This is a genomic window from Pseudomonas sp. PD9R, from assembly GCF_019200975.1.
Taxonomy (GTDB): Bacteria; Pseudomonadota; Gammaproteobacteria; order Pseudomonadales; family Pseudomonadaceae; genus Aquipseudomonas.
The window spans coordinates 173,014-283,025 of sequence record NZ_JAHTMR010000007.1 but is presented as its reverse complement, the minus strand read 5'-3'; the positions used below and the strand labels follow the sequence as shown (position 1 = coordinate 283,025).

At 56.5% G+C, this 110,012-nt stretch carries 97 protein-coding genes, 1 tRNA gene and 5 pseudogenes (1 of these 103 running past the window's edge); 49 read left to right on the top strand and 54 right to left on the bottom strand.

Annotated features, from left to right (window positions below; translation table 11 throughout):
* Positions 1–7: 7 nt before the first annotated feature.
* A complete protein-coding gene (locus KUF73_RS31785) occupies positions 8–181 on the bottom strand; it encodes a transposase (protein ID WP_218439128.1) in 174 nt (57 codons plus the stop codon).
* 119 nt (positions 182–300) lie between these two features.
* Between KUF73_RS31785 and KUF73_RS16550 the strand changes: the two are divergent.
* Positions 301–645: pseudogene (locus tag KUF73_RS16550) on the top strand (hypothetical protein); the annotation flags it as partial.
* Between the two features lie 259 nt (positions 646–904).
* Here KUF73_RS16550 and KUF73_RS16545 read toward each other — a convergent pair.
* From KUF73_RS16545 to KUF73_RS16505, 9 genes and pseudogenes are all read right to left on the bottom strand, one after another.
* On the bottom strand, positions 905–1,945 hold the full coding sequence (locus KUF73_RS16545) for a hypothetical protein (RefSeq protein ID WP_218439127.1): 1,041 nt from the start codon (positions 1,943–1,945) through the stop codon (positions 905–907).
* Between the two features lie 5 nt (positions 1,946–1,950).
* Positions 1,951–2,946, bottom strand: coding sequence for a hypothetical protein (locus KUF73_RS16540; RefSeq protein WP_218439126.1), 996 nt, complete (start codon positions 2,944–2,946; stop codon positions 1,951–1,953).
* Between the two features lie 202 nt (positions 2,947–3,148).
* Positions 3,149–3,514 (bottom strand): histone-like nucleoid-structuring protein, MvaT/MvaU family, encoded by a 366-nt coding sequence (locus tag KUF73_RS16535; protein ID WP_218439125.1) that lies wholly within the window; start codon positions 3,512–3,514, stop codon positions 3,149–3,151.
* Positions 3,515–3,872: 358 nt separating this feature from the next.
* Entirely contained in the window at positions 3,873–5,699 is a 1,827-nt protein-coding gene (locus tag KUF73_RS16530) for a DUF262 domain-containing protein (protein WP_218439124.1), read from the bottom strand.
* A 163-nt stretch (positions 5,700–5,862) separates the two neighbouring features.
* Complete coding sequence (locus tag KUF73_RS16525; RefSeq protein WP_218439123.1) at positions 5,863–6,375, bottom strand: DUF4468 domain-containing protein; 513 nt, start codon at positions 6,373–6,375, stop codon at positions 5,863–5,865.
* A gap of 298 nt (positions 6,376–6,673) precedes the next feature.
* A complete protein-coding gene (gene umuC / locus KUF73_RS16520; RefSeq protein ID WP_305516107.1) occupies positions 6,674–7,954 on the bottom strand; it encodes a translesion error-prone DNA polymerase V subunit UmuC in 1,281 nt (426 codons plus the stop codon).
* Complete coding sequence (locus KUF73_RS16515) at positions 7,941–8,375, bottom strand: LexA family transcriptional regulator (protein ID WP_218439121.1); 435 nt, start codon at positions 8,373–8,375, stop codon at positions 7,941–7,943. Before KUF73_RS16515 ends, umuC begins: the two co-directional genes overlap by 14 nt.
* Before the next feature lie 144 nt (positions 8,376–8,519).
* A complete protein-coding gene (locus KUF73_RS16510; RefSeq protein ID WP_218439120.1) occupies positions 8,520–9,092 on the bottom strand; it encodes a hypothetical protein in 573 nt (190 codons plus the stop codon).
* 83 nt (positions 9,093–9,175) lie between these two features.
* Positions 9,176–9,444, bottom strand: a pseudogene (locus KUF73_RS16505) (DNA polymerase V subunit UmuC); the annotation flags it as partial.
* Between the two features lie 245 nt (positions 9,445–9,689).
* Here KUF73_RS16505 and KUF73_RS31780 point away from each other — a divergent pair.
* Positions 9,690–9,770: pseudogene (locus KUF73_RS31780) on the top strand (hypothetical protein); the annotation flags it as partial.
* A 44-nt stretch (positions 9,771–9,814) separates the two neighbouring features.
* Here the strand turns inward: KUF73_RS31780 and KUF73_RS16495 are convergent.
* The 5 genes from KUF73_RS16495 to KUF73_RS16475 form a co-directional block, all read right to left on the bottom strand.
* Positions 9,815–10,114: a hypothetical protein gene (locus KUF73_RS16495; protein WP_140668318.1), complete on the bottom strand. Its 300-nt coding sequence runs from the start codon at positions 10,112–10,114 to the stop codon at positions 9,815–9,817.
* Positions 10,115–10,302: 188 nt separating this feature from the next.
* Complete coding sequence (locus KUF73_RS16490) at positions 10,303–10,659, bottom strand: hypothetical protein (RefSeq protein ID WP_218439119.1); 357 nt, start codon at positions 10,657–10,659, stop codon at positions 10,303–10,305.
* Between the two features lie 49 nt (positions 10,660–10,708).
* On the bottom strand, positions 10,709–11,113 hold the full coding sequence (locus KUF73_RS16485) for a hypothetical protein (RefSeq protein WP_218439118.1): 405 nt from the start codon (positions 11,111–11,113) through the stop codon (positions 10,709–10,711).
* A 16-nt stretch (positions 11,114–11,129) separates the two neighbouring features.
* The gene (locus KUF73_RS16480) at positions 11,130–11,858 is read right to left on the bottom strand and encodes a metallophosphoesterase family protein (RefSeq protein WP_218439117.1); all 729 of its coding nucleotides are present in this window, start codon (positions 11,856–11,858) and stop codon (positions 11,130–11,132) included.
* A gap of 17 nt (positions 11,859–11,875) precedes the next feature.
* The gene (locus KUF73_RS16475; protein WP_218439116.1) at positions 11,876–12,367 is read right to left on the bottom strand and encodes a hypothetical protein; all 492 of its coding nucleotides are present in this window, start codon (positions 12,365–12,367) and stop codon (positions 11,876–11,878) included.
* A 320-nt stretch (positions 12,368–12,687) separates the two neighbouring features.
* Here KUF73_RS16475 and KUF73_RS16470 point away from each other — a divergent pair, with 320 nt between their 5' ends.
* The 3 genes from KUF73_RS16470 (at position 12,688) to KUF73_RS16460 (ending at position 14,842) form a co-directional block, all read left to right on the top strand.
* Positions 12,688–13,155, top strand: a complete 468-nt coding sequence (locus tag KUF73_RS16470; RefSeq protein ID WP_218439115.1) for a helix-turn-helix domain-containing protein — start codon at positions 12,688–12,690, stop codon at positions 13,153–13,155.
* A gap of 146 nt (positions 13,156–13,301) precedes the next feature.
* Positions 13,302–13,838 (top strand): tyrosine-type recombinase/integrase, encoded by a 537-nt coding sequence (locus KUF73_RS31775; protein ID WP_371135499.1) that lies wholly within the window; start codon positions 13,302–13,304, stop codon positions 13,836–13,838.
* 233 nt (positions 13,839–14,071) lie between these two features.
* Positions 14,072–14,842 (top strand): class I SAM-dependent methyltransferase, encoded by a 771-nt coding sequence (locus KUF73_RS16460; protein ID WP_218439113.1) that lies wholly within the window; start codon positions 14,072–14,074, stop codon positions 14,840–14,842.
* A 105-nt stretch (positions 14,843–14,947) separates the two neighbouring features.
* Here KUF73_RS16460 and KUF73_RS16455 read toward each other — a convergent pair whose 3' ends face one another.
* The 7 genes from KUF73_RS16455 to KUF73_RS16425 all read right to left on the bottom strand — a co-directional run bounded on the left by KUF73_RS16455 (position 14,948) and on the right by KUF73_RS16425 (position 22,716).
* Complete coding sequence (locus KUF73_RS16455; protein WP_218439112.1) at positions 14,948–16,474, bottom strand: IS66 family transposase; 1,527 nt, start codon at positions 16,472–16,474, stop codon at positions 14,948–14,950.
* A gap of 81 nt (positions 16,475–16,555) precedes the next feature.
* Entirely contained in the window at positions 16,556–16,891 is a 336-nt protein-coding gene (tnpB, locus tag KUF73_RS31410) for an IS66 family insertion sequence element accessory protein TnpB (RefSeq protein WP_003177794.1), read from the bottom strand.
* Positions 16,888–17,238 carry a transposase gene (locus KUF73_RS16445; RefSeq protein WP_256345654.1) on the bottom strand — a complete coding sequence of 117 codons (351 nt, stop codon included), beginning with the start codon at positions 17,236–17,238 and terminating at the stop codon, positions 16,888–16,890. The genes tnpB (KUF73_RS31410) and KUF73_RS16445 overlap by 4 nt, the downstream gene beginning before the upstream one ends.
* A gap of 600 nt (positions 17,239–17,838) precedes the next feature.
* Positions 17,839–18,102 (bottom strand): hypothetical protein, encoded by a 264-nt coding sequence (locus tag KUF73_RS16440; RefSeq protein WP_256345653.1) that lies wholly within the window; start codon positions 18,100–18,102, stop codon positions 17,839–17,841.
* Positions 18,095–18,556, bottom strand: coding sequence for a hypothetical protein (locus KUF73_RS16435; protein ID WP_218439110.1), 462 nt, complete (start codon positions 18,554–18,556; stop codon positions 18,095–18,097). The genes KUF73_RS16440 and KUF73_RS16435 overlap by 8 nt, the downstream gene beginning before the upstream one ends.
* A gap of 873 nt (positions 18,557–19,429) precedes the next feature.
* A complete protein-coding gene (locus KUF73_RS16430) occupies positions 19,430–21,583 on the bottom strand; it encodes a TniQ family protein (protein ID WP_218439109.1) in 2,154 nt (717 codons plus the stop codon).
* A 167-nt stretch (positions 21,584–21,750) separates the two neighbouring features.
* The gene (locus tag KUF73_RS16425; RefSeq protein ID WP_218439108.1) at positions 21,751–22,716 is read right to left on the bottom strand and encodes a TniB family NTP-binding protein; all 966 of its coding nucleotides are present in this window, start codon (positions 22,714–22,716) and stop codon (positions 21,751–21,753) included.
* Positions 22,717–23,121: 405 nt separating this feature from the next.
* On the opposite strand from KUF73_RS16425, the gene KUF73_RS16420 reads away from it, so the two are divergent.
* Positions 23,122–24,341 (top strand): IS3 family transposase gene (locus KUF73_RS16420; protein WP_371135490.1). Its coding sequence is split into 2 segments (ribosomal slippage): positions 23,122–23,461 and positions 23,461–24,341, totalling 1,221 coding nucleotides; the frame shifts between segments, so codons are not numbered across the junction.
* On the opposite strand, the gene KUF73_RS31770 is transcribed toward KUF73_RS16420, so the two are convergent.
* Positions 24,313–24,525 carry an NAD(P)-binding domain-containing protein gene (locus tag KUF73_RS31770; protein WP_218439106.1) on the bottom strand — a complete coding sequence of 71 codons (213 nt, stop codon included), beginning with the start codon at positions 24,523–24,525 and terminating at the stop codon, positions 24,313–24,315. The genes KUF73_RS16420 and KUF73_RS31770 overlap by 29 nt on opposite strands.
* 195 nt (positions 24,526–24,720) lie before the next feature.
* Between KUF73_RS31770 and KUF73_RS16410 the strand changes: the two genes are divergently transcribed.
* Positions 24,721–25,608, top strand: a complete 888-nt coding sequence (locus KUF73_RS16410; protein ID WP_218439105.1) for a LysR family transcriptional regulator — start codon at positions 24,721–24,723, stop codon at positions 25,606–25,608.
* On the opposite strand, the gene KUF73_RS16405 is transcribed toward KUF73_RS16410, so the two are convergent.
* Positions 25,609–26,532: a LysR family transcriptional regulator gene (locus tag KUF73_RS16405; protein WP_218439104.1), complete on the bottom strand. Its 924-nt coding sequence runs from the start codon at positions 26,530–26,532 to the stop codon at positions 25,609–25,611. It lies immediately after the preceding gene.
* A 79-nt stretch (positions 26,533–26,611) separates the two neighbouring features.
* Between KUF73_RS16405 and KUF73_RS16400 the strand changes: the two genes are divergently transcribed.
* Complete coding sequence (locus KUF73_RS16400; RefSeq protein ID WP_218439103.1) at positions 26,612–27,265, top strand: SDR family NAD(P)-dependent oxidoreductase; 654 nt, start codon at positions 26,612–26,614, stop codon at positions 27,263–27,265.
* A 470-nt stretch (positions 27,266–27,735) separates the two neighbouring features.
* On the opposite strand, the gene KUF73_RS16395 is transcribed toward KUF73_RS16400, so the two are convergent.
* The gene (locus KUF73_RS16395) at positions 27,736–29,286 is read right to left on the bottom strand and encodes an IclR family transcriptional regulator C-terminal domain-containing protein (RefSeq protein WP_256345656.1); all 1,551 of its coding nucleotides are present in this window, start codon (positions 29,284–29,286) and stop codon (positions 27,736–27,738) included.
* A gap of 171 nt (positions 29,287–29,457) precedes the next feature.
* Between KUF73_RS16395 and KUF73_RS16390 the strand changes: the two genes are divergently transcribed.
* The 4 genes and pseudogenes from KUF73_RS16390 to KUF73_RS16375 form a co-directional block, all read left to right on the top strand.
* Positions 29,458–30,798 carry an MFS transporter gene (locus KUF73_RS16390; RefSeq protein WP_218439101.1) on the top strand — a complete coding sequence of 447 codons (1,341 nt, stop codon included), beginning with the start codon at positions 29,458–29,460 and terminating at the stop codon, positions 30,796–30,798.
* A gap of 9 nt (positions 30,799–30,807) precedes the next feature.
* The gene (locus tag KUF73_RS16385; RefSeq protein WP_218439100.1) at positions 30,808–31,782 is read left to right on the top strand and encodes a hydroxyacid dehydrogenase; all 975 of its coding nucleotides are present in this window, start codon (positions 30,808–30,810) and stop codon (positions 31,780–31,782) included.
* 34 nt (positions 31,783–31,816) lie between these two features.
* Positions 31,817–32,455, top strand: a complete 639-nt coding sequence (locus KUF73_RS16380) for an RraA family protein (RefSeq protein WP_218439099.1) — start codon at positions 31,817–31,819, stop codon at positions 32,453–32,455.
* 246 nt (positions 32,456–32,701) lie between these two features.
* Positions 32,702–35,401, top strand: a pseudogene (locus tag KUF73_RS16375) (FAD-binding and (Fe-S)-binding domain-containing protein); the annotation flags it as partial.
* A gap of 31 nt (positions 35,402–35,432) precedes the next feature.
* Here KUF73_RS16375 and KUF73_RS16370 read toward each other — a convergent pair.
* From KUF73_RS16370 to KUF73_RS16300, 15 genes are all read right to left on the bottom strand, one after another.
* Entirely contained in the window at positions 35,433–37,043 is a 1,611-nt protein-coding gene (locus KUF73_RS16370) for an IS66 family transposase (protein WP_218439098.1), read from the bottom strand.
* Between the two features lie 61 nt (positions 37,044–37,104).
* Positions 37,105–37,440: an IS66 family insertion sequence element accessory protein TnpB gene (gene tnpB / locus KUF73_RS31405; RefSeq protein ID WP_256345652.1), complete on the bottom strand. Its 336-nt coding sequence runs from the start codon at positions 37,438–37,440 to the stop codon at positions 37,105–37,107.
* A complete protein-coding gene (locus KUF73_RS16360) occupies positions 37,437–37,769 on the bottom strand; it encodes a transposase (RefSeq protein WP_218439097.1) in 333 nt (110 codons plus the stop codon). Before KUF73_RS16360 ends, tnpB (KUF73_RS31405) begins: the two co-directional genes overlap by 4 nt.
* A 352-nt stretch (positions 37,770–38,121) precedes the next feature.
* On the bottom strand, positions 38,122–38,778 hold the full coding sequence (locus tag KUF73_RS16355; RefSeq protein ID WP_218439096.1) for a hypothetical protein: 657 nt from the start codon (positions 38,776–38,778) through the stop codon (positions 38,122–38,124).
* Positions 38,779–38,825: 47 nt separating this feature from the next.
* Positions 38,826–40,436 carry an RNA-directed DNA polymerase gene (locus KUF73_RS16350; RefSeq protein WP_218439095.1) on the bottom strand — a complete coding sequence of 537 codons (1,611 nt, stop codon included), beginning with the start codon at positions 40,434–40,436 and terminating at the stop codon, positions 38,826–38,828.
* Between the two features lie 983 nt (positions 40,437–41,419).
* Complete coding sequence (locus KUF73_RS16345; RefSeq protein WP_218439094.1) at positions 41,420–44,041, bottom strand: phage/plasmid primase, P4 family; 2,622 nt, start codon at positions 44,039–44,041, stop codon at positions 41,420–41,422.
* Positions 44,034–44,372: a hypothetical protein gene (locus KUF73_RS16340; RefSeq protein ID WP_218439093.1), complete on the bottom strand. Its 339-nt coding sequence runs from the start codon at positions 44,370–44,372 to the stop codon at positions 44,034–44,036. Before KUF73_RS16340 ends, KUF73_RS16345 begins: the two co-directional genes overlap by 8 nt.
* 88 nt (positions 44,373–44,460) lie before the next feature.
* Positions 44,461–44,685 carry an AlpA family transcriptional regulator gene (locus KUF73_RS16335; RefSeq protein WP_256345655.1) on the bottom strand — a complete coding sequence of 75 codons (225 nt, stop codon included), beginning with the start codon at positions 44,683–44,685 and terminating at the stop codon, positions 44,461–44,463.
* Between the two features lie 241 nt (positions 44,686–44,926).
* Positions 44,927–45,559 (bottom strand): DUF3631 domain-containing protein, encoded by a 633-nt coding sequence (locus tag KUF73_RS16330; protein ID WP_218439091.1) that lies wholly within the window; start codon positions 45,557–45,559, stop codon positions 44,927–44,929.
* Positions 45,560–45,619: 60 nt separating this feature from the next.
* Entirely contained in the window at positions 45,620–46,828 is a 1,209-nt protein-coding gene (locus KUF73_RS16325; protein WP_218439135.1) for an integrase arm-type DNA-binding domain-containing protein, read from the bottom strand.
* A gap of 188 nt (positions 46,829–47,016) precedes the next feature.
* Positions 47,017–47,092: transfer RNA gene (locus tag KUF73_RS16320), tRNA-Phe, on the bottom strand.
* Positions 47,093–47,195: 103 nt separating this feature from the next.
* A complete protein-coding gene (locus tag KUF73_RS16315) occupies positions 47,196–47,468 on the bottom strand; it encodes an oxidative damage protection protein (protein ID WP_007897448.1) in 273 nt (90 codons plus the stop codon).
* Positions 47,465–48,532: an A/G-specific adenine glycosylase gene (mutY, locus tag KUF73_RS16310; RefSeq protein WP_218439090.1), complete on the bottom strand. Its 1,068-nt coding sequence runs from the start codon at positions 48,530–48,532 to the stop codon at positions 47,465–47,467. The genes KUF73_RS16315 and mutY overlap by 4 nt, the downstream gene beginning before the upstream one ends.
* Entirely contained in the window at positions 48,529–50,763 is a 2,235-nt protein-coding gene (locus KUF73_RS16305) for an AsmA family protein (RefSeq protein ID WP_218439089.1), read from the bottom strand. The genes mutY and KUF73_RS16305 overlap by 4 nt, the downstream gene beginning before the upstream one ends.
* Positions 50,764–50,841: 78 nt before the next feature.
* Positions 50,842–51,246 carry an acetyl-CoA sensor PanZ family protein gene (locus KUF73_RS16300; protein ID WP_218439088.1) on the bottom strand — a complete coding sequence of 135 codons (405 nt, stop codon included), beginning with the start codon at positions 51,244–51,246 and terminating at the stop codon, positions 50,842–50,844.
* Positions 51,247–51,563: 317 nt separating this feature from the next.
* Between KUF73_RS16300 and KUF73_RS16295 the strand changes: the two genes are divergently transcribed.
* The 7 genes from KUF73_RS16295 to KUF73_RS16265 all read left to right on the top strand — a co-directional run bounded on the left by KUF73_RS16295 (position 51,564) and on the right by KUF73_RS16265 (position 57,360).
* On the top strand, positions 51,564–53,225 hold the full coding sequence (locus KUF73_RS16295; RefSeq protein WP_218439087.1) for an OFA family MFS transporter: 1,662 nt from the start codon (positions 51,564–51,566) through the stop codon (positions 53,223–53,225).
* Positions 53,226–53,473: 248 nt separating this feature from the next.
* On the top strand, positions 53,474–54,067 hold the full coding sequence (hisB, locus tag KUF73_RS16290; protein ID WP_007897437.1) for an imidazoleglycerol-phosphate dehydratase HisB: 594 nt from the start codon (positions 53,474–53,476) through the stop codon (positions 54,065–54,067).
* On the top strand, positions 54,067–54,705 hold the full coding sequence (gene hisH / locus KUF73_RS16285) for an imidazole glycerol phosphate synthase subunit HisH (protein WP_218439086.1): 639 nt from the start codon (positions 54,067–54,069) through the stop codon (positions 54,703–54,705). The genes hisB and hisH overlap by 1 nt, the downstream gene beginning before the upstream one ends.
* Complete coding sequence (locus tag KUF73_RS16280; protein WP_218439085.1) at positions 54,706–54,966, top strand: DUF2164 domain-containing protein; 261 nt, start codon at positions 54,706–54,708, stop codon at positions 54,964–54,966.
* A 42-nt stretch (positions 54,967–55,008) separates the two neighbouring features.
* A complete protein-coding gene (gene hisA / locus KUF73_RS16275) occupies positions 55,009–55,746 on the top strand; it encodes a 1-(5-phosphoribosyl)-5-[(5-phosphoribosylamino)methylideneamino]imidazole-4-carboxamide isomerase (protein ID WP_007972753.1) in 738 nt (245 codons plus the stop codon).
* A gap of 9 nt (positions 55,747–55,755) precedes the next feature.
* Positions 55,756–56,526, top strand: a complete 771-nt coding sequence (gene hisF / locus KUF73_RS16270) for an imidazole glycerol phosphate synthase subunit HisF (RefSeq protein ID WP_007897430.1) — start codon at positions 55,756–55,758, stop codon at positions 56,524–56,526.
* A gap of 78 nt (positions 56,527–56,604) precedes the next feature.
* A complete protein-coding gene (locus tag KUF73_RS16265; protein WP_218439084.1) occupies positions 56,605–57,360 on the top strand; it encodes an ABC transporter substrate-binding protein in 756 nt (251 codons plus the stop codon).
* Between the two features lie 81 nt (positions 57,361–57,441).
* Here the strand turns inward: KUF73_RS16265 and KUF73_RS16260 are convergent, their stop codons facing one another.
* The 4 genes from KUF73_RS16260 to gpmI form a co-directional block, all read right to left on the bottom strand.
* A complete protein-coding gene (locus tag KUF73_RS16260) occupies positions 57,442–58,218 on the bottom strand; it encodes a divergent polysaccharide deacetylase family protein (RefSeq protein WP_218439083.1) in 777 nt (258 codons plus the stop codon).
* Position 58,219: 1 nt separating this feature from the next.
* Positions 58,220–59,539 (bottom strand): S41 family peptidase, encoded by a 1,320-nt coding sequence (locus KUF73_RS16255; protein ID WP_218439082.1) that lies wholly within the window; start codon positions 59,537–59,539, stop codon positions 58,220–58,222.
* Positions 59,540–59,570: 31 nt separating this feature from the next.
* Positions 59,571–60,866 (bottom strand): murein hydrolase activator EnvC, encoded by a 1,296-nt coding sequence (locus tag KUF73_RS16250; protein ID WP_218439081.1) that lies wholly within the window; start codon positions 60,864–60,866, stop codon positions 59,571–59,573.
* 252 nt (positions 60,867–61,118) lie between these two features.
* Positions 61,119–62,648, bottom strand: coding sequence for a 2,3-bisphosphoglycerate-independent phosphoglycerate mutase (gpmI, locus tag KUF73_RS16245; RefSeq protein ID WP_218439080.1), 1,530 nt, complete (start codon positions 62,646–62,648; stop codon positions 61,119–61,121).
* 152 nt (positions 62,649–62,800) lie between these two features.
* On the opposite strand from gpmI, the gene KUF73_RS16240 reads away from it, so the two are divergent.
* Genes KUF73_RS16240 through secB form a run of 3 tightly spaced genes read left to right on the top strand, consistent with a single transcriptional unit; the run spans position 62,801 to position 64,018 of the window.
* Positions 62,801–63,214, top strand: a complete 414-nt coding sequence (locus KUF73_RS16240; RefSeq protein ID WP_218439079.1) for a rhodanese-like domain-containing protein — start codon at positions 62,801–62,803, stop codon at positions 63,212–63,214.
* A gap of 1 nt (position 63,215) precedes the next feature.
* Positions 63,216–63,470 carry a glutaredoxin 3 gene (gene grxC / locus KUF73_RS16235; protein WP_008149430.1) on the top strand — a complete coding sequence of 85 codons (255 nt, stop codon included), beginning with the start codon at positions 63,216–63,218 and terminating at the stop codon, positions 63,468–63,470.
* A gap of 56 nt (positions 63,471–63,526) precedes the next feature.
* Positions 63,527–64,018, top strand: coding sequence for a protein-export chaperone SecB (gene secB / locus KUF73_RS16230; RefSeq protein WP_218439078.1), 492 nt, complete (start codon positions 63,527–63,529; stop codon positions 64,016–64,018).
* Positions 64,019–64,203: 185 nt separating this feature from the next.
* On the opposite strand, the gene trmL is transcribed toward secB, so the two are convergent.
* Positions 64,204–64,659, bottom strand: coding sequence for a tRNA (uridine(34)/cytosine(34)/5-carboxymethylaminomethyluridine(34)-2'-O)-methyltransferase TrmL (trmL, locus tag KUF73_RS16225; RefSeq protein WP_218439077.1), 456 nt, complete (start codon positions 64,657–64,659; stop codon positions 64,204–64,206).
* On the opposite strand from trmL, the gene KUF73_RS16220 reads away from it, so the two are divergent.
* A complete protein-coding gene (locus KUF73_RS16220; protein WP_218439076.1) occupies positions 64,658–65,098 on the top strand; it encodes a hypothetical protein in 441 nt (146 codons plus the stop codon). The genes trmL and KUF73_RS16220 overlap by 2 nt on opposite strands.
* Before the next feature lie 516 nt (positions 65,099–65,614).
* Here the strand turns inward: KUF73_RS16220 and ntrC are convergent.
* The 5 genes from ntrC to glnA form a co-directional block, all read right to left on the bottom strand.
* Positions 65,615–67,051: a nitrogen regulation protein NR(I) gene (ntrC, locus tag KUF73_RS16215; protein WP_218439075.1), complete on the bottom strand. Its 1,437-nt coding sequence runs from the start codon at positions 67,049–67,051 to the stop codon at positions 65,615–65,617.
* Positions 67,048–68,133: a nitrogen regulation protein NR(II) gene (gene glnL, locus KUF73_RS16210; RefSeq protein WP_218439074.1), complete on the bottom strand. Its 1,086-nt coding sequence runs from the start codon at positions 68,131–68,133 to the stop codon at positions 67,048–67,050. The genes ntrC and glnL overlap by 4 nt, the downstream gene beginning before the upstream one ends.
* A gap of 230 nt (positions 68,134–68,363) precedes the next feature.
* Positions 68,364–68,978, bottom strand: coding sequence for a DUF4124 domain-containing protein (locus tag KUF73_RS16205; RefSeq protein ID WP_218439073.1), 615 nt, complete (start codon positions 68,976–68,978; stop codon positions 68,364–68,366).
* Positions 68,975–69,484, bottom strand: a complete 510-nt coding sequence (locus KUF73_RS16200; protein ID WP_218439072.1) for a DUF4124 domain-containing protein — start codon at positions 69,482–69,484, stop codon at positions 68,975–68,977. The genes KUF73_RS16205 and KUF73_RS16200 overlap by 4 nt, the downstream gene beginning before the upstream one ends.
* A gap of 236 nt (positions 69,485–69,720) precedes the next feature.
* Positions 69,721–71,127, bottom strand: coding sequence for a glutamate--ammonia ligase (gene glnA, locus KUF73_RS16195; protein WP_218439071.1), 1,407 nt, complete (start codon positions 71,125–71,127; stop codon positions 69,721–69,723).
* Between the two features lie 330 nt (positions 71,128–71,457).
* On the opposite strand from glnA, the gene thiI reads away from it, so the two are divergent.
* Together thiI and typA are read left to right on the top strand one after the other, a co-directional pair.
* Entirely contained in the window at positions 71,458–72,912 is a 1,455-nt protein-coding gene (thiI, locus tag KUF73_RS16190) for a tRNA uracil 4-sulfurtransferase ThiI (protein ID WP_218439070.1), read from the top strand.
* 139 nt (positions 72,913–73,051) lie between these two features.
* Positions 73,052–74,872: a translational GTPase TypA gene (gene typA / locus KUF73_RS16185; protein WP_218439069.1), complete on the top strand. Its 1,821-nt coding sequence runs from the start codon at positions 73,052–73,054 to the stop codon at positions 74,870–74,872.
* Positions 74,873–75,028: 156 nt separating this feature from the next.
* Here typA and KUF73_RS16180 read toward each other — a convergent pair whose 3' ends face one another.
* Positions 75,029–75,469, bottom strand: coding sequence for a YkgJ family cysteine cluster protein (locus KUF73_RS16180; RefSeq protein WP_218439068.1), 441 nt, complete (start codon positions 75,467–75,469; stop codon positions 75,029–75,031).
* A gap of 256 nt (positions 75,470–75,725) precedes the next feature.
* Between KUF73_RS16180 and KUF73_RS16175 the strand changes: the two genes are divergently transcribed.
* The 5 genes from KUF73_RS16175 (at position 75,726) to KUF73_RS16155 (ending at position 84,756) form a co-directional block, all read left to right on the top strand.
* Positions 75,726–78,176, top strand: coding sequence for a glycogen/starch/alpha-glucan phosphorylase (locus KUF73_RS16175; RefSeq protein WP_218439067.1), 2,451 nt, complete (start codon positions 75,726–75,728; stop codon positions 78,174–78,176).
* A 150-nt stretch (positions 78,177–78,326) separates the two neighbouring features.
* Complete coding sequence (locus KUF73_RS16170) at positions 78,327–81,557, top strand: DUF2339 domain-containing protein (protein ID WP_218439066.1); 3,231 nt, start codon at positions 78,327–78,329, stop codon at positions 81,555–81,557.
* Positions 81,554–82,924, top strand: a complete 1,371-nt coding sequence (locus tag KUF73_RS16165) for a DUF3999 domain-containing protein (RefSeq protein WP_218439065.1) — start codon at positions 81,554–81,556, stop codon at positions 82,922–82,924. Before KUF73_RS16170 ends, KUF73_RS16165 begins: the two co-directional genes overlap by 4 nt.
* A gap of 215 nt (positions 82,925–83,139) precedes the next feature.
* A complete protein-coding gene (locus KUF73_RS16160; protein ID WP_218439064.1) occupies positions 83,140–84,150 on the top strand; it encodes a class 1 fructose-bisphosphatase in 1,011 nt (336 codons plus the stop codon).
* Between the two features lie 3 nt (positions 84,151–84,153).
* Positions 84,154–84,756: a DUF924 family protein gene (locus KUF73_RS16155; protein WP_218439063.1), complete on the top strand. Its 603-nt coding sequence runs from the start codon at positions 84,154–84,156 to the stop codon at positions 84,754–84,756.
* 83 nt (positions 84,757–84,839) lie between these two features.
* Here the strand turns inward: KUF73_RS16155 and KUF73_RS31765 are convergent, their stop codons facing one another.
* Together KUF73_RS31765 and KUF73_RS31760 are read right to left on the bottom strand one after the other, a co-directional pair.
* A complete protein-coding gene (locus KUF73_RS31765; protein ID WP_371135498.1) occupies positions 84,840–85,604 on the bottom strand; it encodes a methyl-accepting chemotaxis protein in 765 nt (254 codons plus the stop codon).
* A 93-nt stretch (positions 85,605–85,697) separates the two neighbouring features.
* A pseudogene (locus KUF73_RS31760) lies at positions 85,698–86,720 on the bottom strand (cache domain-containing protein); the annotation flags it as partial.
* 310 nt (positions 86,721–87,030) lie between these two features.
* On the opposite strand from KUF73_RS31760, the gene KUF73_RS16145 reads away from it, so the two are divergent.
* Positions 87,031–87,285, top strand: a complete 255-nt coding sequence (locus tag KUF73_RS16145) for a hypothetical protein (protein ID WP_090328096.1) — start codon at positions 87,031–87,033, stop codon at positions 87,283–87,285.
* 31 nt (positions 87,286–87,316) lie between these two features.
* On the top strand, positions 87,317–87,886 hold the full coding sequence (locus KUF73_RS16140) for a lipocalin family protein (protein WP_218439061.1): 570 nt from the start codon (positions 87,317–87,319) through the stop codon (positions 87,884–87,886).
* 97 nt (positions 87,887–87,983) lie between these two features.
* On the opposite strand, the gene KUF73_RS16135 is transcribed toward KUF73_RS16140, so the two are convergent.
* Positions 87,984–89,348 (bottom strand): formimidoylglutamate deiminase, encoded by a 1,365-nt coding sequence (locus tag KUF73_RS16135; protein WP_218439060.1) that lies wholly within the window; start codon positions 89,346–89,348, stop codon positions 87,984–87,986.
* 145 nt (positions 89,349–89,493) lie between these two features.
* Here KUF73_RS16135 and hutC point away from each other — a divergent pair, with 145 nt between their 5' ends.
* The 17 genes from hutC to mdoH form a co-directional block, all read left to right on the top strand.
* Complete coding sequence (gene hutC, locus KUF73_RS16130) at positions 89,494–90,204, top strand: histidine utilization repressor (protein ID WP_218439134.1); 711 nt, start codon at positions 89,494–89,496, stop codon at positions 90,202–90,204.
* A 10-nt stretch (positions 90,205–90,214) separates the two neighbouring features.
* The gene (locus KUF73_RS16125; RefSeq protein WP_218439059.1) at positions 90,215–90,784 is read left to right on the top strand and encodes a HutD family protein; all 570 of its coding nucleotides are present in this window, start codon (positions 90,215–90,217) and stop codon (positions 90,782–90,784) included.
* A 445-nt stretch (positions 90,785–91,229) separates the two neighbouring features.
* A complete protein-coding gene (gene hutU / locus KUF73_RS16120) occupies positions 91,230–92,912 on the top strand; it encodes a urocanate hydratase (protein ID WP_218439058.1) in 1,683 nt (560 codons plus the stop codon).
* A gap of 152 nt (positions 92,913–93,064) precedes the next feature.
* Complete coding sequence (locus KUF73_RS16115) at positions 93,065–94,537, top strand: cytosine permease (RefSeq protein ID WP_218439057.1); 1,473 nt, start codon at positions 93,065–93,067, stop codon at positions 94,535–94,537.
* Positions 94,538–94,606: 69 nt separating this feature from the next.
* On the top strand, positions 94,607–95,575 hold the full coding sequence (locus tag KUF73_RS16110; RefSeq protein ID WP_218439056.1) for an ABC transporter substrate-binding protein: 969 nt from the start codon (positions 94,607–94,609) through the stop codon (positions 95,573–95,575).
* A 70-nt stretch (positions 95,576–95,645) separates the two neighbouring features.
* Positions 95,646–96,497 carry a proline/glycine betaine ABC transporter permease gene (locus tag KUF73_RS16105; protein ID WP_218439055.1) on the top strand — a complete coding sequence of 284 codons (852 nt, stop codon included), beginning with the start codon at positions 95,646–95,648 and terminating at the stop codon, positions 96,495–96,497.
* Entirely contained in the window at positions 96,494–97,324 is an 831-nt protein-coding gene (locus KUF73_RS16100) for a glycine betaine/L-proline ABC transporter ATP-binding protein (RefSeq protein ID WP_218439054.1), read from the top strand. The genes KUF73_RS16105 and KUF73_RS16100 overlap by 4 nt, the downstream gene beginning before the upstream one ends.
* A gap of 108 nt (positions 97,325–97,432) precedes the next feature.
* The gene (gene hutH, locus KUF73_RS16095; protein WP_218439053.1) at positions 97,433–98,956 is read left to right on the top strand and encodes a histidine ammonia-lyase; all 1,524 of its coding nucleotides are present in this window, start codon (positions 97,433–97,435) and stop codon (positions 98,954–98,956) included.
* A gap of 118 nt (positions 98,957–99,074) precedes the next feature.
* Positions 99,075–100,607, top strand: coding sequence for a histidine ammonia-lyase (gene hutH, locus KUF73_RS16090; protein WP_218439052.1), 1,533 nt, complete (start codon positions 99,075–99,077; stop codon positions 100,605–100,607).
* 158 nt (positions 100,608–100,765) lie between these two features.
* Complete coding sequence (gene hutI, locus KUF73_RS16085; protein WP_218439051.1) at positions 100,766–101,971, top strand: imidazolonepropionase; 1,206 nt, start codon at positions 100,766–100,768, stop codon at positions 101,969–101,971.
* 10 nt (positions 101,972–101,981) lie between these two features.
* A complete protein-coding gene (gene hutG, locus KUF73_RS16080; RefSeq protein WP_218439050.1) occupies positions 101,982–102,785 on the top strand; it encodes an N-formylglutamate deformylase in 804 nt (267 codons plus the stop codon).
* Positions 102,786–103,043: 258 nt separating this feature from the next.
* On the top strand, positions 103,044–104,000 hold the full coding sequence (gene choX / locus KUF73_RS16075) for a choline ABC transporter substrate-binding protein (protein ID WP_218439049.1): 957 nt from the start codon (positions 103,044–103,046) through the stop codon (positions 103,998–104,000).
* Between the two features lie 151 nt (positions 104,001–104,151).
* Positions 104,152–105,069, top strand: coding sequence for an alpha/beta hydrolase (locus tag KUF73_RS16070; RefSeq protein WP_218439048.1), 918 nt, complete (start codon positions 104,152–104,154; stop codon positions 105,067–105,069).
* 104 nt (positions 105,070–105,173) lie between these two features.
* Complete coding sequence (gene pip / locus KUF73_RS16065; RefSeq protein WP_218439047.1) at positions 105,174–106,145, top strand: prolyl aminopeptidase; 972 nt, start codon at positions 105,174–105,176, stop codon at positions 106,143–106,145.
* On the top strand, positions 106,142–106,579 hold the full coding sequence (gene dtd / locus KUF73_RS16060) for a D-aminoacyl-tRNA deacylase (RefSeq protein ID WP_218439046.1): 438 nt from the start codon (positions 106,142–106,144) through the stop codon (positions 106,577–106,579). Before pip ends, dtd begins: the two co-directional genes overlap by 4 nt.
* A gap of 320 nt (positions 106,580–106,899) precedes the next feature.
* Positions 106,900–108,717: a glucan biosynthesis protein G gene (locus tag KUF73_RS16055; RefSeq protein ID WP_218439045.1), complete on the top strand. Its 1,818-nt coding sequence runs from the start codon at positions 106,900–106,902 to the stop codon at positions 108,715–108,717.
* Positions 108,710–110,012: the 5' portion of a glucans biosynthesis glucosyltransferase MdoH gene (gene mdoH / locus KUF73_RS16050; RefSeq protein WP_218439044.1), read on the top strand. It continues 1,268 nt past the right edge of the window; only the first 1,303 of its 2,571 coding nucleotides appear in the window; it begins with the start codon at positions 108,710–108,712; its stop codon lies beyond the right edge, outside the window. Before KUF73_RS16055 ends, mdoH begins: the two co-directional genes overlap by 8 nt.

Below are 110,012 nucleotides of genomic sequence, written 5' to 3'. Positions count from 1 at the left end.
GGCCTGTTCACTTTGACGATGCCACGCGGGTGCTGTATTTCAACGCAGATGTTCGATGATGATGAGTGAGATTTTGCCCCAGCCAGCGTGCGATGCTGGCAATCGAAGCGCCGGGCTGGGCACACTCTTGAATGACTTGGGCTTTGAAGGACTTGGAGTAGGAACGGCGTGTTGGCTGCATGAAATACCCGCTTAAAAGGCTAGAACTGGTGCCCACTTAAATTTAAGTGCACACCATGTCTTGGCTTTGCGGGGCTAGGTAGATGACTTGGCCGGACGCATACGGACGAGGCGAAGGAAGGTGAAACCTATTACTTTCTTCCGCATTGCACGGAGAAAACCAACGAGCCAGGCAGCGTCGCCCTTTGGCAGCAAATATATGAAAGGATGGGGCTCAAGTTACAGGTTCAAGCGAGTGGCTGCTGTGGTATGTCTGGCACTTACGGGCACGAGGCACAGAACGCAAAGACTTCTGATGTTATCTATGGTCAATCTTGGGGCCCACTCGTGGAGAAATTCAATCGTTCAGGCCGCCTTCTGGCTGATGGGTATTCTTGCCGTAGCCAGGTTAAACGCAAGGAAGGTGTCACGATTTTACATCCGCTTCAGGCTCTTCTCGCTGTCGTGCGGGAAGCCACTCACTGAGTTAACGCCGCCTCATGTCATCCGTATGAGGCAGTTCAACCGCATCTCTCGAATGAAATACCAAAAGGCCCTTGAAGGGCCTTTTGTACTCAAACCAATATCACTTGTTTAGCCAGGACTGAACGGTCGCCGAACCATCTAGCCCGGCAGCAGCTCAGAGATAGCTTACTGCCGAATATTCTAGGCAAAATGAACACCGTGTCACCTTATCGCGCCCGACAAAAATGACCCTCAAACAGCCCTTTGCGCGCATTCCGACTTATTCGATTTCTCGAAGAAAATCACCTCCGATAGTGAAGTCGGCAACCTTTGTGTTTTTTACCATGCCGCCGAAGCCGTTCCTGCCTCTGAATGTAAGGAAGACCCGGATGAAGGTTCCCTTGTCGATGTACTTGGTCTCGACGTGGTCGTAGCTGTCCGGGTCATTCATGGCATCCTTGATCATCCGCTCAAAGCTGTAATGCACACCTGAGTAGCCGCTGAATTGCGCTTCAATTTTCTTTTGGCGCTCTGCCTTAGCCACTGAAGCAGCCAGCGCTGCAGCGTCCTTAGCGGCTTTCTCATCACGAGCCTTAACGAATCGATCAAGCTTTTGCTTATACAACTTGTTCGTCGGCTCCAATGAGACCAGTTGGGCGTAGATCGTGAACGCCTGGTCGTAATCTGTGGCGCCAACAGTGGACAGTTGCTTGGTTAGCTCGGCAATTTTAGCGAGACGTGTTTTTTCGGCCTCAGCGCGTTCAACATCCTCCCTGAGGCTAACGTAACGATTGAGGATCAGATCAAACTCAGGATCTTGCACCGCGAGGATGAAACGATCTCGGATCGCCTTCGCTGTCGCCAGGTTCTTACCATCTACAGCAGCCGCAAACTCCGACAGCACTGACGTCCGGTTCGCCGCAAAGTACGCTTGGGTGGCGCTCAACTGAGCCGCCGCGTCAGCGGTCTGCTTGGCTTCTGCTGCGCGAGCATTGGCGATGGCCTGAATGTGGCTTTCCTCTGCAGCTTCAGCGGCTACCCTCGCGGTGTGCTCAGAGAGCACGTAAGTCGAGCTCGCTAGCGCGACAAGGACGATTATCACTCGACAGTGCAGCGGATCACCCGCATTGAGCCAGGACAAGATGCGAGAGAAGCCAAAGGGACTCACAACGGCGCCGAACGCGATCAGCATCAGGCCGGCGATCCAACTCTCCTGCGTGACCATTGCGCCTAAGAGCACCAAGGCCACGGTTACTATCCACCACAGGTTGTTCAGCTCATTGAATGGCTGTGGTGAGGTCACAGTAGTAGAATTAGCCATGTCGTTTACTCCTTGTGATCCAGGGTGGCGATACCGCAGTTCAGCTCGTAACCCTTGCCAGTCGACCAGACGCTTTTACTGAGAAATACGCGATAACCATTGAACGCATCTTCGAAGGGCTTGCCCTGACCTACTCGCTTGGCCATGTCAGCGGGCGCCTCCCCCACCAGGTTGGTGACCATCTGAGTGCAGACATCCGCCAGGACTTTGGTGTCCTTCGCTGCGTGGCCGGTTTGATTGACGTTGAGCATGACTTTTACGCGAGTCACTTGGGTGCTGGTGCCACGACCATACAGCGCCAAATTATTAGGGAGGCCGGCAGTGCCCAGTTCCTTGTAAGGGGTCGCGCAGGAGTAGACGCCGTCGCTGAGCTCGGTGTAGCCGCTGGCGTTAACCTGGAAGCCAGGCACCTCGGTCAACGCGTTACAGGCATCCAGAGGGGTGAACGGCGCCCCTGCAGCGGCGTAAGTAGGTTGACCAGGGGTTACCAAGCCTATGGCGAGTACCAAGGCAGCCAAACGACTGACCAAGGCTTTGCCTGGTAGGTACTTTGCCTCGCCACTGAAGAATGCGACGGCGTCGGTCTCACTTTCTATGGAGCGAATAAGCGCTTCCAGGTCGTAGCTTTCAGGAAAGGCCTCCTGAGCGGCGAGGTCTTTTACGAAGTGGTCAACGAAGGTCGTGAAGGATGTACTTAGCGCTTGGGATGCTTTGATGCGCTCTCGGGTGGCAGCCCTGAGCGATTTAAGCACTATGTTGGTAACGAACGTACCAACGGTTTCCGTCCATGCGGAGTCATCGATCATCTTGAAGCCTTTGTCGACGATACCGCTCGCACGCTTCGCCTTCAGCTCGGCGAAGTGCTCCCGAACTCTTTCAAAAGTAACAATTGCGAATTCCGCATAGTCACGTTGACGCACCCAGCGCATGTAGTAACCGCGATAGAAAAAGAAGGCGAACACCGCCCAGATCAAACAAGCCCCGACCATGGTTGTTTTCATACAGACACCTTGCTTCCGCTCCCCAAATTAGGCCAAGTGGCCAAAAGGTGGCAACGATGAGGGCCGAGTTCGGCAAAATCAAGCGAGATGTTTGAAGCGACTTTCTATCCTGCAGATGTTCCCTAGTAGTCTGAATTCGCACAGCCTACAACGCATCCAACAAAAAAGGCCCTTTCGGGCCTTTTTTGTACGCAAACCAAACTCACTTGGTCAGCCAGGACTCAACGGTCGCGGAGCCGTGCTCAGCTTTCCATTCCTTCAGGGTTTTGTGATTGCCGCCTTTGGTTTCGACGACTTCGCCAGTGTGCGGGTTTTTGTAAATCTTCACTTGGCGAGGCTTGCGGCTGCCGGCCTTGGACTCAGCGGTTGGAGCTCGACGGCGAGCCTGAGGATCCAACAGGTTAATCACATTCGGAAGGCTGTAACCGTACTCGGCGAGTAGAGCACGCAGCTTGGTTTCAAATTCGATTTCTTTCTTAAGGCCTGCATCGCCTTTCAGCGCCTCAAGAGCTTCGAGTTGTTCGGCAAGGTGTTTTTCAAGCTGGCGGAATTCTGCGAGTTTAGACATGGAAGACCTCTATGTAGTTAGTATCCTAACGATACACTAAAAACAGCAATTTAAATTTTGACTCAGCGTTCTACTTCAATTTTTCGAACAAATTCACTTCCGCGAACAATGTCCCAGCAGAACTAAAACTCGACGAAATCGATCCAACGGAGGCCAGTAACGATTCCCCAATTACCTTGGTCATTAGGGCGACGCCAACGCGCTGACGGTTGTGCTTTCAGAAAAGCTAAAGCCTCATCGAAATCAGAGATTTTTCGCTCGTCTCCTTTGGCTCCAACTGTGAACCCTCCCCTAACCTCGAGCGCAGGGGAGAACACAGATCCATCTTTCGCCTGTGGAACCTTCAAAGACGAGCGAATTACTTTCCCGAAATTTCTGCCTCAAGCGAATCTGAAAATTCCACAGCATCGTTAGACGCTTCACTGGCGGCCGAATAACTGGAAAAACCTAGTATATCCGCATAGCGTTTTCTCAGTAACATATCGCGCGCGTTGAGAAAATCGAGCAAACGGTCTACCTGATACAGCTCTTTATCATCCGGAATTGAATGCTCATGCGTAAACGTCAGACTGCGACCACTTAGCCAAGCTTCAAATTGCTGATCTGATTTCTCGATATTATCGAGGTATGGCAAAAGCTGGAGATTGCTCAGACGGTCTTTGCCTTTGAGGTAAGCCTCTACGCCCCACTCCGATACACCGTGGCTCAGCAGTTTTGCCTTAGTGAGACTGGCTTGAGGAAATATATGATCCACGTGGTACTGAGCACTTCCCCAACGTTTGTCCGGGTATAGCAGGGACAGAGCGAAGAAGGTAGTCCTATCTTGATAGGTCAATGACAGTAGGTCGTCCAGGCTGCGCGGATCCGTGAAATCGATATGACTCTGCCGACGAAGGCCAAGTAGAAGAGCCCTCTCTGGAAACTCGCTAGATGTCGCGAGGCTTTCTTGAATGATTTTTCGAGACTGACTGATGGTGCCATCAGATGAACCGCCAAAGGTACTCGCGAGCAAAGCTTTGACCAGCCAGCGATGCATCGCTTGTATGGCTTCCAAGTGATTGGCTTCGGTTGAATTAAACCTTACAGACGTTTTGAAAAAATAGTATGCGATTGGCAATAACGCGTTCGAACTGGTCAGCGTCTCACGATCTATCCCGAAATCGTTCGCGAGGCGAACCGTCATCTCTAGCGCGGACTTGATACCTTCCCAATTGTGACGGATGAGATCGAGATTTTTCTTTGTAAAATTGGAGACTTTGTAGGCATTTGGCAAATCTGAAAGAACCAGACAAGCTTTCATCACCCAGTCCTTGTCGAAACTGTTGTTTCGCGCCAAACCACTGTTCAGATAGTCGACGTAGCTGTAGATCTCCTCCCTGGCATTCAGGTCACCCCATGTGGTGGTAATGGTGGAAAGCAAAAGATCAGACTTGCTCAGTTTCGTACCACCCTCGTTAGCACGTACAAAAATGTCTAATACTCGTTCGAGTGAACGGCTGGTCTCGGTAAAATAGGCAACTGACTCGTCTACCCAAACCGCGTGATACAGTTTTTTAAGATTGCGTTCGACAATACGACAGTCAGTTCGGGAAACGTCCTTTGACTCAAGCAAGTCCAGCAGCTTCTCGACGTAGCCGTCAAACCCATCCTTGTCGTCAAATTGCATGATATTTCTGACAGGGAACCAGTGAGTTCCCGCCTGCTCTACAGGTGCTTCATCAAAGAAAGACAGTCCATAGCTGATATCAGATTCAGATTCCTCATCGCTCGCATCCACCATCAGATCGAGATAAAGGCTCTGGCGTACCCAAGAGTCGGGGTTTTGCCAACGCTTCCCCTTGAGTTTGACCTTGTAGCTGCCACGTAAGCCGATCAGCAAAGAAGTCAGCCGTTGCTGGCCATCGAGTACGAGGGTTAAATGCTGGTCATTGACGTCCGCTGTTTCGTTGTGGAAATCACCAAACTTAAAATCTTCAACGAATTTGTATATGTCGAGGCTCCCAGCCTGAGCAGGCTCGACTTCCCAGAAAAGGAAAGAACTGATCGGGTAACCTTTGAGCAAACTGTCGAACAGACGGACGATCTGTTCCGGAGTCCAAACATATGGTCGCTGTATCGCTGGGAGATAGTAGTCTCGATTGAGATGGCGAATAACACCGGCGATGGAACTCGATTTGTAAGCCATTTTTCTCATCCTTGGAGCAGCGCGACGGGTCAATTTCAGCAATGGGTTACAGGCCGAGGCCAACGGTATCCTAGCTACTCGAAGGTCTCAATCCATGGATATATATACGCGACAGTAGCCCTCTGCAACAGCATAAAATTAAATTCTATAAAAATGGCTATTTTTAAAAATCATTGAGCGTATCAATTTTTCCTTTCCCGCTCAAAGCGGTACCCAACTCCCTACCAATCGCGTCGAACTGCCTAACGATTTGCGGGTAGTCTCGTTTAGGCGGAAGAACCCAACCGCACCTTGATGGGTTAGGTGCACCTGGAACCAAAACCAGCTGAAGCCTTGCACGCCCTTCTTTAACGATTATGTAAATATCGTAATTTGAATAACAAGGAATGGAGGTAATCATTAAACCATCTACCGTCATGCTCCAATTTGATACTGCCTTCGCAATAATGGCTCCACGATCTTTATCGTCAACGCGAGAAATGACTTTACTATTGTTAAAGGACACAGCCAAATAATCATTTGCCCGGATATAGAGCTCATCTTTACTTGCCCCTGGAAGGGTGTAATCGAAAAGAAATTCTCGCTTTTCACTCGTAATGGGAAGTTGATCGTTAGGGACTGTCCCGCAAGCTGACAATGAAAGAATGCAGGTAAGCAAGACTAAATTTTTGAACATGAAGCTATTCATCCTTGAGCAGAAACCTGCCAGTTGAATGACCCCTTAGCCACCTACGGGTCTGGAATCGGCGACGATAGCAGATTGCCATAGAGTGCGGGTGAGGATAATTGGTGCGCTAGATTTTTCAAGCGGTCGCGCGTCCGAAGTTGATCCATGATCGAATTTAAGGACATGGGCAAACGCGGGGTCGTCTCGAACATGCAATGACCTACCGGTATGGTTTACTCACTTGAGTCTCATAATTACCAGCACTACGAAATACGCACCTCATGCGGTGTTGCTCTGGCTCTCGTTGTCACTTGCAGTACACCGTCCAAAGCTGATCAACACGCGTCGTAAAACTCTGACTCATCATCTCCCTGCGCATCCCCCAATCCGGATTAGTCGGCACGCTCGCTAGGCGCATCGTCCCTCTACCCCACCTGCCATTGATCGCATCCAAAACACCCATCACTTTTTCTGTGGCTTCCGGTTGAGAGACCGAAAAGAGATCTTCGGTGTACTCGCCTTTTTGGCAGAGGTTGACCAGTAGCACCTCGGCCTTGCTGTATTTGAACCCAGGTCTGAACACACGATCAACAGCATCTACCGCAGCCTTGGTCATCAATCGAACATCGTCAGTTGGATACGGCAATTCCACCAATACACCGTTGGCGTATTTCGCTTCCTCCGGGCTAAACATCCCGGTACGTATGCTCACTCGAATTTTCTTACACAGCGACTGCTGGGCTCGAAGTTTCTCTGTTGCTCGCATCATGTAAGTTGCCACGGCCTCTTTGATCGGCGCTATCTCAGTGAGACGCTTGCCGAACATCCGACTGCAGCAGATCTCTTGCTTGGGTGGATCAGGCTCATCGAGCTCAAGGCACGGTGTACCAGCTAACTCACGAGCTGTCTTCTCGATGACCACACTGAATTTTTTGCGAAGTGTCCAAGGGTCGGTTTTAGAGAGATCCCAAGCTGTCTTGATGCCCATGCCTTCGAGGTGAAGCGTCATCTTGCGTCCAACGCCCCAGACGTCAGAGACCGAACATTTTTTGAGTACCCAATCGCGCTTGGTTTGGTCACGAAGGTCGACGACCCCACCGCTCTGCGCCTGCCATTTTTTGGCCGCGTGATTGGCGAGCTTGCTCAGGGTTTTCGTACCAGCGATACCTACACCGACCGGGATGCCGGTACTCCGATAAACCTGGGCCCTGATCTTTCGACCTAGAGCCTCAAGATCTCCTGGCACACCAGCCAAATCTGCGAAGGCTTCATCGATGCTGTAGACCTCAACGGCAGGTACCAGGGACTCGATCACACTCATCACGCGTTCACTCATGTCGCCATACAACGCATAGTTCGAGGAGAAGGCCACGATCCCGTGCTGCTTGAGTTTGTGTTTGATCTGGAAGTAAGGCTCGCCCATTTTTATGAACGGCTTGCTGTCCGCGCTGCGGGCGATCACACAACCGTCATTGTTCGAGAGCACCACGATGGGTGTCTTCGCCAGATCGGGACGGAAGACTCGTTCACAGCTCGCATAGAAGCTATTGCAATCGATGAGAGCAAAGACGGGCTCAGGCTTTTGGATCATGAGCGCGCACACTGAACGTCACCACGCCCCAGATGATCAGTTCATCACCTTCGAGGATGTATCGCGGAGGGTAACCTGCATTCTCGGACATTAGGATGATGTCGGAGCCTCGCTTACACAGGCGCTTGCACACCGGCTCGCAGTTCACTGCCGCAATCACGATGTGGCCGTGTTCAGCAATGATCGAGCGATCAACCACAGCCATATCACCATCGAATATTCCAGCACCTTCCATGCTGTGTCCTTCAATGCGCACGAGGTAGATATGCGGCGCACGGATGCCCAACAACTCGTCGATGGAGATGTGCTGTTCGAGGTGATCCGCCGCAGGCGATGGAAAGCCCGCAGGGACTTTGAACGAGTAAAAAGGGAGCCGGACTCCCCCTTCTGCCAACGGGCCGAGGATGGTGACGCTCATGGTGGGTGCCTTAACAAAACTGTACATACATACAGTAAACGTTGAAGGCGGGTGACGGTCAATGTCGAGCGAAAAAAATAGACCAAAGGGAATGACGCCACATCAGCGGATGGCACGGCTCTGGTCGTGATGGATACCTTAATTTTATTTGCTGATTCCGGGGCCCGGCTTTGTTGCCAAAAAAACCGCAGTCCACAGCTGTTCCGCCAACCACTGAGCCTCAATTCGACTGAGACTCCAGCCAACCCAACCAAAACACATCAAAATGTATTCGCCATCCAGTCTGATCTGAAAGTCGTAGATAGGCTCTTCACCGTCCTTAAATTCAACCACCGGCTCGGGATCGAGCAGGGCTCCTTCCATTAGGAAGTTTCTACCAGTATTCACAACTTGGAGCAGATCAGATGTTTCCTGTGACCCAAACGAATGGCGCTGTATGAGAGCGTTCCAATAATCATGAGCTGTTTGGATATTAGACTTATCCAATTTTGGGTGATTGTGATCAAACGCGTTGAGTACTGCTTTGATTAGACCTGACGCAATCTCATAAGCTTGCTGTGTGGTGAAGCATGCTTTGAAGTCGTATAGCGTTACACGTATGAGTCTCGACGGGGTGAGTTTGACCCTCGCACGATAATGCTCGCCTGTTGCCGGAAAAGTGAAAAATTCAGAAGACTTGAAGGTGAGGCTGGATTTCAAACGGTCGTTGACGCTCATAGCACACTCGAAGAATTGGCTTACTAAATGCCAATCGGCTCAACTTCTACGAACCTTTAACAGGCTCAAAAAATATTATTTTGCACCTCGGCTTTGCTGTATTTGAATTCTGGTCGGAAGGCTCGCTCCACCGCAGCCCTTGTGATCAATCGCACGTCGCCCGTTGAATAGAGCAATTCCACCAGGGCTCCATTGGCGTATTTGGCTTCCTCCGGATTGGACATGCCGTTACGGATAGAAACGCGGATTTCCTGCACGAAGACTGCAGCGCCCGGAGCTTCTCGGCAGCCCGCATCATGTAGGTCGCAACATCCTCCTTAATTGGTGCAATTTCGGTGAGACGATTGCTGAATATCCACCCAAGCAATAGATCTCTTGCTGGGTGAATCGGGCTCATCAAACTCCAATAGGACGTAGCCTTGCTGGGTAGCATGCTCCAATCTGGAACAATCTTATTGGCCATCAAAAAATGGACTGCTTGCTCAACGGTAAGCTTGGCTATCACTGCTAGGGGAAAATAACGTGCAGACTCAAGAGGAAATTCAACTGGAGCTGGCTCTGGCCGAGGCACTTAGGAGGAAGCAGTGAGAGCAATGGCTTGCAGAGAACAGCGAGGCCGTTACTACCTACAACGAATACGTGGAAGCCCAGGGCGTTTATAGAGCTTCTGATGCATGAGCGAGTTTTGAGAATCCCCAGAAACGACTTTGGAAATGGAACTGTCAGTCGTCTCCCCAAGGATCGAACTTGTCCCCATATTTGGCCTGCAAGCCGCGATTTCGGTTGATCTGCCAGATCCACGGATCGTAGTCATCGGGCAACGTGGCGAGCTTGTCGCTGATGACCATTTGCACTGTTTCGTCGCGCAACAAGCGGCGAGTCAAATCGCGGCATTCCCCGAGCGTAGTAGCGCCATGTGTAACATGATTTTCCTTCACATAGAGGTCAGTCATACCCACACGCATGTGACCGTACTCCCTCACTTCATCAGGGTAAATGTCCTCCAAGCTGAGATGTCCCATATCGTGCTCCAGGGTGAAAAAAACCGCTCGTAAATGAGTACTCAAGTGTTGTCCGAGGACACTATGGATAGGCGTGCACCATCGATGAAGTCGCCCCTGCGCGCCAGCGCCTTCAAAAGCCAGGTAGTCACAGGTGATTTAGTGTGCGCATGACAATCGCCACGTTGGTGCGTTGCTGAATTTCCATCTCAGCACCGCTCACCTGTTTGAAGCAACTCACGAAAACTTTTCCGTCCTACACCACGCATGAAACTTCCGAGGACGTAGTTGCCACTTTGAGTTTCAAGAAGCCAGAAACGCCCCTCTTTCCATGCCTTCTGAACTTTCCCTGTCCGAAGAAGACCGCCATCTACTGGGCGAAAAACGCCACCTTGCTCAACGTGATCGAAGGACACGCCATGGCATGTGTCATTTGCGATGAAGGCATCACTTATGAACGCAGTGACCGGTACCGAATACTTTCGGATGCTCGCTCGCCCGAGGCGGCACAGCTGAAAGTCGGTCAACTCTTTGCTATGAAATTCGACTTCGATGATTTCAGGCATCCAACCAATGCTCCAAACGACTTCAAAATGAATTGTCGGCAAACGTCGCTTACCCAGCCGACATCGAAAAAGCAGCACCTACAGTCGCCTCTTTTCTCTGGCCTGAACCCCACAAAAGGTAGACGGTATTTTTGGTTTCAAACATGCAGCCGTAAATGAAAGACACTCCGAAATTGCTCCGCACCCACATCTTGGGTTGAAAGCGGCCCCTGCTGTCCAGGACAACTTCATGGGCGTACAGCGTCGCGGGAATCAGACCGAGTAACGTCAGCTCTTCCTTTTCCACCGATGTCAAAGTGAGGTCGATCAAGATCCACTGCCGCACGACGCAGTACGCTTTGTCGGGGAAAAGCTTTCCCGCGAAGGAAATCAAGTCCTCTTGAGAGCCATTCCAGCCCGAAGTCTCCCCATCAGTACCGTAGAGGAGCCGAGCGATTTCATCCAACGTGACCATTGCAATACCGATGCTCTCAAATCTCGATCAATAAATTCGGATCAAAACCTGTTTTTTGATTTGGATAGCCTCGTGGATTGGAAACCACGCGGCACCCATTTTTTATGAAGTTCGCTGCGACGTGCGTATGCCCGTAAACCCAAAGATCGGCCTTTCCCAACAGTTCTGGCCAATCATTGGCATAGGCGGCAATCAGGTCTTCAGGAAGCTCGTCACCCACATGATCCAAGGTTGGTGCGTGGTGCGTGACTACGACTGTTTTGCCGTTGAAAGGCTTTTCTAACTCTTGAATCAGCCAGGAATGCGCGGCCCTTGATTTAGCTATCAGGTCATCCGGGTTCAACCGTCGAAAACTTTCATTCGCTCTGATCACGGCGAAGTCATTCATGCATTCCCACGCAGCGCGTTTTGCCGCAACGGCATTCCCAGTTGATGAGTAATCTGTCCACGCGGTTGTGACCAAAAACCGGGTTTGATCCAGGATCAAGGCTTCGTTTTCGAGTACGTGGACGTGAGGCGCTGCCGCCTCCTTCATCTTGCGCAGCGTGTGATCGATGTGGCCACCGTAGTACTCGTGATTGCCACACACGTAGATCACCGGACACTGGAAAACCTCGTTCGCCCATTTCACGCCGCGCGATTTGATATCAATGTCGCCAGCGAGAATGACTACATCCGCATCGGTTGGGGTGGGATCGAACGGAGCGAACTCGTTGTGCAGATCTGAAAAAATTCTGAGTTTCATACCGTATCAGTCTCGAGTTATTCCAGATTTTTTGGCATCAATGCTGTGGAACATTCCTGAACTGTCGATACGTTACGGTTTGGGTCTTCGTAGATGGTTTTCGCTTTCGTGAGCGAACTCGTGCCGCTCGTGCTACCAAAAGACGTGCTGTAAACCACCCCACACTCGACTTTGTGGAGCAGCACATATTCGCCGCCATGGCCGTATCCAGCGGTCAACTCGATCAAAGTCTCCATACGATCTAAAGAAGTGGCGTTCATCCAGGGCGGTGTAATGACCTGTACCACCTCGACCGAATTGGACTCATTGCTATCCGCGAGTATGTCGACCAACACAGAGGCGCTAGTTGCTATCAATTTCTCAATACGGTGCCCTGACCCTTCGCAGATCCGACGTACGACCTGATACCAAGGATCCATCGATTGCCGCTCAAGCATTTTCCAAGCCGATTGCCCGTTTCCGAAAAATCCAGGCAAACGAACTGAGTAAGACTCATCTGAGATAAACATTTTTTAGATACTCGTCTGTGGTACGCACGTGCGGCACCACACTGAAATTTTTGCTTCCATGCCCATTTAACAATCAGCTCGCTGCTTCCATGATCGAAAGAAATTCCAGCGTTTGCTGGTTTGAATCGCGTCAATACATCTAATACGTTTACGATCCTTCGAACTCGATTAGGTCAATGCGAGGCGCCACCGGACGCCTAGAGGCAGCTACAACGGCAGCTCACAAGGCTTTCAACCGGCGTCGTCCCGAATAATAACACTGATCGACGTTTATTTAAACACTTCGAGTGTGGCCCTATCCTCGCTTTTTAGGGGCAATCATGTCGCTCAAGAAAGAGATCGCCGCAACGATTCGGGTAGTCCGGTCGGTGCGCGGGCTGGCATACGAAGACTTGGCGTCCGTCACTGCGCGCACGAACGTCAGTGCGCTTGAGCGTGGGAAGATCAACATCACCGTTGATAAACTGATTGAGCTCGCCGCGCCTCTGAAACTCGACCCTGTGACCCTCTTAGCCATCAGCATATCCCTGAGCAATGGTGAGTCCCCCGAAGCGGCTTTAGAACGAGCACGCGGCGAGCTGGAGAGTTTTCGATCAGAAGGGGGCTTGGATCTACTTGCAACGCAGATTGTTGACGACACTCTAGTGCAGCGCTCCCGAGGGAAACCGGAAGGTTCCAAAAATGCGCAAGCTATTCAGGAGCTCAAGGCGGCAGGATTTAGCCGAAAGGATGTGATGGAAAAGCTCGGGCTGTCCAGGTCAACGGTGTATGGGCATTGGAAGATATAGAGCAAACGGAATCGACCGGCCTTCTAGTGCATCCGACCAAGCAGAAGCAAGCTGCTCCTTTGCAGCTTCGCCATCTAGAAAAGGCGGTGAACCGACTGGATCGACAAGCGGAAGAAGTAGTAGAGTCGGGTGACTATCGCGCACTGATGAGATGCCGGCGCGATGCAACGCTCCTTCTCATTGGATTCTGGCGTGGTTTTCGTGGCGTTGAGTTGGCTCGCCTCAAGTGGAAGATACCCAGGCGGAAGCCGGCATCGGCATCACCTTTTACCTGCCCTATACCAAAGGGGATCGCAACCATTAAGGCAGCACCTATCACACCCCTACCCTCAAGAAGTTGTGCCCAGTCGGGGCGTATATCAACTGGTTCACCGTGGCTGGCATCACCAAGGCCAGATTTTTCGAAAGCTCGATCGGGGGGCAACCTTTCAGAATCGACCAGTCTCATTCCACTGCTAAGACGCATCCTAGAAGATGCTGATATTCCTGCTCGGGTTTATAGCAGCCACTCGATGCGCAGAGGCTTCGCCACATGGGCCTCCGCAAATGGTTGGGACATCAAGGGCCTGATGAGCTATGTCGGCTGGAAGGACATGAAATCTGCACTGAGGTACGTCGATGCTAGGAACTCCTTCGGAGGTCTCGCTGCGCACAACACAGGCGAGATCGAGCTAGATCGTTAGACTTAGGCTGGGATTTCATTTTGATCAGCACCGCCTCAGCTGCTCGCAATTCAGCTGTGACGCTAGACCACATCACCACTAGGGTCGATATCTTTTCAGTAAGCGTCCGGTAATCACGTCTTGCCTGACAAAGATATGCAGTGTGATTGCTGACATTGACGACGTATGTGGGTGATGATCTAAACACGCCGCATAATGTGTGTATCGCTCATTCACATAGAGGGTCGCTGGAAATGACAATTGTTCATAAGGCTGCTCAGGTAGGTTTCTCAACAGAAGCCAGTACCTATACGCAGGGGCGCCCCGACTATCCAAGCGAAATACGTACATGGTTTAGAGATGCGTTGTACATCAACCCTGGATCGACGGTTATTGATTTAGGAGCCGGTACCGGCAAGCTCACTCGAATCCTGGATTCAATGGAAATTGATGTCATTGCCGTCGAGCCGGTCAAGGCTATGCGCATCGAGTTTGCCAAGCATCTACCGGACGCTAAGATTCTGGAGGGAACGGCCGAATCTATTCCCCTCGAGGCTGGAGCGGCGCAGGCGCTCATATGCGCCCAGGCCTTCCACTGGTTCGCGAATGAAACAGCGCTCGGTGAGATTCACCGAGTGCTCAAACCGGAAGGCCGGCTCGGACTAATCTGGAATGTGCGTGATGAGTCAGTGGACTGGGTGGCAGCCATCACTAAAATCATCACTCCCTACGAAGGCGATACCCCACGCTTTCATACTGGAGACTGGCGACTACCGTTCAAGAGAGGCTACTTCTCGGAGCCCGAATTGACCTGCTTTAATTACATCCATTCAGGCAGCGCCAAGTCTGTCATCTTGGATCGCTTCCTGTCAGTGAGCTTCATCGCGGCTCTACCATCCGAAGAGAAAGAGGTGGTGGCTGATCAGCTGATGACTTTGATTCAGACCCATCCGGCTCTGCGCGGGCGTAAGACCATTGAGTTCCCTTATCAGACCCACGCTTATTTATGTCGCCGTCTGGATTGAATCAGACCGTTTCAACTTAACAGCCCCCATTTAAGCGGCAGCATTTCGCTAATCTCACTGGCACGCTGAGTCACAGTAAGCGTCCGCCCAACACACCTTGCGTGATTAAACGGGCACCCACCTGTGCGGCAACAGCTCGGTAATCTCACTCGCCCGCTGCGTCGGCAGGCGTGTAAGAACATCCTTCAAGTAAGCGTACGGATCATGTCCGTTGAGCCGCGCCGACTGGATCAAACTCATGATCGCCGCCGCACGTTTACCGCTGCGTAGCGAGCCAGCGAACAGCCAGTTCGAGCGCCCAAGAGCCCACGGCCGGATTTGATTCTCGCACCAGTTATTATCGATGGGCACAGCACCGTCATCGAGATAGCGCGTCAGCGCTATCCAGCGTTTGAGGCTGTAATCCAACGCTTTCGCGATGGCCGATCCCTCAGGCACAAGCTGTCTTTGGGCGATCATCCAGGTATGAAGTGCGTCGATGATCGGCGCTGCTTTTTCCTGCCGTATTCGCTGTCGATCACCCGGTTCCAGCTCGCGGACTTCTCGTTCAACTTCGTACAAGGCCGCGATGTAGTGCAGCGCTTTTTCGGCGATCTGGCTCTTGTTGGTCGCATGCAAGTCGAAGAACTTTCGGCGGGTATGGGCCATACAGCCGATCTCCGTAACGCCCAGTTCAAAGCCTGCCTTGTAGCCTGCAAAGTCATCGCAGACCAGCTTGCCGTTCCAACGACCCAGGAAGGCTCGGGCATGTTCGCCAGCGCGGCTTGGGCTGAAGTCGTAAACGACCGCCGCCAAGTCGGAGAACTGACTGGTGGCATAGGCCCAGACGTAAGCACGATGAGTTTTCTTCGCACCGGGCGTCAGCATTTGTACCGGCGTCTCGTCGGCGTGGACGACGCCGTGCGTCAGCACGGCTTCGCGTAGCGCATCGACTAGCGGCTGGAGTTGCACGCCGCAGTTGCCTACCCATTGCGCCAAGGTCGAACGGGCGATAGGCAATCCGGCGCGGCCGAAGATTTTCTCTTGGCGATACAGCGGCAGATGGTCGGCGAACTTGGCCACCATGACGTGGGCGAGCAGGCTCGCGGTCGGGATACCCTTGTCGATGACGTGCGCTGGTACAGGCGCCTGGATTAGCGTTTCGCACTGCTCGCAGGCCCATTTCCCACGGATATGACGCTCGACGGTGAACACGCCGGGCGTGTAGTCGAGTTTTTCACTGGCATCTTCGCCGATGCGCTTGAGAGCACAGCCGCACTGGCAATGGCTGTTGTCCGGTTCGTGATGGATCAGCGTGCGAGGAAATTGCGACGGCAGCGCTGCGCGCTTAGGTTGCTGGCGCATTTTGGCTTCGACTGGTGTCGGTTGCAGCGCCTCAAGCTCGGCTTCGATAACGGCAATATCAGTATCGATCAAGTCATCGAGCAAGCTGGCCTGATCTGGACTTAGTTGCTCGCTGCGTTTGGAAAACTTGAAGCGCTTGAGCAGCGCGATCTCGTGGGCCAGCTTCTCGTTGACCGACTTGTGATGGGTGATTTGCTTGTCCATTGTCTCGACGCGCTGGATCAACTGCGCCGCCAGGGCACGCAGTTGTTCAGGGTTTAATTGATCGAGATTTGGATGCAAAGTCATGCCGCCGATTTTGCCAGAGAGGGCTGGTGGCGACGATAGACTGATGGGCCAATTGCGCTGGCAAGCACGCCATGGCAGGTGTTAAAGCATCGAGATGATTCCGCCTGCACCGACGCGCTGCCAAGGTAAACCGAGCACCAGAGCCTGAAGTTGCTCGGCATCCAACTCAACTTCGGAGCCGTGTCGCACACCCGGCCAGAAGAAGCGTCCTTGATTCAAACGCCGGGCGGCAAGCCAAATCCCCACGCCGTCATGCACCAGCACTTTCATTCGATTGGCGCGGCGGTTGGCGAACAGATAGGCACAGTGCGGCTTCGCCGCACCGAACACCGCCACGACCCGTGCGAGCGCGGTTTCAGTGCCGGCGCGCATGTCCATGGGCTCGGTGGCGAGCCAGATGGAGTCGACGCGGATCATCGCAGCAGGTCTCGCAGGAAAGCAGAACACGCCGCTGCATTTTCTGCTGGCCAACTCACCACGACTACACCTTTTGGATGCGGCACTTCGATTCGGATCGTGGCAGGAAGAGCCTGATGCATCGGCATCGGCATCGGCATCGGCACCGGCGGCGAAGTCTTGACCGGGATGAAGGCAGTTTGCAGTGCCAGGTTTTTCTGTGCATGCACCCGAATCCATTTATGGACGAGGTTTGCATTGAGGTTGTGGGTCAAGGCGACATTGGCAATTGAAGTGTCAGGTTGGGCGCACTCAGCAATGACCTGGGCCTTGAAGGACTTGGAATAGGAACGGCGTTCTTGTGGCATGGGCGTCCGCTTAAAAAGGCTAAAAATGGTGTCCACTTATATTTAGGTGGACACCATCGCCTCAAGCGACGGTGTCAGGAAGGTGTGTTGCCCGGACGGTTACTCTTTTCACGACTTGCATACAGTTCATCTACCAGCTCTGCGAGCTCGCTTTGCTGACCAGCGAAATCCCTTCTCGGCCGTCCAATACCCCCATCCGACAGCGCCGCCGCGACTGCGGAGCTAAAAATGCACGGATAAAGAAGCTCATTGATCAGGGCCATGCCAATTCGAGGTGGCGCGACGACTCGGTGTAAGAAGGTAGACGTTTAGCAAGTATTTAAGAGGTTTTCTTGAGGTACTAGCCCACCTGCATGTAGTGCCAAGGCGTACTGGGCGAGGATGAAAAAAAGCCGCTTAAGCCTACTAGAGCCGTTGCTGACCCCAACTGCCGAAGATTCACCCGGCATAATAAATTTGAACTCTATGGCGGTAGACACGTGGCGCAAGGATGGCGTCGTTGTCGTTGGAAGCTGATTTAAAGAGCCGGTCGAAGGTAGAGTCTAGAGTCAGGGTCTGCTGCCAAGTATTATGAGAAAGTATCCATCAAGATGAACGACCTCACTGACGCACAGTACGCTTATTTTGCTTCTTATTTTTGACAGTCTTCTCCTTTCTATTTTTTTCAGACTGTAATGCACGACCGGGATCAATCAACTTCATGATGTCCATAGCGCTGAAGTCATATTGATGAGCCAGGTTGTCCAACTCACCTAGAAATCGTGCAGCCTTAATAACTTCGGGATCGCGCAGGAGAGGCGCGATGGCCTCATACTCCATGGCAATACGGTTACTGAGTGCAATGAACTCTTCAACGCTAGTCATTGAGCTTCTCCCCGTTGCCATATTGATGCCCTTCAACCTCGGCCGAAGCCACTAACGTATGATCAATATTATCGCTTAGCCTAGAACTAGCTTCGTAAGCTATACTATTGCCTCTAATGGAACTCACGTGCGCGGTATCTATACTTGACGGCACGGAAGGTGGCGAAGCTTCTAGACGCTGAATCATTTCCAGTAATCCTGTATTGGTTCGAGCGTTCAGTCCATCTGCATCACCCCCTGAGCCGCTACCCCCACCCTCATACCTGGCCAGAAGCAGGTCAAAAACCTGGCTGAGGGTGTACCCGTAATCCTTGGTCAGCGCTTCCAGCTTGAGGTAGAACTCCACATCAAGCTTGTAATCCAAACCTTCTTGCTGCCTTTTCAGACTACGCAGGGTCTGCTCAAGCTCAAACTCCTTGAGCCGATACTCGACAAGCGTGTGGGTTCTGACCATTAACTACTCCGGCTTCTCATAGAAATTCGGGAGGAGGCACACCCAGTATAATAGGCTTCATGGTCGATAAAAACCCTAGTCTACGGAATGAAATATTCAACAACATCAGTTACTTGGGTGTTTTAAAGTGTCCATACGACCTTTTGTCGGATTAATAATGCCAACTTGATTGTCAGCCCTTACGCATCATGAACAGCGTTCATGATCGAAAACCGCAAAGAAATCACTGTTTCCTATTTTGATAGTAATTGGAGCGAATGGCCGCAGCGTATGTGGATCAGAGGTTTTCGGTGCTTTCAGTCAATTCATAGATAATATGTCGTTAAGGAACAAAGATGTCGACGGAGCGCAACGGGGAGCGGAGATTCAGCGCCATTCCCGCCTAACCTTGGCAAAAAAAAGCTCCAATATACGGGCAATTTATGGCATATGAAATCGACGCACTTCTTCACTTATTGCATTAAATTCAATGACTTGTAACTTTATTGAAAGCTCGATAATCGAGCTTTTTTTCGAATTCCCGTTTCCAGCTTACCGGAAAATTTCTCCCGGGCACCACTGGCAATATTTTTGATAAATCACGTAGCTGGCTTTCTATCATGTATTGACGCAGGCATTCGTGCCGCAGCAGCCGAATGAGGTCGCTTTAGTCGTTCCGCCTTTCTGCTCGCTCGTTGGCGTAGTCTCATCGCTTCAGGGAGCATTAGGGGAATCGCCTAGGATGGGATGGGAGAGGCAATGTTGCGAGTAAACCGCTACTAGCAATAATTAGCTTCAAGCTGGCGTGCTGACCCGAGGAAGAACTTGGACGAGTTTTTTTCAAAGTTTCATCGGATTTTCCAGCACCTTGGCCTGCGATCTATTTCGACCTTTCTAAGAGCGCCCTTTGCACTCCAGAAACCACGCAACAATTATGTAGTCCAGATCATTTAGCGTAGATCTCGCAAACTCCAAGTAGGCATGTCTCTGGCCTCGATTATAAGCCAGCCCTCCAACTGTTGAAACTTCACTTCGACTTGTCGGAAATGGAATCGAATAGGGTCTGGTTGTATCTCGTATGAACTCCGCCTCGGAAGTATCAATGACACCAAATCCAACACCTAACATCCAATATGCCACGGCCACATCACGCGGGCGTGCCGACTCAGGCTTAAGTTGAAGCGATGTCTCTACGGAGCGCTTCTTCGTTACCACCTGTGACTTGCTAAGCCGATAGAAGAAATAAGATCGAGCAAACCCTTGCGCCCCGCTTTCACTTGGATCTTGGAGCCAGTAGGACATCAAGAACTCAGCGGCCTTCGCCGAAGGCGAAGTTTTAGCAGTAAGCCCGAGAAACCAGGTTTGCATCTTGGCTGCCAAAGCCACCAGGCGATCATTGTCCGCTTTGGCCTGGGTCGATGAAGAATGTTGCAACGGAAGCTGAGTGGTAAGCCTGGAGACAGGGCTTCCCGCGTACTCAGCGAAAGCTTTCCACGCCTTGTTCAGAATGGTGAAGGTCGAGGTGGCCAGTCGCTCGAGGAGGACGGGAGTATTGTGCCGCAGGCAAACAATCAGCCGAGGTTGCCGCCAATTCAAACGCAAGGCCGGAGCAAGATCGGCTGCCACATCAACCTTGAAGCACTCCGGGCAGTAGTTCAGCGCATTGGGGTAAGGAGTCATGCCGGCCCTGAGTTTGCCTGGGCCGCTGTTGATGTTGGATCTTTCAGTGCTACTGGCGTCTGTGCTGTCGGAGCGGCAGAAGTTAGTGGAGCTACAACCGGGCCAGGGAAGTGTAAATTGTGCGGAGATGTAGAGTCGATCAGCCAAGCTCAATGACTGCAGCAGTTCAAGGTTATTCCACTGCATGTCAGGGTCGGAGCCACCCTTACTGCAAAGCATAACCAGATTGTCACCCAAGCTGTGCCCGACGCTGTGACTGAGCTCCATGCTTTGCCTGGCGATCCAAGAAGAGAAGGACTCGTTTTCAATAGCCGGGTGGGAATGTCGGAGATCGGTTTCAGGGAGTTCTGAATGCTGAAGAGCCAACTTTGGCGTGTCGTCGCGGAGCCTCTGCCCCTCTCCCGTCCTATTGCTGCCTAAGCTACCGCGCCCTATCAGTCCTTCAACTACGCCTGTTACTTTACCAGTTGCGTGACTTACTGATTTGTCAAGCGAGTGGGTTTTCGCTGATGCAGACTGACCGTGCTGAAGGGTTGAAAACTCCTCCACATCACAGGCCCACATCGCCGGATGCTGACCGTAGTCCGATGCCTCCACTAACGCACCGTCCATAATCTGATGGATCAACACTCTTACCGCGAGTCCGACCTTTCCACCTGACTTCTCATGCACGGCATCTACGTCGAGAGCTTCGATACGATCTGGTGGGCACGGCGGCAGCACGCGCAGGGCGACGCTCGTGATGAAGTGACCAAACTTCGAGTTCGCTGACATGGAATCGAGTCGCACCGTTCTCCACCCCACGGCCGCAGCCTTCAGCTCAAGCTTCAGCCATTCCATCAACTCGGCAACACCGAAGATCACGAATCGCGTGGACTGGCAGGCTCGCACCAATTGGATGATTGCGGCGGCGTTGGCAGCCTGTGCCGTATCGTCAGAAGCGTAAATGTCCACGTCATGGACAATGAAGCATTCGTAGTTCCGTGCCTCCAACACTGCGAGCTGAAGGGCATTTAGGCCTACTGAGGATGACCCCGACATGTTAATGACGTCCGGCGGAATCTGAAGCGCTGCATCCAAATTTGCCTTGAAGCTGCCAGGTTCCAACGTAGAGATCCTGTCCATGGCCAACACTTTACGGCCTGTTCCTCGCAACTCCAGGGCAAGCTGGATGGCCAGGGCAGTAGCACCACATCCTGGATCACCTGTTACAAGCATTATTTCTCGCCGCGCTACGCCTGTCCCACCCTCGCCTGCCCCCTCCGTTGAGGGATTACCTTGGGGCGCCATGAACTTATAACACTCGGTCAGGGCGTCTTCGTTACCAGAGGCTCTAGACCAAAACTCTTGAGGTTCATGGCTGATCAACACCGGGCTCCTGTCGCGCTTTCGCTAGGTCTGGAAATAGCAATTTTCGTAGGCCGTGGTACAGAGGCTTTGGGATGTCACCAAGAGCTAGTCCGAAATGCCAAGTTCGAATGCTGCAAATCCATATCGGTAGCAAACCGAACTGCCTGCTAATGCGATTGACGTACCTAGCCTTCGGACGCTGTTTCCGGAATCACCATTGGCCGAGTTTCCAGCCTTTTGAGTGCCTCGTTGACACCGTGCATACTCGACCATGCCTTTAAGATGCTATCCGCGTTGATGTATTCCTGCCCGCTCTCGATCTCCATCCGACATGCCTCCCTTAAAATCTCCACGACTGCTCGGCGCGACCGGTACTCCACCTGGACACCATTTTCAGTGGTTGTCGTACGCGCGCAGTCATATAGGTTTTTAAGGAGCTTTGCGTTCACGATCGACTTCTGACGCAGAGGCATGTAACACAGATAGCCGTTCACGAATGACTCCCCTTCGAAATCGTTTTCCCATGCGGTTAACGTTGCAGTCCGAAGGCTGAACCGAGTCATTAGTGTTGCATCACCTTTGAATACGTCGACAAAACCATCCGGGGTTCCGCTCAAGATCACGCTCATCTGCCAATCAGGCCCAGCAAGTCCCTTGATCGTGCCATGCTCGCGATTGACCCGCTTCAGCGTTAGGGTCTGGTTAAGCAGCGGGATTTCATCAATGAACACAGCACGAACATTATTTTCCTTGATCAACTGCTGAGCCAGGGCAACATCACGGTATGACAGCGTAAGCGGCCGCTTGTAAAATCTCTTACCCACTTCCGCTAGAAACAGCTTCATGATGTTCGGGTTTGCAATGTTCTGTACAAGATCGATATAGATCACCTTGCCGGGCCATTTTGTGTCTGGCTTGAAGCTTTGCGTTTGCCAGCGCTGACCTAGTAACGATTTGCCTAGGCCTGGATGCGCGATCAAGGACATCCCGGGGTTAGAGGTGCACCTAGGTAACGCTACTAGACGCTGTGCACTCTCCTCAGCTGACATTGCCCTGGGGTGCATGAGGAAGAGCTCCCGCATGCAAGCGAGGGCCCGCTCTTCGCGTGGCAGTTCTAATATCTCTTGGGTCTTCTCACTGAGATGGCTCATAGGTCATCGTCTCCCATCATCGGTGGCGCTGGGCCACATTGTTGCGATGTAGAACATCCATTCGATGTTCCGGCGGATTTTCCAGCCTTTGCATTCATCGCGGTAGCCGGCGATGTAGACTCGATAGATCCTGTCATCAACCCTGGTGATAATGAATTCAACACCCGCTCTTGAAGTGCACGAGACTCTTCAAGCCTTCTTTTCTGCCCATCTGTAATAAGGGTGCTCATCAGCTTCCGCTGCTCATTGACATACACTAACCCTAAGATTGTTAGGTGGCCTTTCCTTTGGCCACTCTTCCTCCTAATATCCCACTCCCACATTGTTCTGGGAATTGAACGAGCCCCATGAAAGACAGGACACCGTTTCCCCCTTACGATAAGGGATAGGCAAACGGTTATGTTTATGACTAACAGCAACGATAAGAGTGGGGAGCTTTTGGGTCAGGAGCGGCGGCGCCGCTGGAGCCCAGAGCAAAAACTGGCCATGGTTCGCGAGAGTCTTGAGCCAGGACAAAGTGTGTCGGTCGTCGCTCGGCGCAACGGCATCAATGCCAATCAGCTGTTTCTGTGGCGCAAGCTTTATCAGGACGGCAGCCTATCGGCGGTCAGTGCTGGCGAAGCCGTGGTGCCTGCCTCCGAGCTGAGCGATGCGCTCAAGCAGATCCGTGAACTGCAACGGATGCTGGGCAAGAAAACGATGGAAGCGGAGATCCTCAAAGAGGCCGTGGAGATCGCTCGGTCGCGAAAATGGATTGCGCACTCACCCTTGTTGCCGGGGGACGACCAGTGAAGCTGGTCAGCGAATGTCTCGGTGTGGCGCGCTCGCAATTAACGGTTCGAATCAAGCAATCGGTGTCGCCCAAAGTACGGCGACGTCGACTCGTGAACGACACGGAATTGGTCGCCGAGATCAAGGAGCAAGTCAGCGAACTGCCCAGCTATGGCTACCGTCGTGTCTGGGGATTACTGCGTCGCGCCCGTGAAACCCAATTGCTGCCCGCGATCAATGTGAAACGGGTCTACCGGGTGATGCGTGATCACAACTTGCTGCTTGAACGCCGGATCAAACAGCCCGGCATGCCGCGTCGGCACGAAGGCCGTATTGCGGTGGAAACCAGCGATACGCGTTGGTGCTCGGACGGCTTTGAGTTTCGTTGCGAGGACGGCGCCAAACTGAGCGTGACCTTCGCCCTGGACTGCTGTGATCGCGAAGCCATCGGCTGGGTCGCCAGTCCGACCGGCTACAGCGGCGATGACATCCGTGACCTGATGCTGGAAAGCGTGGAGAAGCGTTTTGGTGATCAACTGCCCACCACGCCGGTGCAATGGCTAAGCGACAACGGCTCGGCGTACACTGCCGAACAGACGCGCCTGTTTGCTCGACAGATCGGCTTGCAGCCGGTGACCACACCGGTGCGCAGCCCACAGAGCAACGGCATGGCCGAGAGCTTCGTGAAGACGATCAAGCGCGATTACGTGGCGCACATGCCCAAGCCGGATCGAGAAACGGCGCTGCGTAACCTGGCAATTGCCTTCGAGCACTACAACGAGCAGCATCCACACAGCGCTTTGAACTACCGTTCGCCGAGGGAGTTCAGGCGCTTGGCCGTTGGATCAATTTAACGGGGAGTTGGTGTCCGGTTTTGTAGGGGCAAGTCCAGAAAACTACTTGACCACCCTCAGCGGAGACCGCATTCATCGCTGTAGTATTTACGTCAAAAGCTTTGACCTCATGGCCAGTCTTGATGAGATTAAGCGCCATGGGAAGTCCCATGTTTCCTAACCCGACAAATCCAATAGACGACATAACACTCTCCCGACTTTTTGTTATTGGCGTCCCTGCTGAGCAGAGGCGTTTAATTCGCGGGAATAGGTATATCAGTCACGAGTAGCGTCTTGAAGACAGGCCTGACGCACAACCTCTGTGCATGAATGCACAGTGAGGGAAATCCTGATCCGAGGTACAGTGGCACATAAAGTCACAATCTGCCGAGGAGTCATCTTGAACTGGGACGACCTTCGCTTCTTCCTTGACCTCGCCAGAACTGGCAAGTTAACAGCTTCTGCTAGGCGTCTAGGCGTCGAGCACACAACGGTAGCCAGAAAGGTTAGAGCGCTCGAGACAACGCTGGGAGGGCAACTTCTGGTAAGGACACAGGACGGCTACACCCTGACCGAACGAGGCAGGCGAATACTAGAAAGCGCAGAGGATATGGAGCTCGCATACAACCATATCACCGCGAGCGTAGACGAGAATGCGGACGTATCTGGACTCGTCCGCATTGGCTGCAACGAAGCATATGGGACACAGATTCTGCCCGGGTACATTGCGCAGATCATGGCGAGCTATCCAGCACTCCGTGTAGAAACACTAGCCCTCCCCCGAGTAATCCCGCTCCAACGCAACGAAGCAGACATCATCATCACCATTGATAGACCCGAGCGCGGGCCTTACATCGCATCCAAACTCCAGGATTACGAGTTGGGCCTATACGCCTCCCCCCAATATCTGTCCTCGCGCCCGACCGTGTACTCTCAATCAGACCTCTCGGAGCATGATTTCATCGACTACGTGTCGGAGATGGTGCTCGCCAAAAACGTACCTAAACCTGCGGAATATACCGCCCCGGGTCATATCAAATATCGGAGCACCAGCATCTTAGGGCAAATGAAAGCAGCAGAATCTCATCTGGGTATTGCCATTCTGCCGACCTTCATCGCGGAGCAGTCCTCTCTCCTGCGCGTCCTGCCAGAAGAGATCGTACTGAAGAAAAGCTACTGGATCACGATGCATTCGTCCCTGAGAAAGGTCTCTCGTTTCATCACTGTATTCAACCAGCTGCGAGAGCTGGCCCGACAAGAGACCCACACCGCTCAAGTCGAATCCTGATCAAAGCCAATCACAGGACAATGCCGCCACTAGCTCGTCCACGAAGACTCGTGATTTCGCCGGTACCAGCCGACCTGGCGGCAAGATCGCATAGATCCCCCCGTCACCTGCACTTCTCCACTCAGGCAACACGCGCACAAGTTCACCTGACTGCATTTCCTTGGAGAACAGCCAGGTCGGGCCGAGGATGATTCCGGTACCTACGACGGCCGCCATGGACAACACTTCACTGCTATCCGATACCAGCGGCCCTTGAGGGCGAATCGTCCTGCGCTCCACATCATTGGTGAGAATCCAATCCGGCCAGCTCGCGTGATTAGAGAAGCCCAAGCATGCATGCTCACAGAGATCCTCTGGACAGCTGGGTTCGCCGTGCTCAACCAGGTAACCAGGCGAGGCGACGAGGAAGCTGCGATAGGAAGCAATCTTCCGGGCGACCAGCGAACTATCGTCAAGGCTACCAATTCGCAGAGAGACATCAATGCTCTCGCCCACTAGGTCGACATAGCGATCAGTGAAAAACGAGTCGATTTTCAGCTTGGGATATTTCTTCAGGATGGCCGGTAACAAGGGAGCAACAGACTGCTTACCGAAAGTCACAGGCAACGATACGCGTAGATTACCTTGAGGAGTTGAGGTGAAGTTTCGTGCTTCGTTGGTGGCGTCATCGAGGCTTCGAAGCAGCTCGGACACACGAGCGAAGTAGGTTTGACCAACCTCTGTCAGAGCAACGTTTCGTGTGTTCCTGGCAAGCAGACGAACTCCCAGGTGTGTTTCTAACTGGCCCACCCGTCGAGAGATTACCGTCGAATCTTTCCCAAGCGCTTTGCCCGCCCCCTTGAAGCTCGAAAACTGAACCACTGCCACGAAAGCTGCGAGCTCATCGATGGAAACGTTGCCAGGCAACTCATGCTGATTTTGCATTTAACACCTGCTAATACTGGCAATTATCTAATCATAGCGCATGAATTAGCCTGCGAACATCAACACTCGGAGGTTCGTTATGAAAACGTTTTTGAGCATCGGCGCAGGCCCTGGGATGGGTCTTGCAACTGCAGAAAGATTTGGACGCGAGGGCTACCATGTGATCCTTGCTGCCCGCACCAAAGAGAAGACCGAGGCACTCGCCGCCCAGTTGATCGCCAAAGGCATCACTGCCGTAGCGCAGATGGTTGACGCTAATGACCCGACCTCGATTCAGAACTTGTTCAAGCAGGTAGCGGTCTCTCATGGCCGCCTGGATGTCGTGCATTACAACGCCGCAAATCTGCGCGCCTCGAACGTGCTGGATCAACCAGCAGAGACCTTCAACACTGACTTAAGCGTTAACATCGGCGGCGCTCTTACTACGGCCCAGAACACCCTTGCTGCGATGCCTGGACAAGGTGGCGGCACTCTATTGCTGACTGGCGGCGGTTTCGGTCTTGCACCAAGCCCAGACTACCTGTCGTTAAGCATCGGCAAGGCAGGCATCAGAGCGCTTGCTCTTGGTCTTTTCGACAGCGCCCGAGCGCTTGGCGTACACGTTGCCACTGTCACGGTGGCTGCTTTTATCGACCCAGGAAGCAAAGAGGCACAAGACGTAGCTGATCGCTTCTGGGAATTGCATAGCCAGCCATTGGATAGCTGGACTGTAGAAATCGTCTATCCAAGCTAAGTAAACAAAGGGGAGGCAGTTTCACTAACTGCCTTCCTCATCAGTCGTAGTTACAGAACAGCGCCACCTTGTTGCCTGCTGGGTCACGCAGGTACTTGATTAGCGCCGGCGAGAAAAGAATGATCTGAACGCGCGGTACGCCCTCGTAGGGGAGGCATGTGACAGTTGCCACATGAGGAGATTTCAAGCATTGCAGCGGGGAGAATTATGTAGCGTTCCAGCTTTTTTGGAATTCGCAGTGCGTGAAGGGATAGATCACCAAAAGCGAACCGAAAAAACGCGTAGCAGCGAATCACACCACTGACTCGGGAGCAGGCGAATACCTCAACGAAGGTTGTCGAGGTCAGCTGGGCTTACCATCCGACTCTCCATATCCTCCATCATCCCAACCAACAAAAAAGGCCCAAAGGGCCTTTTTTACTCAAACCAAAATCACTTGGTCATCCAGGACTCAACAGTCGCCTGCTGGATCAGTGTTCAAGTTTTACCCCCAAAGATAGAAGTCTCTCAATCTTTTTAGTGGCCTCGCGCATCAACTGAGTCAGCAATGGAAGATCACGCTCATCTTTGCGGTACTGAGGAATCGTGGCTGAAATTGACCCGCGAATTTTACCGTCTGAAAAAAATGGCACAGCCAAGCCGAATGCGCCGAGCACACGCTCACCGTCACCTGTGGCCCAGCCTCTTTCGTGAATGACCTTCAACTCCGCCTTGAGCACTTCACGAGAAGTAATGGTTGCCTCGGTAATTTTTTCAAGCTCGATGGAGTCGACTAATTTTTGATCACAGAAAGCTAATACAGCTTTACCCGCTGCACCGGCATAAAGCGGTACTTCCACGTTGACCTGCAGCTTGTACTGAATCGGTCGCCATCCTTGAATCACGTCAAGAAACTCAGCTTTCTCAGTGGCTTCGTCATAAGCGAGAAACGCGATTGTCTCGCCGGTCTCTTGAACTAATCCTGACAAAATTGACCGGGTAAGATCTGCGAGATTGCGATGATCAGAAGCAATCTTAGCCGCCCACTGATAGAGCTTTGAGCCAGGATACAAGATAGAGCCAGATAGAATTAATATTCCCGCTTGAACTCCAGACTGAATCAGTCGCTTGGCAGTGGCTTCATTGCATAACAGTTGGTCACTTAATCCCACGGAGTTTTTTAGGCCATCCGGAAAAGCACAAGCCAACATCAAAAGCCTTTCGAGACGAGCAACGGTCGACTTAGTGTCCTCGGTCACTATCTCTGGTGCTCGCTGAGCACTGCCCAGAATTCGCGACTTTATAGTCGCTTCTATCTCCTCAGCAACGCGCTGTACATCTGCATCCACTTGAGAAGCGATTTTTGACCCAGGGTTGCCAACAGAATGAACAGAAACCGAGATAATTAGCCCATTAGCGAGGGCCTTTGTGGCAATCGACAGAGCACTAGGAAATTCTGTCTCCGATAGCAATCCGAGGGCATCATGAGCTCTCGAACTACAGTCTGCGTCACCTGCGTTACCCTGCACGCTTGAGTGTGAAAAATCTGCCTCGATAAATACAGAAAATTGCCTACCGATATCCCCGAAAGTAAGCGGATAGATCACTCCCAGCTCAGGCCTGAATGTCAGCGTAGCCTTGGCCTCGCTGCAGGCAGCTATGAAATAACCGCTACTGAGCGGGCAGTACACAGAAACGAGAGCGGTACTTTGTGAGGCCTCAGCCAGCTCACTCAACGATTCCCCGATTAGTCCAAGAAGTACGCTTGAATCGCTGAGCGTTTTAGTAAGAACGTTTATCCTTGGCCCTAAGCTGTACTTGCCTGTTCCCACCTCAATAGCAAAACCCTTCTCAACCAATGAGACTAAAATCCGATTAACGGTACTCCGGCTCTCGGATAGCTCTGCCGCAAGCTCTCGAACACCCCAAGGCTCACCACTCGCTCGCCTAACAAGTGCATCCACTACCTCGATCAGCCTGGCATGGCTGGACGCTGGGGTAGTAGGCGGAGATGCGGTGCTAGAGCTGTTTGATTGCGCCATCATGAGTTAAATCGAGGTTTTGGGCCCCCATTCTGGGGTGTAAAGCGGCCCCACCGCAAATCGCACCTGGCTGTTGACAATCGTCTTGCCGTTCTAGAAGCTAGACAAAACAAAAGCAGGACACTGTCCCATTTTTTGAATGAGGTCGACGTCCGATAACCCGAGGTGCCCATGAACAACAATAATGTTATGGCGGAGCCCGCTGTGCTGACCGTCGTCGATTCGGAGCAAACCAGGAAAGCGAAGAAGGCCACAAGGGCAGCTGTATTCGGCACGTTTGTTGAGTATTACGACTTCAGCGTCTACGGATACGTTGCTGCTACCCTCGCGATGGTTTTCTTTCCTTCGGACGATGCGACCACGGGTCTGCTAAACACCTTCCTCGTATTCGGATCTGCATTCTTGGTGCGCCCTCTCGGCGCTATCGCATTTGGCTGGCTCGGTGACAAAGTCGGTAGACGTGCAAGCTTGATCGCAAGCATCACCTTGATGGGGGCTGCGGCCACCCTGATTGGTCTCCTTCCGGGCTACGCAAAAATTGGTGTCTGGGCCCCTATCCTCCTGGTTGCGTTACGTATGCTTCAGGGGTTTTCTGCCGGTGGTGAAATCGGTGGAGCAGCGAGCTACATCCGTGAATGGGCACCACCTACACGGCGAGCGCTGTACATCTCATTTCTGCCCTCCATTGCTCAATTCGGCAAAGGCCTCGCCGCTGCTATTGCCGGTCTTGCCGCAGCGACCCTTACCGACCCTGAGATGCTCGACTGGGGCTGGCGCATTCCATTCCTGCTGGCTCTGCCGCTCGGCATCATCGGCTTGTACATGCGGTTGAGCATTGAAGACAGCCCTGAGTTCGAGTCCAAGAAAGGCGATGCTGAAGTCAAAAAAAGCCAGCCTTTCAGCGAATTGATTCGCGACTATCGGATGCCTCTGATCAAGGTGATCTTGATTGCTTTGGTACAGAACGTGGGCACCTACATCGGTACTGTTTTCATTGCCGCGTACTTCAGCTCCATTCTCGGGTTCTCCAAGGGACAGGCATCCACCATCGTATTGATCGCGGTGATTTTGGCAGCGTTCCTCATCCCCCTCGCTGGTCAGCTCGGATCTTATAAAGGTGGGAGGAAAGTTCTGCGTTATTCCTATATCGCCTACGCAGTGGTGTCGATCCCTTCCTTCATGTTGATGCAGCAAGGTTCGGTCAATCTGGCAATCGCAGGCCTTGCTTTGGGAATGATTCCCTATGCCCTTTGCCAAGCGGGCACTTATTCCGTCATGCCTGAATTCTTCCCAATGCATATCCGCCACACAGGTGTCGCTTTTGGACACAGCGTGGGCGCGGTCATTGGTGGCGGCGCCGGCCCTTTCTTGGCGACATGGCTCATCGGCGCGACCGGCAATCAATTTACTCCAGCGTTCATCTTGTGCGCGGCAGGTGTCATGGGGTTGATCGTCATATCGACCGTTCGCAAAAACGCTCCTGCGAACACCACCAGTCATCAATATTCTTGAGATGAAATCATGCCTTTAATTTATGTCACCAGCCCAATCCATGAAGATGTACTGCACGAGCTTTCCGCACTTGGTGAGGTTCGTCTTGGCTACGGTAGCAATGCCGTCTCTTACCAAGAGATTCAGAATCAAGTAGACGCCGTATTTCTAAGAGGCGGCCATTTGACTGCTGAAATGATTGCAGCCTCTCCTAAGCTACGCATCATCGCGCGCCATGGTGCTGGTTACGATAACGTCGACTATAAAGCTGCCGCTGAGCTTGGGGTATGGGTTACCAACACACCCGGCGAAAATAGAAGAAGTGTTGTTGAGCACGTATTTGCCCTCCTTCTGGGAATTAGTCGCAAGATCCAGTTGGCATCGGATCAAACTCGAAACAGTGTGTGGGCTGCTGATCGCCTTTCCCTAACCGGCATTGAGCTTGAAGGACGCACCCTCGGCCTGATCGGATTCGGAGACATTGGCCAGCATGTGGCCCCGGTGGCAGAAGCGTTCGGTATGAAGGTGCTGGCGACCGACCCAGCTTATGACTCGAGCTTCGATAAACGCTTGGTCAGTCTCGATACCTTGTTAGCAAATGCGGACGTGGTGAGTCTCCACGTACCCCTGCTACCCGGCACCCAAAACCTTATTGGGAGCACAGAAATCGAGAAAATGAAAAACGGCGCCATCCTTATCAACACCAGCCGTGGCGGCGTGATCGATGAGTCTGCGGTTGCTGATGCACTGATAAGTGGAAAACTGGGTGGTGCAGGTGTTGATGTATTGAATGCCGAAAACACCGACATGATCACGCCTTTCAAATGCAACACCTTTCCGGTTGCCGACCTCCCTAACCTGATAGTGACACCCCATGTTGCAGGACAGACCAATGAGTCGCTTATTCGCGTGGGCATGAGCGCCTTTGATGCCATTGCAGCTGTTCTAAAGGGTGATGCACCAAAGCATCCAGTGAACTCCCCAACGCCAAAGTCGTTTGCCTAATCGACGATTCATACATATCCAGGCCGAGGTCAAAATGTTTATTAACGTCTCTGATGAAAATATTAGTGTGAGCGAGAATTGGGAGCGGGCTGAACTTGGCTTGATTGCAGAGATTTCCCATTACCCGGTTGCTCTTATAGGGGATGTCTTGCAGCGATTGGGCATGATGGCTTCCGCTATCCACCATGTGGCAGGAAAGGCCTCGTTCTTCGGAACTGTACTTCCTGTACTCACGTGGGAAGGTGACAACCTCGCCATCCATAGAGCCTTGGATGATGCCCAGCCAGGTGATGTCCTGGTCATCAATGGCAACGGCGAAACCAACCGTGCGGTTTTTGGCGATCTGCTGGGAGAGGTCTGCCTCGCACGCAAAGTCGCAGCGGTAGTCATCGATGGCGCAGTTCGAGACGTAGAGGAGCTGAACGTCATGGGGCTGCCTACATACGCACGCGCTGTGAATCCAGCAGGCCCTTCCAAATACGGCCCGGGTCAGGTCGGTGCACCGGTCGCGTGCGGCAATGTCGTTTGCAATCCTGGCGATGCCATCTTGGGAGATCGCGATGGAGTCATAGTCATCAGCCGCCATTTGATACCGTCGCTCGCCGACAAGCTGAAAATCCAGGATGGGATTGAAAACAGTTTCAGAGAGAGGGTTCGAGCGACAATTCGCTGAGTTATCTTTCTACAGTAAAGGGGAACACGAGTGCGCTTCCCCTGTTGGAAGTCTCGCAAATTTAAACGTCCCTCACACTCCGTGCCATCTACGTTAATCCACATAAGCAACAGCCCATATGCAACTCAAGGATTCAATCTTCTTCCCGGAGAGGATCGCTTGAGCGCTATGGCACACCCTTGTGTATGGCTGGGCTTACAGAATTAGATTTTTTTGATAAGCCCAATTACCGGTAGGAAATTCACCATGATCTCTCGGTTGTCTCCCCCCAATCTCCAGACCGCAAACTACGACGAATATCTAAGTCAGCTTGCGAAGGAAGGCTTCCGGGGCGAAATCGCTCGCAGTTACGGTGATAGGACGGTATTGGCGACGGACAACTCGATTTACCAACGCCTACCCCAAGCTGCCGTTTTCCCACTGGATGACCTAGACGTCGAAACATTGGCACGGCTCGTGATGCAACCTGAATTCAGGCCTATTGTGCTCACGCCTCGTGGAGGTGGAACAGGTACTAACGGTCAATCGCTCACAGATGGTGTGGTCATCGATTTATCTCGCCACATGAACGCCATCCTTGAAATCAATGTTGAGCAGCGTTGGGTGCGTGTCCAGAGCGGTGTGGTTAAAGACCAGCTCAATGCGGCGCTCATGCCTTATGGCCTTTTCTTTGCGCCCGAACTCTCTACCTCGAACCGCGCCACTATCGGAGGAATGATCAACACCGATGCGAGTGGCCAGGGTAGCTGTACCTATGGCAAAACCCGCGACCATGTTTTGGAGCTTTCGACCGTATTGCTCGGTGGTGATCGCCTTAATAGTACGGTGTTGGATCGCGGACAGTTATCGCAAGTAACCGCTCGTAAAGATCGGGTGGGAGAGGTCTACAGATGCGCTGTGGACATCGCGCACAATCATGCAGATCTGATCGAGCGTACATTTCCAAAACTCAACCGCTGCCTGACGGGCTATGACCTGGCACACCTTCGCGAGGAGAATGATCGCTTCAACCTCAACAGCGTCCTGTGTGGTTCCGAAGGCTCGTTGGGATTCGTCGTTGAGGCCAAACTGAATGTCCTGCCAATCCCAAAATATTCAATTTTGGTCAACGTGCGTTATGCCGGTTTCATGGATGCCCTCAGGGACGCAAATGCCCTGATGTTGTTGAAGCCACTGTCGATTGAGACGGTCGACTCCAAGGTGCTGATGTTGGCCATGAAAGATATTGTCTGGCACGGCGTCGCGGAGTATTTCCCCGAAGACCCAGACGCACCCACACTCGGGATCAACCTCGTTGAATTCAGCGGAGATGATGAAGAGGCAGTCCAGCAAAGTGTTCATGCGTTTGTGCTTCACCTTCAGCGCGATACTTCAGTGCGACGGTTGGGGCACACGCTAGCAATAGGTGCTGATGCGCTCAAACGTGTTTACGCGATGCGAAAGCGAGCCGTAGGGTTGCTGGGCAATGTCAAAGGTGAAGCCAGGCCGCAGCCCTTTGTAGAAGACACCGCCGTACCTCCTGAGAACCTTGCTGATTTCATCCAGGAGTTCCGTGCGCTGTTGGATAGCTATGATCTGCAGTATGGAATGTTCGGGCATGTCGATGCAGGCGTTCTGCATGTGCGTCCAATCCTCGACCTGAAAGATCCCGTTCAGGCCTCCCTGATTCAACCGATATCGGACGCCGTCGCGACCTTAACGCAAAAGCATGGTGGCTTGTTGTGGGGTGAGCATGGCAAGGGATTGCGATCCCAATATGTACCGGATTACTTCGGTGACCTTTACCCTGCCCTGCAGGATTTGAAGGCCGCTTTCGACCCACACAATCAACTTAACCCTGGCAAGATCGCAACGCCCAAGACGGCACCTCATGCTCGTTTAACTCGCGTAGATGAAGTTGAGTTGCGAGGCGAACTCGACCGGACAATTGATGAGCGCGTCTGGCAAAGCTATGACACAGCCGTCCACTGCAATGGTAATGGCGCTTGCTACAACTTTGACCCTGACGACGCCATGTGCCCCTCCTGGAAAGGGACACGTAATCGCATCCACTCACCTAAAGGTCGAGCATCCCTTATTCGCGAGTGGTTGAGATTGCAGGGCCAACAGGACGTAGATGTCATCGCTGCCAGTGATCAACTTCGTTCAAATAGCAATGTAGTCAGCATTGCGCAACGAGCAGTAAATACAGTCGCATACAAACTGGGGCAGCAAGACTTCTCTCATGAGGTCTACGAGGCGATGGCAGGCTGTTTGGCATGCAAATCCTGCGCGGGGCAATGCCCAGTGAAGGTCAACGTCCCAGAATTTCGGTCTCGGTTTCTGGAGCTTTACCACAGCCGGTATTTGCGTCCATTGAAGGACTATTTAATAGGCTCGTTGGAGTACACGATCCCCTACATTTCTCGTATGCCCCGCCTCTACAACTTTGTCATGAGTGCTCGACCAGTTCGCATTGTCCTTGAGCGTGTCGCAGGCATGGTCGACAGCCCGCTACTGAGCTTGATGGACTTTGATGCCGTATGTCAGCGCTGGGGAGTCGAGATTGCCACCTCTGAGCGATTGTCGGCTTTAGGGAAGGAACAGCGAGATCGCAGCGTGATTCTCGTCCAGGATGCTTTCACCCGCTACTTCGAAACCCCAGTGCTTTCTGATTGGATCGAGCTGATATCGAGGCTTGGATTCCAGATTTATATTGCGCCTTTTGCGCCTAATGGTAAGCCGCTGCAGGTTCAAGGTTTCATCAAGGCATTTGAAAAGGCGGCGCATTTCAATGCTGAATCCTTGCGCCAGATCCAAGGGTACGAGGTGCCATTGGTGGGGCTCGATCCTGCAATGACACTGGTGTATCGACAGGAGTACGCCAAGACACTTGGAACCGACCAGGCGCCTGCAGTGTTGTTGCCTCAAGAGTGGCTAGTAGAGGTACTCCCACAGTCGGACGAGGGTAAGCGTCCGGGCATCGCGCCTTGCGTGATTAAATCGGTCGCCACTTATGCGGCAGCAACTGATCGATTTCACTCGCCCGCTGAGTCGGCAGCCGCGTGAGAACATCCTTCAAATAGGCGTACGGGTCGTGACCATTTAGCCGCGCAGACTGGATCAAACTCATGATCGCTGCCGCCCGTTTGCCGCTGCGCAACGACCCTGCAAACAGCCAGTTCTTGCGCCCAAGAGCCCATGGTCGTATCTGGTTTTCCGCCCAATTATTATCAATGGGTACAGCCCCGTCATCGAGGTAGTGCGACAGCGCTGCCCAGCGTTTCAGGCTGTAATCGAGTGCTCTGCTGATGGCTGAGCCTTCGGGCACAAGGTCGCGCTGGGCGATCATCCAGGCATGTAGCATGTTCATTATCGGGACGGCCTTTTCTTGCCGTATTCGGCGCCGTAAATCCGGTTCCAGATCGCGGACTTCGCTTTCGATTTCGTACAGCAACTGGATATAACGCAGGGCTTGCTCCGCAAGCGTGCTTTTATTCGTAGCGTGCAGTTCAAAGAACTTACGCCGCGCATGAGCCATGCAGCCAATCTCGGTCACGCCGAGTTCGAAGCTGGCTTTGTAACCGCCAAAATCATCGCAGACCAGCTTGCCCTTCCAGTCATTCAGGAAGTTGCGAGCGTGCTCTCCGGCGCGGCTGGGGCTGAAGTCGTAAACCACCGCTGCCACGTCCGAGAACTGGCTGGTGGCATAGGCCCAAACATAAGAACGGTGGGTTTTCTTAGTTCCCGGCATGAGCATTTGCACAGGTGTCTCATCGGCGTGAATAACCTGCTGCCCGAGTACCACGTCGCGCAGCGCATCGACCAGCGGCTGCAACTGAACCCCAGTCACGCCCACCCATTGAGCCAAGGTTGAGCGTGGAATCGCCAGGCCAGCTCGACCGAAGATCGACTCCTGACGGTAAAGCGGCAGATGGTCGGCAAACTTGGCGATCATGACGTGGGCGAGCAGGCCCGAAGTCGGGATGCCCTTATCAATGACTTGCGCCGGAACGGGTGCCTGGATCAGCGTTTCGCAGTCGTCACAAACCCATTTGCCACGTACATGGCGTTCAACGGTAAATACGCCGGGCGTGTAGTCCAGCTTCTCGCTGACGTCCTCGCCGATGCGCTTGAGGGCGCAACCGCATGGGCAGTGAGTGTTGTCCGGTTCGTGATGGATCTGCGTGCGCGGAAACTCAGCCGGTAATGCGGTGCGCTTGGGCTTCTGCTTTTTCTCTGCCGGAGTTATCACTGCCTGCAAGCTTTGAAGCTCTGCTTCAATTGCCGCGATATCGGTGTCGATCAGATCATCGAGCAGGCTGGCCTGCTCGGGATTCATCTGCTCGCTACGCTTGGCAAATTTCAAACGTTTGAGCTGGGCGATTTCGTGGGTCAGTTTCTCGATCAGCGTTTGGTCGCGGCTGATCTTCTTGCCCATGGTCTCAACGGTCTTACCCATCGTCTCAACTTGTTGGTCGAGCGTTTCTACCGTCTTGCCCAGTGTGTCGACCTGGTGGTCGAGCGTCTCGACACGCTGCATCAACTGCGCCGCCAAGGCGCGCAGTTGTTCAGGGGTCAGGTGAGCGAGATCGGGAAGCGAAGTCATGACGCCGATTTTGCCAGAGCAGGCAATTCGCGGCGATAGACCGATAGACTAATGGTAGCGGTTAAAGCAGTGTGATCGACCCTCCAGAACCTGCGCGTTGCCATGGCAGACCCAGCACCAATGCCTGAAGCTGCTCGGTATCGAGTTCCATTTCAGAGCCGTGGCGATTGCCAGGCCAGTGAAACTTGCCTTGGTTTAACCGGCGCGCTGCCAGCCATATCCCGAAGCCGTCATGCACCAGCACTTTCATGCGATTGGCGCGGCGGTTGGCGAACAGATAAGCACAGTGCGGCTGCGCCGCACCGAACACCGCTATCACCCTGGCCAATGCCGTCTCGGTACCGGCGCGCATGTCCATCGGCTCGGTGGCGAGCCAGATGGAGTCGATGCGAATCATCGCAAAAGGTCTCGAAGAAAGGTCGCGCAGGCAGCAGCATTTTCAGTGGGCCAGTTCACTTTGACGATGCCACGCGGGTGCTGTATTTCAACGCAGATGTTCGATGATGATGAGTGAGATTTTGCCCCAGCCAGCGACACGGGTAATGGAATAAATGCAGGTTGCAGTGCTGTGCTTTTCTGCGTCTGCAGCCGAATCCATTTGTGGACGAGGTTTGCGTTGAGGTTATGGCTGAGTGCGATGCTGGCAATCGAAGCGCCGGGCTGGGCACACTCTTGAATGACTTGGGCTTTGAAGGACTTGGAGTAGGAACGGCGTGTTGGCTGCATGAAATACCCGCTTAAAAGGCTAGAACTGGTGCCCACTTAAATTTAAGTGCACACCATGTCTTGGCTTTGCGGGGCTAGGTAGATGACTTGGCCGGACGCATACACCGGGGACTGCTAGCAATGCGATCCAGCTCCCGCAGGATAACAATCACCACCGCTGTCGGTGATCTTCCTGCTTCGGACGGAGTGATGGCAAATGAGCAGGTATACCTGCCCTACTGCCGGAGTTGGTCGAGCACAATTGGCTTCTTTTCCATGTCATATACCCCCTTCATTGGCCCATCCCCGACTGCCAAATGCCTAGCTTGTATGCTACGAATGCAGGCTTTTTCTGTGAAAAAGCCTGCTTTTTTCATCGTGATATTGCGAGCTGGGTCATGCTGGTTGTAATGCTAGAAAGCACGTCGCTTTCACGAGTTCCACTGAGTTCAACACACAACCTATCCAGCGTACGCTCCCAGTGATATCCACTTCTCGGATTAAATAAACCAACTTTTGAGAAGCTCATCTCACCCTGCGAAAAAGCCAAGCTGGAATAAATCAATAGCTGTTTCACATCGCTTACTCGGAAGCCCCTATCTCCGGCCTTGATTTCATATAAGCAGTTTTTATAAATAAGATCCCCTTCGCAAGCTGATACTAGTCCGCAGCCTGAAAATTTCGGTCTGAATACACAATCATTGTTGGAAGGAAAAAAATGCATCAAATTTCGTGTGAGACTAAAAACCTCTGCCGTGCAAGCGTCGTCAAGTAGGCGCGCAACTGATTTTTCATCATTGGTTATTCTTAAAATATAATTCGCAACATCTTCAATAGACTCGTGAATAAGCGGTATTATTACCTCCTTTCTTGGTTGTTTTCCAGAAATTTTAGCCTTCTTAAAAGTTTCAAATGCTAGTTCATTTAAGAAGCCCCTTAAGGAAACTGGTGCAATATTTTCGATTGGTGAAAGCTCGCGAGCTACTCTTAGGTTTTCTCGACGCCAGTATGTGTCGGCAAGAGGAATCATTTCGTGCCACACGGATGTAAAGCTCGAAGAGAAATGTTGCTCCGATATCATACTGGGACCCTCCAGTTTGGATGGCTCTTTTGCTTGGATTCTGCGGCCCAATTGAGTATGAGACGGTCAAAGTCGTTTAGGTCGTGCTTTACTGAATCCCGCCAATGCTTTCCTTCGTCTTCAAGTATGTATGAGCTTATAAGCATCGCTCTACGCTCCCAAACAGTTAATGTTGAGTAGCTTTTGCGACAGTTTGATATCCAATGGTCCGCGCCTCGATGAGCCATCATTAAAATGATGTCTCTTTTTATCATCATGTTCAGCGGTTGTTTGTATAGATCCGACAAAAGTATTTCAGTTTCTTCTGAAAGATCGGCGGCCAGAACTCTTAGCGTATACGCCAAATTTGTAGGTACTTGCGTTATATATGATTTTGACGAGATAAGGGCTCTTAATTTTGAAAAAAGCTCCTGCTTTACTTCGGGCTCAAGACTCTCTGTCAGTCCCCGGCATAGCAGCATTACGGCTGGATATATGGGGTATAAAAGATCCAGGCTGTTTATAAGCGATTTTATAGCGTCGTTTTGGACCGCAGGTTTAAGGTGTTTCAGGGCCGAAATTAGTCGTCTTGAAAGTCCCTCGTCAATACGGCTTTTAGAGAGCTCTCGACCAAGCATCCCTACAATGTCAAACCTTGATAGCTCTGCTTTGAGTTGCTCGTAGTCACTTTCCGCAGTTTGAGAATAAGGATCATAGTAAACGCGAAGTCTTCTAAAGGCGCGTTCCTCTGTATCTCCCTCGCCTTCATGCTCTTCAGGTGAAGAAAACTCAGATGTCGACAGGAACTCTTTAGATGTCATTATTCTGGTTTTTGTTTTCTGAAGAGACAGGCCTTCATTGGTCAGTAGTAAGTCACTCAATGAAATTAGTGCGGTGTAAGCTTCTTCTTTGTTTTTGGCAAATATTACGAAGTCGTCTACGAATCTGCAAAAAGTGATTGATTCGCTTATTAGCAGTCGATCGATTCTGTTGAGCAAAAGCTCACTAAGAATTCTTGCAGCTGGGCCCCCTACTGGCAACCCATAGGACACGTTATCGGAAATCGACTGAAGTATGGTCATAATTCGTTTTATTATGACGCCGTTGTTTGTGGCTTTTTTTAACGCGTTTTCAAGGCGATGATGATATATGCGTGGATAAAAATCTGAAATGTCGCATCTGAGCGCGAATGCATTACTTTGCGCATGGCTAACTGCGGTGCGTTGAAATTTTTGCCAGCCGACTTCCTTGTCGAAAAGCGATCCCGTTAACTCATCCGGTTTAAATCGGTATGAAAAAACAATATCGGAAGCTACCCTTTTTGATTCGACTTCGTCAGCGATTGTCATCACTAGCGCAAGTAAGTATGCATTCCATATTGGGTCTATCTGTGTTCCCCACCTGAAGCCACTGTATCCTACGACGGACAAATTTTTTGCCGTCAAGATTGGCATGCTTTTTACAGCTGCATCAAAATCTTTATCGATTTCTTCCAGAACCGAAACAACACCGTCTTCCATGTCGTTGAACATGTGGTTTTCAATTGGGTATGGAAAAATATCTGTGTCGCCAAATTTTGCAATATTTTTTACGGCTAACTTTAACGTCTTTTTTGTTATGATCGGCATGCTCTGCTCCATGAGTTTATCTAGAAAAATTCAAATTTTTATTTGGCCTTAATGGTAATGAGACTAACGCCCCTTCAAAGAAAGCCATACAAGGTCGATCACCGATGCTAGAAACGACCCGCTTTAGGTTTTTTCCAGTCAATAAGGTAGCAAGCCCTTAAAAAAATCGCGATTCAAAGTTCTTCGTGAGTCAGATGTTCGCGTAATTTATGCTTCGGTTGGCGTGCATGCTGCGCGCAGCTCGTCTCCACTGACGTTTCCGGCCGATGCATGCATAGCACCTCAGGCGGTTCACGAGATGATTTAGGTCACGGGGGGGCACCATCAAGACTAGGCGTTGGCATTTGTGCGGTGCGGATTGAGTACGCGGCAAACGCCGAATACTGTTTGTTGTACTGATTCTCTAGGTCGTTATGATCGACAAGGCGTGGGTCGACAATTGAGCTGGCTAGCATCTCGGTAGGTCGGCAACGTCGGTAAGCCATGGTCGCCCTGATGTTGCGAGCCCCCGATGAGCTCCAGTTGACGTGGTTTGTTTTCGTTTCCTCACTAAAGAGGTGGCCGGTGCAATTCACACAGGCTCTGGGGCCAGTGTTAGGACTCGGCGGCAGCCTGGATTTACCGCACTTCGCTTTTTCAAAGTGTGAATTTTATAGGCATTTATAGAGTTATATAGGGACATTAAAAATCAGGCTTACCACATTTTTACATTTTTCCGGGTATTGTTGTCTATATACATATTCTATATGTGCCTGTCTAAAATATTTATACTTGACCCACGCACACATTAAGTTACTTTATATGAATAAGTGTGGCAGGTGTGGCGAAAATCCTGTAAGCCAGTAAGTACGTGACTTTCAACTAATTACAGTTTTTAAAAGAAACGTGGCGAAAGTGTGATAACGCGCAAAAAGCGTGGTTCTCGCGGGGCGGCTCAAAAACAGCCCGACACGAAGGTCGGGCCTGGCGCCTACACGTGTATGTCAGTCGTCCTTGGTTGTATAGTCCCATCCATTATCCGGCTGTTCGCGTCGGTCGGATGGGGTGTCGCGGCTTTTGAGGTGTATCCCTTTAAGGCCTCTAACACTATCGACCCAAGCGTTCTCGCAACCCATTCGGATGAGCGCTTGCGTGAAGGCTGTTTGCTTTTTGGGTTGCTCGCCAACCTCCGCGCAATGCCTCACATAACTGGTGTACAGCTTCCTTTTGGTGTCCATAAAAGGGCGCGCCCCTGATGTTGGACCAAGCTCGGAATACTCGCCTGCCCATTCAGCAATAACGTCCTGCTCGTCAAAGTATTCCGCTGTCGCGTCGGCGACCACCTGCGGGATCACGAATCCGTTGGCCTTTAGGTCAAACCATCCATCAAGCATCCAGCGCAAAATTTCAGGTCCTTCATCGCGTAGTTTCTTTTCCAGGTGTTCATCGGGCGTGATGGGCGTGTACAGAAAAGGGATGATGTAGATCCGACGCCGTATTGCCGCGTCGACATTAGTGAGGTTCGGTTTGTTGTTGCTGATGAATGCCAGCTTGAATTGCGGGAAGTAGGTGAAGTTTTGGCCATATAGAAATCGGGCAGTCAACAGTTCGCCCCCGGTTGCCCGTTTAACTCTATCTTCGTCCCATTTTTGGCCTTCACCCGTCTCGCTGGTGGTCGCCAGACGAGAGCCCATCAACATAGCCAGGTCTGTGGTGTGCTTCTGATAATGGGTCGCTATGAACGTTCCCGGCGCCGCAACCGTCGCGTAGTCCCCGAGAACCCATTGCAGGATATTAAGGAATACTGACTTGCCGTTGCCTCCTGGGCCGTAAATGAAAAAGAATTTGTGCTTATCAGTTATCCCGGTCAGGCAGTAGCCGCAGAACTGTTGCAGGTAACGAATCAGTTCTGGGTCGTTGTTGGTAACCTCCCGCAGGAATTTCAAAAACAGCTTGGGGACTGAACCTACAGGGGCGGGACTAATGGCGGTAATTTTGGTGATGTAGTCCTCGCGCTGTGGATCGTAGATCTCGCCAGTGTCCATATTCACAGTGGATTCAGGCGTACCCAGTAGCAGCGGGTCGCTGTCCCATATCTCGGCGGTGACGGAAAAGTTTTCCAGCGTTCGAGCGATCTGTTCCACGTCGCAGTAGGTTTTGCGGTTCATGAACGATGGTCTGTTGAGGGCGTAGGTGTCGCAGATCAATTTCGACTGAAGCAGGACGTGCCCTTTTTGATCCTTGCGCCAATGGCCATCACTGAATTCGAACCATGCTTTGTTGGTATTGCAGTAGCGCAGAACTTCAAGCAAGTGCCACTCAAACCACTCAGCCAAATACTTCTGGTTCATGTCGTCCGCCGAAATAAACGCCGGTTCGCGTGGCGCTGTCCTCTTGGTATTAAACGGCGGATGTTCAGTCGGTGGCGGGTTTTTTTTGCGCGACTTGCGCTGCCATGGCGGCGCGATATCGCCCAGTTCTAGCGGCATGTAGTCGTCAGTGACCTCTACCAGTCGGGGGTGGTTTTGCCCCTGATCTTCGGGCGGCAGGTCATCGCTCCATGACGGTGACTCGTCCTTTTGCTGTGGGGCTGCCTGCACATTAACAGCGGGGGCATGTGGGGCGGCGCTGTTTTCATCCATGAATTCGTGTACGTCCCGTTCGGTCCAGCCTTCCTCCAGGGCATCTGCCAAGTCGAAGCCGTTACACCAGTCACTACCAGGGTCTGGCACCTTCACCAGATGCACGGTGCAGCCCAGCCCCAGCAGTATGTCGGCGATTTTGGCCATGGCCTTGGCGCCCGGTTGCTCGTTGTACGGCAGATACTCGCCTGCACGCGGGTCGGTGTCCTTGTAGGATTGTGAATCGCAGTCAGGCCATAACCATACCTCTTTGCCGGCAAGCGGGGACCAATCAGCTTGCTTGACGGCGGGACAGCCGCCTGGCCAAGTCATGCAAACCATGTCCGGCACAAGCCTGGACGCCGCATTGCAGGCTTTCTCACCTTCGACCACCAGCACACGGGCGGCGTCCCCCAGTAGATTCAAGCGGTACAGCAGACGCGGCGGGGGAAAGGAAAGTTGCCGCCATTTGTTGTCCTCCTTGCTCCAGCAATGCGGGATCGTCTCCTTTTTGCCGTCGACATAGATCCGACAGACGTAACCGGCCAGCGCGCCGTCAGCCTGCCGATAGTCGTAGGCTTCCGACACTGGCACGTGGCCAATAGACGGGCCCTTCCAGACCATTAGGGGCGGCGGTGCGTCCGGCGGCGGCATGACCACAGTCCATTTTGGCTTTTTGTCCTGGGCTTTGGCCTGCCCGCTCGACGGTGTCGACGGCTGGGCATTAGCTCGGCTCTGCAATACCTTCACCGTTTCTTGCAGGTTCTCGCCGTGAAACTCGCGCCGCCAGTCGAAGTGATCGCCACCCTTCTGGCAGGGGGCGCAATGCCAGCGTTCAGCACTATCGGTCTTGCTGATGTACACGCGCAGGCTGGGGTGGTGGTCGTTGTGCAGGGGGCATAGGCCCGTGTGTTCTCTGCCTGCACTGACCAGCGCCACGTCCTCCCTGATCAGTTCCACCAGGGAGACACTTTTTTTGAGTTTGACCATGTCAGCGCTATTCATGGCTTTCCACCGCATACACAAGGACGATACGCCCACACTTGATTCGCGCTGCCAGTCGCCCCCCTAGACTTTTAACAAAACACCAAAGAGGGAGAGTGTCGAGGGTGGCTATCGTCATCAACTCGTAAGCGTCAACGAAGTCAACGCACGCGATATAGTCCAACGAGCTTTGAAATTTTATCTCCTTCGCTCCTTTCAATTCGTCGTAAAGAATATCGGCTGACGCACGATCTAGACTGACGCAGAAGGGCGAAATTATTCTTTCAAGTTTCGCGTTGTATACAGGCTTTTTAAGCTGTTTTTTTTGCGTCCAAACTAGTGGCAACTCCATTTTTAAGTCCTCCGGGGGCTTACTTCAGGCAAGCCGAAGGCGCCCCATTAACTTATGGTTAAAACGACTGCTCAGAAAATTGGCAGTGCTAGACGACTTCTTCTCGGCTTTCGCTGACGCACACCTCACGCCAAGCCAGCACTTCGGATTCAATCCATACAACGGACTTCGGCCCTAGCGCCACTTGTTTGGGAAACGTACCGGCAGCGATGCGGCGGTAGATCTCAGAGGCGGAAAGGGTTGTCAGCGCCTTCACCTTGGGTAGCTTGATAAAAATGTATGGCTCGACGGGGGCTTTGGCGCATTTGCGAATTTCTTCGACTGCGCTCTGATGATGCAAGGCTTCGCATTGCGTTTCTTCTAGCGCGGCTTTCACGTCTATGCGAGGTTTGGATTGGGTAGGGCTTGCCATGTTTTGCGACCTCTTGGGTTTGCGCGGTAAACATGGTTATTAGTTAAGGACCTCGCGGTGGATCTGGCGACGACAACAATTCGCCAGTGGCTTTTATCCGTCACAACCCTTGCCAGCACTGGCTTCCAGCATTCTTCATCCGTCACTCCAATGGAATTGTTCCATTTGTGACATGGGTGCTGCTTGGGAGGTATCGCTTGAATGCGTATTGGAACTGCTTGAGGTGGTAGCCATTCATTGTTTTGGAGCCCTGGCGAATCTTTCGTGGCCGGATTCCAAATTTCGAAAGCTTGATTGCCAGTTGGCGTTCAGAGACGGGCTTGCCGCGATTACAAGTCACCCAAGTTGATACCCCGCTTGTAACCAAGGCGGCCACTAGATTGTTGCTTGATATCTTGGTTACCTTGCTAGCGTCGAATACTGCATTTACTGCGGGCAATATCTGTCTGTCGAGGCTGAATTTCTTTGGGGGCTGGCGAAACGGGTTGTCCCCCTCTAAGACGTGCCCAAGTGACCGCCAAAGCGCCATCGGCTGGTTCACCATGATATCCAAGTCAGCAGCTAGCGTTTTGCCTCGTGAAAGGGTGCGCGTGCCAACACCATGTTTTTTTGATACTTCAGCGCGGGCTTTTTCGTAGGTTTTTCCATGTGCCACTAAGCCCTCAACTTCCCGAAGGGCTTCCAATTCATGGCGGTATAACTTGGCACCAATGTCCTTCCGTGGGCGCCTTGTTTTCTTTCTTCCAAATTGCTGGGCTTGCTGGGATGTAGCCATCAGATGTTCTCCCGAAGATGAACGTGTGATGGCTTGAGACTAGCTGATACTGCTTGGGAATCACGCTTTGCGCTTGATGCTCACCACGTTGGCGCTCACGCAAAGAGCATCGATGGAGTCAGCCCAGGCCTGCATCATTTCCCGGCGTTGTTCCAAGTAGGTGGCGTGGTTATAGGTGTCGCGTATTTCGTCAGAATCGCCGTGAGCAAGCTGGCGCTCGATCCAGTCGCGGTTATAGCCGCGTCCGTTCAGTTCTGTGCTCAACAGGTGGCGAAAGCCATGCCCCGTCTGACGGTCTTCGTAACCCATTAGGCGTAACGCCTTATTGATGGTGTTCTCGCTCATCGGGCGATCTGGGTTCTGCTGTCCGGGAAACAACAAGGCATAGCCTCCAGAGATCGCCTTTAGCTGGCGCAGGATTGCTACAGCTTGGCGGGGCAGGGGAACCGCATGTGGGCGGCGTGCTTTCATCCGTTCTTTAGGTATTGTCCAAGTGGCGGTGTCCAGATTGAACTCCGACCAAGGCGCGGCTCGAAGTTCGCCCGGCCGCACGGCGGTCAGCATCAGCAAGTGGATGGCGCAGCGAGTGAACAAGTGGATTTTCACTGCTTCAAGTTTGCCCAATAGTTCTGGTAGATCGGCAAACCCAACGTGTGGGTGGTGGCGGACGGCTTTTGCCTGTGCGGCTACCACGTTCAGGTCGGTGGCCGGATTGATCTCTATGACACCCTTGGCTAGCCCATAGCGAAATATCTGGTGCAGCCATTGGCGAATTTTGCCCGCGGCGTTGAGGGTGCCGCGCGCTTCCACCTTTCGCACCAGCTCCACCAAGTCGGGGCGGGCAATGTTGGTAATGGCGCGCGCGCCAATAGCGGGGATAAGGTCGTTTTCCAGATACAGCTTGGCTTTGTAGGCGGTGCTTTCAGCCCAGCGTGGCGCATTGTAGGAGTACCACTCCCGCGCCAGTACCTCAAAAGTCAGCTTAATGGCCTTCTGCGCCTGCTTAGCAGCTTGGCGTTCGGAACTTGGGTCAATGCCATCTGCCAGCAACTGGCGTGCTTCCTCGCGGCGCTGGCGGGCTTTCTGTAGAGGAACAGTTGGATATGCCCCCAAGGCTAAGCGCTTTTCTTTTTCGGAGTGACGGTATTTCAGGCGCCATAGCTTGGAGCCGTTCGGCATGATCTCCAAATACAGACCATATCCATCGCTCAGCTTGTACGGTTTCTCTTTGGGTTTAGCCGCTTTGATTGAGGAATCAGTCAGCGGAATAGTTTTGCGTGGCATCGGGGCATCTCCGTAGGGGCATGTAAAAGACCGAACCGGATGTGCCCCCCGATATGCCCCCAAAAAATGGGGCACGCTTGGGAGGTATAGGAAAGCATAGACAACAAAAAACCCGCACTAGGCGGGTTTTTTGGGGCTTTCGGGTGGTTTAGACACCACCTGAAATTAATTAGTGGTGCCCAGAGACGGAATCGAACCGCCGACACGGGGATTTTCAATCCCCTGCTCTACCGACTGAGCTATCTGGGCAACGGGGCGCATTAAACGGGTTTTTCAGGGGGTCGTCAAGCAAGTTTTCAAAAAATATTTAATTATTACCGTCGCTTACGATCCAACCCCCGATTTCACGGGCTTACTCGGCAGGCGGCACGTAGCCTTCGGCCTTGGCGTATTCCTCGCCGGAGAAGAACTTGTCCATCTCGCCCTGAAGATATTTGCGATCTTCGGCGTTCATCATGTTCAGGCGCTTTTCGTTGATCAGCAGGGTCTGGTGCTTTTGCCAGTCGGCCCAGGCCTTGGCCGAGACGTGGTCAAAAATGTCCTGACCTTTGGCGCCCGGGAATGGAGCGCGCTCCAGGGCTGGCAATTCTTCTTTGTACTTGCGGCACATGATAGTGCGGGTCATGACGACTCTCCTGCGTTCAATACGGCGGCCGCGCGTTCGAGCAAGGTTTTGACCGGGGCGGCAAGGCCCAGGCGCGGCGGGGTGGCGAGGTTATACCAGAGCCAGTCGGCCTCGGCCACGTGATGGCCGACCTTCTGGACCTGAACCAGCCAGGGTTCGATGGATAACTGAAAATGGCTGAAGGTGTGCACCAGGCTCGGCAGCGCTTGTTGGCTGCCCAGTTCCAGCGAGTGCTGCTCTGCCAGATGTTGCAGGTCGTCGAGGTCGTCGAGCTCCGGCAAGCTCCATAAACCGCCCCACAGCCCCGTGGAAGGGCGACGGTAAAGCAGGATCGCGCCGTCATTGTTGGCGAGCAACGGCATCAGTGTGCGTTTCTGAGGGATCGCTTTGCGCGGTTTGGGGATCGGATAGCGCGTCTCCAGGCCGAGCATGTGCGCTTCGCAGCCCTTTTCCAGCGGGCAGAGCAGGCAGCTCGGTTTGCTGCGGGTACAAAGCGTTGCACCCAGATCCATCATCGCCTGGGTGTAGGCGTTGACCCGATCCTGCGGCGTAAAGCGCTCAGCGCTCGCCCAGAGCTGTTTGGCGACCTTCGGCTCGCCCGGATATCCCTCTTGCGCAGTAAAACGCGCCAGGACGCGTTTGACGTTGCCATCGAGGATCGGCGCGCGCAGACCCATGCTGATGCTGGCGATCGCGCCAGCGGTCGACAGGCCGATGCCTGGCAAATCAACCAGCTTTTCGACATCTCGCGGAAATTCGCCACCGTACTCGGCGACGACAATCTTCGCGGTCTTCTGCAGATTGCGTGCGCGAGTGTAGTAACCCAAGCCTGTCCACAGATGCAGCACTTCATCTTCCGGTGCGGCCGCCAGGGCTTCGACCGTTGGCAGCGAGGCCATGAAGCGGTCAAAGTAATTCAGCACGGTGCTGACCTGGGTTTGCTGCAACATGATTTCCGAGACCCACACTCGATACGGGTTGATGTTCTGCTGCCAGGGCAAATCGTGTCGGCCATGGCGGTCGAACCAGTCCAGTACCGCCGTTGAAAACTGCTCGGCTTTCATCGCTTGAACAGCCCCTTCAGCGCGTCTTTGAGTTGCGGGCTGACCTTGTCGCCCAGCTTCTCGTCGATTTTCTCGCTGATCCGGTCACCCGCCAGTTTGCTCGCGACCTGGCCCATGCGTTCGTTGTCCAAGCGGCAGGCCTTGGCCCCCAGTTCCAGCGGACCACGGCAACGCAGCGGCCACTCGATGCCGACAAATTTCTCGCCGACCTGACAGGCCGGGTCTGGCATGTCGCTCTTGTCGCCTTCGACGATGATGCCCACGCGGTAATCCATGCCCAGCACCCGCAAGTCGACATCGCCGTCGCCGTTGACGGTCATGCCCGGGATGCGCACTTTCAGGTCCGGGTTGCTGGCTACGCCGTTGCGGAACGTCAGGTTGCCCTTGAGCTCCTGGAACGGAGTGTCTTTGCCCCGTGGCTCGCCGCTGAGGGATTTGCGGTTGAGCGTGGCGATGCCTTTGCACAGTTGTTGTTCAAGGTTGGCGTTCAGCAGCACGCCATTGTTGATGACGAAACTGGCATTGCCGTTGAGGGTTTCGATCAGCGCTTTCTGGCTGTTGCCGTTACCGGTCAGGGTGCTGTTGAGCGTAACCAGGCCTTTGACCGGTGGATTTTTGCCCTGGCTTTCGAGGATTTTTTCCACCGGCACCCGGCTGATGCGGGTTTGCATGTTCAGCGCGGGCGTCTGCTGACGCACGTCGAGGGTGCCCTTGGCTTCGAAGTTGCCGTCGTAAAGGTCGCCACGCAGGTTTTCCAGGGTCAGCAGCCCACCCTGGCCGGTGGCTTTGAGCGCGGCGTTATGGATCGGCAGTTTTTCCAGGGTTAACTGGCCGAAGGTCAGGTCTGCGTCCACATCCAGTTTGCCGAGGCGTTCCACCGGCAACAGGCGCTCGCTGCTCCATGCGTCTTTGGTCGGTGCCTGTGGCAGTGGCGTGCTGCCGGCGCCTGCCATGGCATCGGCTTCGGTGCTGGCGACTTCGGCCTGACGCACCTGTGTTGCGCTGTTGGCCTCGGCAGATTTAGGTGGCAGATAGCGGTCGACATTGAAGGTGTCGGCCTTGAGGCTGGCTCGCAGCGACTGCTTGGCGAAGTCTTCCACGGCAATGCGTCCGCTAAAAGTGCTGTCGTCGACCTTGAGGTTGATGTCATCGAGCACCAGGCTGGTGGGTGTACCCGCCAGGCGGCTGACCAGTTCGACTTTGCTCAGGCTGCCTTCGGCCATCGGGGGAAGTTTCTGGCCGATGCTGTCGACGAATTTCGCCAGGTCGAACTGGGCGATCGACAGGCCGCCGCTGACCTGTGGCGTTTTGTCGAGGTCGTTGACCTTCAATTCACCCAGCGCACGCAGCAGGTTGGCGGAGATTTTGATCCCGGTCCATTCGGCGACGTTGGCGGCCTTGTCCAGCAGCAGTTGACCCTGGGCGGCGAAGGTCATGGTTTTGCCTTGCAGCGGATCGCCTGCGACTTCACCGGACAGTTTCATGTCCTCGAGTTTGTAACGCTGCAATGCACGCTCGAAACGCAACTCGCCGTTCAGTTCGGTGCGTACCCGCAGAACCGGCTGGTTGGTGCCCAGGAACGCGGTGAGTTTGATGGGAATGTTGGTGGAGTCATGTACCGGACCAGTGCTCAGCTGGATGCTTTCGGCGCTGAACTGCTTGCCGGTCTTTTCGTCGTTGTATTCAACGCGGGCGTTGTTGACGGTCAGGCTGTCGATGTCGAGACGGATCGGCTGGGGCGGTTTTTCCGCTTGGGCGGTGGTTTGCGCGGCAGGCTCATCCGTGGGGGCGGCAGGTGTGGTCGGCGTGGCGGAAGAGGCCGGTGCCGGCTTCTTGCCGATGTCTTCCCAGTTGCCGTGACCGTCCTTGTCACGGTTCAGCCGCAGGTTCAGGCCTTCAACGCGCACGTCGCTCATCTGAACTTCGCGGCGCAGCAGCGGCAATACACGCACCGACAGGCCGAGCATCTGCAGATCTGCGAATGGCTCGGTGGGCTTGATCAGGGTCGCCACACCGGCGTCGTGCAGTTCCAGGCCCAGCCACGGGAACAGGGTCCAGCCGATATCGCCATTGAGCGTCAGCTCGATGTGGGCCTTGTCGCGGGCAATCTGGCGAATCTCGTCTTTGTAGTCGTTGGGATCGAAGAGGTGGGTCAGGGCAAAGCCCAGCGCCACAATGATCAGCAACAGCCCGAGAAGCACCAGACCCAGGATTTTGCCGAACGCTTTCATGGGCGAGTCCTTGTAATTAGTCGAATTCGAAATATAGCCGAGGAGTATAGCGCTCCAAAACGGACGACCGGTCAGTGATCACGCCGACATGACGTCCAGCGGCACGTTCAGCTTGGCCGCCAATGCCTGGGCTTCCAGGTGCCCGGCGGGTGCGAGCAGACGCAGTGCGGCGCCTGATTGTTCAGCCATTTTCTGAGCTTCGCGTACCAGGCGCTCGGCTACCCCACGACGACGGGTGATTTTTCGTACGCATATTTGAGACAAATGCCAGACGTCCGGGTGCCGTTGCAGGCGTGCCGCACCCAGCAGGCGGTCATTGAAGCGGCCGGCAATCATCGAACCTTCGCGCAGGCAACTTTCAATCAGTTGCGCATCTGCGGCAAACGGCGTGAATAGCCAATCCGGAGCGTCGCGGTAAATCTTCAGCAGGTCTTGCTGGTCCTGGCTGGTGGCTTCGTTCAACGATTCGACAATGATCGGCATGGAAATTCCTGTGAGGTCATGTCGGAGCTGCCGAAGGCTGCGATCTTTCGATTTTTTTAACTTGAAGAATGATCAAAAGATTGCAGCCTTCGGCAGCTCCTACAGGGTGAGAGATCGGATAACGTACAAAACGTGATGTCAGTTTGGTATTTCTGTCACGTGCAAATGGTAACCTTCGTCCGTTCGTCGGTCCTTCTGCGACTTGATGCCGCACCAAAATAGAGCTTCATCCTGAAAAAAACGGTCATGCCTGCGTGCATTCAAGGCTGAGGGTGAGGAGCGGCTGGCGAACCATACTAATAATTGGGGGATACACAATGACCACGAGTATCACGGCGGGCGGTTATGCCGACCAGCCCGCGTTCCTCTCCAAGGAGCGCATCATCGCCAAGCCCGGTTTCAACCGTTGGCTGGTGCCACCGGCCGCGCTGGCCATTCACCTTTGCATCGGCATGGCCTACGGCTTTTCGGTGTTCTGGTTGCCGCTGTCCAAAGCCTTGGGCATCACCAAACCGGTAGCTTGCGCGCCGGACATGAGCTTCATCTCGCAAGTTTTCTCTTCGCAATGCGACTGGCCGATCTCGATGCTCGGCTGGATCTACACCCTGTTCTTCATCTTCCTGGGTTGCTCGGCAGCCATTTGGGGCGGATGGCTGGAACATGCCGGGCCTCGCAAGGCTGGCGTTGTATCGGCTTTGTGCTGGTGTGGCGGGTTGCTGATTTCGGCGCTGGGCGTTTATACGCACCAGATTTGGCTGATGTGGATCGGCTCCGGGGTCATTGGCGGTATCGGCCTGGGCCTGGGTTACATCTCGCCGGTGTCGACCCTGATCAAGTGGTTCCCGGACAAACGCGGCATGGCGACCGGCATGGCGATCATGGGCTTCGGCGGTGGCGCAATGGTAGGTGCGCCGTTGGCCGCAGCGCTGATGGGCCATTTCGCTTCGCCCACCAGCGTCGGCGTATGGCAGAGTTTCCTGGTGATGGCGGCGATCTACTTCGTGTTCATGATCGGTGGCGCACTGTCCTACCGCGTACCGCCAACCGGCTGGAAGCCTGAAGGCTGGACCGCTCCGGCGAAGAAAGCTTCGAATGCAATGATCACCCACCGTCACGTCCACGTGAATGTGGCGTGGAAGACCCCGCAATTCCGTCTGGTATGGCTGGTGTTGTGTCTGAACGTTTCTGCCGGTATCGGCATCCTCGGCATGGCTTCGCCACTGCTGCAGGAAGTATTCGGCGGCAAGCTGCTGGGCAATGACCTGACGTTTGGTCAGCTCGATGCTTCGCAGTTGGCCTCGATTGCAGCGATCGCTGCCGGTTTCACCGGTTTGCTGAGTCTGTTCAACATCGGTGGCCGGTTTTTCTGGGCGTCCTTCTCGGACTACCTGGGTCGCAAAAACACGTACTTCGTGTTCTTTGCCCTGGGCTTTGCCTTGTACGCGATGATCCCGAACCTCGGTCACTTGGGCAACGTTTCGCTGTTCGTGGCGGCGTTCTGCATCATTCTGTCGATGTACGGCGGTGGTTTTGCCACGGTGCCGGCTTACCTGGCAGACCTGTTCGGTACGCAAATGGTTGGCGCGATCCACGGTCGCCTGCTGACTGCTTGGGCTGCGGCAGGTGTATTGGGCCCGGTGCTGGTGAACTACTTGCGTGAATATCAGTTGAGCATCGGCGTTGAACGTGCCGCTGCTTATGACATCACCCTGTACATCCTCGCCGGCCTGCTGGTGCTGGGATTCTTGTGCAACCTGCTGGTTCGTCCGGTGGCTGACAAGTACTTCATGACTGATGCCGAACTGGCCGCCGAACAGGCGCTGGGCCACGACAAAGGGACTGATGGCAGCACCGTGCTGGAATGGAAAGCCGCTGCCGGCAGCAAGCCGTTGGCCATTGCCGCCTGGCTGGTGGTGGGCATTCCGTTGGCGTGGGGTGTGTGGGTGACCCTGCAGAAGACGGCAGTGTTATTTCATTGATACCCCGCGCCCGACGTGTCGGGCGCGTTGCTACCCCTGTAGGAGCGAAGCTTGCTCGCGAAGAAGATAACGCGGTGTGCCTGGCATACCGACTTCGCGGGCAAGCCTCGCTCCTACATGTCATTACAGGTATATCGCTGACATCGCTGGACTCTGTCCGTCAGCGATATCACCTCTCATGTTTCTGTTTGGCGCCCGCACGCCTATAATGGCTGCCTTTTTCGCCCAATGATTTTGCGGAGCTGGTGATGGCCGAACGTATGGCGTCTGTCGAGCGCGACACTCTGGAAACCCAGATCAAAGCCTCGATCAACCTGGATGGCACCGGAAAGGCCCGATTTGATATCGGTGTTCCTTTTCTTGAGCACATGCTTGACCAGATCGCCCGTCACGGGCTGATCGACCTGGATATCGTCAGCAAAGGCGACCTGCACATCGATGACCACCACACCGTGGAAGACGTCGGTATCACGTTGGGTCAGGCCTTCGCCAAAGCCATCGGCGACAAAAAAGGCATCCGTCGCTACGGCCACGCCTACGTGCCGCTCGATGAAGCGCTGTCGCGCGTGGTGATCGACTTCTCCGGCCGTCCTGGCCTGCAGATGCATGTTCCGTACACCCGCGCCACCGTCGGCGGCTTCGATGTCGACTTGTTCCAGGAGTTCTTCCAGGGCTTCGTCAACCACGCCCTCGTCAGCCTGCACATCGACAACCTGCGTGGCACCAATACCCACCACCAGATCGAAACCGTGTTCAAGGCATTCGGCCGCGCACTGCGCATGGCCGTCGAGCTCGATGACCGCATGGCCGGGCAAATGCCTTCGACCAAGGGCGTTCTGTAATGCAGACCGTCGCGGTTATCGATTACGGCATGGGCAACCTGCACTCGGTGGCCAAGGCCCTCGAACACGTCGGCGCCGGCAAGGTGCTGATCACCAGCGATGCCAACGTGATTCGCGAAGCCGACCGGGTGGTTTTCCCCGGTGTCGGCGCGATTCGCGATTGCATGGCGGAGATCCGTCGCCTGGGCTTCGATTCGCTGGTGCGTGAAGTCAGCCAGGATCGTCCGTTCCTCGGCATCTGCGTCGGCATGCAAGCCTTGCTCGACAGCAGTGAAGAGAACGACGGCGTCGACTGCATCGGCCTGTTCCCGGGTGCGGTGAAGTTCTTCGGTAAAGACCTGCATGAAGACGGCGAACACCTGAAAGTCCCGCACATGGGCTGGAACGAAGTGAAGCAGACGGTGAGTCACCCGCTGTGGCACAACATTCCTGACTTGGCGCGTTTCTACTTCGTGCACAGCTACTACATCGCTGCCGCCAATGCGCGGCAAGTGGTCGGTGGCGGTCACTACGGTGTCGATTTCGCCGCAGCGCTGGCCGAAGGCTCGCGTTTCGCCGTGCAGTTCCACCCGGAGAAAAGCCATACCCATGGCCTGCAACTGTTGCAGAACTTCGCTGCGTGGGATGGTCGCTGGTAAATGGCCGTCAAGAAATCCAAGCCGCCGATTCTCACGCTCACCCCTGAGCAGGAGAACGAGGCCAACAGCAAAATCAAGCGCTTCATGGAAGACCGCTTTGAGCTCGACCTCGGTTCGTTCGAGGCGGCTGAGATTCTTGAGCTGTTTACCCGTGAAATTGCTCCCCACTATTACAACAGGGCGATTTTCGATGTGCAGACGCACCTCAAAGAGAGGTTCGAAAGCATCGAAAGCGACCTGTGGGCGCTCGAGAAAAACTGATTTCCGAGCCAAGCTGAACATTCAATTCTGAAGGTTTGCCAGATGCTGATTATTCCCGCTATCGATCTTAAAGACGGTGCCTGTGTTCGTCTGCGCCAGGGCCGCATGGAAGATTCCACAGTGTTCTCCGATGATCCGGTGAGCATGGCTGCCAAGTGGGTGGAGGGCGGTTGCCGTCGTCTGCATCTGGTCGACCTCAATGGCGCCTTCGAAGGCCAGCCAGTCAACGGCGAAGTGGTCACCGCGATTGCCAAGCGCTACCCGAACCTGCCGATCCAGATCGGTGGCGGTATCCGCTCCCTGGAAACCATCGAGCACTACGTCAAGGCTGGCGTGAGCTACGTGATCATCGGCACCAAAGCCGTGAAAGATCCGGCTTTCGTCGCCGAAGCCTGCCGTGCGTTCCCGGGTAAAGTGATCGTTGGTCTCGACGCCAAAGACGGCTTCGTCGCCACCGACGGCTGGGCTGAAATCAGCACCATCCAGGTGATCGACCTGGCCAAGCAGTTCGAAGCCGACGGCGTATCCGCAATCGTTTATACCGACATCGCCAAAGACGGCATGATGCAGGGCTGCAACGTACCGTTCACCGCTGCGCTGGCCGCTGCTACCAAGATCCCGGTGATCGCTTCCGGCGGCATTCACAACCTCGGTGACATCAAGACGCTGCTCGATGCCAAGGCGCCAGGCATCATCGGCGCGATCACGGGTCGGGCGATCTACGAAGGCACCCTCGACGTCGCTGAAGCGCAAGCTTTCTGCGATTCGTACAAAGGCTGAGGACTGACCATGGCGCTGGCCAAACGCATCATCCCTTGCCTGGACGTGGATAACGGCCGGGTAGTTAAAGGTGTGAAGTTCGAAAACATCCGCGATGCCGGTGACCCGGTGGAAATCGCCCGTCGTTACGACGAGCAGGGTGCTGACGAGATTACCTTTCTCGACATCACCGCCAGTGTCGATGGTCGCGATACCACGCTGCATACCGTCGAACGCATGGCCAGCCAGGTGTTCATCCCGCTGACCGTGGGCGGTGGCGTGCGCACCGTGCAGGACATCCGTAACCTGCTCAATGCTGGCGCGGACAAGGTCTCGATCAACACTGCCGCTGTATTCAACCCTGAATTCGTCGGTGAAGCGGCGCAGCATTTCGGTTCGCAATGCATTGTGGTTGCCATTGACGCGAAGAAAGTCTCCGGTCCGGGTGAAACCCCGCGTTGGGAAATTTTCACCCACGGTGGCCGCAAGCCAACCGGTCTCGACGCCGTTGAATGGGCGAAAAAGATGGAAGGCCTGGGGGCCGGCGAAATCCTGCTGACCAGCATGGATCAAGACGGCATGAAAAACGGCTTCGACCTCGGTGTGACTCGCGCCATCAGCGATGCGCTGGGGATTCCGGTGATCGCTTCGGGCGGTGTCGGCAACCTGCAACATCTGGCTGACGGCATCCTTGAAGGCCACGCCAGTGCGGTATTGGCGGCGAGTATTTTCCACTTCGGCGAATACACCGTGCAGGAAGCCAAGGCCTATATGGCTCATCGCGGAATTGTGATGCGCTAAACAAACCGATGCAGGCCAGTGGACATCATGGCGGGCTCAAGGCACTCTTGGGTACGCCATGGATTTCGGTAGCCAGATATGCTTAAACGTCTTCTTCTTGTCCTCGCCAGCGCTTCCCTGTTGCTCATCAACGGAGCACGCGCTGCAGAAAGTCCCGATACCGACCTGGTATTGCTGACGGAAAACTTCCCGCCGTACAACATGGCGAAGAACGGCAAGAACTTCGCTCAGGACGAGAACATCAATGGCATCGCCGTGGATATCGTCCGGGAGATGTTTAAACGCGCCGATGTTACCTACAGCCTGACGCTGCGCTTCCCTTGGGAGCGAGTCTACAAACTCGCACTGGAAAACCCCGGTTATGGTGCATTTGTGATGGCGCGGTTGCCGGATCGCGAGAAGCTTTTCAAGTGGGTCGGGCCGATCGGTCCGGACGACTGGATCATGCTGGCCAAGGCGGACAGCAAAATCACACTGGAGAGCCTGGACGACGCACGCAAGTACAAGATTGGTGCGTACAAGGGTGATGCCATTGCGATGACTCTGGCCAAGCAAGGCTTGAAACCGATCGTCGTGCTGCGCGATCAGGACAACGCCAAAAAACTGGTCAGTGGCCAGATCGATTTGTGGGCGACGGGTGATCCTGCCGGGCGCTACCTGGCACGTCAGGAAGGCGTGAGCGGGCTCAAGACCGTGTTGCGTTTCAACAGTGCCGAGTTGTACCTGGCGTTGAACAAGGATGTGCCGGACGAGATGGTCGCCAAGCTGCAAGCAGAGCTGGACCAGATGCGCAAGGAAGGCCGGGTGGACGAAATCATGGCGCAGTATCTGTAGGGTAAATCATAAGATCGCAGTCTCAGCTCCTGCGGTGGACGCGATTTGTAGGAGCTGTCGAATGAAACGAGGCTGCGATCTTTAGCGGTACACACCATCCTTCCCATGTGCAGCCGTTGCCCGGTTGCTGCGTACGCTGATCATCTGCTTGATATCAATCCAGTCGATACCCTGAGCCTTGAGCTTTGGCAGTTCACGCTCCAACACCGCCAGCGTCTGCGGATACGGATGCCCGATCAACACCGCTGAACCTTGCTTGTGCGCCAGACTGATCGCCGTCTGTAGCTGCGTGAGGATCGCCGCCTCTGTCCGTTCGTCATCCAGAAACACATCCCGCGAAACACTCGCCAAGCCGATCTTCTGTGCCTCGGCGGCAGCCACGGTCTGGGCGCTGGTGCGACTGTCGACGAAGAATTTGTGCCGACGCTGCAAGTCCGCCATCAACCAGGCCATAGCGGCCGGTTGCGCGGTCATGCGGCTGCCCATGTGGTTATTGATGCCGCTGGTGTAAGGCACCATTTTGAATGCCGCATTCAAGCGTTTCTCAAGCTCATCGATGGGCAGGTCGGGATGCCAGGCGAACGGGCCGGTAGCCGGGTCCATCGGCATGTGCAGGATGACGATTTTGCCGGCACGATGGGCTTCGCGGGCGAATTCGGTGGCGTGGGGGGTGTCGGGCATGATCGCCGTGGTCACCGGGCCGGGGAGGGCCAGCACGCGACGATCCCGGGGCAGGTTCTGCCCCAGGTCATCGATGATCAGGCTCAAATAGGCTTTTGGGTGGGGGGTCGTGGCGGGCGCTGCCTGTGCAACTCCCGCCAGACAAAACAACAGGCCAAGGGCTAACCGCAGACGCATCTCAACGGCCGGACGTGATGCTCAGCCCTTTGAGCAGGCTCAGGGCCTGGGCCAATTGGTAATCATCGTCCTGCGGCATTGGCTTGGCTTTGCCGCCGGAACCGCTCGGTTTGTCGGCGCCGCCGTTACCATTGCCCAGGTGACCCTGCAAATCGGCTTCCTTGAAGTACTCGCCGTCCTGCTCGTTGGTGATCTTGGCCTTGCGTACTTCGATGTCTGGAACAATGCCCTGGGCCTGGATCGAGCGGCCGTTCGGCGTGTAGTACAGCGCTGTAGTGATTTTCAATGCGCGTTCATTGTTCAGCGGCAGCACGGTTTGGACCGAGCCTTTGCCGAAACTGGTGGTGCCCATCAGTACGGCGCGTTTCTGATCCTGCAAGGCACCGGCGACAATTTCCGATGCCGAGGCGCTGCCACCGTTGATCAGCACGACCATTGGCACGGCTTCGCTTTCGTCTTTGCCGGTAGCTGAGAAGCGCAGTTCGGAGTTGGCGATACGGCCCTTGGTGTAGACGATCAGACCCTTGGTGATGAAGTGGTCGACCACTTCCACCGCCGCCTGCAGCACGCCACCAGGGTTGTTGCGCAGGTCGAGGATGATGCCGTTGAGCTTTTTGCCGTTTTCCTTGCGAAGCTTGGCCAGGGCCTTAGAGACTTCTTCGCCGGTCTTGACCTGGAATTGAGTAATGCGGATGTAGCCGTAGCCGGACTCCAGCAACTGGCTCTTCACGCTCTTCACTTGAATGATGGCGCGGGCCAGGGTCACATCGAACGGCGTGCCGCCGTCGCGAACCAGGGTCAGGGTGATTTTTTGGCCGATCTTGCCGCGCATCTTGTCCACGGCTTCGGTCATGCTCTGGCCGCGGGTTGGCTGGCCGTTGATCTTGACGATGAAATCGCCGGCCTGAATGCCGGCCTTGGAGGCTGGCGTGTCATCGATTGGCGACACCACCTTGATAAAGCCGTCTTCGGCACCGACTTCGATGCCCAGGCCGCCGAATTCACCGCTGGTGCTTTCCTGCAGCTCGGCGAAGTCTTCCGGACCGAGATACGCAGAGTGCGGATCGAGGTTGCTGAGCATGCCTTTGATGGCGTTTTCCAGCAGGGTCTTGTCGTCTACCGGTTCGACATAAGCGGCTTTGATCCGATCCATGACCTCGGCAAAGGTGCGCAACTCTTCCAATGGCAATGGCGCCTTGGTGGTCGCAGCAGTGCCCGCAGGCGCGACCGCCGGGGCTGGTTGAGCGGCAAACGCCAGAGGCGCGCCGATCACCAGGGCGATCGTCAGGGCCAGCGAGGTAAGGCGGGACAAATGCAGCATGTCGAACGAACTCCTGAATTAGGTAACGCGCTTATCCTTGCGCGCGGCACCATTGCGCCGGATCACTCGGGTGACCCTGCTGACGAATAGCAAAATACAGCGCTGGTGTGTCCTGCCCGCCACTGTTACCGACAGTGGAGATGGACTCACCGGCTTTTACCACGTCACCCGCAGACTTGAGCAGCGTCTGGTTGTGACCGTAAAGACTCAAAAAACCGTTGCCGTGGTCGAGAATCACCAGAAGTCCGGCACCGCGCAGCCAGTCGGCGAACACCACACGACCACCATGCACCGCATGCACCGCGCTGCCGGCAGAAGCGCCGATCATCACGCCGTCCCACTTGGTCCGGGCGTCATCGCCACGGCTTTCACCGAACCGCGCCAGCAGTCGACCATCGACAGGCCAGGGAAGTTTGCCGCGGGTTGAAGCAAATGCACCGCCAAAGGTCTCGCCTGAACTTGAAACCATCGCGCCAGGCGTCGATTTAACCGGTTTGCGCGGGGCATCGTCGGTGGCTTCCGCCTGTGCCTGGGCCTCACGTAAACGCTTTTTTTCGGCTTCCTGCTGGGCGATCAGCGCTTTTTGCCGCGCTTCCTCTGCCTCACGAGCCTGGCGAGCCAGGGTTTCTTCAATGGTTTTAAGGACTTTAGACAGGTCTGCCTGATCCTGCTCGCGGGCTGCCAGTTTCTGGTCGCGAGCCTTCACGTCGTCATTGAGCTTGGTCAGGACTTGCTGGCGCTCTTGCCGGACTTTTTCGAGTTCGCCGCGCTGGGTGTCGAGGCTGCTTTGTTGCACGAGCAACTGCGCTTGTTGCGTGGCGATGTCTTTTTCGACATTGGTCAGTTGGCGCAGGGTTTCGTTGAAGCTTTTCAACTGCTCCATGCGAGCCTGACTGAGGTAGTCGTAGTAGGTGAGGGTGCGGGCGAATTTCTCGGGATTCTGCTGGTTGAGCAGCAGCTTGAGGTACTCCTGACGGCCGTTCTGATAGGCCGCTCGGGCCTGGATGGCGATCAGTCGTTGCTGTTCAGTTCGCGCGCTCTGGAGTTTTTTTTTCTCTGCATCGAGCCGCTGCAGCTCGGATTCGCTCTTCTTGAGCTCTTTTTGCAGAGCATCGACCTGCTTCTCGAGCTTGCCCATTTCGGTCTCGGTGCCCTTGAGGTCTTTCTGCACACCGGATTTTTCTTCCTGCAGCTTGCCCAGCAGTTTTTTCAGCTCGGCAATGTCCTGACGCGTGGCGTCCAACTGTTGTTGGGTTTGCGCGCGCTCGTCAGCGAAGGCCGGTTGGAGCAGGCAAGTCAGAGCGAGGGCAATCAGGACGCGAAGCATAGAGGCGGGCGACACCAGGGAAAGGGACGGCCTAGTATGCCCGCCCCACGCTGCAAAAAAAACGCCCAATTGGGACTGTGTGATAACTGGGACGAGCGACAGGGTGTATTCCATTTTGAAAACCCCGTAAACCACTGTGGGAGCTCGCTTGCCAGCGATGGCGTCTGCACATTCAACATAGATGTTGGCTGTCAGATTGCTATCGCTGGCAAGTCAGCTCCCACAGGGTTTGCGGTGTTTTGGAAACTCGGGTCAGACCAGAATCGAAGTCCCGGTCATTTCCGCCGGTTTTTCCAGGCCCAGCAGCATCAACATGGTCGGTGCCACGTCCGCCAGCACGCCACCTTCGCGAACCTTGAGGTCACGCTTGCCGACATAAATGAACGGCACGGGTTCGGTGGTGTGCGCGGTGTGCGCCTGGCCGGTGGACGCGTCGGACATTTGCTCGACGTTGCCGTGGTCGGCAGTGATCAGCGCTTCGCCGCCGACTTTTTCCAGGGCTTCGACGATGCGGCCGACGCACTGGTCCAGGCATTCAACGGCTTTCACCGCAGCGTCGAACACGCCGCTATGGCCGACCATGTCGCCGTTGGCGTAGTTGACCACGATCACGTCGTACCGCTGGTTTTCGATGGCGTCGACGATTCGGTCAGTGACTTCCGGTGCGCTCATCTCGGGCTGCAAGTCGTAGGTGGCGACTTTTGGCGACGGGATCAGGATGCGCTCTTCGCCCGGGAACGGTTCTTCGCGGCCGCCGGAGAAGAAGAAGGTCACGTGGGCGTACTTTTCGGTTTCAGCGATGCGCAGTTGGGTTTTGCCGTTTTTCGCCAGGTAATCGCCCAGGACGTTTTCCAGGCTGCCTGCGGCGAAGGCCGATGGCGCGGGAATGCTGGCGGCGTATTGGGTCAACATCACAAAACCGGCCAATTTCGGCTGGCGAGCGCGTTCGAACTCCTTGAAACCGTCTTCGACGAAGACGCGGGTCAGTTCACGGGCGCGGTCGGCGCGGAAGTTCATGAACACCACGGCGTCGCCGTCTTCGACTTTCACCGGCTCGCCGATGGAGGTGGCTTTGACGAATTCGTCGCTTTCGCCACGTTCGTAGGCAGCTTGCAAGCCTTCCTGGGCGGTGGCGGCATGGAATTCGCCTTTGCCATCGACGATCAGGTTGTATGCCTGAGACACGCGGTCCCAGCGATTGTCACGATCCATGGCGAAGTAGCGACCGATGATGCTGGCGATGCGACCTTTGCCCAGGGCCTGGAAGGTGGCGTCCAGCAGTTCGATCGACGATTGCGCGCTTTTCGGCGGGGTGTCGCGGCCGTCGAGGAAGGCGTGCAGGTAGATTTTTTCGGCACCGCGCTTGAAGGCCAGTTCGGCCATCGCGATCAGGTGATCCTGGTGACTGTGCACGCCGCCGTCGGACAGCAGGCCCATGAAGTGCACGGCTTTGCCGGCGGCGACCGCCTTATCGACCGCGGCGCAGATGGTCGGGTTCTCGAAAAACTCGCCGTCACGGATCGATTTGGTCACGCGAGTGAAGTCCTGGTACACCACGCGACCGGCACCGAGGTTCATGTGGCCGACTTCGGAGTTGCCCATCTGGCCGTCCGGCAGACCGACGTCCATGCCGCTGCCCGAGATCAGGCCGTTCGGTACGGTGGCCCACAAACGGTCGAGGACGGGCTTCTTGGCCGCGTAGATGGCGTTGGATTCCTGGCTTTCACTGTGACCGAAGCCATCGAGAATCATCAGGACCAAAGGTTTAGGCGTAGTAGTCATGGAGTCCACTCGTGGCTGAGTTAAAAGAGGGCGATGGAAAAGGGAGTGGCAGTTTAAAGCGAAGTTCCGGCGGCGTCACCGCCAGACGGGGTTTGGCCCACCATAGGGGCTGTGTATACTGGCCCACTTTTAACGCCCTGGAACCTCCTTCGATGGTTGCTCACCTGATTGAATTTGCCACTAACCACTACATTCTCGTCGGTATCTTCGTCGTTCTGCTGGCCCTGCTGATTGCCTATCAGATGCAAGGCGGCGGCCGTAGCCTGAGCACCGGTGAACTGACCGGCCTGGTTAACAAAGACGCCGGTGTGGTGATCGATATTCGTCCGACCAAGGATTTCGCCGCCGGTCACATCGTTGGCGCGTTGAACATTCCTCACGACAAACTGGCTGCCCGCATGGGTGAGCTGGAGAAACACAAGGCCAAGACCATCATTCTGGTCGACGCCCTGGGCCAGACCGCTGGCACCCACGCTCGCGAACTGGTGAAGGCCGGCTACACCGCCGCCAAGCTGTCCGGCGGTGTTTCCAGCTGGAAAGCCGACAATCTGCCGCTGGTGAAGTGATATGAGCAACGTCGTCGTCTACTCCAGCGATTACTGCCCTTATTGCTCGCGAGCCAAGTACCTGCTCGAGAACAAAGGCGTGGCCTTCGAAGAGATCAAGGTCGATGGCAAGCCGCAGGTGCGCGCCGCGATGGCTCAGAAAGCCGGACGTACGTCCGTGCCGCAGATCTGGATCGGCAGCACCCACGTTGGCGGTTGTGATGATTTGTTTGCCCTTGAGCGCGCCGGCAAGCTCGACGCAATGCTCAAGGCCTGACTGCCGTACCCAAAATAAGCAAACCTAAAAGACCCCTGGATCAAGAAGGATCTGCGATGACTGACCAACAGAACACTGCTGCGAACGAAGAAGAAACTGCACCGCAATTCTCCTTGCAGCGCATTTATGTGCGTGACCTGTCCTTCGAAGCCCCAAAAAGTCCGGCGATCTTCCGCCAGCAGTGGGAGCCGAGCGTCGGTCTGGATCTGAACACTCGTCAAAAGGCGCTGGAGAACGATTTCCACGAAGTCGTCCTGACCCTGTCGGTAACCGTAAAAAACGGTGAAAACGGCGAAGTCGCGTTCATCGCTGAAGTGCAACAGGCCGGGATCTTCCTGATCAAGAACCTGGACGACGCTTCGATGAGCCACACCCTCGGCGCGTTCTGCCCGAACATCCTGTTCCCGTACGCTCGCGAAACCCTGGACAGCCTCGTGACCCGTGGCTCGTTCCCGGCGCTGATGCTGGCTCCAGTAAACTTCGACGCGCTGTACGCACAAGAGCTGCAACGCATGCAGGCGGCCGGCGAGACTCCGACTGTTCAATAAGCGTTCGATGCAGCAACGAAAAAAGCGCCATGACAGGCGCTTTTTTCATGGGGCAAACGAAACCTTTATGTAGGAGCTGCCGAAGGCTGCGATCTTTTGATCTTGATCTGTAAAAAACAAAATCAAAAGATCGCAGCCTTCGGCAGCTCCTACAGGTGATCGGTGTATCGCCAATGATTGCGGTGTTACTTGAAGTCGTTCTGGCGCCACGCTTCGTACACCGCGACGGCCACGGTGTTGGACAGGTTCAGGCTGCGGCAGCCTTCGCGCATCGGTAAACGCAAGCGTTGATCGGCCGGCAGGGCATCCAGCACTTCGGCCGGCAGGCCACGGCTTTCCGGGCCGAACAGGAACGCATCGCCTGGGGCGAAGCTGGCATCGTGAAACGGCCGTGAGCCCTTGGTGGTAAACGCGAACACCCGTGGCTGACCAAGGCTTTCCAGGCAGCTGGCGAGGTCCGCATGGCGTTGCAGGGTGGCATATTCGTGATAGTCGAGGCCGGCGCGGCGCAGGCGCTTGTCGTCCATCTCGAAGCCCAGCGGTTCGATCAAATGCAGGTGGCAGCCACTGTTGGCGCACAGCCTGATAACGTTGCCGGTATTCGGCGGAATTTCTGGTTGGAAAAGGATGACGTGAAACATGCACGGCTCCGAAGGTAAAGATGAGCGGCATTCTACGCCGCCTGTGGACAACCGTTCGAAACTATTCCCGCGGGTAATAGCGTCGTTGGCGATCGTCGGGGTAATGGTAGGGATGATGATCGGTCGCCTGACCACGCCAGACCCCACTGAATTGCAGCAGGTCGAGATAACGAATGATGGGTTGGTGGTGTGGTTCAACAACGAACCCAAGACTCACGGCGAGATTGTCGACGGCAGTGTCGCGTTGCTGTTTGAGGCCGAGGGCAAGGCGCAGCAAGGCCAACTCAAGCTCAACGACAAAGGGGTGAACTGGCGGGTACGCAAGAGTGATGGGGGGTTGTTGCTGACGGTGGTGGCGGCCCGGCCGCTGCAGGGCGACTGGGCCGGCAGTGAGGTCGATGACCGCTGGCGGCTGGAGATCCATCTCCGGGAGCAATAAAAGAGGGAATCCCCGGCCTGCCTGTACCAAGGTTCCCAAAAGGGCAGGGTTCGCGCGTTGCGTCGTGAACCCGGTGTAAAGAAGGAATCCCCGGCCTGCCTGTACCAAGGACCCCAAAACGGGAGGGCTCGTCGCCTGTGCGGTGTGAGCCCGGTGTAAAGAGGGGAATCCCCGGCCTGCCTGTACCAAGGTCCCCGAAACTGGGTAGTGAACCGAATCACTGATAGGACTATTGCAGGGCGCGTGCCAGCTTTTAATAAATAGAAACAAAAAGCCGCTTTGATACGCCGAAAGCCCCGTAAATCGGGGCTTTCGTGTTTTTTCGTTAGAGGTTCGATTGCGAACGCAGACGGGATTTCAGATCAGTTGCCGTGCGCGATTGCAGGTCACGGTGCATTGCGGCGGTGCACGACTAGCAAAAAAAGATCGCAGCCTGCGGCAGCTTCTACAGGGATAAATGTAGGAGCTGCCGAAGGCTGCGATCTTTTCGCGGACGACTAAATACTGAAGGTCAGCTTAACCCTCATCCCCCTCATCATCATCCCCGCCATCAACCTTCATCCCCAATTCCTTGATCTTGCGCGTCAGGGTGTTACGGCCCCAGCCCAGCAAAACGGCAGCATCGCGGCGGCGGCCGGCGGTGTGCTTGAGAGCGGTCTCGATCATGATCCGCTCGAAGGTCGGCACCGCGCTGTCCAGCAAGCTCGATTGACCGCGTGCCAGTGCCTGATCGGCCCACTGACGCAACGCTTGCTCCCAGTTGGTCACCGGTGCCGAATCCTGCGGAAGGCTCAGCAGCTCCGGCGGCAAGTCGCCGATGTGCACTTCCCGACCGGAGGCCATCACTGTGATCCAGCGGCAGGTGTTCTCCAACTGACGCACGTTGCCGGGCCATGGGAGGTTTTTCAGGTACTCCTCGGTTTCGCTCTTCAGCAGCTTCGGTTCGACGGCCAGTTCCTGCGCGGCGCGACTGAGGAAGTGCTTGGCCAGGGTCGGAATATCTTCGCGACGGTCCGACAGGCGCGGGATGTGGATGCGGATCACATTGAGGCGGTGGAACAAGTCCTCACGGAATTTCCCGGCATGGACCAGGGTTTCCAGATTCTGGTGCGTCGCGGCGATGATTCGTACGTCGACCTTCACCGGCACATGACCGCCAACGCGATAGAACTCGCCATCGGCCAGTACACGCAGTAAGCGGGTTTGGGTGTCGGCCGGCATATCGCCGATTTCATCGAGGAACAACGTGCCGCCATCGGCCTGTTCGAAACGTCCGCGTCGCAGGTTGGCCGCGCCGGTGAACGCGCCCTTCTCATGGCCGAACAGTTCGGATTCCATCAGGTCTTTCGGAATTGCCGCCATGTTCAGGGCGATGAACGGCGAAGCCGCGCGCGGGCTGTGACGGTGCAGGGCGTGGGCCACCAATTCTTTACCGGTGCCCGACTCGCCGTTGATCAGCACGGTGATGTTGGAGTGGCTCAAGCGCCCGATGGCGCGAAACACTTCCTGCATCGCCGGCGCTTCGCCGATGATTTCCGGGGTACGGGTCAAGGCGACCGGGACTTCCATGCCTTGTTGTTCCTGGGCGTGCTGGTTGGCGCGCTTGACCAGGGAAACTGCCTCATCGACATCGAACGGCTTGGGCAGGTATTCAAATGCGCCGCCCTGATAGGACGCGACAGCGCTGTCCAGGTCGGAGTGCGCGGTCATGATGATCACCGGCAGCCGTGGGTGCTGTTCGCGAATCCGCGCCAGAAGGTCCAGGCCGCTGGCACCAGGCATGCGGATGTCGGAGATGATCACGTCAGGCTGCTGGCGCGCCAGACGGCTCATCACGCCATCGGCGCTGTCGAAGCTTTGCGTCGTCATGCCCTCTTGCTGCAAGGCTTTTTCCAGGACCCAACGGATAGAACGGTCGTCATCGACGATCCACACGGTTTCACTACGGCTCATGTCGATGTGGCTCCTTGTTCCAGTGGCAGAAAGATCGAGAAAGTGGTGTGGCCTGGGTGGCTGTCACATTCGATCAGGCCCTGGTGCTGGCTGATGATGTTCTGGGTGATGGCCAGGCCGAGCCCGGTACCGTCCGGACGCCCGCTGACCATGGGAAAGAAGATGGTTTCCTGAAGTTCCGCAGGAATGCCGGGACCGTTGTCGATGATTTCGATCTTGGTCACCAGGCGATGGCGCACATGGCCGATGGTGAACTGGCGCATGGCGCGGGTGCGCAGGCTGATGCGGCCCAGGCGCAACTCGTTCTGGCTGCTGATGGCCTGCATCGCATTGCGCACGATGTTCAGGACCGCCTGAATCATTTGCTCACGGTCGATCAGGACATCGGGAATGCTTGGGTCATAGTCGCGCACCAAGGTGATGCAGCCTTGGCTTTCGGCTTCGACCAGGTGACAGACACGTTCCAGCACTTCATGAACGTTGCACATGGCCAGCGACGGCAGTTTGTTGGAGCCGAGCATGCGATCCACCAGATTGCGCAGGCGATCGGCCTCTTCAATGATTACGTTGGTGTAGTCGCGCAGGCTCTCTTCCGGCAGCTCGCGGGCCAGCAACTGCGCGGCACCACGAATCCCGCCGAGGGGGTTCTTGATTTCGTGAGCCAGGCCGCGTACCAGCATCTTGCTGGTTTCCTGCTTGGACAGCTGAGCTTCTTCCTTGGTGATCCGCAACAAGCGGTCACGGGGATGGACTTCAAGCAGCAGCATGGTGTCGCCATTGGCGAGGATCGGCGTGACTGCGTAATCGACCGTCAGGGTCTGGCCGGTAAGGGCGGTGAGCATCGCTTCGCGCTTGGTGAACGGATGCGCCTGCTGTACCGCCTGGCGCAAGGAATTCAGCGCCTCGGTGGATTCGGTGAACAGTTCGCTGATGAACTGCCCATGGCTGCGCTGACCGCTGATGGCCAGGAGCATTTCCGCCGCCGGGTTCATGTACTCAAGGCGCAATTCGGCGTCGAGCAGAATGGTAGCGGTGGTCAGGTTGTCGAGTAGCAAGCGGTGTAGTGCGTCGCTAATGGTCATCAGGACCTCTTTTGGAGCGGAGCGTGCGCAAGAAACAAGCGTTGTTGCGGGGAAAATGCAAAAACCAAACCAAGGCTCCGAAAAGAAGCGTTTAGCGCCTGAAACGGCTGTTTGACGCTCGCTTGCGTGGCGTCCTTGGCGCTATCGCGGGTACTTTCGAACCAAAATGGGCTGCAAAGGGAGAGTGGTGCAACCAATCGCACCAATATAGTGCGCAAACCTGAACGAGGTTAGAAAAAGCGCAGGAACGGATTTTTTTCTTCGGCGGGTTTGTCAGCGAGAGGGCATTCCGGGCGTTGCCCGTAGTCGTCGAGGGTGCAGGGTTTGACCTTGCGTTTCTGAGCGAGCGACATGCGCTGCATATGGAATGGCTGATTGGCAGTGCGCTCGACGATTTGGCCTTGTTCGTCGAGGATCTCTACGGACAATTGATGGGTGCCGCGGTCGATGTTCGTCAGTGGGAATACCGGGCTCAGGCCGGGCTCGGCGGTGGGTTGGCCGTCGAGTAGCAAGCGGTAGCGATGGCCGCGTTGCAAACCCGGCTCGTTGGTGACGCTAACGATAATTTCGCCGGCGGTGCTGCGCACAGTGGTGTCAGGCTCCGGCACCAGGATGCGCAGCATGTCGTAGTGAAACGGCGGTGTTCCCTCGTTGTTTTGCGTGGCGATAACCGGGGCTGTAGCCGGGGCCGACATCCGATTGCCGGTCGCCAGCGGCACACGCTTGGCGTTACCGGGTTTGGGCTGGTCGGTGAACACCCGATTGCCCTGAGCATCGACATAGGTGAAGACCTCCGCCGACACTGGCAGCGCCAACAGGCTGGCGATCAACAGCCAGACCTTCAAGGCTTGTGCACTCGTTGCACGGTAAAGGTCACGGTTGGGCTTTGCTGGACGACGGTATCGCCGTCGATCACTTGCACGGCGAGGCTGTGCAAGCCCCGGTCGATGCTGACCAGTTGCAGGATCGTCACATTGCTTGGCTGGCCGTAGGATTGGTCATCGAGCAGTAGCCTGAAGAGATGCTGGCCTTGCAGGCGCGGTTTGATCAGCACGTTGACGGTGAAGGTGCCGTTGTTGGCGCGCAGGGCTTCGGTGCTCGGCAGGCCGGTGAGTTCCAGTACCTCGTAGGCGCTGGTGGCTCGTTCACTGGTGCTGGTTCGGCTGGCTGGCGCTGGCGGTGCCTGGGGTTCGACGCTGTTGAGCGGTGGCAGCTCGACCGGTTGGGCGGTCACGCCATCAGGTGGCTGATCGCTGTAGGCGGCATTGCCGTCGGCATCGGTGTATTTGTAGATCTGCGCTACAGCGGGCAGGGCGATCAGCAGAAGGATGAAGAGAAAACCGCGACCCATAAATTCGACCGGAAACGAAAGCGTTGGGTTGCAGCATAGGTCAGGGCAGTCGATTGGCCCAGGTTGTTAACATTTGGGAATAGAAAAGCAGGATCAAAAGATCGCAGCCTTCGGCAGCTCCTACATTGACTCCTGTAGGAGCTGCCGAAGGCTGCGATCTTTTGATCTTGCCCAAAAAAAAAGACCTCCCGAAAGGAGGCCTTTTTTGTCACGCCGCTTGCGCAGGCGCTACTGGATTAGCAGCTGTAGTACAGCTCGTATTCCAGTGGGTGTACGAAGGTACGTACTTTGATTTCTTCTTCGCTTTTCAGGGCGATGTAAGCGTCGATGAAATCGTCGCTGAAAACGCCGCCTTTGGTCAGGAACGCACGACCTTTGTCCAGCTCTTCCAGGGCTTCTTTCAGGCTGCCGCAAACTTGTGGGATCTCTTTCGCCTCTTCAGGCGGCAGGTCGTACAGGTTTTTGTCAGCGGCGTCGCCAGGGTGGATCTTGTTCTGGATGCCGTCCAGGCCAGCCATGACCAGTGCAGCGAAGCCCAGGTACGGGTTGGCTGCTGGATCCGGGAAGCGGGCTTCGATACGGCGAGCGCGTGGGCTCGACACGTAAGGAATACGGATCGAAGCGGAGCGGTTACGAGCCGAGTAGGCCAGCATTACCGGTGCTTCGAAACCTGGGACCAGACGCTTGTAGGAGTTGGTCGACGGGTTGGTGAAGCCGTTCAGGGCCTTACCGTGCTTGATGATGCCGCCGATGAAGTACAGAGCGGTGTCGGACAGGCCGGCATAGCCTTCGCCTGCGAAGGTGTTCTTGCCATCTTTGGCGATGGACAAGTGAACGTGCATACCCGAACCGTTGTCGCCGTACAGAGGCTTAGGCATGAAGGTCGCGGTGCGGCCGTATGCAACAGCAACGTTGTGTACGCAGTACTTCAAGGTCTGAACTTCGTCAGCTTTGGCAACCAGGGTGTTGAACTTCACACCGATTTCGTTCTGGCCGGCAGTCGCCACTTCGTGGTGGTGAACTTCGATGACCAGGCCCATTTCTTCCATGGCGTTGCACATGGAGGTACGGATTTCGTGGTCGTGGTCGAACGGCGGAACCGGGAAGTAGCCGCCTTTGACGCCTGGACGGTGGCCATGGTTGCCGCCTTCCACGTCCTGGTCGGACATCCACGAACCTTGGTCCGAGAAGATTTTGAACATGGAACCGGAAATGTCGGACTTGAACTTCACTTGATCGAAGATGAAGAACTCAGGCTCTGGACCAACAAATACGGTGTCGCCGATACCGGTCGACTTCAGGTATTCCTCGGCACGCTTGGCGATCGCACGTGGGTCACGATCGTAGCCTTGCATGGTCGAAGGCTCGATCACGTCACAAACGATGATCAGGGTCGGCTCTTCGGTGAACGGGTCGAGAACTGCAGTGGAGTCGTCCGGCATCAGGATCATGTCGGAAGCTTCGATGCCTTTCCAGCCAGCGATGGAGGAACCGTCGAACATTTTGCCTTCTTCGAAGAAAGCGTCATCCAGCGCGTCGCGAGCCGGCATGGTCACGTGGTGCTGAGTGCCTTTGGTGTCCGTGAAGCGCAGATCAATCCATTTGACGTCATGATCTTTGATGAGTTGAACCGACTTCGACATAGTGTCCTCCGGGTGGCTTCGGGCTTAGTAGTGGATGCCCTTAGAATGTGGGTGATGCCGGCGCGAATACTCTGCCAAGGCAACCTGCCTCACAAGGGAGCAAATTGCATGCCAGTGCCCCACCATGGGTTTTTTGCCCCAAATTCACGCTTATAGAGGCGGAACGCCCCTTAAAGAAGAAATTATCGCCCCTTTATGTGGCGTTAAAATCGTAAAGTGACCCGTTTTGGTGCGCGTAAAACCTTCTGTACATTAACTGGTTAAACCTTGAGCAATTTCCGCTATAATCCGCGCCCCCCTTTTTCGGCAGGCCTCGCGCGCGCTGTTTCCATGAAATTAATCGTAAAAGTCTTCCCCGAGATCACCATTAAGAGCCGCCCGGTACGGATGCGTTTCATCCGCCAATTGGCCAAGAACATCCGTGCCGTGCTCCGCGATCTGGACCCGGCTGTGGTGGTGAACGGCGTGTGGGACAACCTCGAGCTGGAAACCCGCATCAGCGATCCCAAGGCCCTGAAAGAGATGGGCGAGCGCCTGAGCTGCATGCCGGGCGTCGCGCACTTTTTGCAGATCGACGAGTACCCGCTGGGTGACTTCGACGACATCGTCGAGAAGTGCAAGCATCACTATGGTGATGCGCTGGCTGGCAAAATTTTCTCCGTGCGTTGCAAACGCGCTGGCAAGCACCCATTTAGCTCGATAGATGTCGAAAAACATGTCGGCAGCCAGTTGCGCCGCCAGTGCGGTGCCGCCGGGATCGACCTGAAAAAACCTGAAATCGAAGTTCGCATCGAAGTTCGCGACCAACGGTTGTTCGTGATCCACAGCCAGCACAACGGCATCGGCGGTTATCCGCTGGGAGCACTGGAGCAGACGCTGGTGTTGATGTCGGGCGGTTTCGACTCCACGGTGGCGGCTTACCAGATCATGCGCCGCGGGCTGATGGCCCATTTCTGCTTCTTCAATCTCGGCGGGCGGGCCCACGAACTGGGCGTCATGGAAGTCGCGCATTTCATCTGGAAGAAGTACGGCAGCTCCCAACGCGTGTTATTTGTCAGTGTGCCGTTCGAGGAAGTGCTGGGAGAAATTCTCGGCAAAGTCGATAACAGTCATATGGGCGTAGTATTGAAGCGTATGATGTTGCGCGCTGCGTCCCGAATCGCCGACCGCCTGCAAATCGAAGCGCTGGTCACCGGTGAGGCGATCTCGCAGGTTTCGAGCCAGACGCTGCCGAACCTGTCCGTGATCGACTGCGTGACCGACAAGCTGGTGCTGCGCCCACTGATCGCCAGCCACAAGCAGGACATCATCGACCTGGCCAACGAAATCGGCACCGCCGACTTCGCCAAGCATATGCCGGAGTATTGCGGGGTCATTTCGGTGAATCCCAAGACGGCTGCCAAGCGTCACCGGGTGGAACACGAAGAGAAAGAATTCGACATGGCGGTGCTCGAGCGTGCGCTCGAAAACGCCAAACTGGTGCCGATCGATCGCGTGATCGATGAGTTGGGCCAGGACGTACAGATTGAAGAAGTCAGCGATGCGCTGGCCGGTCAGATCGTGATCGACATCCGCCACCCGGATGCCGCCGAGGATGACCCGCTGGATCTCGCTGGTATCGAGGTACAAACGATGCCGTTTTATGCTCTGAACGCTCGTTTCAAGGAACTGGACCCTACTCGCCAGTACCTGCTGTATTGCGACAAAGGCGTGATGAGTCGCCTGCATGCCCACCATTTGCTCAGTGAGGGGCATGCCAATGTGCGCGTTTATCGACCGAGCTAAGTGCCCGGGGCTGTTTGCCTGTGGCTTGCGTCACCGGCCCCCCGACGCCGCCGTGAAGCTGTAACGGCTTTCGCGGACGCTACTGTTAATCGCTGCCAAGACTTGTCAGCACACCGAATCCTCTGATCGAGATACACAAGTGATCGAAAATCTACGCAACATCGCCATCATTGCTCACGTTGACCATGGTAAAACCACCCTGGTAGACAAACTCCTGCGTCAATCCGGCACTCTGGAGCGCAACGAGCTCAACGACGAGCGCGTGATGGACTCCAACGACCAGGAAAAAGAGCGCGGTATTACCATTCTGGCGAAAAACACCGCCATCAACTGGAACGGCTACCACATCAACATCGTGGATACCCCGGGCCACGCCGACTTCGGCGGCGAAGTTGAACGCGTAATGTCGATGGTTGACTCCGTTCTGCTGCTGGTTGACGCTCAAGACGGCCCTATGCCGCAAACCCGTTTCGTGACCAAGAAGGCTTTCGAAGCCGGCCTGCGTCCAATCGTGGTCATCAACAAGGTTGACCGTCCAGGCGCGCGTCCGGACTGGGTTCTGGACCAGATCTTCGACCTGTTCGACAACCTGGGTGCTACCGAAGAACAGCTGGACTTCAAAGTGGTTTACGCCTCTGCCCTGAACGGTATTGCTGGTCTTGACCACACCGACATGGCTGAAGACATGACCCCGCTGTACCAGTCGATCATCGACGACGTACCAGCACCGAAAGTTGACCGTGACGGTCCGTTCCAGATGCAAATCTCGGCACTGGACTACAACAGCTTCCTGGGTGTTATCGGCGTTGGCCGTATCGCTCGTGGTCGCATCAAGCCGAACACTCCGGTCGTCGCTATCGACGCTGACGGCAAGAAGCGCAACGGTCGTATCCTGAAGCTGATGGGTCACCACGGCCTGCACCGCATTGACGTTGAAGAAGCTTTGGCTGGCGACATCGTCTGCATCAGTGGCTTCGACCAGCTGTTCATCTCCGACACCCTGTGCGACCCACTGAACGTCGAAGCGATGAAGCCGCTGACCGTTGACGAACCAACCGTTTCCATGACCTTCCAGGTAAACGACTCGCCATTCTGCGGTAAAGAAGGCAAGTTCGTGACTTCCCGTAACATCAAGGAACGTCTGGACAAGGAACTGCTGTTCAACGTTGCTCTGCGCGTTGAAGAAGGCGACACCGCCGACAAGTTCAAGGTCTCCGGCCGTGGTGAGCTGCACCTCTCGGTACTGATCGAAACCATGCGTCGCGAAGGCTTCGAAATGGGTGTTGGTCGTCCGGAAGTGATCATCCGCATGGTTGATGGCGTCAAGCACGAACCGTACGAAAACGTGACCATCGACCTGCCGGAAGAATCCCAGGGCGCGATCATGGAGCAAATGGGCCTGCGTAAGGGCGACCTGACCAACATGGTTCCGGATGGCAAGGGCCGTGTGCGCCTTGAGTACAACATCCCGGCTCGTGGCTTGATCGGTTTCCGTAACGAGTTCCTGACCCTGACCTCCGGTGGCGGCATCCTGACTTCGATCTTCGATCGTTACGACGCGATGAAGTCCGGCGACATGTCCGGTCGTCAGAACGGCGTTCTGGTTTCGGTTGCTACCGGCAAGGCGCTGACCTACTCGCTGGAAACCCTGCAGGCTCGTGGCAAGCTGTTCGTTGAACACGGCCAGGACATCTACGAAGGTCAAATCGTTGGTTTGAACAGCCGCGACAACGACCTGGGTGTAAACCCAACCAAAGGCAAGAAGCTCGACAACATGCGTGCTTCGGGTAAAGACGAAACCATCGCTCTGGTCCCACCTGTCAAGTTCACTCTGGAGCAAGCTCTGGAGTTCGTACAGGAAGACGAGCTGTGTGAAGTGACTCCTAAGTCCATCCGTCTTCGCAAGAAGATCCTGGGCGAAAGCGAGCGTACCCGCGCTGCGAAGAAGTCCGGTAACTAAGTCATTTAGTTAGCTGACAAAAAAACGCCCCCGACCGCAAGGTCGGGGGCGTTTTTGTTTGTCTGGGGAAAAGATCAAAAGATCGCAGCCTTCGGCAGCTCCTACAGGAGCATGCGATCAATGTAGGAGCTGCCGAAGGCTGCGATCTTTTCGGGTTTAAAACTTTTCTAAGGTCCGACGACTGCTGGTCTCACGTACCACTTCTTTGGGCTTGTACGCGCAATACCCTGGTCGCGGCCCGATTTTCGGGTGGTTGCGGCAAGTATCAGGGCGCTTATCATAAATAGTGCACAGACGACTCTTACGATCCAGGTACAGGCAATCGTTGTTACTCATACGCTGGAGGGTGAAGATCTCGGTCTTCTGGCTGTAACGCTCGACGATCCCTTCCTTCTGCAAGCGCTTGGCGATGTTCTTCGGCGGGTCGCCGCGTTCGAACTCGTCGACGATGCCGATACGGATCAGATCCTTGATCTTGACCTCGACCGGCAGCGTGCAGCAGCTGGATATACAAGAGCCGCACATCGGGGCAGAGTACTTGGCCCAGGTATCGAGTCGGTCGATCTCCGCGGCGGCGATCAGGTTGGGCTTCATCATCGGTTGTTACCAGCGTGTGCATCAGGGCGCGCGATCATACCGGGACTGGTGGATTTTTGAACAACCTTTCGCCAGATTTTTTCGCGAGTGGGCCAATAAGCAGGAAATTCGGCACGGCCCCTGCATTGATTCCGGCACACGACAATGTATTGCCGACCTTAGTCGCACTAACAGGAAAAACTGCCGAACCAGAGCCTCTACCGCCTGTCAGACCGTCTAGGCTCAGACAACTCCAAGCTCGCTCGAGGTCCTATCGATGACTCAAGAACCACTTGTTCGCGAAGCAGAGGTGGCCGCATTCCGCGACGCCGTCTTGACCAAACTCACCTACGCGGTGGGCAAAGACCCGGATCACGCCTTCGACCATGACTGGTTCGAAGCCATTGCGCTGGCCGCGCGCGATCACATGGTCGAGCACTGGATGGATCACACGCGGCAGATCTACCGTAAAGGTCAGAAGCGCGTTTATTACCTCTCCCTGGAATTTCTCATCGGCCGGCTGCTCTACGACAGCCTGAGCAACCTCGGCTTGCTCGACGTTGCGCGCGAGGCCCTGACCGAGCTGGGTGTCGATCTTGAGCGTATCCGCCTGCTGGAGCCCGATGCGGCGCTGGGCAACGGCGGCCTCGGGCGTCTGGCGGCGTGCTTCATGGAAAGCATGTCGACGCTTGGCATCGCCGGCCATGGCTACGGTATTCGTTACGAACACGGTTTGTTCCGACAGGCCATCGTCGACGGTTGGCAGCAGGAACAAACCGAACATTGGCTGGATTTCGGCAACCCTTGGGAGTTCGAGCGGCCAGAAGTGGTTTATCCGATTGGCTTCGGCGGTAGTGTCGAGACCGTCACCGATGAAAGCGGCAAGTCCAAGCAAGTCTGGCACCCGGCGGAAACCGTTCGGGCCATTGCCTATGACACGCCGGTGGTCGGCTGGCGGGGGGCGAGTGTGAACACGCTGCGTCTGTGGCGTGCACGGGCCATGGAAGATTTACACCTGGAACGCTTCAACGCCGGCGACCACTTGGGCGCAGTCGCCGAAGTGGCCCGGGCCGAAAGCATTTCCCGCGTGCTCTACCCGGCGGACAGCACGGAAGCCGGCCAGGAACTGCGCTTGCGTCAGGAGTACTTCTTCGTCGCTGCATCCTTGCAGGATTTGCTGCGCCGCCATCGCAACATGCACACCTCGGTGCTGACCCTGGGCGATCATGCGGCAATCCAGCTCAACGACACTCACCCCTCGATTGCCGTGGCCGAATTGATGCGGCAATTGGTCGACGTCTATGACGTCGCGTGGGATGCGGCGTGGCAGGTTACGGTCGATACGCTGTCCTACACCAACCACACATTGCTGCCCGAAGCCTTGGAAACCTGGCCGGTCGGTTTGATGGAGCGCATGCTGCCGCGGCACATGCAGATCATTTACCTGATCAACGCGCAGCATATCGACTCGTTGCGTGCCAAAGGCATTCATGATTTCGACGTGCTGCGCGCGGTGTCGCTGATCGAAGAAGACAACGGCCGTCGCGTACGCATGGGCAATTTGGCGTTCCTCGGTTCCCACAGCGTCAATGGCGTGTCCGGCTTGCACACGCAACTGATGCGCAAAACGGTGTTTTCCGAACTGCACAAGCTCTACCCGGACCGCATCAACAACAAAACCAACGGCATCACCTTCCGGCGCTGGCTGTACCAGGCGAACTCGGAACTGACTTCTATGCTGGTCGACGCCCTCGGCCCCGACCTGCTGGATAACGCTGAAGCGCGCTTGCTCGATCTGGAGCCGTTCGCCGAGAAGGCCGCGTTCCGCAAGGCATTCGCCGAGCAACGTCTGCACAGCAAAAAGGCCTTGGCCTACATCATTCACGAGCGCCTGGGAGTGGCGGTCAACCCGGCGGCAATGTTCGACGTGCAGGTCAAGCGAATCCACGAATACAAACGCCAGTTGCTCAACCTGATGCACACCGTGGCGTTGTACCAGGCGATTCGCGCCGAACCGGAAATCGACTGGGTGCCGCGGGTGAAGATCTTCGCCGGTAAAGCGGCCGCGAGTTATCACCAGGCCAAGTTGATCATCAAATTGACCAACGACATCGCCCGGGTGGTGAACAACGACCCGACCGTTCGCGGGTTGCTCAAAGTGGTATTCCTGCCCAACTACAACGTGAGCCTGGCGGAAAGCATCATTCCGGCGGCGGATTTGTCCGAGCAGATTTCCACCGCTGGCTTCGAAGCCTCGGGCACCAGCAACATGAAGTTCGGCCTCAACGGCGCGCTGACCATCGGTACGCTGGATGGCGCCAACGTGGAAATGTCCGAGCGCATCGGCATCGAGCACATGTTCATCTTCGGCCTCAGCGCCCAGCAGGTTGAAGCGCGCAAGCAGAACCACGAGTTCAGCGCGGTACCGGACATAGCCGCATCGCATCGGCTCAATGACGTGCTGCAAGCGATTCGTGGCGGGGTGTTCTCGCCGGATGATCCGTCGCGTTACACCGGGCTGATTGATTCGCTGGTGGATTACGACCGCTTCCTGGTCTGCGCCGATTTCGACTCTTACTGGAACGCGCAGATGCGGGTCGAGGCCCTTTGGCACAATTCCAATGAGTGGTGGCGTTCAGCGGTGTTGAACACGGCGCGGATGGGCTGGTTCTCTTCGGACCGGACGATTCGCGAATACGCCACGGATATCTGGAAGGCGTTGGAGTAAGTCTTCGCTCGGCTCGATATACTGCCGCGCCGGAAAAGATCGCAGCCTTCGGCAGCGCCTGCATAGATCAATGCAGGCGCTGCCGAAGGCTGCGATCTTTTTGGGGCTGGCTACGCTAATCTTTCCGGATTGCGCTTAGGGATATCGACCATGCAATGGATGTTCACGCTGATTGGCCTGGTGCTGGGCTGGATACTCGACGAGTCGTTCAGCGATGCGCTGCTGGGCGCGTTGCTCGGCTTGGGCATCGGTCAGGCCATTCGCATTGCGCGCTTGGGGTCCCAGGCCGACGAGCAGCGTCGTCTGCTTGAACAGGCGCAGGTCGCGTTGCAGGCGGTCGAGCAACGGCTGGCCGTGCTGGAGGTGACCGGTGTCGCCGTGCCAGAAGAACCTGTTCTCAGCAAAACCGCTGCAATCCCTGACATCGTTGTCGCGCAAACCCCAGTCGATTCCCCTGAATTGATTTGGGAGCTGCCGCCCGAACTCGAACCCGTCAGCGTCGCGGCCAACGAAGCCAGTCGTCCACTGCCCGTCGATGCCTGGAAACCGGAACCCGTCGACCGCGAACCCCAACAACCCGCCATCCCCCGCAGTCCCAACCTCATCGAACGCGCCATCAGCGGTGCCCGTGCCTGGTTGTTTGGCGGCAACACCGTGTTGCGGGTCGGCGTGGTGTTGTTGTTCCTCGGCCTGGCCTTTCTGCTGCGCTATGCCACCGACGGCATAGTGGTACCGATCGAGTTGCGTTATGCCGGTGTTGCGGCGGCGGCGTTGGGTCTGCTGGGGTTGGGGTGGTGGCTGAAATCACGAAACAGCCAATACGCGTTGATACTGCAAGGTGCTGGCGTCGCGGTGTTGTACCTGACGGTGTTTGCCGCGATGCGCCTGCATCCGTTGCTCGATCCCACGGCGGCGTTCGGCCTGCTGGTGGCGGTGACCGTTTTCTCGGCAATTCTCGCCGTTACCCAGGATGCCTTGGGGCTGGCTGCGGCCGCCGCACTCGGCGGATTCGCGGCGCCGATCCTGGCGTCCACCGGCTCCGGCAGCCACGTCGCGCTGTTCAGTTACTTCGCCCTGCTGAATGCCGGCATCCTGGCCATTGCCTGGTTCAAGGCCTGGCGCGTGCTGAACGTGATCGGTTTTGTCGGCACCTTCGGCATCGGTTTCGCCTGGGGCCTGCGTTCCTACTTGCCGGAACTGCTGTGGAGCACCGAACCGTTCCTGATCTTGTTCTTCCTCATGTACTTGGCCATCGGGCTGTTGTTCGCCCGGCGCAAGTTGCAGGAACTAAGCGACGCGCCCGAAGACGCCAGCCGCGAAGCCATGCTGCGCTGGTCGGCACGCAAAGGCGACTATGTCGACGGCACGATGCTGTTTGGTCCGCCACTGGTGGGCTTCGGCTTGCAGTTTGCCCTGGTCCAGCATCTCGAATTCGCGGCGGCGTTCAGCGCCTTGGCGTTGGGCATTATCTACATGGGCCTGGCTCGGCTACTGATGGGTGGCCGTGCGTTGCTGCTGGCGGAAACCTGCCTGGCCTTGGGCGTGATCTTCACCAGCCTGGCGATTCCTTTAGGGTTGGATGCACGGTGGACGTCGGCGGCATGGGCGGTGGAGGGTGCCGGGATTTTCTGGCTCGGCGTGCGTCAGCAACGCCCGCTGGCCCGAGCGTTTGCCTTGCTTTTGCAACTGGGCGCAGCGCTGGCGTATCTCAGCGAGCTGCGCAGCGGCGAAGGCAGCCTGATCAGCGGTACGCCGTTGGGTGCATTAATGCTCGGCGTCGCGTTGCTGTTCAGTTTCTACCAGTTGCGCAAGGCATTGCCCGAGCAAACGAAGTCATGGGAGCGCAAGGGGGCACCTGTGTTGGCCTGTCTTGGCCTGGCGTTCCTCTATTTGCTGGCACCGCTGTTTTTCCTGGCCCACGGCACGGTCATCGGTTGGGCCTTGGCCGCGCTCGTGACCTTGTTTGTCGGCCTGCGCCTGTCATCGTGGGCATTTCTGTGCAGCGCCGGCGCTGTGCAGCTGTTGGGCGGCACGTTGCTCCTGGCCCTTGGGCTCGATCCGTTGGGTGCGCTGACCCGCGATGAATGGCGACCGTTGGCCCATGGCGGGTTCTGGGCGCCACTGGTGCTGGGGCTGGCGGCATTGGTCGGGGCGTGGCGTTTGCAGTGGGGTAACACGGCGTCGGCGTTGGATCGGTTGAGCCTGCAACGAATGTCATGGATGTCGCTGGTGTGGGGCGCGGCTTGGTGGGCACTGGCGTGGGCCAGTGAAGTGCTGCGGTTTGCGCCGATAACTGTGCAAGCGACGTTGCTGCTGGCGGTTGCTGCTGTGAGCGTCGCCGTGTGGGCAGTGCTGGCGTTGCGTCTGAAATGGCCATCGCTGGGCGTGCTCTGCACCGTGCTGATACCCGCCGCTGCGCTGATATTGCTCGGCGCTTGGCATTCGCGTTATCACCCAGCAGCCAACTTCGGCTGGCTTGTATGGGCAGCCGTGTTTGTCGTGCATTTCCTCTCGTTGCGCCGTCTGGCGCCAATGCTGCCAGCGCGGGTGCAGAGTGCGGCTCATGTGCTCGGTTGTTGGTTGTTGATCGCTGTGCTGGCGCTGGAGCTGCGTTATGGCTTGCTGCTGTTGTCCGAGCAATACAATGCCTGGCGTTGGCTGGGTTGGGCGATTCTGCCGAGCCTGTACCTGGTGCTGATGGCAGCGCCGCGTGCCTGGCCGTGGCCGGTGTCGGCCTGCTCCCGCGAGTACCGCGTCTACGCCGCCACGCCTCTGGCCTTGCTGATGTTGGGCTGGTTCTGGCTGGCCAACATTGCCAGCGACGGCACCGCCGAGCCGCTGCCGTATGTGCCGTTGATAAACCCGCTGGACCTGGGATTGTTGTTTGCGCTGTTCGGCGTTTACGTCTGGTCGCGCAGCGCGGTGGAGCAAGTGGCGATTCGCAAGGATTACGCCGCCTACGCCACGCAGTTGATCTCTGGCGTCTCGCTGTTCGCCTTTTTTACCGCGTTGGTCATGCGCACGGCACACCATTGGGGGGGCGTGCCGTTCGAGTTGGATGCGTTGCTCGAATCCATGTTGGTGCAGGCCGGTCTGTCCATCGTCTGGACCTTGATGGCCCTGGGTTTGATGATCGGTGGTCATCTGCGCCATCGTCGCGAGGTCTGGCTGATCGGTGCAGCGCTGATCGGCGTGGTGGTGGCCAAGCTGTTCTTTGTCGAATTGAGCAACCGCGGTGGGCTAGCGCGGATTGTCTCGTTTATCGGCGTTGGCGTGTTGCTGCTGGTGGTGGGCTATTTCGCCCCGTTACCGCCCAAGCGCGTCGAGCCCGTGCCGGATGCTGAAAAACCGGCGCCGGAAACTGAAGGAGTGTCGTCTTGAGTCAAAAGCTGAAGCTGTGTTGGTTAGGCGCAGTTGCGATGAGTGTGGCGCTGTCGGCGGTTGCTCAGGACAAACCGGCGGACTTCGCCACGCAGGTGCCGTTATCCGTGAGTGGCGAGGGTCCTTGGTATCGCCTCGAACTGCCTTTGGCCGTGCAATTGAATGCAAGGCAAACCGATCTGAGCGATGTGCGCGTGTTCAATGCCACCGGCGATGTGCAGGCTTATGCGCTGGCTCGGGAAACGGCACGAACTGACGACAACCGCACGCTGACCGATGTGAAATGGTTCCCGCTGTACAACTCGGCGGACGCCACCGAACACGCGCCAAACGTGCGGGTGCAATCAAGCGCCAACGGCACGTTGGTCGAAGTGCAGCCCTCCAGTCAGTTGGAGGCCGGCGAAGAAGAGTTGCGCGGCTGGTTGCTCGATGCCAGTGGCATCAAGGCACCGTTGCAGCAGCTGATGCTTGACTGGACCAGCGAGCGTGATGGCTTCCAGCGTTTCAGCATTGAGGCCAGCGACGATTTGCAGCACTGGCAGTCCTGGGGCGAAGGGCAGGTGGCACGGCTGACATTTGCCGATGAGCGGGTTGAGCAACATGAAGTGGGTTTGCCGGGACAGTCAGCGCGCTATTTGCGGTTGCTGTGGGACTCTCCGCACTCGGCGCCGACACTGACGTCGGCGCAACTGCAAAGCGTCAATCCCCGCAACTTGCCGCTGCCGTTGGTCTGGTCGCAATCTTTGGCTGGCAGCAGCGTGAAGGCCGGTGAATACACTTGGCAATTGCCGATGGGGCTGAACATCGAGCGTGTGCAGGTCGAGTTGAGCCAGCCCAACAGTCTGGCGCCAGTGACTTTGTATGGTCGCCGCGACAGCAGTCTGCCGTGGCAGCCATTGAGCAGCGGTTTGCTCTATCGCCTGACACAGAACGGGCAGGACGTGGTGCAGAACGAACTGCAGTTGCCGGGGCAAACCGTGCAGCAGTTGAAGCTGACCGTGGACGAGCGCGGTGGTGGGTTGGGTGCGCAAGCGCCTACGGTGAAGTTCGCGGTACGCGCCACTCAATTGGTGTTTCTGGCACGCGGTCCGGGGCCTTACACGCTGGCGCTGGGCAATTCGACGGTGAAAGCGGCGAACTTGCCATTGGCGACGTTGATCCCGGATTACAGCCCGGCGAAATTGGCAACGTTGGGCAAGGCTTCGGTCGACGGCGGGGCGGTTGTTGCGCCGGTGGCTTCGACAGCATCGGCTCCCGTGGCCACCGACTGGAAGAAGTTTGGCCTGTGGGCGGTGTTGTTGCTCAGTGTTCTGTTTCTGGCGGCGATGGCGTTCAGTTTGCTGCGCAAGCCGCCGGTCAAACCCTAGGCTGGTGCTTCGCACCAGATCGCGGGCAAGCCCGATTAGTCACCGGGAAATATCGAAACTGCCACTTCTCCATGGCTTACATCCAGCCCATTTCCAACTACGCTAATCCCCGCGCATGAACTCTCTTCAGCCGATCACGTCTGATAGGAGGAAATGCGCCCCGACTCGCGTTAAACTGCGCGGGTTTTTAGTCCCCCATTCCACCGGAGCCTTCCATGTCCCGCGTTACCCTGAGTCGCTATTTGATTGAGCAGACCCGCAGCAACAACACTCCTGCCGATCTGCGCTTCCTGATCGAAGTGGTGGCGCGTGCTTGCAAGGAGATCAGCCACGCCGTTTCCAAAGGCGCCCTGGGCGGTGTTCTGGGCAGCATGGGCACTGAAAACGTCCAAGGCGAAGTGCAGAAGAAACTCGACGTGATCTCCAACGAGATTCTGCTCGAAGCCAACGAATGGGGCGGTCACCTGGCCGGAATGGCGTCCGAAGAAATGGACAACGCCTACCAGATCCCGGGCAAATACCCGAAAGGCGCGTACCTGCTGGTATTCGACCCACTGGACGGCTCGTCGAACATCGACATCAACGCTCCGGTCGGCACTATCTTCTCGGTACTGCGTTGCCCGAGCGAATACCTGAGCCAGAACGAAGCCTTGAACGAAAAGGCCTTCCTGCAGCCAGGCACCCAGCAAGTTGCCGCCGGTTATGCCATCTACGGCCCGCAAACCATGCTGGTGCTGACCCTCGGCGATGGCGTGAAAGGCTTTACCCTGGACCGTGAAATGGGCAGCTTCGTGCTGACCCATGAAGACATCAAGATCCCGGAGACCACTCAGGAATTCGCGATCAACGCATCCAACCAGCGTCATTGGGAAGCGCCGGTACAGCGCTACGTTGGCGAATTGCTGGCGGGGGATGAAGGCCCGCTGAAAAAGAACTACAACATGCGCTGGGTCGCTGCGATGGTCGCGGACGTACACCGTATCCTGACCCGCGGCGGTCTGTTCATGTACCCGCGCGACAGCCGCGAGCCGTCCAAACCGGGCAAACTGCGCCTGATGTACGAAGCCAACCCGATGTCGTTCCTCGTTGAACAAGCGGGCGGTGCGTCCACCGACGGCCACCAGCGCATCCTCGACATCAAGCCTGATGGCCTGCACCAGCGTGTTGCGGTGTTCCTCGGCTCGAAAGAAGAAGTCGAACGCGTTACGGCTTACCACAAGGAATAAACCATGGACGCGCCCTGGCAGCCGTTGCTCGAATGGTGGTTCGGTACAGCCGAAACCGCCAGGGCAATCGCGGCTGACAAGGGCAAGTTATGGTTCGGCAAGCGTGACAGCCAGGACCTCGAAGCGCGGACGCGTTTCGGGGACTGGGTCGAGCAGGCACTGGCCGGCGGATTGACCGAGTGGGCGCAACGCCCCGAAGGTTGGCTGGCTCTGGTGCTGTTGCTCGACCAACTCCCGCGAATGATCTTTCGCGATACACCCAAATCCTTTTCCGGTGACATCAGGGCTCAGGCACTGGTGGCGCAAGGCATTGCGGCGGATTTCGATCGGCAGTTGCAGCCAATCCAGCGGGTGTTTATCTATCTGGTGTTCGAACACAGCGAGAATCTCGCCGTGCAGAACGAATGCATCTCGCGTTACATCGATCTGGTGGCGCAGCAGCCGGAAATTGATCGGGCGCTGTTTGCCGATTACCTGGATTTCGCCGAAAAGCATCAGAAGGTGATTGCGCAGTTTGGACGGTTCCCGCATCGCAATGCGGTGTTGGGCAGGACATCAACGGCTGAGGAAGTGGTGTTCCTTTCAAAGCCAGGTTCGAGGTTCTAGTCCCGCCAAAAGATCGCAGCCTGCGGCAGCTCAGGAATCGCGTGATTCTGTAGGAGCTGCCGCAGGCTGCGATCTTTTGATCTTTAAATGCGGAAACTACCCACCAACTGCTTCAACCGCGCCGCCTGCTGCTCAAGATCAGCACACGCACGCAGAGTCGACTGCAAGTTCTCCACGCCTTCCTGGTTCAGTGTGTTGATTTCGGTGATGTCGACGTTGATCGATTCCACCACAGCTGTCTGCTCTTCGGTCGCGGTCGCCACCGACTGGTTCATGCCGTCGATCTCGCCGATGCGCTGGGTCACGCTCCCCAGGCGTTCACCGGCCTGGTTGGCGATGCCGACGCTGTTTTCGCTCTGGCGCTGACTGTCGGTCATGATGCTGACCGCTTCCCGGGCACCGACTTGCAGCTCTTCAATCATCTTCTGCACTTGCTGCGCCGAATCCTGGGTGCGGTGGGCGAGGTTGCGCACTTCATCGGCAACCACCGCGAACCCGCGCCCGGCTTCACCGGCACGTGCCGCTTCGATGGCAGCGTTCAGGGCCAGCAGGTTGGTTTGCTGGGAGATGCTGGTGATGACCTCCAGAATCTGCCCGATGTTGACGGTGTTGCTGTTGAGCGTCTCGATGTTGCCGCACGAATCGCTGATCTTCGCCGAGAGCTGCTGCATCGCGCTGATGGTTTTGTCCACCACCTGCTGACCGTCTTCGGCCAGGCTACGTGCATCGCTCGAATGCTGGGAGGCGAGGGCGGCGTTCTGGGCGATTTCCTGGGCGGCGGCACCGAGCTGGTTGATCGCCGCAGCGACGCTGCTGGTGCGCGAGGCTTGCTGGTCGGAGTTGAACATCGAGGAGTTCGACGCCGCGACAACGCGCAGGGCGACTTCGTTGACCTGGCCAGTGGCGGAAGACACTTCGGTGATCGAGGTGTGAATGCGTTCAACGAAACGGTTGAACGACAGCCCTAGCGCGCCGAATTCGTCGTGACCGTGAATGGTCAGGCGTTTGGTCAAGTCACCTTCGCCTTCGGCGATGTCGTGCATGGCGCGACCCATGGTCAGCAACGGCTGCATCAGGAAGCTGATCAACATGCCCAGCAAGGCGATGATGATCACTACGGCAATCACCATGGCAATAATCGCCGAGGTGCGGAATTCGCTGAGCATCGAGAACGCGGTGTCCTGATCGAGCACCAGCGCCACATACCAATCCGCCGACGGCACGCCGTTGACGTGGGTGAAGGAGATGAACTGGCGTTTGCCGTCGATCTCGACTTCTTTCATGCCCGGGCTGACTTTCGGCGTTTCGTTGGGGTAAGCGTCGGCCAGGCTTTTGAGCACCAGTTTGCTGTCCGGGTGAATCAGGATCTTGCCGTCGGCGCTGACGATGAAGGCGTGACCGTGACCACCGAAGTTCAGCGAGTTGATGATCGCGCTGACGCTGGACAGGTCGATGTCTGCACCGGCCACGCCGATCATTTGGCCCTGGCGCTGCACCGGTGTCGCCACGGTGATCACCAATTTGCCGGAAGACGCGGCGATGTAGGGTTCGGTGACGATGGTCTGCTGCGCACTGTTGGCTGCCTTGTACCAGCCACGGGCGCGTGGGTCGTAGTCTGCCGCACGGTTACCCGCCGGGACCGAGAACATCACGCCATCGGCACCGCCGAAGTAACTCAGCTGGAAATTGCCGGTGTAGGCGGGCAAGTCGATAACGCGTTTCAGGCTGGCGAGTGCATTACCGTCGGCGGTGACCTGCTGGGCCATCGATTGCAGCAATTGCATGCGGCTTTCAAGCCAGGTCTGGATGTTACTGGTGGTCAGGCTGCCAAGTTCCTGCATCGAGGCTTCAGTACTGCTGCGCAACGTCTGGCGCTGGCGATAGTCGTTGAACAGGATGAAACAAGCGAATGCAACGGCCACCACGAGGGCAGCAGCCAACAGGATCTTGTGGCTGAACTTCATGTTTCTGGTCATTAAATGAGCTACCGCGGAGGGGACTGGTCGAACTTTGTGATTATTGCAGGGGCTACTGTGGGAGCGAGCAAGCTCGCTCCCACAAGGTCCTATGTCGACTGGGTGGCGCCAAAGATTAGGCACTTTTTGCCAAAACCGACGAAATGTCCGATAGCGAGACAAAGTCGCTGATTCTTCGGCAAATGACAGACGAGCGGCCCAACAAATAGCCTCTCGCGCAGGGAACCAGACAGGGGTTTTCTCTTCTAAGGTTCTGCTTGGCAGACATGCCAATCCCCTTCGCCCCTGGAGTTACACCATGTCGCTGCGATCCATCGCCCTGCTTTCGTTCTGCGTGCTGTTGGCTGCGTGCAGCAAGGTCAATCAGGAAAACTACTCGAAGCTCTCGGCCGGCATGGCCAAGGCCGATGTAGAAACCTTGCTGGGTAAACCGGCTGATTGCTCGGGTGCGCTCGGCATGTCCAGTTGCACCTGGGGCGACAAGAACAGCTTTATCAGCGTGCAATATGCCGGTGACAAAGTGCTGATGTTTTCCGGCCAAGGCCTGAAGTAAACCGGGGCTGTGCGCCCACGGGAGAAAAATAATGAAGCGGTTGTTGATCATGCTTTTTGCCGGCCTGGTATTGGCCGGCTGTGCCACTTCTGGCCAGGATCCGTTGGCGCCCAAGACCGTCAACAGCGTCAACCTCAAGCGTTACCAGGGCACCTGGTACGAGTTGGCTCGTCTGCCAATGTACTTCCAGCGCGACTGCGCGCAATCCGAAGCCCATTACACACTCAAGCCTGACGGTAACGTGGCGGTGTTGAATCGCTGCCTGACGCCGCAGTGGGAGTGGGAAGAGGTCAAGGGTACGGCTTATCCACAAGTGCCGGGTAAAACCGACAAATTGTGGGTCGAGTTCGATACCTGGTTTTCAAGGCTGATTCCGGGTACGGCGAAGGGCGAATACTGGGTGTTGTACGTTAGTGATGACTACAAGACCGCCATCGTCGGCGACCCGAGTCGCAAGTACTTGTGGCTGCTGTCACGAACCCCGACCGTCAACGGTGTGGTGCGTGAAGAACTGCTGAGCAAGGCGCGTCAGCAGGGTTATGACACGACGCGGCTGATCTGGCGCGCGTCGGATACGCAGATGGCCAAAACCTCGAATTAGCGGCGGCTGCAAAAAGATCGCAGCCTTCGGCAGCTCCTACTTTGATCCGGGTGACCGCAAAAATGTAGGAGCTGCCGCAGGCTGCGATCTTTTGCTTTTAACCGAGCAGTTCGCGCAGGACCTGGGTGAAGGCGCGGTTGCTTTCCTCTTCGCCGGCATGACGCCCGTCACGCACAACCCACTGACCGTTCACCAGCACATCCCGCACCTGACGATCACCACCGGCAAACAACCAGCGATTGAGAATTCCGTCGCCACTGGCTGTCGCCAGATACGGATCATTGCCGTCCAGCACCAGCCAATCGGCACGCTTGCCGACTTCCAACGCACCAATCGACTGCCCCAGCGCCTGAGCGCCGCCATCCAGCGCCGCGTCGTACAGCGTGCGGCCAACCATCGGCTGATCCGCACCATACAGGCGGTTACGCCGCTGGTCGCGCAGGCGCTGGCCATATTCCAGCCAACGCAATTCTTCCACCACGCTCAATGACACATGGCTATCGGAACCAATGCCCATACGTCCGCCTTGGGCGAGGAAGTCCACCGCCGGGAATATCCCGTCGCCGAGGTTGGCTTCAGTGGTCAGGCACAGGCCGGCGATGGCGCGACTCTTGGCCATCAGCGTGACTTCTTCCGGGTTGGCGTGGGTCGCGTGGACCAGGCACCAGCGCTGGTCGACGTCGGTGTTTTCATACAGCCATTGCAGCGGACGGCGACCGCTCCAGCTCAGGCAGTCGTCGACTTCTTTCTGCTGTTCGGCGATGTGGATGTGCACCGGGCACTGCTTGTCGCTGGCGGCCAGCACTTCGCTGATCTGCTGTGGCGTGACTGCGCGCAACGAGTGGAAACACAAACCCAGGGCCTGCGCCGGTTGCTGCGCCAGGACTGGCTGCAAACGTGATTGCAGCTTGAGGTAGTTTTCGGTGCTGTTGATAAAACGGCGCTGGCCGTCGTTCGGGGTCTGGCCGCCGAAACCGGAGTGGCTGTAGAGCACCGGCAGCAGGGTCAACCCGATACCGGCGGAACTGGCGGCCTGGCTGATGCGCAGCGCCAGTTCAGCCGGGTCTGCGTAGGGCTGACCGGACGTATCGTGGTGCACGTAATGAAATTCAGCGACCGAGGTGTAACCGGCCTTGAGCATTTCGATGTACAGCTGACGGGCGATGACGCCGAGTTGTTCCGGGCTGATTTTTCCGACGAGGCGGTACATCAAGTCGCGCCAGGTCCAGAAACTGTCATTCGGATTGCCCGCCACTTCCGCCAATCCGGCCATGGCCCGCTGGAAGGCGTGGGAGTGCAGATTCGGCATGCCTGGCAGCAGCGGACCGCTCAACCGTTCGGCGCCATCTGCATGGGAATCGGCCTGGATATGGGTCAATACGCCTTCGGCGCTGACCTCAAGACGTACATTGTTGGCCCATCCACTAGGCAGCAGCGCGCGTTCGGCAAAGAAGGCGGACATGGTTCAGCACCCCATCGTGTGTTATTTGTATATACATATACAGACGTTTGCCTGCCCGGTAAACTCCGGCAAGCTAGCAACCTCATCCAACGAACAAGGATTAACCGTGCCGACTCCGCCTGCAGTCTCTCCGTTGGCCGCGAACATGGGCGACAGTCCGGCGCCCTTGTACGCCCGCGTTAAACAAATGATCACCCAGCAAATCGACAGTGGAAACTGGCCGCCGCACTACCGTGTGCCATCGGAAAGCGAGCTGGTCAGCCAACTGGGTTTCAGCCGCATGACCATCAACCGCGCGCTGCGCGAGATGACCGCCGACGGTCTGCTGGTGCGTATGCAAGGCGTCGGTACGTTCGTCGCCGAACCAAAAAGCCAGTCCGCACTGTTTGAAGTGCACAACATCGCCGACGAAATCGCCTCCCGTGGCCATCGCCATACGTGCCAGGTGATTACTCTAGAAGAAGAGGCTGCTGGCTCCGAGCGCGCGTTGGCGCTGGACATGCGCGAAGGGCAGAAAGTGTTCCACTCGCTGATCGTGCATTTCGAAAACGATATCCCGGTGCAAATCGAAGACCGTTTCGTCAACGCGTTGGTGGCACCGGAATACCTCAAGCAGGACTTCACCCTGCAAACGCCATACGCCTACCTCAACCAAGTCGCGCCGCTGACTGAGGGCGAGCACGTGGTCGAGGCGATCCTGGCCGAGCCGTCCGAGTGCAAATTGCTGCAGATTGAAAAAGGCGAGCCGTGCCTTCTGATTCGTCGGCGCACCTGGTCCGGCCGTCAGCCGGTGACTGCTGCTCGTTTGATTCACCCAGGTTCCCGTCATCGTCTGGAAGGTCGGTTTCACAAATAGAGAGCCATGAATGAATCAGTTGAAGGTTTTACGCGCCAAGGATTACCCGCGCATGCCGTGGAAAAACGGCGGCGGCAGCACTGAAGAAATCACCCGCGATGCCGGCACCGGTCTCGACGGTTTCGGCTGGCGCCTGTCGATTGCTGATATCGCTGAGTCTGGCGGGTTTTCCACCTTCGCCGGTTACGAGCGGATCATCACCGTATTACAGGGCGACGGCATGGCCTTGTCGGTGGACGGCCAGATCACACGCCCATTGTTACCGCTCGACCCGTTTGCCTTCAGCGGCGAGAGCCACGTCTCCTGCACACTGCTCGGCGGGCCGATTCGCGATTTCAATCTGATTTATGCACCGCAGCGTTACCGCGCACGGTTGCAGTGGCTGGAAGGCGAGCAGCGGTTTTTCAGCGAGGCGGGGACTCTGTTGGTGTTCGGTGTCAGCGAATTGCTGGAAGTGAAGGTCGGTAACAGCACTTCGCAGCTGGGCCGGCATGATTGCCTGCAACTTGTCGGTAACACTGGGTTGCTGGAAGTCTCCAGTAACGGCCCATGCTGTGTGATCGAACTGACTGCGCGCTGATTCAAAATCCCTAAAAGATCGCAGCCTTCGGCAGCTCCTGCATTCGGATGACGTACACCTGTAGGAGCTGCCGAAGGCTGCGATCTTTTGCTTTTGTTTGTTTCCAACCGGCGCACCACTTTGTTACCGAACGCCCCAGCGTGGCGCAAAACCACGCTCAAGTAACAGCCGTCACCCTCCCGCAAAAATCCCCCAAAAAATTTCATCTTGCTCAGAGCCCTTGATCTACAGGCTTCTCAGCCATTCCAAAACTTTTCTTGAACATTCATCCAACAAGTTGGCCGCCTGATTGCATATGCTTGTATGTACAAGTAAAGACGTATGCGTATGAGTCGACCGAGACTCCTCGCAACGTCCACTGATTCGCTTGTGGCGCAACGATGCGCACAGGCTCGCTTACCCACTGCCAGGGTTGGTTTGGATTGATTGCTGAGGAGTGTTTTTCGTGACTGACAATAAACCTACGAAGTTTCGTGACGTTGAAATCCGTGCCGCACGCGGTAACAAGCTGACCGCCAAGAGCTGGCTGACCGAAGCGCCGCTGCGCATGCTGATGAACAACCTCGACCCGGAAGTTGCCGAGAACCCTAAAGAACTGGTGGTTTACGGTGGTATCGGTCGTGCGGCACGTAACTGGGAATGCTACGACAAGATCGTCGAGAGCCTGACCAACCTGAACGACGACGAGACCCTGCTGGTGCAATCCGGCAAGCCGGTCGGCGTGTTCAAGACCCACACCAACGCACCGCGCGTGCTGATCGCCAACTCCAACCTGGTGCCACACTGGGCGAGCTGGGAGCACTTCAACGAACTCGACGCCAAAGGCCTGGCCATGTACGGCCAGATGACCGCCGGCAGCTGGATCTACATCGGCAGCCAGGGCATCGTCCAGGGCACCTACGAAACCTTCGTCGAAGCCGGTCGCCAACATTACAACGATGACCTGACTGGTCGCTGGGTCCTGACCGCAGGCCTCGGTGGCATGGGCGGCGCCCAGCCTCTGGCCGCCACCCTGGCCGGTGCTTGCTCGCTGAACATCGAATGCCAACAAGTGAGCATCGACTTCCGCCTGAACAGCCGTTATGTCGACGAGCAAGCCACCGACCTCGACGACGCGCTGGCCCGCATCGCCAAATACACCAAGGAAGGCAAAGCGATTTCCATCGCCCTGCTGGGTAACGCGGCTGAAATCCTGCCGGAACTGGTCAAGCGCGGCGTGCGCCCGGACATGGTCACCGACCAGACCAGCGCCCACGACCCGCTCAACGGTTACCTGCCAGCCGGCTGGACCTGGGAAGAGTACCGCGCTCGCGCCAAGACCGAGCCTGCTGCCGTGGTCAAAGCCGCCAAGCAATCGATGGCCGTGCACGTTAAAGCGATGTTGGACTTCCAGAAAATGGGCATCCCGACCTTCGACTACGGCAACAACATCCGTCAGATGGCCCAGGAAGAAGGCGTGGAAAACGCATTCGACTTCCCAGGCTTCGTACCGGCTTACATCCGTCCGCTGTTCTGCCGTGGCATCGGCCCGTTCCGTTGGGCTGCGCTGTCGGGCAACGCTGAAGACATCTACAAGACCGACGCCAAAGTAAAAGAGCTGATCCCGGACGACGCCCACCTGCACAACTGGCTGGACATGGCGCGCGAGCGCATCAGCTTCCAGGGGCTGCCGGCGCGTATCTGCTGGGTTGGCCTGGGTCTGCGCGCCAAGCTCGGCCTGGCCTTCAACGAAATGGTTCGCAGCGGCGAGTTGTCCGCGCCAATCGTGATCGGTCGCGACCACCTGGACTCTGGTTCGGTGTCCAGCCCTAACCGCGAAACCGAATCCATGCAGGACGGTTCCGATGCCGTGTCCGACTGGCCACTGCTCAATGCCCTGCTCAACACCGCGAGCGGCGCGACCTGGGTTTCCTTGCACCACGGCGGCGGCGTCGGCATGGGCTTCTCCCAGCACTCGGGCATGGTGATTGTCTGCGACGGTACTGACGAAGCAGCCGAGCGTATCGCTCGCGTTCTGCACAACGACCCGGCGACCGGCGTTATGCGTCACGCCGATGCCGGTTACCAGATCGCCATCGACTGCGCCAAGGAACAAGGGCTGAACCTGCCGATGATTACCGGCAAATAAAAGACCCGATGCAAAACCTGTAGGAGCTGCCGCAGGCTGCGATCTTTTGATCTTGATCTTTTAAAAAGTAAAAGATCGCAGCCTCGTTTCACTCGACAGCTCCTACATAGAACAAAAAACAACACCGACCAACAATCCACAGAGGTTGAACCATGGCTGTTAACAGCGAACGTGCAGGCAGTAAACCGTTGATCGAGAAACGTTCGATCGACTACATCCCGGAAGCGGAAAGACACGGTCGTCTATTTAGCCAGTTCACCCTGTGGATGGGTGCCAACCTGCAGATCACGGCGATTGTCACTGGGGCCCTGGCCGTGGTGCTGGGCGGTGATGTGTTCTGGTCGTTGATCGGTTTGCTGATCGGCCAATTGCTCGGCGGTGGCGTAATGGCGCTGCATGCGGCGCAAGGGCCCAAGCTTGGCCTGCCGCAGATGATCTCCAGCCGGGTCCAGTTCGGCGTTTACGGTGCGGCGATCCCGATCGTGCTGGTGTGCCTGATGTACCTCGGCTTCACCGCAACGGGCACCGTGCTGTCCGGCCAGGCGCTGGGCCAGTTGTTTGGCGTCAGCGACAGCGTCGGCATCCTGATCTTCGCCAGTGTCATCGTGCTGGTCACGGTGCTTGGTTATCGGGTGATCCATTGGATTGGCCGTATTGCCAGCGTCATTGGTGTGATTGCCTTTGTTTACCTGTTTATCCGTCTGATGAACCAGACGGACGTTGGCGCACTCCTGCAAATCCGCCACTTCAGCTGGAGCAGCTTCCTGCTGGCGGTGTCGCTCGCGGCATCCTGGCAGATCGCCTTCGGCCCATACGTGGCTGACTATTCACGCTACCTGCCGAGCAAGACTTCTTCGGTGAAAACCTTTTTCGCCGCGGGTGCGGGTTCGGTCATTGGTGCACAGGTGGCGATGATCCTCGGCGTGTTTGCCGCAGCTTCGGCCAATGGGCAATTCTCCGGTCACGAAGTGGCTTACATCGTTGGCCTGGGCGGCACCGGTGCGACCGCTGCGCTGCTGTACTTCAGCATCGCGTTCGGCAAGGTGACCATCTCCACGCTGAACTCCTACGGCAGCTTCATGTGCATTGCGACCATCATCAGCGGTTTCCGTGGTGACCTGAAGGTCACGCGCTTGCAGCGTCTGGTCTTCGTGCTGGTCATCGTCGGTGCTGCGACCCTGATGGCGTTGCTCGGCCAGCATTCGTTCCTCGGTGCGTTCAAGTCCTTCATCCTGTTCCTGCTGGCGTTCTTCACGCCATGGAGCGCGATCAACCTGGTGGACTACTACTGCATCACCCGCGAGCGCTATGACGTGCCGGCGCTGGCCGATCCGAACGGCCGTTACGGCCGCTGGAACCTGCTCGGTATCGGCGTCTACGTGTTCGGTGTGCTGGTGCAATTGCCGTTCATTTCCACCAAGTTCTATACCGGTCCGCTGGTGGCAGCGCTGGGTGACGTGGATATTTCCTGGATCATCGGCCTGGTGCTTCCCGCCGCGCTGTATTACGTGTGCGCAAAAAAATGGCACGGCTCGGTACCTGATCAACTGATTCTGCCTGTCGAGCAGGACAGCGCTGTACAACCTGAAACAAGCGGGGCGGGTCGCGCTGCGGCGCAGGCCTGACTGGACGTGGACAGGGCTGGATGCCTCTTGACTGCCGTAAGCCAATTCATGATTAGGAGCGTCACAACAATGAAATCGAACAAGACCCTGCTGACCACTTTGCTTTCCATGGGCCTGCTGGCCAGCGCCGGCGCCACTCAGGCAGCGGGCTGGTGCGAGTCGGGTAAACCGGTGAAATTCGCCGGCCTGAACTGGGAAAGCGCCATGCTCCTGACCGACGTGCTGCAAGTCGTGCTGGAGAAAGGCTACGACTGCAAGACCGACAGCCTGCCGGGCAACTCCATCACCATGGAAAACGCCCTGAGCAGCAACGACATCCAGGTGTTTGCCGAAGAGTGGGTTGGCCGCAGCGAAGTCTGGAACAAGGCTGAGAAGGCCGGCAAAGTCGTCGGTGTCGGCGCTCCGGTCGTCGGCGCTATCGAAGGCTGGTACGTGCCGCGCTACGTGATCGAAGGTGATGCCAAGCGCAAGCTGGAAGCCAAGGCACCAGACCTGAAAAACATTGCTGACCTGGCCAAGTACTCCGCCGTATTCAAGGACGCCGAAGAGCCATCCAAAGGCCGTTTCTATAACTGCCCGGCCGGCTGGACCTGCGAACTCGACAACAGCGAAATGCTGAAAAGCTACGGCTTGGAAAGCAGCTACACCAACTTCCGCCCAGGCACCGGCCCGGCACTCGATGCCGCCGTGCTGTCGAGTTACAAGCGTGGCGAGCCGATCCTGTTCTACTACTGGTCGCCAACCCCGCTGATGGGCCAGGTCGACCTGGTCAAACTCGACGAGAAGCCAGGCGTGGACAAGCGCGTGACCATCAAGGTCGGCCTGTCCAAGACCTTCCACGATGAAGCCCCGGAACTGGTGGCTGTGCTGGAAAAGGTCAACCTGCCGATCGACCTGCTGAACCAGAACCTCGGTCGCATGACCAAAGAGCGAATCGAGTCGCCAAAACTGGCCAAGATCTTCCTGAAGGAACATCCTGAAGTCTGGCACGCATGGGTGAGCGAAGACGCAGCCAAGAAAATCGACGCGGCCTTGTAGGTTGAGTGTTTCCGGCTGCTGGCAACGGCAGTCGGATGCTTGATCGCAACCCCTTGATTGAGAGTCTCTTATGTTTCCCGAAAGCTTTACCTTTTCCATCGCCGACTGGGTCAACGGTTGGGTCGATTCGCTGGTTACCAACTACGGCGACGTGTTCCGGCACATCTCTGACACCCTGTTGTGGGCCATCGTCAATCTCGAAGGTCTGCTACGCGCAGCGCCCTGGTGGCTGATGCTGGCCATCGTGGCAGGCGTGGCCTGGCATGCGACCCGTAAAGTCGTGACCACCGCCGTGATCGTCGGCTTGCTGTTCCTGGTGGGTGCGGTCGGCCTCTGGGACAAGCTGATGCAGACGCTCGCGCTGATGATGGTGGCGACGATTATCTCGGTGTTGATCGGCATTCCGCTGGGCGTTCTTTCGGCGCGCAGCAACCGTCTGCGTTCAGTGCTGATGCCGCTGCTGGACATCATGCAAACCATGCCGAGCTTTGTGTACCTGATCCCGGTGTTGATGTTGTTCGGCCTGGGCAAAGTTCCGGCCATTTTCGCGACCGTGATCTACGCCGCGCCGCCGCTGATCCGCCTGACCGATCTGGGCATTCGCCAGGTCGACGGTGAAGTGATGGAAGCGATCAACGCTTTCGGTGCCAACCGCTGGCAGCAACTGTTCGGCGTGCAACTGCCGCTGGCCCTGCCGAGCATCATGGCCGGGATCAACCAGACCACCATGATGGCCCTGTCGATGGTAGTGATTGCCTCGATGATCGGTGCCCGTGGCCTGGGTGAAGACGTACTGGTAGGTATTCAGACCCTCAACGTCGGGCGTGGCCTGGAAGCCGGTCTGGCGATCGTGATTCTGGCAGTGGTGATCGACCGCATTACACAGGCGTACGGTCGTCCACGGCATGAGGTGAGCAAATGAACAATGCAAGCGTGAGCAAGATCGAAGTCAAAAACGTCTTCAAGATTTTCGGCAACCGCTCCAAGGATGCTCTGGCGATGGTTGGCCAGGGCAAGACCAAAGACCAGGTGCTGTCGGAAACCGGCTGCGTGGTTGGCGTGAACGACTTGTCGTTGAGCATCGGCACCGGCGAGATCTTCGTGATAATGGGCCTGTCGGGTTCCGGCAAGTCGACCCTGGTGCGCCACTTCAATCGCCTGATCGACCCGACCAGCGGCGCGATCCTGGTGGATGGCGTGGACATCCTGCAATACGACATGGAAGCGCTGCGCGAATTTCGCCGGCACAAGATCAGCATGGTGTTCCAAAGCTTCGGCCTGCTGCCGCACAAAACCGTGGTAGACAACGTCGCCTACGGCTTGAAAGTGCGTGGCGAGAGCAAGCAAATGTGCACCGAGCGTGCGCTGCACTGGATCAATACCGTGGGCCTCAAGGGCTACGAAAACAAATACCCGCATCAGCTTTCCGGTGGCATGCGTCAGCGTGTCGGCCTGGCCCGTGCATTGGCGGCAGACACCGACATCATCCTGATGGACGAAGCATTCAGTGCCCTCGACCCGCTGATCCGCGCCGAGATGCAGGACCAGTTGCTGGAACTGCAAAAGACCCTGCACAAGACCATCGTCTTCATCACCCACGACCTCGACGAGGCCGTGCGCATCGGCAACCGCATCGCGATCCTCAAGGACGGCCGCCTGATCCAGGTCGGCACGCCGAAAGAGATCCTGCATTCGCCAGCGGATGAGTATGTCGACCGGTTCGTACAGCGGCGGGCGGCGGTGGTTTAAAACTCTAAAAGATCGCAGCCTGCGGCAGCTCCTACATTGAGCTCGGTGGGCTTCTGTAGGAGCTGCCGCAGGCTGCGATCTTTTGATTTTATTTGGATGAGGTTAATGATGTCCCAGGCTGAAAAAATCGTTATCGCCGATGCCCCGTTGCATTGGCAGGATGTGGTTGCCGTAGCCCGCCATGGCGCACAGCTTGAGCTGTCGGCGCAGGCCTGGGCCCGTATCGAAAATGCCCAGGCAATCGTCCAGCGCATCGTCGCCAGCGGCGAACGCGCCTATGGCGTCAACACTGGCCTGGGCGCGTTGTGCAACGTCTCGCTCAAAGACGAACAACTCAGCCAGTTGTCGCGCAACACCTTGCTCAGCCACGCTTGTGGCGTTGGCGCGCCACTGGCCGACGAGCAAACCCGCGCGATCATGTGCGCGGCCATCCTCAACTTCACCCAAGGCAAATCCGGCGTGCATCGCCGGGTGGTCGAAGCGCTGCTGGCGTTGCTCAATCGGGGCATCACTCCGCAAGTGCCATCCCAAGGTTCGGTCGGTTACCTGACCCACATGGCGCATATCAGCATCACGTTGCTGGGTGTCGGTAATGTCAGCTATCGCGGGCAGATCACCTCGGCACAGCAAGCGCTGGCGGAGGAAAGCCTGCAACCGGTTCAGCTCGGCGCCAAGGACGGTCTGTGCCTGGTCAACGGCACGCCGTGCATGAGCGGCCTGAGTTGCCTGGCCATTGCTGATGCCACGCGCCTGCTGCAATGGGCCGACGTGATCAGCGCCATGAGCTTCGAAGCCCAGCGCGGTCAGATCGCTGCATTCGATGCCGAGATCATCGCGCTCAAGCCCCATCCGGGCATGCAGAAGGTCGGCGTTAACCTGCGCGCGCTGCTTGATGGCAGTGAAGTGATCGCCAGCAGCAAAGGCATTCGTACTCAGGATGCGCTGAGCATCCGCTCGATCCCGCAGGTGCACGGTGCCGCGCGCGATCAGCTTGAACACGCGATCAAACAGATCGAAACCGAACTCAATGGCTGCACCGATAACCCGTTGCTACTGGGTACACCGGACAACTTCCGCGTCATGTCCCAGGCCAACCCGCACGGCCAATCGGTCGCGTTGGCGGCGGACTTGCTGGCGATTGCCATGGCGGAAATCGGCTCCATCGCCGAGCGTCGTCTGGACCGTTTGATCAACCCGCACGTCAGCGGTCTGCCAGCATTTCTGGTGGCCAATCCGGGGGTGAATTCCGGAATGATGATCGTGCAGTACGTCGCCGCATCGCTGTGTGCGGAAAACCGCCATTTGGCGCAACCGGCGGTGCTCGACAACTACGTCACCTCGGGGCTGCAGGAAGACCACCTGAGCATGGGCACCAACGCCGCGCTGAAGCTGCACCGCGCGTTGGAAAACTGCACGCAGATCCTCGCCATCGAGTACCTGCTGGCGGCCCAGGCGTTTGAGTTTTTGAAAGAGCAACGCTTTGGCGCCGGCACCGATGCGGCATGGCGACTGCTGCGCGAGCGCGTTCCGGCTTACGATCAGGATCGCTGGCTGGCACCGGACATCGCCGCTGCTGCGGGCGTTTTGAAAGACCCGATTTTGCTGCACAAGGCTTTACCGAATCTGAACTGATTTCCCCGACACCAGCGTGCCAAGGCGCCAGCCCTTTCAAAAAGAGGGAAGCGACGGACAACGGACATCTCCGGAGCGTCTGGTAGTTAATTAAAAAACTCTCAAAAGGAGCATAAAAATGACTGCGCTTAATTTGATTCCCGGCCAACTGAGCCTTGCCCAACTGCGTGATATTTATCAGCAGCCGGTGAAACTGACCCTCGACCACAGCGCCTCGGCCCAGATCGAAGCCAGCGTGGCCTGCGTGGAACAGATCCTCGCCGAGAACCGCACCGCGTACGGCATCAACACCGGTTTCGGTCTGCTGGCTTCGACCCGCATCGCCAGCGAAGACCTGGAAAACCTCCAGCGTTCGCTGGTGCTGTCCCACGCCGCCGGTGTCGGCGCGCCGATCAGCGACGCGCTGGTGCGGCTGGTCATGGTGCTCAAGGTCAATAGCCTGAGCCGTGGCTTCTCCGGTATTCGTCGCGTGGTGATCGACGCGCTGATCGCCCTGATCAACGCCGAGGTTTACCCGCACATCCCATTGAAAGGTTCGGTCGGTGCATCCGGCGACCTGGCACCGTTGGCGCACATGTCGCTGGTGCTGCTGGGCGAGGGCAAGGCGCGCTACAAAGGCGAGTGGATGGAAGCCACCGAAGCGCTGAAAGTTGCCGGTTTGACCCCGCTGACCCTGGCCGCGAAAGAAGGCCTGGCACTGCTCAACGGTACTCAGGTGTCCACCGCGTTTGCCCTGCGTGGCCTGTTCGAAGGTGAAGACCTGTTCGCCGGTGCCTTGGCACTGGGCGGCCTGACGGTTGAGGCGGTACTCGGCTCGCGCTCGCCGTTCGACGCACGCATCCACGCCGCCCGTGGCCAGAAAGGTCAGATCGACGCCGCCGCCGCTTACCGCGACCTGCTGGGTGAGCGCAGCGAAGTCTCCGACTCCCACGAAAACTGCGAAAAAGTTCAGGACCCTTATTCCCTGCGCTGCCAGCCGCAAGTCATGGGCGCCTGCCTGACCCAGTTCCGCCAAGCCGCCGAAGTGCTGGCGGTTGAAGCCAACGCCGTTTCCGATAACCCATTGGTGTTTGCCGCTGAAGGCGACGTGATTTCCGGCGGCAACTTCCACGCCGAACCGGTGGCCATGGCTGCCGACAACATGGCCCTGGCCATCGCGGAAATCGGCTCCCTGAGCGAACGCCGCATCTCGCTGATGATGGACAAGCACATGTCGCAACTGCCGCCATTCCTGGTGGCCAATGGCGGCGTGAACTCCGGCTTCATGATTGCCCAGGTGACTGCAGCGGCATTGGCTAGCGAAAACAAGGCGTTGTCCCATCCGCATTCCGTGGACAGCCTGCCGACGTCTGCCAACCAGGAAGACCACGTTTCGATGGCGCCGGCGGCTGGCAAGCGTTTGTGGGAAATGGCTGAAAATACGCGCGGGATTCTGGCGGTGGAATGGCTGGCGGCGGTCCAGGGCCTGGACTTGCGCAATGGTCTGAAAACTTCGGCAAAACTGGAACAGGCACGGGCGATTCTGCGTAAAGAAGTGCCGTTCTATGAGAAGGACCGCTTCTTTGCACCGGACATCAATGCGGCCAGCGAGTTGTTGGCTTCGCGTTGTCTGAACGAGCTGATCACGACCAAGCTGCTGCCTAGCCTGTAACGACTTATTCGCGGGCAACTCTGTAGGAGCTGCCGCAGGCTGCGATCTTTTGATCTTGCTTTTTAAAAGATCGCAGCCTCGTTGCACTCGGCAGCTCCTACAGGAGAGTGCGTGCCGCTTGCTCGCGAATCGATTTTGAATAAAACGAGGAACCCGGGATGAAAACCCTCTGGCAACACTGCCACGTCGCAACCATGGCGCAAGGCGTCTACTCGATCATTGAGGATGCGGCCATCGTGACGTCCGGTGCGCTCATTGAGTGGGTTGGCCCGCGCGCTGAACTGCCGGCGGGCGAATACCCGGCCGTCAACGATTTGAACGGGGCCTGGGTCACACCGGGCCTGATCGACTGCCACACCCACACGGTGTTCGGCGGTAACCGCAGCGGCGAATTCGAGCAACGCCTGCAAGGCGTCAGCTACGCGCAAATCGCGGCTTCCGGTGGTGGCATCGCCAGCACCGTGCGCGCCACCCGCGCCGCCAGCGAAGACGAGTTGTTCGCCAGCGCCGCCAAGCGTCTGAAGAGCCTGATTCGCGATGGCGTTACCAGCATCGAGATCAAGTCCGGCTACGGCCTGGACCTGGCCAGCGAGCGCAAGATGCTGCGGGTCGCCCGTCGCCTTGGTGCCGAACTGCCGGTCAGTGTGCACAGCACCTGCCTGGCGGCTCACGCCTTGCCGCCGGAATACGCCGATCGCGCCGATGATTACATCGAACACATCTGCAGCGAAATGCTCCCGGCCCTGGCTGCTGAAGGGTTGGTGGATGCGGTGGACGCGTTCTGCGAATACCTGGCGTTTTCGCCGGCGCAGGTCGAACGCGTATTCATCACGGCCCAGGAACTGGGTTTGTCGGTGAAACTGCATGCCGAGCAATTGTCGTCGCTGCACGGTTCGAGCCTGGCGGCGCGTTATCACGCACTGTCGGCCGATCACCTGGAATTCATGACCGAGGAAGATGCCATCGCCATGGCCGAATCCGGCACGGTGGCGGTGCTGTTGCCCGGCGCGTTCTACTTCCTGCGTGAAACGCAATTGCCGCCGATGGATGCCTTGCGCAAACACGGCGTGAAAATCGCTATCGCCAGTGACCTCAACCCCGGCACCTCGCCGGCGCTGTCGCTGCGCTTGATGTTGAACATGGCGTGCACCTGTTTCCGCATGACCCCGGAAGAAGCCCTGGCCGGCGCAACGATTTATGCCGCGACTGCATTGGGCTTGGCCGACACGCATGGTTCGCTGGAGGCCGGCAAGGTTGCGGATTTCGTTGCCTGGCAAATCGATCGTCCGGCCGACCTGTCGTACTGGCTGGGCGGCGACCTGGAAAAACGCGTCGTGCGTCACGGCGTTGAAACAAGTCTGTAGGAGAGCAGTTGTGGATAAGGTTCTGAACTTCAAACAAGGCCGCGTGCCGCTGCTGATCAGCATGCCCCACGCGGGTGTGCGCCTGACACGAGCGGTCGAAGCCGGGTTGATCCCCGATGCTAAAAGCCTGCCGGACACCGACTGGCACATCCCGCAACTTTACGATTTCGCCGCCGAGCTGGGCGCCAGCACACTGGCTGCCGAGTACTCGCGGTTTGTCATCGACCTGAACCGGCCGTCCGACGATAAACCTTTATATGTCGGCGCGACCACCGGTCTGTACCCGGCGACGCTGTTCGATGGCATTCCGTTATTCCGGGAAGGGCTGGAGCCTTCTGCCGAGGAGCGCGCGACCTATCTGGAGCAGATCTGGACGCCCTATCACAGCACCCTGCAGCAAGAGCTGGCGCGTCTCAAGGCCGAGTTCGGCTACGCGTTGCTGTTCGATGCGCACTCGATCCGTTCGATCATCCCGCACCTGTTCGATGGCAAGTTGCCGGACTTCAACCTCGGCACCTTCAACGGCGCCAGTTGCGATCCACAGTTGGCGTCGCAGTTGGAAACGATCTGCGCCGGGCATCCGGATTACAGCCATGTGCTGAACGGGCGCTTCAAGGGCGGGCACATCACCCGGCATTACGGTAACCCGGCGGAAAACATCCACGCGGTGCAGCTGGAGTTGGGCCAGTGCACTTACATGGAAGAGTTCGAGCCGTTCCGTTATCGGCCAGACCTGGCCGAGCCGACGCGGGTGGTGTTGAAGGAATTGCTGCAAGGCCTGTTGGCGTGGGGGCAGCAGCACTACAAATCCTAGAACCCGGCGCCATTCCCCTGTAGGCGCTGCCGAAGGCTGCGATCTTTTGATCTTCAGTTTTTCAGAAGCAAGATCAAAAGATCGCAGCCTTTGGCAGCGCCTACATGGGCGTGCGGGAGCTGCGATTTTTTTGTCGCCACCGTGCAAAACACGGTCGCCACAGGTCGCTTTTATGCGCTCGACGCTGCGTAATGTTTCGGGCACGGTGCGCTAGACACCGGCCCGACAATAAACCGCTGCCGCACGAGAATGCTCTTTATGACAAGCAAAAAAGGTTTGTTCACCCGCTGTCTCTCAATCTTCTGCGGTACCGCTTTGCTGAGCGCCAGTGTCCTGGCCGCTGACGACCCTTCCTGCAAGGCTGTGCGCATGGGCGTGGTCAACTGGACCGACGTGATCGCCACCAGCGGCATGGCCGATGTGCTGCTCAATGGCCTTGGCTACGAAAGCAAACAGACCAGCGCCGTGCAGCAAATCATCTTCGCCGGCATCCGCGACAAGCGTCTGGATATCTTCCTCGGTTACTGGAAACCGGCGATGGACAAAAACATCGCGCCGTTCGTAGCCGCCAATCAATTGAAGGTCATGGACAAGCCAAGCCTGGCCGATGCCCAGGCAACGCTCGCAGTCCCTGACTATGTCGCGGCTGCAGGTCTGAAAACCTTCGCCGACATCGCCAAATTCAAAGACCAGCTCGGCGGCAAGATCTACGGCATCGAGCCGGGCAGCGGTGCCAACACCACGATCAAAACCATGATCGAGACCAATCACTTTGGCCTGAAGGACTTCAAACTGATCGAGTCCGGTGAAGCCGGCATGCTCGCGGCCGTGCAGCGTGCGGTGAATCGCAAGGAATTCGTGGTGTTCGTCGGTTGGACCCCGCACCCGATGAACATCAACATGAAAATCGCCTACCTGACCGGCAGCGAAGACGTCTACGGGCCGAACGAAGGGGCGGCGACCGTTTCCACCGTCACCGCGCCGGATTACGCCGAACGTTGCCCGAACGTCAATCGCCTGCTGGAAAACCTGACCTTCACCGCTGCCCAGGAAAGCCAATTGATGGTGCCGATCATGGAGCGCCAGACGGCTCAGGACGTGGCCAAAAAATGGCTGCGCGAGCATCCACAAGATCTGCAGCGCTGGCTGGCGGGTGTCAGCAGTTTTGATGGCAAGGACGGTATGGCAACGGTTCAGGCCAGTCTGAAAAACTGACACCAGAACCTGTAGGAGCGAGCTTGCTCGCGATAAGTCGGAGTACGCCGCGGGGTATCAGGCTTACCGCGTTATCGTTGACGATCATCGCGAGCAAGCTCGCTCCTACAGGGTGTTGTCCCCTCATATCCCCTGAATGGGCACCCGGCTCATGACTCCTTACCCGCTTAGCGAACAAATGACGGCGTTCGTCGAGAAAACCGTCAGCTTCAACAGCACCGACAGCAGTCTCACCGGTTTACGCCAGGCCTACAGCGAGATGTGTCGGGCGTTCACTCCTGCGCGGCCCACTGGTTTGTACGTGGTGGATGTCGAACTGGCCGGGGTGCCGGTACGCACTTATCAACCGCCGGTTTCGCTATCGACCGACGCTGCGCCGTGCATCCTTTATCTGCATGGCGGTGGCTGGGTAGTAGGGGATCTGGACTCCCACGACTTCATCTGCGCCGAACTGGCGTCGACCTTGAGTGTGCTGGTGATCGCCGTGGACTATCGATTGGCACCGGAGCATCCGTTTCCTGCGGGGTTCAATGACTGCCTGAAAGTCTGGCGAGCATTGCGCACCGGCCCCTTCCGTCTCGACCCGGAACGAACGGTGGTGGCCGGCGACAGTGCCGGTGGCAATCTCGCGGCTGCGCTTTGTCTGGCATTGCGCGACGCGGGTGAGCCATTGCCGGCGGCGCAGGTGCTGATCTATCCGGGGCTCGGTGGCGATCAGCAACTGGCGTCGCGCAGTGAGTGCATCGATGCCCCCTTGCTTAGCAGCAGTGACGTGGATTGCTATCACGCGTTGTACCTGCGCGGCACTCGGCAGCCGGGACCCTATGCGATGCCGTTGCTTGCAGCGGACCTTCGCGGGTTGCCCCCGGCATTGATCGCGGTGGCGCAATTCGATCCGCTGCGCGATGACGGGGTGCAATATGCCGAGCGATTGAACGCGGCCGGCGTGGCCGCAACGTTGTATTACGGAGAGGGGCTGGTACACGGTTGTTTGCGGGCGCGGGGGCAGGTCGCCGAGGTCGATGCGCTCTACCAAACCCTGTTCGGGTATCTGGCCGGGAAACTCTGACGCTGCAAGGGCATGCTCATTGGCGTAATTCGGGTTTATGATGCCCAACGGCAGAATAATAGAAGTCCCCCCAGGGATGACCTAGACCCCTTACGGAGCGCGCAATGCAGACTTTGTACCCGCAGATCAAACCCTACGCCCGGCACGATCTGGCCGTCGATGAAACCCATACGCTGTATGTCGACGAAAGCGGTTCACCGGAAGGTTTGCCGGTTGTGTTCATCCACGGCGGCCCTGGTGCCGGGTGTGATGCCCAGAGTCGGTGCTACTTCGATCCAAACCTGTATCGCATTGTGACCTTCGATCAGCGTGGCTGCGGTCGGTCCACCCCGCACGCCAGCCTCGAAAACAATACCACCTGGGATCTGGTCGCCGACCTGGAGCGCATTCGCAAACACCTGGGCATCGACAAATGGGTGCTGTTCGGCGGCTCCTGGGGTTCGACCCTGGCGCTGGCCTATGCGCAAACCCATCCGGAGCGCGTGCATGGTTTGATCGTGCGCGGGATTTTCCTCTGCCGTCCGCAGGAAATCGAATGGTTCTATCAGGCCGGCGCCAGCCGTCTGTTCCCCGATTACTGGCAGGACTACATCGCGCCGATCCCGCTGGAAGAACGCCACGACTTGCTCAACGCTTTCCACAAACGCCTGACCGGCAACGACCAGATCGCCCAGATGCATGCGGCCAAGGCCTGGTCCACCTGGGAAGGCCGGACCGCGACCCTGCGTCCGAACCCGATGGTGGTCGACCGCTTCTCCGAGCCTCAGCGTGCCTTGTCTATCGCCCGCATCGAGTGCCACTACTTCACCAACAATGCGTTCCTTGAGCCGAATCAGCTGATTCGCGACATGGGCAAAATCGCCCATCTGCCGGGCGTGATCATCCATGGTCGCTATGACGTGATCTGTCCGCTGGATAACGCCTGGGAACTGCATCAAGCCTGGCCGAATAGTGAGTTGCAGATCATTCGCGACGCGGGGCATGCCGCCGCCGAACCTGGTATCACCGACGCTTTGGTGCGTGCCGCCGATCAGATGGCCCGGCGCCTGCTCGACCTCGCTCCCGAAGAAGCATGAAGGGCTTGCTGCAGCGCGTGCGTGGCGCGCGAGTCGAGGTGGCAGGTGAGGTAGTGGGCGCGGTCGATCAGGGTTTGCTGGTGTTGGTCGCCATCGAGCCCGATGACACACGGGCCAGCGCCGACAAACTTCTCAATAAGCTGCTTAACTATCGTGTGTTCAGCGACGCCGAGGGCAAGATGAATCTGTCTTTGGCGGACGTGGGCGGCGGGTTGCTGCTGGTCTCACAGTTCACCCTGGCTGCCGACACCAAGAGCGGGTTGCGCCCGAGTTTCTCGACCGCGGCCCCTCCGGCCCTGGGCGAGGAACTTTTCGACTATCTATTAGGCAAAGCGAAACAGGTGCATGGCACTGTGGCATCAGGTAGATTCGGCGCGGATATGCAGGTGCACCTGGTCAATGATGGCCCGGTAACCTTCCTGCTACAGACCTGAAAGCGCTTGAAACATCTTTTTAAGCGCATTTCGACTGAAAACAGGCGTTTTTCCCGATAAATACTTTGTTACCCCTGATGCGTTGTAACGCGGCCTACTAGATAATCGCGCGCTACGGGGATCAGCGTTCGTTGGTCCATTTTGACTTAGGTAGAGACTTGTCCTGAACCGTTTGGGGAATCATTCAGCCCCATCGGAGTCGGAATAATGCTCGCCAACTTGGCAAGAGTGGTCTGCAGGCCCGGTTTTTCGTACCGGATACCGTACAGACCCTTTAACTGGCCGTTGGTTTTTTGATCTGTTTTCGGCGAGGGTTGCTCGTGATTGTTAGTCCCTGTAACGCACCAAAATTGTCTGCCAAACGGCTACGTAGCGCTCTGGTAGCGGGCTCGGCTCTGCTCTGCCTGCTCAGCGCCGGCCAGCTTTGGGCATTCAATCTGGATGATGTGTCGGCCAAGGCAAAAGAGCTGGCCGGTCAGAAATACGAAGCGCCGCGCAGTAACCTGCCGAACGAATTCCGCGAGATGAAATTCGCGGACTATCAGAAAATTCGTTTTCTGACGGAAAAGGCTGAGTGGGCAGACCAGAAAACCCCGTTCAAGCTGTCTTTCTATCACCAGGGTATGCACTTCGATACACCGGTGAAAATCAACGAAATCACGGCCAACACCGTCGAAGAGATCAAATACGACCCAAGTCGTTTTGACTTCGGCGATCTGAAATTCGACCCAAAAGCCACCGAACAACTCGGCTATGCCGGTTTCCGTGTGCTGTACCCGGTCAACAAGGCTGACAAACAAGACGAAATCATGACCATGCTCGGCGCGAGTTACTTCCGCGTTGTCGGCAAGGGCCACGTCTATGGTTTGTCCGCGCGCGGCATGGCTATCGACACTGCATTGCCGTCCGGCGAAGAATTCCCGCGTTTCCGCGAGTTCTGGATTCAACAGCCAAAGGCAGGCGACAAGCACCTGGTGATTTTCGCCCTGCTGGATTCGCCACGTGCCACGGGTGCGTATCGCCTGACCTTGCGTCCGGGCAGCGACACCATCGTCGACGTCAAGGCGCAGATGTTCCTGCGTGACAAAGTCACCAAGCTTGGCGTTGCGCCGTTGACCAGCATGTACCTGTTCGGCGCCAACCAGCCGTCAAAAGTGCTGAACTATCGCCGCGAACTGCACGACTCCAGCGGCCTTTCGATCCATGCCGGCAACGGCGAGTGGATCTGGCGCCCACTGAACAATCCGAAACACCTGGCCGTGAGCAATTTCTCGGTCGAAAACCCGCGCGGCTTCGGCTTGCTGCAGCGAGGCCGTGACTTCAGCCACTTCGAAGACCTCGACGATCGCTACGACAAGCGCCCAAGCGCCTGGATCGAACCAAAAGGCGATTGGGGCAAGGGCTCCGTCGATCTGGTAGAGATTCCGACCGCCGACGAAACCAACGACAATATCGTGGCCTTCTGGAGCCCGGAAACCCTGCCTGAACCTGGCCAGCCGCTCGATGTCGCTTATCGTATGCACTGGACCATGGACGAAGCCGCGATTCACGCTCCGGACAGCGCCTGGGTCAAGCAGACCCTGCGTTCCACCGGTGACGTCAAACAGTCCAACCTGATTCGTCAGCCGGACGGTAGTGTCGCTTATCTGGTGGACTTCGAAGGCCCGTCCCTGGCGGCATTGCCGGAAACGGCCGACGTTCGCAGCCAGGTCAGCGTTGGCGACAATGCTGAGCTGGTAGAAAACAGCGTGCGCTACAACCCTGAAACCAAGGGCTGGCGTCTGACCCTGCGCATGAAGATCAAGGACCCGAGCAAGGCTACCGAGATGCGTGCTGCACTGGTTCAGAACATCGTACCTGCCGACCTGGCCAAGACTTCGATTCCAGCGTCCACTTCCTCCGTTGCCAAGGCCGACAAGGTCGCCGCCAAGCAGCAGGAGAAAACGGACAAGGACGCCAAGTCGGGCGAGGCCAAGCAGGCTGACGCCAAACCGGTTGCAGATGCCAAGGACAAGGCCAACAACAAAGACGCCCAGCAGCCTGCCGCTGCCGGCGCGGCCCCAGCCACACCGGAATCGGCATCGACTGAAGAAGTCCTGACCGAAACCTGGAGCAATCAGTTGCCTGCCGATGAGTAATTCTCAAGTACAGCCAGAAACTCTTTCCGAGTATCTGGCACATCTGCCGATGACCGACCAGCAGCGCGCGGAACTCGCGGGCTGCAAGTCTTTCAGCGAATTGCACGAGCGTCTGTCGTCCTCCACCTTCGACGCCCCGACCGAGGCCGCCCAGGCCTCGGTTGGCAAGCGCCTGACCCTGAGCACCGCCGAAGAGCTGCAGGACGCCGAAATGCTGGCGCTCGACGCCAGCGGTCGGGTCTGCCTCAAGGCGACCCCGCCGATTCGTCGGACCAAGGTCGTGCCGGAGCCGTGGCGTACCAATATTCTGGTGCGTGGCTGGCGCCGGTTGACCGGTCGCACCAATCCGCCGGCACCGCCGAAGGACGAGCGTGTTCTGCCGGCTGCGCGCTGGCGCACCGTCGGTTCGATCCGCCGCTACATTCTGTTGGTGTTGATGCTCGGTCAGACCATCGTTGCCGGCTGGTACATGAAAGGCATCATGCCGTACCAGGGCTGGTCGTTCGTTGACCTGCAAGAAGTGCTGCATCAGCCGCTGCTGCAAACCGCCACGCAAGTGCTGCCGTATGCGTTGCAAACCAGCATCCTGATCCTGTTCGGTATTTTGTTCTGCTGGGTGTCGGCCGGTTTCTGGACCGCGCTGATGGGCTTCCTTGAGTTGCTCACCGGTCACGATAAATACCGTATCTCCGGTAAAAGTGCTGGCAACGAGCCGATTCCAAAGGATGCGCGCACCGCACTGGTGATGCCGATCTGCAACGAAGACGTGCCACGGGTATTCGCCGGTCTGCGCGCGACATTCGAATCGGTCGCGGCCACGGGTGACCTGGATCGCTTTGACTTCTTCGTCCTCAGCGACAGTAACGACGCCGATATCTGCGTCGCCGAGCAGCAGGCCTGGCTGGACGTCTGCCGAGAAGCGAAAGGCTTCGGCAAGATTTTCTATCGCCGCCGTCGCCGTCGCGTTAAACGTAAAAGCGGCAACCTCGACGACTTCTGCCGTCGTTGGGGCGGTGACTACAAGTACATGGTCGTGCTCGACGCCGACTCGGTGATGAGCGGCGAGTGCCTGACCAGTCTGGTGCGCCTGATGGAAGCCACGCCGGACGCCGGGATCATCCAGACCGCGCCGCGAGCGTCGGGCATGGATACCCTTTATGCGCGTATGCAGCAGTTCGCTACCCGCGTGTACGGTCCGCTGTTCACCGCCGGCCTGCACTTCTGGCAGTTGGGTGAATCGCACTACTGGGGTCACAACGCGATCATCCGCATGAAGCCGTTCATCGAGCACTGCG

Bases quoted from the DNA above. Each gene is read 5' to 3' on its own strand.
- KUF73_RS31785 (WP_218439128.1), bottom strand. From the start codon at position 181: ATGCAGCCAACACGCCGTTCCTACTCCAAGTCCTTCAAAGCCCAAGTC.
- KUF73_RS16545 (WP_218439127.1), bottom strand. From the start codon at position 1,945: ATGGCTAATTCTACTACTGTGACCTCACCACAGCCATTCAATGAGCTG.
- KUF73_RS16540 (WP_218439126.1), bottom strand. From the start codon at position 2,946: ATGAAAACAACCATGGTCGGGGCTTGTTTGATCTGGGCGGTGTTCGCC.
- KUF73_RS16535 (WP_218439125.1), bottom strand. From the start codon at position 3,514: ATGTCTAAACTCGCAGAATTCCGCCAGCTTGAAAAACACCTTGCCGAA.
- KUF73_RS16530 (WP_218439124.1), bottom strand. From the start codon at position 5,699: ATGGCTTACAAATCGAGTTCCATCGCCGGTGTTATTCGCCATCTCAAT.
- KUF73_RS16525 (WP_218439123.1), bottom strand. From the start codon at position 6,375: ATGTTCAAAAATTTAGTCTTGCTTACCTGCATTCTTTCATTGTCAGCT.
- KUF73_RS16515 (WP_218439121.1), bottom strand. From the start codon at position 8,375: ATGAGCGTCACCATCCTCGGCCCGTTGGCAGAAGGGGGAGTCCGGCTC.
- KUF73_RS16510 (WP_218439120.1), bottom strand. From the start codon at position 9,092: ATGAGCGTCAACGACCGTTTGAAATCCAGCCTCACCTTCAAGTCTTCT.
- KUF73_RS16495 (WP_140668318.1), bottom strand. From the start codon at position 10,114: ATGGGACATCTCAGCTTGGAGGACATTTACCCTGATGAAGTGAGGGAG.
- KUF73_RS16490 (WP_218439119.1), bottom strand. From the start codon at position 10,659: ATGCCTGAAATCATCGAAGTCGAATTTCATAGCAAAGAGTTGACCGAC.
- KUF73_RS16485 (WP_218439118.1), bottom strand. From the start codon at position 11,113: ATGGTCACGTTGGATGAAATCGCTCGGCTCCTCTACGGTACTGATGGG.
- KUF73_RS16480 (WP_218439117.1), bottom strand. From the start codon at position 11,858: ATGAAACTCAGAATTTTTTCAGATCTGCACAACGAGTTCGCTCCGTTC.
- KUF73_RS16475 (WP_218439116.1), bottom strand. From the start codon at position 12,367: ATGTTTATCTCAGATGAGTCTTACTCAGTTCGTTTGCCTGGATTTTTC.
- KUF73_RS16470 (WP_218439115.1), top strand. From the start codon at position 12,688: ATGTCGCTCAAGAAAGAGATCGCCGCAACGATTCGGGTAGTCCGGTCG.
- KUF73_RS31775 (WP_371135499.1), top strand. From the start codon at position 13,302: ATGAGATGCCGGCGCGATGCAACGCTCCTTCTCATTGGATTCTGGCGT.
- KUF73_RS16460 (WP_218439113.1), top strand. From the start codon at position 14,072: ATGACAATTGTTCATAAGGCTGCTCAGGTAGGTTTCTCAACAGAAGCC.
- KUF73_RS16455 (WP_218439112.1), bottom strand. From the start codon at position 16,474: ATGACTTTGCATCCAAATCTCGATCAATTAAACCCTGAACAACTGCGT.
- tnpB (WP_003177794.1), bottom strand. From the start codon at position 16,891: ATGATCCGCGTCGACTCCATCTGGCTCGCCACCGAGCCCATGGACATG.
- KUF73_RS16445 (WP_256345654.1), bottom strand. From the start codon at position 17,238: ATGCCACAAGAACGCCGTTCCTATTCCAAGTCCTTCAAGGCCCAGGTC.
- KUF73_RS16440 (WP_256345653.1), bottom strand. From the start codon at position 18,102: ATGACTAGCGTTGAAGAGTTCATTGCACTCAGTAACCGTATTGCCATG.
- KUF73_RS16435 (WP_218439110.1), bottom strand. From the start codon at position 18,556: ATGGTCAGAACCCACACGCTTGTCGAGTATCGGCTCAAGGAGTTTGAG.
- KUF73_RS16425 (WP_218439108.1), bottom strand. From the start codon at position 22,716: ATGAGCCATCTCAGTGAGAAGACCCAAGAGATATTAGAACTGCCACGC.
- KUF73_RS31770 (WP_218439106.1), bottom strand. From the start codon at position 24,525: ATGTCGTCTATTGGATTTGTCGGGTTAGGAAACATGGGACTTCCCATG.
- KUF73_RS16405 (WP_218439104.1), bottom strand. From the start codon at position 26,532: ATGCAAAATCAGCATGAGTTGCCTGGCAACGTTTCCATCGATGAGCTC.
- KUF73_RS16400 (WP_218439103.1), top strand. From the start codon at position 26,612: ATGAAAACGTTTTTGAGCATCGGCGCAGGCCCTGGGATGGGTCTTGCA.
- KUF73_RS16395 (WP_256345656.1), bottom strand. From the start codon at position 29,286: ATGGCGCAATCAAACAGCTCTAGCACCGCATCTCCGCCTACTACCCCA.
- KUF73_RS16390 (WP_218439101.1), top strand. From the start codon at position 29,458: ATGAACAACAATAATGTTATGGCGGAGCCCGCTGTGCTGACCGTCGTC.
- KUF73_RS16385 (WP_218439100.1), top strand. From the start codon at position 30,808: ATGCCTTTAATTTATGTCACCAGCCCAATCCATGAAGATGTACTGCAC.
- KUF73_RS16380 (WP_218439099.1), top strand. From the start codon at position 31,817: ATGTTTATTAACGTCTCTGATGAAAATATTAGTGTGAGCGAGAATTGG.
- KUF73_RS16370 (WP_218439098.1), bottom strand. From the start codon at position 37,043: ATGACTTCGCTTCCCGATCTCGCTCACCTGACCCCTGAACAACTGCGC.
- tnpB (WP_256345652.1), bottom strand. From the start codon at position 37,440: ATGATTCGCATCGACTCCATCTGGCTCGCCACCGAGCCGATGGACATG.
- KUF73_RS16360 (WP_218439097.1), bottom strand. From the start codon at position 37,769: ATGCAGCCAACACGCCGTTCCTACTCCAAGTCCTTCAAAGCCCAAGTC.
- KUF73_RS16355 (WP_218439096.1), bottom strand. From the start codon at position 38,778: ATGATTCCTCTTGCCGACACATACTGGCGTCGAGAAAACCTAAGAGTA.
- KUF73_RS16350 (WP_218439095.1), bottom strand. From the start codon at position 40,436: ATGCCGATCATAACAAAAAAGACGTTAAAGTTAGCCGTAAAAAATATT.
- KUF73_RS16345 (WP_218439094.1), bottom strand. From the start codon at position 44,041: ATGAATAGCGCTGACATGGTCAAACTCAAAAAAAGTGTCTCCCTGGTG.
- KUF73_RS16340 (WP_218439093.1), bottom strand. From the start codon at position 44,372: ATGGAGTTGCCACTAGTTTGGACGCAAAAAAAACAGCTTAAAAAGCCT.
- KUF73_RS16330 (WP_218439091.1), bottom strand. From the start codon at position 45,559: ATGGCTACATCCCAGCAAGCCCAGCAATTTGGAAGAAAGAAAACAAGG.
- KUF73_RS16315 (WP_007897448.1), bottom strand. From the start codon at position 47,468: ATGACCCGCACTATCATGTGCCGCAAGTACAAAGAAGAATTGCCAGCC.
- mutY (WP_218439090.1), bottom strand. From the start codon at position 48,532: ATGAAAGCCGAGCAGTTTTCAACGGCGGTACTGGACTGGTTCGACCGC.
- KUF73_RS16305 (WP_218439089.1), bottom strand. From the start codon at position 50,763: ATGAAAGCGTTCGGCAAAATCCTGGGTCTGGTGCTTCTCGGGCTGTTG.
- KUF73_RS16300 (WP_218439088.1), bottom strand. From the start codon at position 51,246: ATGCCGATCATTGTCGAATCGTTGAACGAAGCCACCAGCCAGGACCAG.
- KUF73_RS16295 (WP_218439087.1), top strand. From the start codon at position 51,564: ATGACCACGAGTATCACGGCGGGCGGTTATGCCGACCAGCCCGCGTTC.
- hisB (WP_007897437.1), top strand. From the start codon at position 53,474: ATGGCCGAACGTATGGCGTCTGTCGAGCGCGACACTCTGGAAACCCAG.
- hisH (WP_218439086.1), top strand. From the start codon at position 54,067: ATGCAGACCGTCGCGGTTATCGATTACGGCATGGGCAACCTGCACTCG.
- KUF73_RS16280 (WP_218439085.1), top strand. From the start codon at position 54,706: ATGGCCGTCAAGAAATCCAAGCCGCCGATTCTCACGCTCACCCCTGAG.
- hisA (WP_007972753.1), top strand. From the start codon at position 55,009: ATGCTGATTATTCCCGCTATCGATCTTAAAGACGGTGCCTGTGTTCGT.
- hisF (WP_007897430.1), top strand. From the start codon at position 55,756: ATGGCGCTGGCCAAACGCATCATCCCTTGCCTGGACGTGGATAACGGC.
- KUF73_RS16265 (WP_218439084.1), top strand. From the start codon at position 56,605: ATGCTTAAACGTCTTCTTCTTGTCCTCGCCAGCGCTTCCCTGTTGCTC.
- KUF73_RS16260 (WP_218439083.1), bottom strand. From the start codon at position 58,218: ATGCGTCTGCGGTTAGCCCTTGGCCTGTTGTTTTGTCTGGCGGGAGTT.
- KUF73_RS16255 (WP_218439082.1), bottom strand. From the start codon at position 59,539: ATGCTGCATTTGTCCCGCCTTACCTCGCTGGCCCTGACGATCGCCCTG.
- KUF73_RS16250 (WP_218439081.1), bottom strand. From the start codon at position 60,866: ATGCTTCGCGTCCTGATTGCCCTCGCTCTGACTTGCCTGCTCCAACCG.
- gpmI (WP_218439080.1), bottom strand. From the start codon at position 62,648: ATGACTACTACGCCTAAACCTTTGGTCCTGATGATTCTCGATGGCTTC.
- KUF73_RS16240 (WP_218439079.1), top strand. From the start codon at position 62,801: ATGGTTGCTCACCTGATTGAATTTGCCACTAACCACTACATTCTCGTC.
- grxC (WP_008149430.1), top strand. From the start codon at position 63,216: ATGAGCAACGTCGTCGTCTACTCCAGCGATTACTGCCCTTATTGCTCG.
- secB (WP_218439078.1), top strand. From the start codon at position 63,527: ATGACTGACCAACAGAACACTGCTGCGAACGAAGAAGAAACTGCACCG.
- KUF73_RS16220 (WP_218439076.1), top strand. From the start codon at position 64,658: ATGCACGGCTCCGAAGGTAAAGATGAGCGGCATTCTACGCCGCCTGTG.
- trmL (WP_218439077.1), bottom strand. From the start codon at position 64,659: ATGTTTCACGTCATCCTTTTCCAACCAGAAATTCCGCCGAATACCGGC.
- ntrC (WP_218439075.1), bottom strand. From the start codon at position 67,051: ATGAGCCGTAGTGAAACCGTGTGGATCGTCGATGACGACCGTTCTATC.
- glnL (WP_218439074.1), bottom strand. From the start codon at position 68,133: ATGACCATTAGCGACGCACTACACCGCTTGCTACTCGACAACCTGACC.
- KUF73_RS16200 (WP_218439072.1), bottom strand. From the start codon at position 69,484: ATGGGTCGCGGTTTTCTCTTCATCCTTCTGCTGATCGCCCTGCCCGCT.
- glnA (WP_218439071.1), bottom strand. From the start codon at position 71,127: ATGTCGAAGTCGGTTCAACTCATCAAAGATCATGACGTCAAATGGATT.
- thiI (WP_218439070.1), top strand. From the start codon at position 71,458: ATGAAATTAATCGTAAAAGTCTTCCCCGAGATCACCATTAAGAGCCGC.
- KUF73_RS16180 (WP_218439068.1), bottom strand. From the start codon at position 75,469: ATGATGAAGCCCAACCTGATCGCCGCCGCGGAGATCGACCGACTCGAT.
- KUF73_RS16175 (WP_218439067.1), top strand. From the start codon at position 75,726: ATGACTCAAGAACCACTTGTTCGCGAAGCAGAGGTGGCCGCATTCCGC.
- KUF73_RS16170 (WP_218439066.1), top strand. From the start codon at position 78,327: ATGCAATGGATGTTCACGCTGATTGGCCTGGTGCTGGGCTGGATACTC.
- KUF73_RS16160 (WP_218439064.1), top strand. From the start codon at position 83,140: ATGTCCCGCGTTACCCTGAGTCGCTATTTGATTGAGCAGACCCGCAGC.
- KUF73_RS16155 (WP_218439063.1), top strand. From the start codon at position 84,154: ATGGACGCGCCCTGGCAGCCGTTGCTCGAATGGTGGTTCGGTACAGCC.
- KUF73_RS31765 (WP_371135498.1), bottom strand. From the start codon at position 85,604: ATGTTCAACTCCGACCAGCAAGCCTCGCGCACCAGCAGCGTCGCTGCG.
- KUF73_RS16145 (WP_090328096.1), top strand. From the start codon at position 87,031: ATGTCGCTGCGATCCATCGCCCTGCTTTCGTTCTGCGTGCTGTTGGCT.
- KUF73_RS16140 (WP_218439061.1), top strand. From the start codon at position 87,317: ATGAAGCGGTTGTTGATCATGCTTTTTGCCGGCCTGGTATTGGCCGGC.
- KUF73_RS16135 (WP_218439060.1), bottom strand. From the start codon at position 89,348: ATGTCCGCCTTCTTTGCCGAACGCGCGCTGCTGCCTAGTGGATGGGCC.
- hutC (WP_218439134.1), top strand. From the start codon at position 89,494: ATGGGCGACAGTCCGGCGCCCTTGTACGCCCGCGTTAAACAAATGATC.
- KUF73_RS16125 (WP_218439059.1), top strand. From the start codon at position 90,215: ATGAATCAGTTGAAGGTTTTACGCGCCAAGGATTACCCGCGCATGCCG.
- KUF73_RS16115 (WP_218439057.1), top strand. From the start codon at position 93,065: ATGGCTGTTAACAGCGAACGTGCAGGCAGTAAACCGTTGATCGAGAAA.
- KUF73_RS16110 (WP_218439056.1), top strand. From the start codon at position 94,607: ATGAAATCGAACAAGACCCTGCTGACCACTTTGCTTTCCATGGGCCTG.
- KUF73_RS16105 (WP_218439055.1), top strand. From the start codon at position 95,646: ATGTTTCCCGAAAGCTTTACCTTTTCCATCGCCGACTGGGTCAACGGT.
- KUF73_RS16100 (WP_218439054.1), top strand. From the start codon at position 96,494: ATGAACAATGCAAGCGTGAGCAAGATCGAAGTCAAAAACGTCTTCAAG.
- hutH (WP_218439053.1), top strand. From the start codon at position 97,433: ATGTCCCAGGCTGAAAAAATCGTTATCGCCGATGCCCCGTTGCATTGG.
- hutH (WP_218439052.1), top strand. From the start codon at position 99,075: ATGACTGCGCTTAATTTGATTCCCGGCCAACTGAGCCTTGCCCAACTG.
- hutI (WP_218439051.1), top strand. From the start codon at position 100,766: ATGAAAACCCTCTGGCAACACTGCCACGTCGCAACCATGGCGCAAGGC.
- choX (WP_218439049.1), top strand. From the start codon at position 103,044: ATGACAAGCAAAAAAGGTTTGTTCACCCGCTGTCTCTCAATCTTCTGC.
- KUF73_RS16070 (WP_218439048.1), top strand. From the start codon at position 104,152: ATGACTCCTTACCCGCTTAGCGAACAAATGACGGCGTTCGTCGAGAAA.
- pip (WP_218439047.1), top strand. From the start codon at position 105,174: ATGCAGACTTTGTACCCGCAGATCAAACCCTACGCCCGGCACGATCTG.
- dtd (WP_218439046.1), top strand. From the start codon at position 106,142: ATGAAGGGCTTGCTGCAGCGCGTGCGTGGCGCGCGAGTCGAGGTGGCA.